This is a genomic window from Rickettsia endosymbiont of Cantharis rufa (genome assembly GCF_964026445.1).
Lineage (GTDB): Bacteria > Pseudomonadota > Alphaproteobacteria > Rickettsiales > Rickettsiaceae > Rickettsia.
Genome location: NZ_OZ032150.1, coordinates 1 through 115,343, shown reverse-complemented (window position 1 = coordinate 115,343; position 115,343 = coordinate 1). Strand labels below are relative to the sequence as shown.

Genomic DNA, 115,343 nt, shown 5'->3' with positions numbered 1-115,343 from the left:
ATTGACATCAATATTACTATCTATAAGCTTATCTAAAAGTAGATTAAATATAGTTACATCGCGACATCGGCCAATATATGGCAAAACTGTCTCGTCCAAACGCAATGGGGTGTGTTCTAGTAATAGATTTATCATTTCTACATTTTTATTTATTATAGCATCTATCATGGGGGTTTCTTTGACCATCAAACTGCGCTCCTAGGTCTAAAAAACGTTTTACCAATTGTGTATTATTACAATTTACTACCTTTTCTAAAAGTGAAATACCATGACCGTTAACTCTAAAGCCCAAATCTATGCCATTCTTAATTAATTTATTAATATATGCAAATTCCCGTTGTGACAAAGATATGTTTCTAATATGAGTCTTGAACAAGCACTGGTATATGGCATGAGATCTATCGTGGTCTGAGTAAAAGAATTTATGTATTTTGGATAAGAGGTTCATATAGTTTTCTTAGTGTTGGGATATTGCAAAAGATTTAAGCTGGTGTGCTAGAAATAAAAATCTATATTCATTACTGCCGACGAATATAACAGAACCATAAAACATGCTTCTTTTTATTCTAAAAAGGAGCATAATATATCTTGTTGGGAATCATACAAGTATAATATGAAATTGCCGTGTCATGCTGTGGAACTCGTCGCGAGTTAGCAATTTAAAAGCAGTTGAAATTTAAATGCTGCAGCAAAATTGATGTGATTCATAATGCTGCAATAATGCGACAGAGCTTTGCTATCTCATAAAGTATACTTTATGAGACGTATTAATTGTCAATGTGATTTATAAATAATATGTTATATAAATTTGACTAGATTAATAATTTAATATATGGCAAACAATGGATAAAATGTTAACTTGGAAATAAGGATGGGTGAACATATATTATGATATATCTTTTGTTTATTTATCTTTAAGTACAGTTTTATCAATAAGTATCAAAGTTAGGAGGCTATTATGAGTTTAGAAAATAATAAAGGCACTGTGGAACATACGAACGATAAATCAAGTAATCAATCTCATCAAACTAATTATGATAAAAATAATATACATAATAAGTCAGATAAGCTACAAACTGATAAAGATCAAAAAGACTGTAATAATAAAAATAAATACTAATATTGATGCAGCTATAGTTTTCCAGAAAGTTAATAATAGACGATATTAACAGTAGGGATAAAAATGCCGGATATAGAGCCAAAGATATATCCAGCTGAATTTAAAGAATCAGCGATTAGATTAGCTATTGAGTCTAAGCAACCTTTTGCTCAAACAGCTAGAGAACTAGGAATTACGAAGTATAGTCTATATAATTGGGTTAATAAACATTCAAAACTCAAGGAAGTAATGAGATATGAAGAACATCTGTATGATGAATTAAGGAGATTGAAGAAGAACTAGATAGAGTAACACAAGAACGTGATCTATTAAAAAGGCTGCCGCGTACTTTGCAAAAGAATCCCAATAAGGTACGCATGGATAAAGGAAAACAGAGGTAATTTTTCCATTTCTGCTATGTGTAAATTTATGAAAGTATCACGTAATGGTTATTATGAATGGTTAAATAATCTTGGATGTAATAGGGTTAAAGAAGGTAATGAATTAACAAACAGAATTGAAATTATCTTTAAAGAAGGTAGAGGTAATTATGGAACTAGACCTATTAAAAAGGAACTATCACGGCAAGATATAACTGCTAGTAGGAGACGCATTGCAAGACTAATAAAAGAAGCTAATTTGCTATGTAAAACTAAACGTAAATTTAAAGCCATTACTGACTCTAATCATAATAAGCAAATTGCTCCTAATTTATTAAATAGAGAGTTTACAGTTTATGCTGCTAATTGTTATTGGGTTGGAGACATAACCTATGTGCCAACTGGTGAAGGCTGGCTATATTTAGCAACTGTTATTGATCTATTTTCTAGAAAAATTATAGGATGGTCTATGAGTAATAACATGAGAGCTGATTTGGTTAATAATGCTTTATTAATGGCAATATGGCAACGTAAACCAGCAAAAGGGCTTATTTGGCATACTGATAGAGGTAGTCAATATTGTTCTGATAGTCATTTAAAAATTATAAAACAACATGGTATCAAACAGAGTATGGGTCGTAAAGGAAATTGCTTGGATAATGCTGTTGCTGAAAGTTTCTTTCATACTATAAAAACAGAATTAATGTATCAATATAAATTTAAAACTAAGGAGGAAGCAAAATATGCCATATTTGAATATATAGAGGTATTTTATAACCGTATCAGAATGTATTCTGCTAACGATTATTTATCACCAGTAAGATATGAAGAGATACAAAATTGCGCTTAAACAACTGTCCGGAAAAGTGTTGACAGATCATTTCCGTAGTGCTAAGATCACTATTGTCGGTATCGAAAATATTCGCATGATTCAAAAAGGATAGATGATAGGAGCTAGTAATCAAGTATCTACTTTTGAGAACTTTACAATGCTCATGGCATCATAACATCTAAAATCTTAGATTTGAGGGCAAATCTTAAACATGTGTAATAGATGCAATAAAGCCCTTTAAAGTCATTAATGAGTAGAGATATAGCTAGCACAATAGAAAATCTGTGATTTATTATGGACGAGCTTTCTGCTCTTGGTAAAATCAGTAGCTTAGGTACAGCACTTGTAGAAAGTAGAAAATATGGTGGGTGCTTTGTTACGGATATTCAGAATACATTTCAGCTCGATAAAATATATGGCTCTGCTGCAGCTAATGATTTACTTGATCTGTTTAATTCTAAATTCATTTTCCGTGTCGGTGATCAGCAAATAGCACATAGATCGGCAATGATGCTAGGTGAGCAAGAAATATGAAAGACCCAAGAAAGCCCGCCTTATGGCTCAAATACTATTAGAGATGGCATGAATATTAACACTATAGAACAAGAGAAAATGTAGGTATTACCTGCTAAAATCATGTCCCTGCCTAACTTATCGTGTTTTGTGAAATTAGCTGGACATTATCCGATTTCTAAACTAAAGATAAAATGAAATTAATTATTAATTAAAATATACGGATGTATAAATAGGTAAATGATGTCTGGAAATTATATTCATTACACAGAATTTAATATCAGTGAAGCAAAAAGTACTGGTGGAGTAACTGGTAGTAAGAAAGTAAATAAAAATGGTCAAGATTATCAGTTAAAACCATCTATTCTTGATGCATCATTTATTAGACGAACTAAAGCTAGTGGGACAGATCGTGAAAACTTTGGCGAGTTAATCGCTGCCACCATAAGTAAAAGTATAGTGGCGCAGGATCAAGATATGGGGCTTGTACCTGAAATATCATTAGTGTATGACCCTGATCACAAGAAAATATTGATTGCATCACAATATCTCTCAAATGTCGTAGGTACACTAGATGTCTTTGCTAAAGAAGATAAAAAGGTGATGATTTCCGATAGACATGTTAAAGTTTCGGCAGAATTGGAGATAAAAGATAATTTAAATTTAGGACCCAAACAAACAATACATCTAGGACCTAATAATAGCAATGCAATTCTTCGACAAGATCTAGCTCGATCTATAGCATTATCCGTTCTTTGTGGTGATCATGATGTGAATCCAGGTAATATGTTGGTTGTGAAAGATCAGAATGGTAACAACAGAATAGCAAGAATTGATTTTGGACATGCTTTTAACGATTTACTAAATACATATAGAGTATTTGGTGGGGTAGTACGTAATAAAAATAATTTAGTATTAGATTTTCTGAATAGGGAAGAACTCGCTGGTTTTCCGGTTGCTGAAACTAAGTTATGGAGAGATTACCAGGGTATTGTGCCATCACAAGAACTGATAGATGCTTTTAAAGAACTTGGTAACTCTGATGGACTTAAACAAGGTTTAACAAATGCTAAAGGTACTTTCCAAAAATTAATAAATGATTTGTTAAAAAATGCTGAAGAAAATCAAAATGTTTTAAATCATATTAAAAATTCACTAATAGCTATTAATAATAATATTAGCCATGATAAGATTTCAGTAGCAGCTAATATAAAAGATGTTTTAAATAGAAGTTTTAAAAATATTGGTGGGTTTTATAAGGAAAATCAAGAACAGGTGCTTGATATCGCGAAATTAATGGATATACAGCTTAAAATTGATGAAGTAATTACAAAAAAGAAAAGCCATCAAGCAGTAGACAAAACTTTAGTAGACTTTATCCAAGATACCTATGCAAAGTTATTAGATGAACCAGGTATTGGTGATGGTGAAAAGCTGCAATGGGTAAAATCAAGCCGCAATATTACAGGTTTTAAAGGAACATTGGGTGAATTTGTAAAAAGAAGAGCTCTGAATTTAGGTGTTATGGTTGAGGGAGAAATTAATGATATCGATAATTTTATAAAAAGGGAGGAGATACTAAATCCTATTATTAGAGATGTAGTGAATGAAAGTTCATTAGTAGCATCTTTTCTAGATAAGTCTATTCACATTTATCTTGAAAACAAGGGACAGGAAGATACAGGACATATTACATCTTCAGAAGTTAGAAATGATACAAAACAACGGTTACAATTAAGCTTAAAATCATTGCAATCAGAAACTTTGATCAAAGTAGATACTATTGAAATGACGACATCCTATCAAGCTATACAAGAAATAGCAGAACAACTTCAAGAGAATATAGGTGATTATGTTGATATAATGGATCGAAGGCTTACCGAAGCAAGAGATGAGGCGTTAAAAAAACAAGGGGTTGATCCCAAAAAAGCTGAGCCAAAAGAATTAATAGAGGCGATGCAACAAGTATTTACTGATAATATCTATACTAAAATGAGTAAAGATATAATAAATAAAGGGTATTTAATCCATGATGGTGATACAATATGGAAATTATTGTCCAATTTCTGTTCTTTTATAGGTTTAACAAAACTCGGGAGGTTTTTTGACAAAAAGAATGGGGAAGCCAGAGTACACATTATGGCGAAAAATATAGGTGTTAAAATTCATCCAATAGCAAAAATAGATAATGTTATTAAAAAAGATAAAAGAGATTTTGTTAAGATAGTAACGGACAAAAATAGGAATAAACGCGCGGATTCATCCAGAGACAAGATTTAAGCTGGGGTAAATTAGCTGCAATAGCTGAGATTCAATCTTACATTTAGTAAAATAAGATAAGTATTAAATAGAGGATTAGAAATGAATCTAAATCAAAAAATAATAAAGCCAAAAATAGGATTACTGGGATTAGCTAGGAGTCTTGGAAGTATATCGTCAGCGTGTAAAGCTATGGGATACAGCAGGGACAGTTATTATATGTTCAAAGAGCTATATGAAACTGGAGGAGAAGAGGCGTTATATGAGATTAGCCGGAAGAAGCCAATTATAGCAAATAGAGTTGATCCTGCGGTAGAGAGAGTAGTATTAGATATGGCGGTAGAATACCCAGCTTATGGTCAGATGCGAGTATCAAATGAGCTTAAAAAGACTGGTATTCTTGTATCACCTGGGGGGTTAGATCAATTTGGCTACGTAATGATTTAAATAATATCAATAAAAGACTTAAAGCATTAGAAGTAAAAATGGCTCAGGATGGTATTGTTCTTACCGAAGCTCAGTTACAAGTATTAGAGAAACGGCGTAGCGAGAAAGAAGCTCATGGAGAAATAGATACACAGCATCCAGATTATCTAGGATGCCAAGACACATATTATGTAGGTAATTTTAAAGGTATAGACAAGGTATATTCTCAGGTATTTATTGATAGCTATACTAGGGTTACAGATGCTAAATTATATACTGATAAAACAGCTCTTACCGCTACTGACATGCTTAATGATAGAGTACTGCCGTGGTATGAGAGTCAGCAAATACCAGTACTTCGTATTCTAACTGATAGAGGTGGTAAATATAAGGGCAATATAGAGTATCATGCTTTTGAATTGTTCTTAAGCATTGAGGGTATTGAGTATACTACTACTAAAGCATATTCTCCTCAAACAAATGGTATGTGTGAACGCTTTAATAAAACTATGAAACAAGAATTCTTTGATACAGCTATGCGTAAAAAGATTTATACTGATCTTGATGATCTACAACTAGATCTTGATATTTGGTTAGAGCATTACAATAACGAAAGATCACATTCCGGTAAATATCGCTATGGTAAAACGCCTATGCAGGCTTTTATGGATAGTAAAAAGTTAGATGTTGAAAAGAATAACGAAATCTTATATCTTGAATACTCATCTGACAGTCATAACTTATCAGACATTCAGATATAGTTTTTATAGTGTCTGTAGGATTAAATCTTGACTTTTACAAATAACTTATTTCCTCAGTCAACAGCTGTTCCAAATAAAGGCCGTGCCCCCGTATTGCAGCTTAGCATGAATAGTCTATAATCCTCAAACAGTAATAAGAGAGAATTATAGTTAAGGAGTTATGACAAGAATAGATGTTAAGTGTAGATATTGTAACGACACAGAAAAAGTAGTAAAGGCGGGATATTCAATTTCAAAACAACAGAGATATCAATGCAAGCAGTGTAATCGATATTTTTAACTGTAATATATTAATAATGCCTCTAAGCCTGGAGTCAAGACTCAGATAGTAGATATGTCAATCAATGGCTCTGGAGTTAGGGATACAGTAAGAGTATTAAAAGTGGGTATCAATACGGTTATCCGTGTTTTAAAAAAAATCTAGCGTTAAAAAAGATAAATCATTCTATCAATACGATAGAAGTAATTATTGCTCCTGAAATAGATGAACAATGGTCTTATGTACAGAATAAATCCAAACAAAGATGGCTTTGATATTCTTTGGATAAGATTTTGTTAAAAGTAGTTGCTTATACTTTTGGTACAAGATGTGATAGCACATCAGAATCATTACTGAAAAAAAACCGGAGGATTTTAAGGTTACTTTTTATTTTACAGATGGATGGGGAAGTTATGCTGGGTTATTAGATCCCAAAAAACACATTGTTAGTAAAAAATATACTCAACGGATAGAACGGGGTAACTTAAATCTTAGAACAAGATGCAAAAGACTGACACGTAAAACAATTTGTTTTTCCAAGTCATTGGATATTCATGATAAAGTCATCGGAACTCTTATTGAACGTATAGCCTTTTAATATCCACATCTGTAAAATGGAGGTGCGACTCAAAATATATTGGAGGCATTATGAACCTGCAGCACCAACGTATAGCAGAGATGTGCCACTCATTAAATCTTGTTCAGGTAGCTGAAAATTATTTTGATATCGCACAGTCCTCTAGTAAAGAAGACTCAAGTTATACGGATTTCCTTGAGTCAATATTAAAAACAGAGTTGTTGGCGCGACAAAATAGGAGTAAATCAATACTCACAAGAATGGCAGACTTTCCTGCTATAAAAACGCTGGATGATTTTGACTATGATTTTGCTACAGGAGTCAAACGCAAGGTTCTGGAAAATCTAAGTTCCCTATCTTTTGTAGAAAGACAAGAAAACATTATTTTGCTTGATCCTTCTGGAGTAGGAAAAACACATATAGCTATTGCCCTTGGTTATGCAGCTACGCAATGTGGAATCAAGACTAAATTTATAACAGCTGCGGATTTAATGCTCGTACTTAATGCAGGACTAAATCAGGGAAATCTAGGCGCTATACTTAAAAAAGTCATCCTTCCATACAAATTACTCATAGTAGACGAATTTGGGTATCTGCCATTAAAACAGGAACAAGCTAATCCATTATTTCAGGTTATAGCAAAGCGTTATGAGAAAGATAGTATAATTCTTACAAGTAATCTTCCATTTGGACAATGGCACAATAATCTTGCTCAGGATAGTGCTCCTACAGCTGCTATCTTAGATCGTCTGCTCCATCATTCCACGATACTCAATATTAAAGGGGATAGTTTCAGACTTAGAAATAAAAAGAAAGCTGGTCTTGTATCAATAGAGGTGATTAATAAACAGGAGGATAATCTTATGACTTAAATATCAAATGATTTCTTATTATACTGTATCAATTTTCAAACAGTATATATTAAAATTATGTATCATTTTTCGACCGCTGTTGACAATATAAATGCAAATAATTTATAGGTCCAATTATTATGTGGAATCAAATAAAGGCGGTTAGCAGTACACTACTTGGGAGTCCCAAACAGGAATGAGTGTCTAAAAATGTAAATGATTTTTTGACAGAATATTTTAATAATCTTTTGATAAAAAAACACACTCCAAACTTAGGTATTTTTGAAGAATGCAATGTTTCAGAAAAATTACATAATGTTAATCTTGATAAGATATTAACTTCAAGCAAGTATTCCATATCTAATCATTATGAAGATATTATAGATTAGCTTTCTAATAATACTCGTTCAATATTCAATAAAAAATTAGTAAAGCCAAGTAGCGAGCTTACAGAGTTTATTTCTATAGCTACTTTAGATTTTAGTAATAATGCTTTTATAACAAAAAATGTACAATATATAGCGAATTATTTAAGAAATAACAAGACTATTAGGCAGGTATATTTAGATAATTGCGGTATAAATGATGAGCAGGTAAAAATTTTAGCTGAGGTACCTAGGCTTAACAAAACAATAACCAAACTCTCTTTGATACATAATAAAGAAATAACTAATGTTGGGATAAAAACCCTATTGCAAATAAAAGGAAATGGTGTCCTAGAGGTAGTAATTTCTTATGCCGGCATAAATATAAATATTTTTGATGATGATTCAATAGAGACATATTCAGAAAAAATACAGAAAGAAAGTGCATTAGATGTGGAGATCACGAATAAAAACTTGCAACCTCTTGCAAATTTTTATCATTTGGAAAGACCAATGATAAAAGATGGTAATAAGCTTTTGAAATTAATCGCAGAAAGTCATAATGAAATTACTAAAACAATAAATATTATAAAGAAACTAATTGTAATGATAGGGATGAACGGAGTAGGAGCGACTACTCTTAGATGTTTTTTAAGCGTACAAAATTAATGGGGGGCGAGGACTGCTCTTTATATACGAAAGAACAGGAATATAATAAAAAAATACACCATAAAGCAGGTAATGAATATAAGGGTGTTAATAACTTTTTTATATCTGATAATGAAGTTGGAATTAATATTATAGAATGTCCTGGGATTCATAATATGTAGAAATCAAGATCTAATCCTACAGACACTATAAAAATTATATCTGAATGTCTGATAAGTTATGACTGTCAGATGAGTATTCAAGATATAAGATTTCGTTATTCTTTTCAACATCTAACTTTTTACTATCCATAAAAGTCTGCATAGGCGTTTTACCATAGCGATATTTACCGGAATGTGATCTTTCGTTATTGTAATGCTCTAACCAAATATCAAGATCTAGTTGTAGATCATCAAGATCAGTATAAATCTTTTTACGCATAGCTGTATCAAAGAATTCTTGTTTCATAGTTTTATTAAAGCGTTCACACATACCATTTGTTTGAGGAGAATATGCTTTAGTAGTAGTATACTCAATACCCTCAATGCTTAAGAACAATTCAAAAGCATGGGTCACGCCCCCGTATTGCAGCTTAGCATGAATAGTCTATAATCCTCAAACAGTAATAAGAGAGAATTATAGTTAAGGAGTTATGGCAAGAATATATGTTAAGTGTAGATCAAGAATAGATGTTAAGTGTAGATATTGTAACGACACAGAAAAAGTAGTAAAGGCGGGATATTCAATTTCAAAACAACAGAGATATCAATGCAAGCAGTGTAATCGATATTTTTAACTGTAATATATTAATAATGCCTCTAAGCCTGGAGTCAAGACTCAGATAGTAGATATGTCAATCAATGGCTCTGGAGTTAGGGATACAGTAAGAGTATTAAAAGTGGGTATCAATACGGTTATCCGTGTTTTAAAAAAATCTAGCGTTAAAAAAGATAAATCATTCTATCAATACGATAGAAGTAATTATTGCTCCTGAAATAGATGAACAATGGCCTTATGTACAGAATAAATCCAAACAAAGATGGCTTTGGTATTCTTTGGATAAGATTTTGTTAAAAGTAGTTGCTTATACTTTTGGTACGAGATGTGATAGCACATCAGAATCATTACTGAAAAAAAAACCGGAGGATTTTAAGGTTACTTTTTACTTTACAGATGGATAGGGAAGTTATGCTAGGTTATTAGATCCCAAAAAACACATTGTTAGTAAAAAATATACTCAACGGATAGAACGGGGTAACTTAAATCTTAGAACAAGATGCAAAAGACTGACACGTAAAACAATTTGTTTTTCCAAGTCATTGGATATTCATGATAAAGTCATCGGAACTCTTATTGAACGTATAGCATTTAATACCCACATCTGCAAAATGGAGGTGCGACTCTGTATTTACTGATACATCTACTTCTCTTGATATACTTCTTAGGCTCGTGTCTTGTTTATTTAATATTTTTATTTCCATTATTTGCTCCAGTATTATCATTATTTTTTACCTTCTTACCCAGAAGATATTACTTTAATACTGTATCAATTTTTATCCGTTGTGCTGTATCATTTTACTTCCGTTGCTAACATATAACAAAACTACCGAATAGAGTCAAAGAGTTTTTAACAGAAACAGCTATCAGAGTTGCAATTAGCAGCGGTTTTATCAAGGGGAGAAGAGGATTAACCGGCTGTTCGTTTGCACAAGCATTAGTATTGGGTAATTTGAGTGATGCTGATTGTAACATAGAAAGAATGTGTCAATTATTACATGAAGAATCAGTAATAATAAGTAAGCAAGGCCTAGATTTCAGATTTAGTAACTCTGCAGTGGATTTTATGAGGAGTATGTATGAGAAAATATCGGTTTATTTGCAAATAGTTTTAAGCTTGATTGCGGGATATTACAGAAATTTAATAACGTTAAGTTACTTGATAGCAGCAATATAAAATTGCCCGACAATATGGAAAGATTATATAAGGGGCATGGGTCAGGATTTAAGGATCATGAGCGTAGAGTAAAAGCTTCGATCAAGCTGCACATTATATAATTATTCAACACAAACAATAAGTAACATAGATATTCTTGCGGGGGCACGATCAGATCAAGGTTATAAAGATTATTTACAGGATATTAATCCTAATGATTTATTGATAGCAGATTTAGGGTATTTTGTTCCTAAGTCTTTTAGTTCCTTAAGTGCTAAAGGCGCTTATTTTATTAGTCGTTACAAGACTGATACTAATATATATGATAGAGCTAGAAATAAATTAGATTTACTTGAGTTATTAGAGAAAGTAACTTTTTGACAAGGTGATATTTTACTTAGCAAGGAATCATTACTACCGGTTAGGATCGTCTGCCATAAGCTTACAAAAGAACAATCTGATATCAGGAAAAGGAAGGCGAATACACTTGCAAAAGCACGTGGCTATAAGTCTTCTCAAAGAAATCAAAATTTACTTGATTGGTCAATATTTATTACTAATATTCCTGAGAGTCAAGTCAGTATCAAGCATATAGCAACGATATATAGAGCAAGATGGCAAATTGAGTTATTATTTAGGTTATATAAAAGTCATTTTAAATAGAATCTCTTAAAGGAAAAAGTGATTCATCTAGGGTATTATGTGAGCTTTATGCTAAGCTATGTGGCATTATAATTTTTCATGCTATATCTAACTGCCTTATATCAAAAATAAATCAGGAAGTTAGCATGACTAAGGCTTTTCTAGAATTTAAAAGGCGAGTACCAGAACTAACTTTGACGTTTAAAAAATCGATAAATAAGTTGAAAAACTTCTTTAAAAATTTACGAATAGCTTGGGTAAATTTTTGTTTAAAAGATAAATATAGGAAAACAAAAAAATCCACTTTATCTTCTCTTAAACTTATAAGCACCCCTTAACTTGACGCGTATGATTACTTGGACAGAGCCCTGACAGTCATAACTTATCAGACTTCAGATATAATTTTTATAGTGTCTGTAAGATTAGATCTTGACTTCTACAAATAATACGCTCTACCCTCACGCTTGTCACCAAATGGGGCTGAATTACTATAAGGATAAGATTCTTAAAACCTTATCCTCTATTTATTTTTATAAATTGACTTTTAGTTTTACAAGTCCTTGATGGCTTTGATATTTTTTGTGTGCGTAATAATTATACTCAAGTAGAACATTTATATTCTTTCTGCTCATAAATATATTACTACCGACATTATATCCAAGCTTAGGTTGTTTTGGTAGAATAATTGTTTGTTGTAATGTTTGTCCTCTAAAAGTCGCTCTTGCATTAACTTTTGTATTTTTAGTATTGAAGTGATGCTCGATATTACCATGTAAGCCTGGAGTTAATACTATATTATTTCCGGTCGCTATAGGTCTAAACGCTATTTTACCGCCAAAGCTACTTTCAAATGATTGATTTGATTTTTTTTGAATCATTAAATTTTCTATATCTACATTATACTCTTTATAGTTGCTAGCTCTTGAATAATCATATTTAAAACCGATGCTAGGAATAAAATGTAAATCATGTTTTGTTCGATATTTATAATTTAGCAATGTTTCAAAACTTACATTATTATTTTGATATTTACCGATAATATTATTAATGTTGGTTGTCTTATTTTTAATATAATTATGACCGTAAGATGTTATAGCTTGTAAAGAGAAGCCTTTAACCAATTCTTTTAGACCGTAAAGACTGAAAAGATGACCGTTAATCGCTGTTTTTCCTAGTTTTTTATTATATTTAACTTGGGATTCCAGACGACTATAAGCTATTCCTATAACATCATGGTTGTTAATGAATTCAACATCGCTCCCGATAGTTACACCGGTTGTACGACCTTGGTATTTCGGAATATTTCTCCAGGCTCCTTGTTTGTTGATCCCGTATAAACCGCTAATCCATACCCCTCTGTTTATATTAACTTCTTCATCACCGGCACCTATTGCAGCAACATTAAGTCTGTTATTAAAAATATTACTATAAATATGTTTATTAGTAACTGAAGTCATTCTATCTACTCCCTCTAATAGTGCTACTGTTTCATTGGTTTTGTTAGATATCCGCTCTTTTAATACAGTGTCATCTTGTTCTACAATTTCTTCAGTTTTGAGTGACATATTGACAGCTTTATCTTCGCTTTCTAAAAGCGTATCTTTTTTAAATTCCTCTTCAACTGTATTATTACTTTCTTCTAATTCCTCCTCGTCAGCTTTATATCCCTCATCTTTTTTTGCTTTTCTATCGGCCCCAGCTTTTGTTTTTGCTGCATCTTCCCTTGCTTTTTGCTCAGCTTCATCTTCTGCATTTTTAAACATTGAAGCCATATCCTCTATACATTCTGCTTCTGCCTTGCCTGCTTTACGTTTCGCCTCCTCTTCTGCCGCTTTGTTTGCCTCCTCTTCTGCCTTGCCTGCTTTACGTTTCGCCTCCTCTTCTACCGCTTTGTTTGCCTCCTCTTCTGCCTTGCCTGCTTTACGTTTCGCCTCCTCTTCTGCCGCTTTGTTTGCCTCCTCTTCTGCCTTGCCTGCTTTACGTTTCGCCTCCTCTTCTGCCGCTTTGTTTGCCTCCTCTTCTGCCTTGCCTGCTTTACGTTTCGCCTCCTCTTCTACCGCTTTGTTTGCCTCCTCTTCTGCCTTGCCTGCTTTACGTTTCGCCTCCTCTTCTGCCGCTTTGTTTGCCTCCTCTTCTGCCTTGCCTGCTTTACGTTTCGCCTCCTCTTCTGCCGCTTTGTTTGCCTCCTCTTCTGCCTTGCCTGCTTTACGTTTCGCCTCCTCTTCTGCCGCTTTGTTTGCCTCCTCTTCTGCCTTGCCTGCTTTACGTTTCGCCTCCTCTTCTGCCGCTTTGTTTGCCTCCTCTTCTGCCTTGCCTGCTTTACGTTTCGCCTCCTCTTCTGCCGCTTTGTTTGCCTCCTCTTCTGCCTTGCCTGCTTTACGTTTCGCCTCCTCTTCTGCCGCTTTGTTTGCCTCCTCTTCTGCCTTGCCTGCTTTACGTTTCGCCTCCTCTTCTGCCGCTTTGTTTGCCTCCTCTTCTGCCTTGCCTGCTTTACGTTTCGCCTTCTCTTCTGCCGCTTTGTTTGCCTCCTCTTCTGCCTTGTCTGCTTTACGTTTCGCCTTCTCTTCTGCCGCTTTGTTTGCCTCCTCTTCTGCCTTGTCTGCTTTACGTTTCGCCTTCTCTTCTGCCGCTTTGTTTGCCTTCTCTTCTGCCTTGTCTGCTTTACGCTTCGCCTTCTCTTCTGCCTTGCCTGCTTTACGCTTCGCCTTCTCTTCTGCCTTGTCTGCTTTACGCTTCGCCTTCTCTTCTGCCTTGTCTGCTTTACGCTTCGCCTTCTCTTCTGCCTTGTCTGCTTTACGCTTTGCTTCATCCTGCTCAAGCTTCAGGTCTTTTTGACGTTGATGTTCTACTTCTTCTTTTTGTTCAACCTTCTCTTCTGCCTTGCCTGCTTTACGCTTTGCTTCATCTTCTGCCTTGTCTGCTTTACGCTTTGCTTCATCCTGCTCAAGCTTCAGGTCTTTTTGACGTTGATGTTCTACTTCTTCTTTTTGTTCAACCTTCTCTTCTGCCTTGTCTGCTTTACGCTTTGCTTCATCTTCTGCCTTGTCTGCTTTACGCTTTGCTTCATCCTGCTCAAGCTTCAGGTCTTTTTGACGTTGATGTTCTACTTCTTCTTTTTGTTCAACCTTCTCTTCTGCCTTGCCTGCTTTACGCTTTGCTTCATCTTCTGCCTTGTCTGCTTTACGCTTTGCTTCATCCTGCTCAAGCTTCAGGTCTTTTTGACGTTGATGTTCTACTTCTTCTTTTTGTTCAACCTTCTCTTCTGCCTTGTCTGCTTTACGCTTTGCTTCATCTTCTGCCTTGTCTGCTTTACGCTTTGCTTCATCCTGCTCAAGCTTCAGGTCTTTTTGACGTTGATGTTCTACTTCTTCTTTTTGTTCAACCTTCTCTTCTGCCTTGCCTGCTTTACGCTTTGCTTCATCTTCTGCCTTGTCTGCTTTACGCTTTGCTTCATCCTGCTCAAGCTTCAGGTCTTTTTGACGTTGATGTTCTACTTCTTCTTTTTGTTCAACCTTCTCTTCTGCCTTGCCTGCTTTACGCTTTGCTTCATCTTCTGCCTTGTCTGCTTTACGCTTTGCTTCATCCTGCTCAAGCTTCAGGTCTTTTTGACGTTGATGTTCTACTTCTTCTTTTTGTTCAACCTTCTCTTCTGCCTTGCCTGCTTTACGCTTTGCTTCATCTTCTGCCTTGTCTGCTTTACGCTTTGCTTCATCCTGCTCAAGCTTCAGGTCTTTTTGACGTTGATGTTCTACTTCTTCTTTTTGTTCAACCTTCTCTTCTGCCTTGCCTGCTTTACGCTTTGCTTCATCTTCTGCCTTGTCTGCTTTACGCTTTGCTTCATCCTGCTCAAGCTTCAGGTCTTTTTGACGTTGATGTTCTACTTCTTCTTTTTGTTCAACCTTCTCTTCTGCCTTGCCTGCTTTACGCTTTGCTTCATCTTCTGCCTTGTCTGCTTTACGCTTTGCTTCATCCTGCTCAAGCTTCAGGTCTTTTTGACGTTGATGTTCTACTTCTTCTTTTTGTTCAACCTTCTCTTCTGCCTTGTCTGCTTTACGCTTTGCTTCATCTTCTGCCTTGTCTGCTTTACGCTTTGCTTCATCCTGCTCAAGCTTCAGGTCTTTTTGACGTTGATGTTCTACTTCTTCTTTTTGTTCAACCTTCTCTTCTGCCTTGCCTGCTTTACGCTTTGCTTCATCTTCTGCCTTGTCTGCTTTACGCTTTGCTTCATCCTGCTCAAGCTTCAGGTCTTTTTGACGTTGATGTTCTACTTCTTCTTTTTGTTCAACCTTCTCTTCTGCCTTGCCTGCTTTACGCTTTGCTTCATCTTCTGCCTTGTCTGCTTTACGCTTTGCTTCATCCTGCTCAAGCTTCAGGTCTTTTTGACGTTGATGTTCTACTTCTTCTTTTTGTTCAACCTTCTCTTCTGCCTTGCCTGCTTTACGCTTTGCTTCATCTTCTGCCTTGTCTGCTTTACGCTTTGCTTCATCCTGCTCAAGCTTCAGGTCTTTTTGACGTTGATGTTCTACTTCTTCTTTTTGTTCAACCTTCTCTTCTGCCTTGTCTGCTTTACGCTTTGCTTCATCTTCCTCTTGACGCTGGCGCTCTGCATCTTTTGCCTCAGCATCTTCTAAGTTTTTTTTAGCTTGCGCCACCTTTTCTTTAGCATCGTTTAACTCTATTTCTCTTGCTTGTATTGATGTTACTTTTTTATCTGACTCATTATCGGAATCATCATCACTATCGCTGTCAGATATGTCACCTCGCCTCTTAGCAAGCTCATAATTGCGTTCAGCAGTACTCAAGACTGTTTCAGCTTTTTTTAACTGCTTTTGAGCCTCTAATATTTCCTTAGAAATTAGTGGACCAGATTCTGCATTATCGCGTTTATTCTCCTCCTTCTTTTTTAAATTTTCTAAAATTGCTTCTATTTTTCCTACTTCATTTTTAGCTCTGCTTATCATTTCGTCTACGAAGTCTTTAACAAGTTTTTCCTGTTGCTTTGCGATTCCGATTTTTTGTAATTCTGCAAATAGTGTGTGATATTCCTGTTCTTTTGCTTTAAATTGTGATGCGTCCGCAGTTGATGTGAATTTCCCAGATTTATTTCTTCTGTTCTTTAGTGTATTGGTTTCTTCATTTAGTGTACCTAGTTTTGTTATTTCCTCTAGTGATAAATGATCTTGCCAACCATTACCTCGTATCTTATTTTGCTCTTTTTCAGGTATCATTTTAAATGCTGCGGATAAATCCCTTACTACCTCTTCTCTGTTTTTTTCTGCTGAACTTAATTGATCTTGAGCCTTCTGTAAATATTCTTGAGCCATTGCAGCAGTTTTTATTATGCCGTTTTTTTCTATTATAGACTGAACTGCTCGCTCTAATTCTTTAAATGCTTCCGTTATTGTGTCAATGTTGTTATTATCATTATTATTATCTTCCCACCCTTCTACTTCTGTATCTTTATTAGTATTTTGATCATCATTTTGGTGATGTGGCACCCAACCCGTTTTCTCCTGCTTCTTATAAGCTGAAGTTTCTTGTCGGTAGCTTGTTATTTGTTCTTCTATCTCGCTTGCTATTTGTTGTTTGGATATCCTAGATTCGCGTCTTTTGAGTGCACCCACTAGGTCATTTAATAAAACCCCCTTTTTCTCTAAGTCCCTTTGAATTTTATCTTGTTTCCGCTCTTTTTCTATTTTCTCTATAAAAACTTTTTGTATCCTTGAATTGTCAGAAGTTAGTACATTTACGAATAATTCTCGTTGTTTTTTGGTAGTGCTCCCTAGACCTTTTTCTAAAGTTTTATTTAAAGTTTCTGTATTACTGCCGCTACTTTTATTACCCTCAATATACACCATACTCTGAGTTAAGTTTTTTATTAAATCTGTTTCTTCATATTTTTGTGATATTTTGGCTAAATCTTGTTCAGTTATCGTACCATCATCTCTGAGAAAAATTTTCTCTAAGATTTCATTATTTAAGCTATCTATTAGCCCCCTTACTTCTTTTTTTGAAAAAGAAGCGTCTTTTAAGTTCGTGTTGATCTTATTTTCATCAAGTATAAAACCTACTAATTGATTGCTTGGAATTTTATCTAACTGCCTAAATAATACTTTTAGTCTATCTTTTAATGTTGCCTTACTGTGTTCACCTAGAATTTTAGAATTTTCATTTATAAATTTTAATTGTTCTAATATATCACCCTGTTGATTTAAAATTTTAGGTAATTCTTTAGGTAGTTTTTTTGATATCTCTGTTGATGCCGTCTTACCGTATGCACCTAGAATTTTAGAATTTTCATTTATAAATTTTAATTGTTCTAATATATCACCTTGTTGATTTAAAATTTTAGGTAATTCTTTAGGTAGTTTTTTTGATATCTCTGTTGATGCCGTCTTACCGTATGCACCTAGAATTTCAGAATTTTCATTTATAAATTTTAATTGTTCTAATATATCACCCTGTTGACTTAAAATTCCTTGTTTCCTTTGTGCATCTAGTTGCTCTAATGATAAAAGACGCAAGGTTGCTTCTTCTTGACTTTCATCGAAGAGTTTATTATCTAAGAAACCTCCTGTTTGTTGGTTTTTATTTGTAAACTGAGCTATATAAGGGTCTTTTATAAACTCCTGATATTTTTTTTTTGCATTATCTAAGGTTGAATCTTCTCTCTCATTAAACAAGGTAATAATTTTGTTTACATCGGTACTAGTGTCAAGGTTCTGAAGTGTTAATTCTTGGCGTATCAAATATGCTATTGCTCTTGGAAATTGTATTATTAGATTTTGTTTTGAATCATTTATATTAATAAATTCAGCGTATCTTTTACCTAAGTTTGTAGTAGGGGGGGGTACTTCCGGTGCTTTTGTTGGCGAGGAAGTTTCTTTACTGCTACTAGTGCTTTTTGATGACTCTGGTTGAGTAGTTTGTCCTCCACTACCAGAATTGTTTGATGACGCTGCTTGAGATGTCCATCCCGGTGGAGGTGGAGGTGGAGGTGGAGGACCGCCGGCTGCTTCTGAATCCGTGGTAAATAAATTTGTTGATATACTAATAACGAAAGAGTATGTTAACAATATGGATTTTAATTTACGTGCTATACTCATTAATGTACCTCGATTAGTTGTTATTTTTTTAATGGACTGGGGCTAACACTAGCACCTATGCTTAAAACACTATTAGACAAAAGACTTACATGCCTCTTCGATTTTAAATTCTGTAGAAACATAACACTATCTTTTTAATTATTAATTGCTTTTTAAAATCGGGCGAATTATATAATTTTTGTTAAGATCTGTCAACTAAAAAGTTATCTTTTATTAACTAATTGGTTAATAAAAGATAATCATTGTATTATTTTGTGTCAGATATGAAATTTAAGAAAAGAGAGAGTTTTACAAAATGACTTTTAGTTTTACAAGTCCTTGATGTGTAATAGTTGAGATTTAATCTTACATTTAGTAAAATAAGATAAGTATTAAATAGAGGATTAGAGATGAATCTAAATCAAAAAATAATAAAGCCAAAAATAGGATTACTAGAATTAGCTAAGAGTCTTGGAAGTATATCGTCAGCGTGTAAAGCTATGGGATACAGCAGGGACAGTTATTATAGGTTCAAAGAGCTATATGAAACTGGGGGAGAAGAGGCGTTATATGAGATTAGCCGGAAGAAGCCAATTATAGCAAATAGAGTTGATCCTGCGGTAGAGAGAGCAGTATTAGATATGGCGGTAGAATACCCAGCTTATGGTCAGATGCGAGTATCAAATGAGCTTAAAAAGACTGGTATTCTTGTATCACCTGGGGGGTTAGATCAATTTGGCTACGTAATGATTTAAATAATATCAATAAAAGACTTAAAGCATTAGAAGTAAAAATGGCTCAGGATGGTATTGTTCTTACCGAAGCTCAGTTACAAGTATTAGAGAAACGGCGTAGCGAGAAAGAAGCTCATGGAGAAATAGATACACAGCATCCAGATTATCTAGGATGCCAAGACACATATTATGTAGGTAATTTTAAAGGTATAGACAAGGTATATTCTCAGGTATTTATTGATAGCTATACTAGGGTTACAGATGCTAAATTATATACTGATAAAACAGCTCTTACCGCTACTGACATGCTTAATGATAGAGTACTGCCGTGGTATGAGAGTCAGCAAATACCAGTGCGGTCGCACCTCCATTTTACAGATGTGGATATTAAAAGGCTATACGTTCAATAAGAGTTCCGATGACTTTATCATGAATATCCAATGACTTGGAAAAACAAATTGTTTTACGTGTCAGTCTTTTGCATCTTGTTCTAAGATTTAAGTTACCCCGTTCTATCCGTTGAGTATATTTTTTACTAACAATGTGTTTTTTGGGATCTAATAACCTAGCATAACTTCCCTATCCATCTGTAAAGTAAAAAGTAACCTTAAAATCCTCCAGTTTTTTTCAGTAATGATTCTGATGTGCTATCACATCTTGTACCAAAAGTATAAGCAACTACTTTTAACAAAATCTTATCCAAAGAATATCAAAGCCATCTTTGTTTGGATTTATTCTGTACATAAGACCATTGTTCATCTATTTCAGGAGCAATAATTACTTCTATCGTATTGATAGAATGATTTATCTTTTTTAACGCTAGATTTTTTTAAAACACGGATAACCGTATTGATACCCACTTTTAATACTCTTACTGTATCCCTAACTCCAGAGCCATTGATTGACATATCTACTATCTGAGCCTTGACTCCAGGCTTAGAGGCATTATTAATATATTACAGTTAAAAATATCGATTACACTGCTTGCATTGATATCTCTGTTGTTTTGAAATTGAATATCCCGCCTTTACTACTTTTTCTGTGTCGTTACAATATCTACACTTAACATCTATTCTTGATCTACACTTAACATATATTCTTGTCATAACTCCTTAACTATAATTCTCTCTTATTACTGTTTGAGGATTATAGACTATTCATGCTAAGCTGCAATACGGGGGCACGGCCCATGCTTTTGAATTGTTCTTAAGCATTGAGGGTATTGAGTATACTACTACTAAAGCATATTCTCCTCAAACAAATGGTATGTGTGAACGCTTTAATAAAACTATGAAACAAGAATTCTTTGATACAGCTATGCGTAAAAAGATTTATACTGATCTTGATGATCTACAACTAGATCTTGATATTTGGTTAGAGCATTACAATAACGAAAGATCACATTCCGGTAAATATCGCTATGGTAAAACGCCTATGCAGACTTTTATGGATAGTAAAAAGTTAGATGTTGAAAAGAATAACGAAATCTTATATCTTGAATACTCATCTGACAGTCATAACTTATCAGACATTCAGATATAATTTTTATAGTGTCTGTAGGATTAGATCTTGATTTCTACAGTTAATTTACTATATTTCTTCTAAACTCCATCTAGCTTTTGGACAGAAGTTTAAAGGTGTAAATAATCCTTTGTTATAACGCTCTAGTCCTGCATATGCAATCATTGCAGCATTATCGGTGCATAAGTGGATAGGTGGATAGATAAGATGATAACCATGCGTCTTAGTACTATTACTTAATACTTCTTGTAAATATTTATTGGCAGCAACGCCGCCAGCAATTACTACAGTGTCATTTAAAAAACTTGATCCAAGCGAATTTTGCGGGTATAGCCTGTGCTCACGTATTTTTGTACGCCCAGCTAACTTATTCTTAAATTCATCTTGTCTAAAGCTTTTTAAATTTAGCTGTGTAGTATAATCTATATTCTCGTAATAATCATTTACAACTCGTTCATATGCTCTAATAGCATCCTGTATCTTACTACATAGAATTTCTCCTATGGTAAATTGAAAACTTGCCGCTATATCATTAATTACATCATCATTTAGAAAGCTTGATTCGAACAAATTTTGTGGCTTTCGCCTGTGCTCACGTACTTTTGCGCGATTCGCATGCTCTTCCTGAAATTCATCTTGTCTGAAGCTTTCTAAATGATGACGGTCTTTGTAATCAATTTCCCTTAAATTCATTATTAAAGTACGTACGGCAGTTTTAAGTCCTGAAAAAGACATATTGCAATTACCGCTGTTAATTATAGGTTTTGGAAATTTGTATTTATGAGAATTACCGAGTTTTGCTCTTTTCTCAATTTCAGGTCCTCCGGGAAAAGCTAAATTTAGCATTTTTGCTACCTTGTCAAAAGCTTCACCTACGGCATCATCTATAGTAGATCCTAGTATTTTATATTTTCCGAGTCCTAAAACTGCTACAAATTGGCAATGCCCACCTGAAGCTAGCAAGAGTAAATAAGGATAAGGGATATTATCGGTTAATCTTGCGGTTAAGGCATGACCTTCTAAATGATTAATTGCAATAAAGGGTTTTTTTAAAGGACTGCTTAGCGACCTTGCAAACATTGAGCCAACTATAACACCGCCGATCAGGCCTGGACCGGAAGTTGCGGCAATTGCACTAATTTCCGTTAAGTTGGTACTACTTTCTTTTAAAACATTTTTTAATGCTTTATCTAGATTCGATAAATGAGAACGTGCAGCAATTTCAGGCACTACTCCCTGAAAAGCTGCGTGTTCTGCATTTTGTGAAATGATTATATTAGATAAGATTTCTCGATTTTCGGTGATTATAGAAACAGCTGTATCATCACAGCTTGATTCTATACCTAAAATTTTTGTCATTAAAATTAAAACTAATTAGAGATGTTGTTAAGTAAAAAATGATAGTTTGCGTAATTGCGAGGAAATTGCATAGCAGTTGACGAAGCAGTCCAGCAAAAAATTCTGATTTACAGAATTTTTTAATTATTTTCTGGATTGCCGCGTCGCCTACGGCTTCTCGCAATGACAATATTTATCTTTATTTAATAATGCCTAATTAGATACCTTTGAGGTATTTAATTGATTATACAGCTTATAAATAGATTGTTCAGCATCAATAATTTTTTTATTAACTATCTTTAGTAATTTTTCCGAAGGTTTTTCTGTTATTTGCGTTGCAGAACTTACTTGATCCGCTAAATTTTTAAGCGATTCTTGTATTTCTACAAAAGATTTTTTAAATTGTTCTTTAATTGTAATAGATGATCCCTCAAGTTCTTTAATTTTTAAGCATAAATTTTCTAGAAGCTGATCTATTTTAGTCTGCATTAAGTTCAATTTTTGCTTTTGTTTTTCACTAAGATAACTTAAAGTTTCTTGCATTTTTGCCTGTATGCGTACTTTTGTAGTACGTTCGAGTTCTGAAGCTAAACCGATTTTACTCATTAAAAATATTATCCATTTGTGAACGTCAAAATGATACCACTTTGCACCGTTACGATAATCTGAAGGAAAAGCATGATGATAATTGTGCCAGTTTTCACCTAGTAAGAATAATGCCATCCACCAAATATCTCCGGCAGTGCCTTTGTAATATTTTTTACTGCCGGCAAAGTGGCATAAAGAATTAACACAGAATGTTGCTTGCTGTTGCAGGAATCTACCGAGTCCCATAAATAAAAATCCTGCATATGCTGATTGTATAGTGCCACCGACTAAATAACCGATAAATAAAGGTACGGCAATATTCATAAAAGTTGCTATTTGCCAATAATATTTTAGCTGCCATTTTAATAAATTGTTTTTCCCATGCTTAGCCCAAGTGATGCGATCAATAGATTTATAGCTACCGCTTCCGACTAACATCCATCCTACATGAGACCACATAAAACCTAAAAATTTATTGTTAAATTTTAATGGGGTATGCGGATCTTGATCTTGATCCGTATATCTATGATGTTTATAATGATTCGACGCCCAAGATAAAGCCGGTCCCTGTAATGTTCCCGCAGATAACATAACTAAAACAAACTCGGCACATTTATTTATTTTATAAGCATTATGTGACCATAACCTGTGTAAACCAATCCCAACGGTAATATTATTAATATAATAACTAGCAATTATAAAAACAATTTCAGTTAACCCTATTCCATAATCAAACGAATATTTAACTATAAGAGATATAATAAAAATAGGATAAAATATTAAAGCAAATAAAGCAGGCTTATTTAGTTTACTTAACATAAAATTTACAGTTTTTAGTTATAAAATATATAAATCGGCAACGAATAAAATCTAATTATATTTATAGTTTATATAAATATAATTAATGGATATTAACATACTTAACGCATAAATACAAAGAAAATTTTGGCAACAAAATTCTAGGTTTTGTGAAGGAGAATTAAATTATTTATATTGTTAGATATTTTTTAGCGAAAATTAATAAGATTTTTGCGGTAATAGTCGTCCCTATTTCAAAAAAATTTGATGATTTACAGCAAAAAATAGCAAAAATAGATTAATTTAATTCTCCCTCATAGAGCCTAATCATTATCCTTATTTAAACAATAATCGATAAAACGAACGGTTTTAATAATTAAATTGTCTTTTCCTAAGGCCTCTCTAATCCTATTTATATGAACATCTATAGGACGCTCACTAAAGGCCTCTCCACTTTCCCATAAATATTTTATTATTTCTTGACGCGAGAATACTTCATCTGGAAACTGAAAAAAGTCACAAAATTTTAAACTCAGTAGGACCTAAACGAATATTCAGTCCGCCTTTGCATACTTTTTCAGGCCGCACCTCCATTTTACAGATGTGGATATTAAAAGGCTATACGTTCAATAAGAGTTCCGATGACTTTATCATGAATATCCAATGACTTGGAAAAACAAATTGTTTTACGTGTCAGTCTTTTGCATCTTGTTCTAAGATTTAAGTTACCCCGTTCTATCCGTTGAGTATATTTTTTACTAACAATGTGTTTTTTGGGATCTAATAACCTAGCATAACTTCCCTATCCATCTGTAAAGTAAAAAGTAACCTTAAAATCCTCCAGTTTTTTTCAGTAATGATTCTGATGTGCTATCACATCTTGTACCAAAAGTATAAGCAACTACTTTTAACAAAATCTTATCCAAAGAATATCAAAGCCATCTTTGTTTGGATTTATTCTGTACATAAGACCATTGTTCATCTATTTCAGGAGCAATAATTACTTCTATCGTATTGATAGAATGATTTATCTTTTTTAACGCTAGATTTTTTTAAAACACGGATAACCGTATTGATACCCACTTTTAATACTCTTACTGTATCCCTAACTCCAGAGCCATTGATTGACATATCTACTATCTGAGCCTTGACTCCAGGCTTAGAGGCATTATTAATATATTACAGTTAAAAATATCGATTACACTGCTTGCATTGATATCTCTGTTGTTTTGAAATTGAATATCCCGCCTTTACTACTTTTTCTGTGTCGTTACAATATCTACACTTAACATCTATTCTTGATCTACACTTAACATATATTCTTGTCATAACTCCTTAACTATAATTCTCTCTTATTACTGTTTGAGGATTATAGACTATTCATGCTAAGCTGCAATACGGGGGCGCGACCTAAACTTTTTATAAAAAGAAACAAAGAAATAATAATTTTTTAAAGATAGTACTTGAGTTTAATAGTTTTAGTTGCTATAAATAGCTTTATTTTAAAGTTTGTTTGTTGGAGAACCTATATATTATGATCTTTTATGAATCAGTTTTTATTATACGCCAAGACATATCATTAAACGATATAGATAAAATCGTTGATGATTTTGCTAAAATTATTAAAGATAATAACGGCACTATCATAAAAAAAGAATATTGGGGGTTAAGAACTTTAGCTTACAAAATCGGTAATAACAAAAAAGGACATTATTATTTTCTAGGTCTAGAAATTGATCGAAATGTAAAAGAAGAGCTAGAAAGAAAAATGAAGCTTAACGAAAATATTATTAGATTTCTTACAATTAAAGCAGATTCAATTAGTAGCGAACCTTCACCGATATTAAAAAATCAAAGTACGGAAAATACTCCGGTAATTGACGTAACGATTAATAATTAAATTTGTAAGAATTAAGGTTAAAGAATGTTAAAAAGTAATAACACTAGTGAAACAGCTACCCGCAAGGTAGGAGATAAAACCACTAAAAAAGTATTTTTTAGAAGACGTAAAGGATGCCCTCTTTCTATCTCTAATGCACCCGTCATTGATTATAAAAATCCTGAACTTTTGATAAAGTTCGTTTCTGAAGGTGGTAGAATGCTTCCAAGCAGGATCACAAATGTTTGTGCAAAGAAACAAAGAAAGCTAAATAATGCTATTAAAATTGCAAGAATTTTAGCATTATTACCTTTTGTATTTCAAGCTAAATAAAGGCATAATACATGGAAATTATATTAATAAAACCCGTAAGAAAATTAGGTAAAATTGGCGACATACTCAGAGTAGCAGACGGATTTGGTCGTAATTATCTTTTACCGCAAAAATTAGCTATTAGAGCTACCGAGCCTAATAAAGAGCTAATAGTTAAGCAAAAAGACGAATTTGAAGCAAAAGATAAGCAAATAAGAGAAGAAGTAGAAAAAATCAATACCCTTATTAAAGATCAAAAATTGTTTTTTATCCGTCAAACATCAGATGACGGTAAACTTTTCGGTTCGGTTACTAATAAAGAAATAGCTGAGAAATTATCTGAAAATGTATCTTATAGTATTTTTCATTCAAATATTATTCTTGATAAACAAATTAAATCTACTGGACTTTATACGGTTGAAATAAGACTCCATGCAGAGCTTAATGCCATAGTTACGGTTATTGTTGCAAGATCAGAATCAGAAGCGCAAGATTATTTACGTGAACAAAAGACTGAAACTTCAGAAAGCTTAGCTGAATCAGCATAAATTTTTCTTTATCATTTAGTTTGTGTGGATCAATTCTACCTCTGTCATCCAGAGAGTTTGTAGGAGTTGTTGCATGGCTCGTTTTGTGTCATTCCCGCGAAGGCGGGAATCAAGTAAAACACATAAAAACAAGTTTTTTTATGTGTTTATTTTGCCAAATATGATGTAACTTCTGTATCAATATTGAAGTTATTTTTCTAGATCTCCGCCTCCGCAGGGATGACATCGAGCAGGTTTTTCAAGCCACGCAACAACGTTCCGCCGTTGCTGGAATGACATACTACTACGTTTGACCACAATATTTAAACACTTTATAATACTAACATTTTTCAACCATGCTATATGAAAAATTTGAGTATAATATCAATAATTTAATAGGTAACCTTGGTTTATCTAAAATAGCGATTGCAGTTTCCGGCGGGAGTGATTCGATAGCACTTCTGTATCTTACTAATATTTGGGTAGAAAAAAATAATATAGAATTATTTGTTATATCGGTTGATCATAACTTAAGGCAGCAATCGAAACAAGAAACCCATTATATCCAAAACATCAGTAACAGCCTAAATCGCAAGCATTATAGTTTATCTTTTGATCATCAAAATAATTTTTCCAATTTACAAGAAAGAGCAAGAGAGGGGCGCTATGATTTAATGGCAAATCTATGCGCGGAACTCGATACATTAGTTCTTCTAACTGCTCACCATGAGGATGATTATGTAGAAAATTTCTGTTTAAGATTAGAACGTAAAAGCGGTATATTCGGGCTTAGTAGCAGTAATATAAATTGGCATAATAATACACAGATAATTAGACCCCTATATAATATTCCAAAGAGTGAATTAGTAGAATATTTAGTCATTCATAATATAGAATGGTTTGAAGATGAATCGAATTTATCAGATAAATATAAGCGGAATCTTATTAGGCAAAAATTAGCTAACGGCGAAGATTATATTAAAGCCGAAATAATCTCACAACAATTTAAAACCAACAAGCTTATAGAAGATGAGTTTAAGCCAGAATTAATATCAGCAATAGCTGAGGCGGTCAAGGTTTTTGAATATGGTTTTGCTTTTCTTGATTTAGTAAAATTTGATAAATTTTCAAATGAGGTAAAAGTACAACTAATTAATTTTTTACTGGTAATAATTAGTGGACAATCTAGGGTGGCACGTTTTTATTCAGTAACACCTATTTTAAAATTAATTACTCAAGATGTAAACTTTAAAAATACTCTTCATGGTTGCACTATTAAACGCACTCAAAACGAGTTACTTATATACAAGGAAGTCGGTAGAAAATTACCTGCGAGTAAAATATTACTAGATAAACCAGTTATTTGGGATAATAGGTTTCGTATCACAAAAAATAGACTTCCTGCAAAATTCGTGTATAGAGAGGAATTTGTAGAAGACACGAAACGCAGCACCGCAGCGTACATAAGCGTACGTGAGGATAAGGAGTTAGGATCGACGCACAAATTACCTCTAGAAGTAGAATTTTACAGGGAGCCTATTCAAGAAACTATAAATTGTTTTGTGACTCATTTATCGTTGGAAGATTATAAAATAATAAAAAAACAATTAGATTTAGAACCTTTGAAAAATCTATCCTACAAAAACCACAATGTAATTTTATTTACCTTGCCTATCATTAAAATACTTGAAAAAGTTATAGCAATACCACATATATCATATTATGATAACGACATGTGGAACTTTGAAGTATCTTTTGCTCCAAATTTTGTATCCCGTTTCACCCATTTTTGCTAACACCGGTAACTTAATGCCGGTAAAAATTTTTATTAGGTTTTATATCGATGAATAATCAGGGTAGAAGTATTTTAGCTTGGGCGGCGCTTTTTGTTTTTATAATATTACTTTTTAATATTTTCCAGTCTGACGGTTTACTTGGCGGAAGAAACAACATAACTTTCTCGGATTTTTTAACACGAGTTGATGAAAAGACCGTTAATTCAGTTAAAATTCAAGGTAGAGTAATTGAAGGTACTTCAAATGACGGCTCTACTTTTAACACTTATGCTCCTGATTACCCTGATTTAGTAAATCGTCTTACTAGCAATGACGTTAATATTGAAGTCGTACCCCTTGAAACAAGAATGAATACATTTTTAGGTTTTTTAATTTCTTGGTTTCCGATGCTTTTATTAATAGGTGTTTGGGTTTTCTTTATGCGTCAAATGCATGGTGGTGGGAAAGCCATGGGGTTTGGAAAATCTAAAGCTAAATTATTATCAGATAAGGGACCTAAAGTTACGTTTAAAGATGTAGCCGGTATTAATGAGGCAAAAGAAGAATTAACAGAAATCGTCGATTTTCTAAGAGACCCTAGTAAATTTCAAAAGCTTGGCGGTAAAATTCCGAAAGGCTGCTTACTAATAGGGCTACCAGGAACGGGAAAAACCCTTTTAGCAAAAGCAATAGCCGGCGAGGCTAATGTGCCATTCTTTAGTATTTCAGGTTCTGATTTTGTTGAGATGTTTGTCGGAGTCGGTGCAAGCCGTGTACGAGATATGTTTGAACAAGGCAAACGCAATGCACCTTGTATTATCTTTATTGATGAGATTGACGCGGTAGGTCGCCATAGAGGTATCGGCATGGGCGGCGGTAATGATGAACGTGAGCAAACGCTTAACCAAATGTTAGTCGAAATGGACGGGTTTGAAACAAATGAAGGGGTTGTTATTATTGCAGCTACTAACCGCCCCGATGTTCTTGATCCGGCATTACTAAGGCCTGGAAGATTTGATCGACAAATTACGGTGTCTAATCCTGATATTGACGGCAGAGAACAAATATTACAAGTACATTTGAAAAAAATAAAATATAACTCTAAAGTTTTACCTAGAATTATTGCTAGAGGTACTCCTGGATTTTCAGGTGCCGAGCTTGCTAATCTAGTCAATGAAGCCGCTTTACTTGCTGCACGTCGCGGCAAAAAAGAAGTTGATATGACGGATTTAGAAGAAGCAAAAGATAAGGTTTTAATGGGCGTAGAGCGTCGTTCCATGGCTATGTCCGATGTAGAAAAAAAATTAACTGCTTATCATGAAGGTGGACATGCTTTGGTGGGGCTCTATTGTTCCGCTTCCGACCCTATTCATAAAGCTACTATTATACCAAGAGGTAGAGCTCTTGGAATGGTTATGAGATTACCGGAAAATGATCGTTTCTCCATGGCGCGTGATAAAATGAAAGCAGATATTGCGGTTGCCATGGCAGGCAGAGTAGCCGAAGAAATTATATTTGGTGAAGATAAAGTGACTTCAGGAGCATCATCCGATATAAAAATGGCAACTAGAATGGCAAAAGCTATGGTTACGGAATGGGGGCTAAGCGATGAAGTTGGACCGATATTTTATGGCTCTAACAATGAAGATTTATATGCTAGAAGAAGTAATGATGAGAGATCGGAAAAAACTTCTGAATTAATAGATTTTGAGGTGAAAAAAATTATTACCGAAGGATATAATTTTGCTAAAAATATTTTAACTAAGCATATCGATCAACTACACGTACTTGCAAATGCTTTAGTAGAATATGAAACATTATCAGGTCACCAAATTAAAAATTTACTCAGTGGTAAGTCTTTAGATTCTGAGGAGGAAAATAGCTTTCCTTTCGGTACTTCACCGGTTATTAAGGTAGATAAAGCAAAAACAACTAGAACTAAAAAAGAAAACACCGCTTCTTAAGCTTTAACAATATAATTTATGTATAAATTTATAGATTTATTTTGTGGTATTGGTGGCTTTAGAAAAGCTTTAGGAACAAAGGGACTTGAATGTGTTTTTTCCTCTGATATAGACAAAGATATATAAGAAGTATACAAAAGAAATTCCGGTGATAGGCCGCACGGTGATATTACGGAAATACCGGAAAACAAAATCCCTAAACATGATATTTTATGCGCCGGTTTTCCCCTATCAGTCTTTTAGTATTTTAGGTAAGAGGCTTGGTATAGGTGATAATAACAGTAGACTCTTTTATGGAATAATCAGAATGGCCACAATATCACAAACCTTATATATTATTACTTGAAAATGTTAAAAATATTCTGAATATTAATAATGGTAGCGTAATTGAAACTATAGACCAGAAATTAAATGAGATTGGCTATAAAGTATATAGAAATGTATTAAATGCTTCATTATTTGGAGTACCTCAAGCAAGAAAAAGAGTTTATTTTGTTTGTTTACGAAAGGATTTTAGCAGTGAATATACACTCAAATACGTAAAACCGAAAGAATCTTATGAAAGGATTTTTCTTGATGATATTTTAGAAAAGGATGTTGATAAAAGTTTATATATTAATAGAGATGATACTGTTTTAGATAAAACGCCGGTTAAAAAGCAATTAAAACCGATTAGAATCGGTTAGGTTAATAAAGGCGGTCAAGGTGAAAGGATTTATAGCCCTTACGGTCATTCAATAACTTTATCTGCTTTTGGTGGCTGCGTCGGTGCTACAACTAGTCTTTATTATATAAATGATAAAATCAGAAGATTATCAATTAATGAATGCAAGCGTCTGATGGGACTTCCTAAAAATCATTATGTTACAGGCGGGTTAAAGAGATATCAACAATTAGGTAATTCAGTAATTCCACAAATAATAGTGAATATATATGACTCAATAAGAGGAGTTTAATGGATAATGGAATATACTCGATGAACTTCAAAAATTGGCTATGTCGTCCTACAAGTACTGCGGTACTCACGTATTAAGTTATACGCTGCGTTCCTCGTCTTGTGAACACCTTGCTCTTTTTAAAGCCCATCTTCGTATATGGATTGCTAACTATAAATATGAGCAGGCATTGTTGTGTAACTAGTAAATGCTCTTTATGTCATTCCCGCGGAAGCGGGAATCCAATAAAACCTACAAAAAACTTGTTTTTTTAGATTTATTTTGTCAATAATAAGACTATTTTTTAGATTCCTGCTTCCGCAGGAATGACATTAGTGTCCACGTTGGCAACACCTTGTTGAGTAACTGTAAGTAGCATGACAACCTAGAAACATTAATGCTATCCACGCAACAGGTATGAAAGATTGTGCATTAGCTAATTATTTTGTATAGTTCTAAAAATAAATTTTAAGAGAGTACTTAAATGGCAGAGTTAAGATTACCGCCAAATTCAGTAGTAAAAAAAGGTAGGGAGCATAAAGCAAACGGGGAAATGCTAAAGCCTCGTAAAATAAAGATTTATAGATATAATCCTGACCTTGATGGGAATCCTACTGTCGATAGTTTTGAGATAGATTTAAGTAAAACCGGACCAATGGTTTTAGACGCTTTAATTAAAATCAAGAATGAGATTGATTCAACCCTAACATTTAGACGTTCTTGTCGTGAAGGAATTTGCGGTAGCTGTTCTATGAATATTGACGGCACAAATACTTTAGCATGTATTAAACCGATAGAAGACATATCGGGTGATATTAAAATCTATCCGCTTCCTCATATGAAAGTGGTAAAAGATTTAGTGCCTGACATGTCGCATTTTTATGCACAATATGAATCTATAGAACCTTGGCTTAGAACTGATAACCCTACCCCTTCAAATTCTGAAAGATTACAATCAATTAAAGACCGTGAAAAACTTGACGGTTTATATGAATGTATATTATGTGCTTGCTGCTCCACTTCCTGTCCTAGCTATTGGTGGAACGGCGATAAATATTTAGGTCCTGCAATTTTACTACAAGCATATAGATGGATTGCCGATTCAAGAGATGATCATACGGGCGAACGTCTTGAAGTTTTAGAAGACCCATTTAAGCTTTATCGTTGCCATACGATTATGAACTGTACTAAGACCTGTCCGAAAGGTCTAAATCCTGCTAAGGCTATCGGCAAGATAAAAACTTTAATTGCAGAACGTCATGGCGTGTGATTCTTAATTAATTATTTCTAAAAATGGTAAAATAATGAAAAAAGCAATTATTTTCTGTTGGCTATTTCTTAGTTCGATATCTTATGCTTTTGCTGTTGATTGCAATAATGCCCTAACACAAGGTGATATGAATTATTGTACCGGTTAAGAATATAAGAAAGTTGATGAGAAACTAAAATCAAATATATCAAGAAATATCAAAGCATATTTCAGACGAACAAGAAAAAGTTAATCTGCTTAAAAAATCCCAAAATTTATGGATTAAGTACCGAGATACCGAATGTGAGTTTCAGAGTTCCGGGGTTTATGGCGGTTCAGTATATCCAATGATACTGCTTATGTGTTTTACAGGAAGAACCGAAGAGCGCGTCAAAGAATTTGAAGCTATGCTGAAATGTGAAGAAGGCGACCTAAGCTGTCCATTTATAATCAAGACGCAGAACTGAGATTAATACATTATCTGTAATACTTTAAATAATGTTCCCATTTGTTTTGGGGATATTAGTCGTTCTACTTGCTTTTCTATTATTTGCGCTTGCTCATCGTTAAGCTTACCTTGCAATGTTTTACTACGTAATAAGATTCCGTTTTCTATTAAAAAATCTCGTTGCAACATTGTATCTATTACATTCATACTGCTATTTTTAGCAACCGTCTTTAATGCGTAAAAATCCACATGCGCCGATAAATCGACTTCTCCAAGGTTCTCAAGTATAGAGCAATATTTATGATTTTTAACTGCTTGCAGAGTTGGATTATATTGATATCTAGTTCTGTTATCTGGAGATATGTCATAGCTATAATCTATTATAAGGCAGCTGCCGCTTAGTTTTTTTAGATGCTTAGCTATAAATTTAATAATTTCTATCGATTTATAAGATTCTTCAAGTATTGCTCCGTCTTTTGCTTCAATATGAGTTCGCTGTAAATATTCTTGTAATTGCTTATTAACGCTCATTTTGTCGTATTTTATTCTTCCATCTACTGGTTGTACCACGAATATTCTTTCATACCACAATTCTTTGACTTTAATATATTGCTTTATCGGCATAGCATCAAAGAATTCATTAGCTATTATTATGGTAGGTTTTTTGGGTATATCTTCTACAAATGATAGATGTTTAATCGGTAAATTAGTATCTTGTAAATTAGACTTTTGATGGGCAATAAAATTTTGATTAATTTCTATTAGTTCAATCGATAAAGCTTTATAAAATTCCGGTACTAATTTTGCGGTACGTAGTAAATCACGCATTAATAAGCCTCGCCCAGGACCAAGCTCTACTAAACTAAGACTTTTCGGGCAACCGATTCTTTGCCACTCTTTGATACACCATAAGCCAATAACTTCACCGAATAGCTGCGAAATTTCAGGAGCCGTAACAAAATCACCTTCGCTAGCTAGCGTCCTTACTTGCTTATAATAGGAAGTAGGATTTAAGTTTAACACCTCCTGTATGAGAACATCGCAAGTAATATAGTCGTTTTGATCAATTAATTGTCTTATTTTGGATTCTATTGACATTTATTTCTATGTCTAAAATTTATAATATTTATAAGATTAAAAAAGGATGCTAATCTTATTTCAAAATGATTTTATTTTTGAGCTTACATATTTACATCAATTTAATAAAAATAATTTCAAAAAATTAATATTTAATATCTTAATTTAAACTTTTGCTTCTATACTAGTTAAGTAATGTTAATATAAAAAGCTAAATATTATGCCTAAAGAAAAAACAGGTGATAATAAACCACATCCAAGAATGGATATGCAGGCAATGCTAGATTGTCAAGAACACGAGTTAAACCAAGCAAAAAAATAGCAAGCAAAACCTGCAAAACCAAGAATGGAGATGCAGACAACGTTAGATCGGCAGTGTCCCCCGTATTGCAGCTTAGCATGAATAGTCTATAATCCTCAAACAGTAATAAGAGAGAATTATAGTTAAGGAGTTATGGCAAGAATAGATGTTAAGTGTAGATATTGTAACGACACAGAAAAAGTAGTAAAGGCGGGATATTCAATTTCAAAACAACAGAGATATCAATGCAAGCAGTGTAATCGATATTTTTAACTGTAATATATTAATAATGCCTCTAAGCCTGGAGTCAAGACTCAGATAGTAGATATGTCAATCAATGGCTCTGGAGTTAGGGATACAGTAAGAGTATTAAAAGTGGGTATCAATACGGTTATCCGTGTTTTAAAAAAATCTAGCGTTAAAAAAGATAAATCATTCTATCAATACGATAGAAGTAATTATTGCTCCTGAAATAGATGAACAATGGTCTTATGTACAGAATAAATCCAAACAAAGATGGCTTTGATATTCTTTGGATAAGATTTTGTTAAAAGTAGTTGCTTATACTTTTGGTACAAGATGTGATAGCACATCAGAATCATTACTGAAAAAAACTGGAGGATTTTAAGGTTACTTTTTACTTTACAGATGGATAGGGAAGTTATGCTAGGTTATTAGATCCCAAAAAACACATTGTTAGTAAAAAATATACTCAACGGATAGAACGGAGGGCCGCACCTCCATTTTGCAGATGTGGGTATTAAATGCTATACGTTCAATAAGAGTTCCGATGACTTTATCATGAATATCCAATGACTTGGAAAAACAAATTGTTTTACGTGTCAGTCTTTTGCATCTTGTTCTAAGATTTAAGTTACCCCGTTCTATCCGTTGAGTATATTTTTTACTAACAATGTGTTTTTTGGGATCTAATAACCTAGCATAACTTCCCTATCCATCTGTAAAGTAAAAAGTAACCTTAAAATCCTCCAGTTTTTTTCAGTAATGATTCTGATGTGCTATCACATCTTGTACCAAAAGTATAAGCAACTACTTTTAACAAAATCTTATCCAAAGAATATCAAAGCCATCTTTGTTTGGATTTATTCTGTACATAAGGCCATTGTTCATCTATTTCAGGAGCAATAATTACTTCTATCGTATTGATAGAATGATTTATCTTTTTTAACGCTAGATTTTTTTAAAACACGGATAACCGTATTGATACCCACTTTTAATACTCTTACTGTATCCCTAACTCCAGAGCCATTGATTGACATATCTACTATCTGAGCCTTGACTCCAGGCTTAGAGGCATTATTAATATATTACAGTTAAAAATATCGATTACACTGCTTGCATTGATATCTCTGTTGTTTTGAAATTGAATATCCCGCCTTTACTACTTTTTCTGTGTCGTTACAATATCTACACTTAACATCTATTCTTGATCTACACTTAACATATATTCTTGCCATAACTCCTTAACTATAATTCTCTCTTATTACTGTTTGAGGATTATAGACTATTCATGCTAAGCTGCAATACGGGGGCACGACCTGCTAGGTTATTAGATCCCAAAAAACACATTGTTAGTAAAAAATATACTCAACGGATAGAACGGGGTAACTTAAATCTTAGAACAAGATGCAAAAGACTGACACGTAAAACAATTTGTTTTTCCAAGTCATTGGATATTCATGATAAAGTCATCGGGACTCTTATTGAACGTATAGCATTTAATACCCACATCTGTAAAATGGAGGCACGATCGTTAGATCGTGTAAAAACAATGATACAGGATCTTAAAAATCATTACCTACAAAATCGAAAGATTCTAAAGGTTATGTAGAACGATTTAAACAAGCGATTACAAAATTTAATAATAAAGGGAATTCAAGATAGTCTCTTAGACCTAATTATTAAATAAACGCCTAGCAAAAGTAGTGGTATAGATAAAATCTGTCCCATAGTTATGCTATCTAAAATAAACCCGATTTGCACGTCAGGCTCTCTAAATATTTCAATAATTATTCGGAAAAGAGCATAAAGTGTTAAAAATAGCCCTGAGTTTAAAGCATATTTTTCAAGTGTTTTGTGCTTAAATGTTGCGTATGCTAAAATACAAAATAATACTAAACCTTCAAAAAAAGCTTCATATAATTGACTAGGGTGACGGGGCTGTAAATAACTATTTGGAAAAATAATACCAAAAGAAGAATCTGTAATGCGTCCATATAATTCACCGTTAATAAAATTAGCGATTCTACCTAAAAATAATCCGATAGGTACTACCGGTGCTATTATGTCCGTGAGACTTAAAAAATTAATTTTATATTTTCGACAAAACAAATAAGCGGCAATAATTACTCCTAAAGCTCCGCCATGGAAAGACATCCCGCCTTCATAAGTTTTTAAGATATCTATTGGGTTCGAAAAATATCTAGAAGGGTTATATAATAAAACAAATCCTAATCTACCCCCGACTATTATTCCTATGACGGCATAAGTAATGAAATCTTCTAGATTTTTTTTGGTAATTTGAGGTTTAAATTTTTCTATAATTTTGTTTGCATAGAACCAACCTAGTAAAATTCCTACTACATATGAAAGGGAATACCAAGATATAGCAAATGGACCTATAGCAAAAATAATTGGATTAATATTAGGAAATGTCATAGATAAATAAGTTATTTAGTTCTTTTGAGTTAAAATTATTGATAAAAATAAAATTTTTAGTAATAATAAAAAAGATTTATATTTTATAATAATGATGATAGGTAAAATATGCAATATTTAATGGATCTATATCATACCTCAAGTACGGAGTTAGTATTATTATTTGTTATGTTAGTATCCCTTATACCGGTGATATTTCTAATTAAAAGATTAATTTTTATTCCTATAAAAAATTATTTAGCTAGACATCATTATGATGATTATGAAAGGATGCTAAAAAAATATCCTATATTTCGTTACTTATTACACACTTTATTAGCAATTTACTTTGTATGTTGGGGAAATATTTTTCATCCTACTTCTTTTAAAGCGCATGTATTACTCGGAATCAAAGATACTGTAGTAATCTTATATACTAGTATACCTGTGACGTTGTTATTATTAACGCTTATAGATGCTTTTGCAGATCTGTATCACAATAGGATCAAAGCCGTTACAAAAAATGCACCGCTTAGCTTATATTTTCAAATACTAAAAATTATTGTTATAATTATCGCTGTAATGGTAACTATTTCATATGTATTAAATATTTCGCTTAGTGCATTTTTAACAAGTTTAGGTGCAGCCGCGGCTATTTTAACATTTGTTTTCAAAGATACTGTTTTAGGATTACTTGCAAGCTTGCAACTAACTACTCAAGAAATTATTAATATTGGAGACTGGGTACGTATAGGGGAAATTGAAGGAACAGTTGAAAAAATTACTATTTCTGTAGTAACAATTAGGAATTTTGATCAATCTATTTCTACAGCTCCTACTTACAGCATTTTAAATTCTAACGTAACTAATTATCGAGGAATTAGTGAATCAGGAGCAAGAAGGGTAAAGAGAGTGTTTAATATTAATATGACAACTATTAACTTCTGTGACGCTACTATTTTAAAAGAACTAAAAAAATCTCCTTATATATCAAATGATGTAATAGATAAAATCACTCTTGATAAAGAAGAGAAGGATTTAACTAATATAAAGCTATTCAAATTATACGTTCAGGAATATCTAAAAAATAATCCGGCAGTTTATACCGAAGGATTTACTTTTTTAGTAAGACAACTTGAACCTACAATTAACGGGTTGCCTGTAGAAATATATATCTTCATTAAAGAAGTGAATTTAGTAGGTTATGAAAATATACAAGACAATATTTCTGAACATTTAATTTCTATACTTCCTGAATTTAAATTAAAAATATTTCAGAATGTAGGAGTGGTATAATATATCCGAAGTAAAATGAAAAGTAGTAAAAATAAAAAAATAAATTAAATCTTTTTAGAAATCTTCGCAGAGCCTAAGATGGGAGGGAAGTAGCCTTTCATCCTGGATATTTACTACTTTTGAAAGAAAAGAAGTATTATATACTACTTGATTATTTTCTCTAAATGCTTTAAAACTTAAAGCTTTAAAAATATGAAAATTTAAGACCTAGGAATGAATAATAATATAATTAATTTAATAGCCGCTATTGTACTATCTTTAAGTATAATTTTCGGTTGGCAATATTTTGTCGTAAAACCTGAACAAAAAAAACAGCAACAGCAACTAGCAGCGCAGAAAGTAGAAAATTTAAAGAAGCAAAAGTTAAAAGCTTTAGTTGAGCCTGCATCTGATATTGTTGTTCAAGAAGAAAAGGGGGGGCGGCGTATTAAAATAGAATCTGAATCGCTCACCGGCTCTATTTCATTAAAAGGGCTTAGATTTGATGATTTAATATTAAAAAAATATAAGCAAGATTTATCTAAAGATAGCCCTGATGTGGTATTATTTTCACCTACTAATACCGAGAATTCTTATTTTGCCGAAATTGGCTTAGTTAGTAATTTATCTAGTGCAAAACTTCCTAATAACGATACTATATGGAATAGTGACGGTGAAATATTAGGTCCTGAAAAGCCCGTTAATTTATTTTGGGTTAATGAAGACAGAGTTAAGTTTTTAGTTACTATCACGGTCGATAAAAACTATTTATTTACTATAGAACAAACCATCGTTAATAATAGCGATGAAGAACTTTCTGTGCAATCTTACGGTTTAATAAACCGTAAATATACTTCTGTTGAAAAAGCGGTGAATATATTACATCAAGGACCTATCGGTTGTATAGATGAAAGCCTTAAAGAATATTCATATGATGATATTAAAGATAAGAAAAGCGAGAAATTTGCAGTAGGTAAGGTTGATTGGATAGGAATTACCGATAAATATTGGTTGTCTGCATTAATTCCCGATAAATCAAGTAATTATAGTTCAAATTTTAATTATGTTCTTAAACAAGGCATTGAAAAATATCAAGTAGATTTTATTTCACCGGTACAAATAATAAAACCCGGCGAAAATTTTTCCATTAAAAGCAGAATTTTTGCCGGAGCAAAAAAAGTAGACTTACTCGATAAATATGAAAAACAATATGATATTAAATTATTCGATAGAGCTATTGATTTCGGTTGGTTCTATGTAATTACTAAACCGGTCTTCTACGCCATGAATTTTTTCTATGGTTATGTCGGTAATTTTGGGATTAGTATATTAATCGTTACGGTTATAATTAAGCTGCTAATGTTCACTTTAGCCAATAAATCTTATCGTTCGATGAAAAAAATGAAAAATTTACAGCCGGAAATCGATAGGATAAAAAATTTATACAGTGGTGATAAAGCACGTTTAAATCAAGAAATTATGGCTTTATATAAGAAAGAAAAAGTAAATCCGGTAGCAGGTTGTTTGCCTATACTTGTTCAAATACCCGTATTTTTCTCTATATATAAAGTATTGTATGTAACTATTGAAATGCGACAAGCTCCGTTTTATGGCTGGATTAAAGACTTGTCCGCGCCTGACCCCACTACTATTTTTAATTTATTCGGCTTATTGCCATTCTCGCCGCCGTCATTTTTAACGATTGGAGCATGGCCTATTTTAATGGCTACCACTATGTTCTTACAGCAAAGAATGAGTCCTGAACCTGCGGACCCCGTGCAAGCTCAAGTAATGAAATTTATGCCGTTAGTTTTTTTAGTGATGTTTAGTAGTTTTCCTGTAGGACTTTTAATATATTGGTCTTGGAATAATATTTTATCTATAATACAACAATACTATATTAATAAATTTAACTAAAGCGAATAGCGAATTATTGCATAATCCGCTATTCGTTATAAAATTGTTTTTTTTAGTAAAAACTAATAATTTCTTTACTGAATATAATAATATATTATTTAGAAATCGGGGTGATTACGTCAAGCGTCAATTTCTACAACTTTTAAATCAATAGAAAATATTTTATTGGCGATAATGAATTAATGAGAATAGACAAAAATTTACCTAATTATCTGACTATTGCTCGAATAATGGTAATTCCGGTTATTATATTGGCATTTTACGTAAATAATCCGCTTGCACGTAAATTAGGGGCGCTATTATTTGTTTTAGCTAGTATTACGGATTTTTTTGACGGTTATATTGCAAGAAGATATAATTTAGTTACGAGCTTTGGTAAGATGTTTGACCCTATAGCAGATAAGCTACTCGTAGGCTGTGCTATCATAATGCTACTAAAAAAAGATAATATAGATGAAATACCGTGTTTATTGATTTTAGCACGAGAGTTTTTAGTTAGCGGTCTTCGAGAGTTTTTAGCTTTAGTAAAAGTTAGTGTGCCTGTATCAAGACTTGCTAAGGTAAAAACTTTTTTACAAATGTTTGCTTTATCGATATTGATATTGGGCTCAAAGGGTTCAGGCATTATTTATTTAGATATAGTAGGAGAAATAATTTTGTGGATTGCTGCTTTTCTAACAATCATCACAGGTTATTCTTATTTTAAAGCATGTAAGAAATATTTTTAAATAGGATAGTTTTATGATATATGTAAAATATGTAATTTTGGGATTAATTATGGTGTCTAGCTTAAATCTTTACGCTGCTAACAAAGATATAATTGCTGATAAAAAAGTTATAAAGGTAGAAGTAAGTAAAGAGCATTTAAAAACATTAAACGAAGCCTCTACTCTTTTAATTAGCTGTGTAGATTTTAGGTTAATAGATGAAACCGATAAATTAATGAAACAGTTGGGGTTAGAAGATAATTTTGATAAAGTATCACTGCCCGGTGCATCGCTTGCACTCGTCAACGAGAAATATACTTACTGGGGAAAAACAATAGAAGATACAATAGGAATTTTACAGCAGTTACATAATATTAAACAAATTGTGTTCCTTGACCATAGAGATTGCGGAGCTTATAAGATACTTGTAGGTCAAGAATATTTAAAAACACGTGAAAAAGAAACGACAGAGCATACAAAAATTTTAAATAAAGCACGTAACATAATCAGAGAAAAATTCCCCCAATTAAAGGTTTATACTTTCTTAATGGGTGTTGACGGTGTAGTAGAGCAGATTTATGAAAAGAGTGAATAAGCTGTTATTTAATGGTATTGCTTGTATAGATACCAAAACCGTCATTGCGAGGAAAATTACGAAGTAATTGACGGAACAACCTCAAGAGTTTGTTATTATTTCATATGTAATAGCTGAGATTCAATCTTACATTTAGTAAAATAAGATAAGTATTAAATAGAGGATTAGAAATGAATCTAAATCAAAAAATAATAAAGCCAAAAATAGGATTACTGGGATTAGCTAGGAGTCTTGGAAGTATATCGTCAGCGTGTAAAGCTATGGGATACAGCAGGGACAGTTATTATAGGTTCAAAGAGCTATATGAAACTGGGGGAGAAGAGGCGTTATATGAGATTAGCCGGAAGAAGCCAATTATAGCAAATAGAGTTGATCCTGCGGTAGAGAGAGCAGTATTAGATATGGCGGTAGAATACCCAGCTTATGGTCAGATGCGAGTATCAAATGAGCTTAAAAAGACTGGTATTCTTGTATCACCTGGGGGGTTAGATCAATTTGGCTACGTAATGATTTAAATAATATCAATAAAAGACTTAAAGCATTAGAAGTAAAAATGGCTCAGGATGGTATTGTTCTTACCGAAGCTCAGTTACAAGTATTAGAGAAACGGCGTAGCGAGAAAGAAGCTCATGGAGAAATAGATACACAGCATCCAGATTATCTAGGATGCCAAGACACATATTATGTAGGTAATTTTAAAGGTATAGACAAGGTATATTCTCAGGTATTTATTGATAGCTATACTAGGGTTACAGATGCTAAATTATATACTGATAAAACAGCTCTTACCGCTACTGACATGCTTAATGATAGAGTACTGCCGTGGTATGAGAGTCAGCAAATACCAGTACTTCGTATTCTAACTGATAGAGGTGGTAAATATAAGGGCAATATAGAGTATCATGCTTTTGAATTGTTCTTAAGCATTGAGGGTATTGAGTATACTACTACTAAAGCATATTCTCCTCAAACAAATGGTATGTGTGAACGCTTTAATAAAACTATAAAACAAGAATTCTTTGATACAGCTATGCGTAAAAAGATTTATACTGATCTTGATGATCTACAACTAGATCTTGATATTTGGTTAGAGCATTACAATAACGAAAGATCACATTCCGGTAAATATCGCTATGGTAAAACGCCTATGCAGGCTTTTATGGATAGTAAAAAGTTAGATGTTGAAAAGAATAACGAAATCTTATATCTTGAATACTCATCTGACAGTCATAACTTATCAGACATTCAGATATAGTTTTTATAGTGTCTGTAGGATTAGATCTTGATTTCTACAGTTTATACTCCTCTCTTGATAATCAACTTACATTTAATAAAATAGCCGCAAAATATAAAGACCTTGAACTAAAATTTAATAATACAGGAGAGGATGAAATCTCATATCTGCTTAGCCTTAAGGATATACCTGGTGATTACAATGAAGATTCTAGCAATATATTAGGTGCTTGTTATAATTCTTCAGACTATACGAAAACTATAGAATAAACAAAAATTTAATATCTCTTAATACAATTTAATAGACAAGCTAAAATGAGGTGTTAGTATAAAACTAAATATATATTTAATTATGCATTAGATATGAAAAATGATCATATTTCTGAAGATACCAAAAAAATCGCCGATCAAATAAAAGATGCATTAATGGGTATTAGTGACGATCTTGTACTTGAGAGTAAAGAAGTAGAAGAAATTTTTGAAGAATTAAGTCAAAATGAAGAGTTTGAGTATGAGATAGAGCGGGTACTTGCTATCTTAAATGAACAGATTATGGATTTGACTCAACTTCAAAGCCAAATTATCTTATTAATCCGTAAATATTTAGGTAAAACTAAAAACTTAAAGCTTAAAATGCTTAAAATGGATGAGAATCTCATTAACAAGAATGTTGCCGAAGTCAGTAATTATTTAATGCATCAACATTCTAAAATCGTTAGAGATGCTAATAAAAACCTCGCAAACCCAAAAGATAAATTACAAGGCATAACGCGGCAAGCTAAAATAGACTTAAAGCGTTTAATAAAAAGCTTTGCCGTTTATCAAGTTTATATGTTTATGAATCCAAAAAGAATAGCAGGCGAAACGAAGGTAATGAATTTTGCTTATAATATGATCAGAGGCGGGATGAAACTCGCTAAAAAATATGAAGGTGGCAAGAAAAAAGATATTAAATCATATTCTCCTAAACTTATTAAAAAACTTGAAAAAGCTCATACCGGCTTTAAAAAAAGCGGCGGTATATCAATTTAACTATTGTATATTTTTATAAAGATTTTATTCTGTGTAGAAATCAAGATCTAATCCTACAGACACTATAAAAACTATATCTGAATGTCTGATAAGTTATGACTGTCAGATGAGTATTCAAGATATAAGATTTCGTTATTCTTTTCAACATCTAACTTTTTACTATCCATAAAAGTCTGCATAGGCGTTTTACCATAGCGATATTTACCGGAATGTGATCTTTCGTTATTGTAATGCTCTAACCAAATATCAAGATCTAGTTGTAGATCATCAAGATCAGTATAAATCTTTTTACGCATAGCTGTATCAAAGAATTCTTGTTTTATAGTTTTATTAAAGCGTTCACACATACCATTTGTTTGAGGAGAATATGCTTTAGTAGTAGTATACTCAATACCCTCAATGCTTAAGAACAATTCAAAAGCATGATACTCTATATTGCCCTTATATTTACCACCTCTATCAGTTAGAATACGAAGTACTGGTATTTGCTGACTCTCATACCACGGCAGTACTCTATCATTAAGCATGTCAGTAGCGGTAAGAGCTGTTTTATCAGTATATAATTTAGCATCTGTAACCCTAGTATAGCTATCAATAAATACCTGAGAATATACCTTGTCTATACCTTTAAAATTACCTACATAATATGTGTCTTGGCATCCTAGATAATCTGGATGCTGTGTATCTATTTCTCCATGAGCTTCTTTCTCGCTACGCCGTTTCTCTAATACTTGTAACTGAGCTTCGGTAAGAACAATACCATCCTGAGCCATTTTTACTTCTAATGCTTTAAGTCTTTTATTGATATTATTTAAATCATTACGTAGCCAAATTGATCTAACCCCCCAGGTGATACAAGAATACCAGTCTTTTTAAGCTCATTTGATACTCGCATCTGACCATAAGCTGGGTATTCTACCGCCATATCTAATACTGCTCTCTCTACCGCAGGATCAACTCTATTTGCTATAATTGGCTTCTTCCGGCTAATCTCATATAACGCCTCTTCTCCTCCAGTTTCATATAGCTCTTTGAACATATAATAACTGTCCCTGCTGTATCCCATAGCTTTACACGCTGACGATATACTTCCAAGACTCCTAGCTAATCCCAGTAATCCTATTTTTGGTCGCGCCCCCGTATTGCAGCTTAGCATGAATAGTCTATAATCCTCAAACAGTAATAAGAGAGAATTATAGTTAAGGAGTTATGGCAAGAATATATGTTAAGTGTAGATCAAGAATAGATGTTAAGTGTAGATATTGTAACGACACAGAAAAAGTAGTAAAGGCGGGATATTCAATTTCAAAACAACAGAGATATCAATGCAAGCAGTGTAATCGATATTTTTAACTGTAATATATTAATAATGCCTCTAAGCCTGGAGTCAAGACTCAGATAGTAGATATGTCAATCAATGGCTCTGGAGTTAGGGATACAGTAAGAGTATTAAAAGTGGGTATCAATACGGTTATCCGTGTTTTAAAAAAATCTAGCGTTAAAAAAGATAAATCATTCTATCAATACGATAGAAGTAATTATTGCTCCTGAAATAGATGAACAATGGTCTTATGTACAGAATAAATCCAAACAAAGATGGCTTTGATATTCTTTGGATAAGATTTTGTTAAAAGTAGTTGCTTATACTTTTGGTACAAGATGTGATAGCACATCAGAATCATTACTGAAAAAAACTGGAGGATTTTAAGGTTACTTTTTACTTTACAGATGGATGGGGAAGTTATGCTAGGTTATTAGATCCCAAAAAACACATTGTTAGTAAAAAATATACTCAACGGATAGAACGGGGTAACTTAAATCTTAGAACAAGATGCAAAAGACTGACACGTAAAACAATTTGTTTTTCCAAGTCATTGGATATTCATGATAAAGTCATCGGAACTCTTATTGAACGTATAGCATTTAATACCCACATCTGCAAAATGGAGGTGCGGCCCTTTTGCCTTCGGATGTCTTAAAGCTTTTTTTATACGTAATATTTAACTTATTTAATGCTTTATGTATCCCTGATTTACTAACTCCTAACCGCTCAGCCCTTTCATATTGGTATGCATCACTATATTACTCTACGCCTACCTTCAATCTATCAAGCGGTATTTTTGTTGAATCTTTATTTCTACTTCTTAAGGGCGATATTCTTTTTGTCCATACAAATACTCTATTCTTTCCTATTCCAAAACGTTTTGATATTGATGCAAAACTCATCTTCTTTTTTTCTTGATTGCTGAAACTTTCTTTCTAAAGTCTACTGAATATGTTATTACAATGATTTATTTTAATTACTCCATCTTATTGTAACTGCTTTATAGAGGTTTGGTTATATACCGCTTTGCCTCATATTCCGCATGATTTGCCTGTTTAAACCTTTCGTCTCGCCGAGTAATATTGCGGCTGCAAAATTCCCTTTATCCTTACCTAGCTCCCCTATTAAATTATTATAAATATAAGAACGCGCTCTATAAATAAAAACTATCAAAATTTGTCTCAAGGCGCTCTATAATTTGCGGCTCGACATCGCATAGCCGTTTGCTCCTATATCAGATAAATAAGTATAAATCCGAAGTCATACCCCGCGGGGAATATACTATTTTGCGGCTTATAGAGCTTAGTGAGCAAAGTAATCCGATCATTTGCCCTAATTTCCTGTATATATTTCTTCGGTATACTAATCTTTATTTTTCTTAAATTATTATCGATTTTCTGTATCCCTAATTCATTTAATACCACTTGCCCTTCTGTAATAGTTGGTCTATCGATTCTATATTACCGCTAATTTTAGTGATTATCGATTTATAAAGCATCTCACTGCGCAAATTTGCCACACGATATTTAGAGATAAATATGCCAAAAATATAGGCAATAATCAGCTTAAAAAAAGAATTGTAAAAATATATCAGAATTTCTTCTATAAGTTAAAATCAAAAAGAGAAAGAAAATAGTGAAAATTACTTTGAATGAAAGCTCAAAATCAAGCGAAAAATAAACAATAATACCACAAATAAAACTAACGAAATACCAAGTATTTAAATTATTATACTCTGCTTCCAAAGTTATTTTAAAATATTGTGGTATTTTTAATCAAAAGTTGAAAACGCACTATATGTTATATTTTCAATAATTAGAGCAAGATTTCTTATAATTAAGAGTTAAGATGGATTAACTTATATATTGCTCTTTATTAACTTACTTATTATAATGCCGAAGTTTATATAAATAAATATTAATTTTAATTGAGGTATTTGTAATGAGTAAGTTAATAGAACAAAACCAACCAAAAAAATCAAGATTTTTAAAATATTCTCTCTTTGCCTCTATTTCAGTAGGAGCAATAATTGCAATGCCTTTTGAAGGAATGGCGAGTAATGGCAGCACAGAAAGCCTAGTAAGTTTAAGCGAAGAAGATCATAGTAACTCTATAAAGAATGACAATGTTATCAACATATTAAAAAATCGTCCTAAATCTTTTGGTGCTAGTAATAATAAGAGAAAAAGACCTCCTGCTAGAAGCAAAACATTTGTAGGCAGTGAAAAAATAGAACAAAGTCAAGATACTTATACTTCTGAACCGACAGCGCAAACGCTTCAAAAACCAGAGATTATAATAACAGCATCTTCGTCTACTGTTAGCCCAGCTTCAAATAGTTTTGCTACTGCATCTACTATCCAAAATACTACCCTATTATCAGCTCCACAATCACCGGAACATATTTATCAAAATACACCGCCAAGTACTACGGTATCATCACCGAGTACTTCATATCAGCCTACTCCAAAATCTAAACCAAATGATGGTGTAAGGGCTAATACATCGCAAAAGCCAAAGGTGGCACGAAAGATATTGTTTAGCGAGCCGCAACAGACAGTACAATTTAGTAAACCAGCAGCTCCTCCGAAGCCGATAGTATCTGTGCAATTTTCTACAAAAAGAATCAGTACTGAAGTTGCAGCGAAAATGGTAAATAATATATCACGAGTTAATGAGACGATAGGAATCAAGTTAGCTGAAGTAGAATCAGCAATTAAAAATACCCAAGGAAGAGAAAATAAAAAATCATTGCAGAAGTTGCATAAGCAGCTAACTTCATCACAAAAAACAATAGAAACACTAAAGTCAAAAGCTGAAGAGATAGAAAAAAAAATAAGAATACTATCTGATAAAAATAATAATTTAGCTGACCTTAGCAAAGGAGCAAGGTTAAAAAACGATCAAGAGCGAATGGTATATAAAATAAAAATATGTAAGAATGAAAACAAAGTAAAGAAACTTGAAGAAGAGTTAACAAGTAAAAACAATGAAGCAGATGAGTTATCTCAAAAAATATATATTTCAGTAAATAAGGTAGTTTTAACAGAACCTCAAGACAAAGCTCCGGTTACAGAGATACCGAAAGCTGGAATATTCCTAAATCAGCAGCAACAACTAGATGTATTTGCTCAACAGCAGAGGGTCGATGCTGCTAGACAAGCTGAAGTTAGTAGAAAGAAAGCAGGAGCAGATAAAGTAAGAAAAAATAGTGCGAGATACAAAGATCTGATAAATGGAAACAAGGGAGCTCAATTAGAACAAAATCAACAACATGTTGCTGTAGAAAAAACAAAAAAGCAGCAACAAGCAGGGAATAAGCAAAGATCAGGAGGAGAAAAGGAAAAAAAAGAAGAAAATCAGCGAAAAGAAAAAGCGCGAGATATAGTGAATATCAGGGAAGATATTGTAGCGAAAATGCAGCAAATATTAAATACTGGTACAACATTACAAATAACATTGCATAAGCTACAAGAATTAAAAGCAGAAGCTATAGAAGATAAAAAGAAAAAACAAGAAGCACGAAAGCTGTTATCAGAAATAAAAAAACAAGAAAAAGCTATAAAAACAGCAGCAGATCAAGCTCAGGGAATATTAAAAAAAGCGGAAGAAGAAACAAGTAGAACAGGGATACAAAAGCTGCAAACAAAAATGAACGGTTATTATGAAACAGTAACAAATGGTAAGATTGCCGTAGATATACAAAATCTAGAGAGATTATTTCTTACTCCGTCAACAACTTCTTCTGCTACGACTATTCCTACTTATCAGAATCAGCAACAGCCAAAAGTAGAACCAGTGATACCCTTAACACCTGAAGTTCAAAAAATTCTAAATAACCAGGAGAATGACGGGTACGAAGTGCCAATACAAGGTAAGCAGCAAACTTATACAACATCATTGTCGACAGACCCTAAAAGTATGGACTCGGGCTTTGCGAGCAGAGCTTCAGATACTGGGTTTAGTTCAAACCATAATAGTAATAAAGCATACAATTTTGAAGAAAAATCAGAAGTGTTACAAACGGCGACTACGGATGAAAGCTTGAGATCTAAGAAAAATTGGAAATATTCTGCACCATATTCCTCAAGTTCAGAGTTTGACAAAAAGCAATTAGAGTATTTAGATTTAGCTGACAACATATCTACTCAAAATCCAAAACAATCTGATATATTAGAAGCTCTTGATTTAATAACACCAAAACAAAAGACAACGGCTGCTAAAAGTGACTCATTTAGGAAAAGTAATGTAAGTGGGGGTATTCCGGAGATACAACAATCGCAGTCAGAAAAAATACATACTGAAACTTTAGATATGCAGAATGATCTAGGGCTAGATTCACATTCACAAGAAGGATGTTTTGATTCAGGCTTTTTTAGGAGTTTAGAAAGTCAAAATTTGTCGTCAGCTTATGATTTCGAGCCACCAGCGAGTTGTAGTGCAGCGTATAACCAAAGAATGAATACGAACGCTAAAGATGCACCTCAAGAAACTTTAACTGAAAACTCAGCTTCTAGTGAGAAAAAACAAGGTAGTGTAGTAAAGGGAGCTGTATCAGAAGTAGGATCAATTTTGCAAACAAATGATGCAGAGAACAGAGAAAGGAAAAGGGACGGGGAAACTTCAAAGCAAAGTACAGTAGATCAAGAGGTTGGATTTGGACAAGATTTGGGAAATGAGTATCATAAGGAGTCTGGTTTAAGTATAGATAGTAGGTTAATAAAAAAAGCAACTCACCTTATAAGCTTGTTAGATGCAAAGAGAACCGAAATACAGCAAACAACCAGTCCTTTACAGCAAAAATCACTTAATTCTGCTTTACGAGAAATAGAAAATGATTACCAAGAAGCAATTAAAATCTCTCAAGAATTACAACAAAGATTAATACATAAACCGGAAAATGCAAAAGCATATAATGCAAAAGCAGAAAAAAAATTGGACGATATTAAAAACAGAGCGGATAAACATTTTAATAATATAGAAACAGATGCGGATGTTGGATTTAATCCAAATTGGGGTAAAGGTACATATTATACACAAATTGGGAAAGAACTTTCGTTTGAATTGTCTGCTTTGAAAGCTTTCGGGTATCAAAATAATATTAATCAGATATTAAGCGATGTTGCTAGAGCAGATAGTATAAAACGCCCTATATTATTTCAGAATCTACTAAAAGATTTAGAAAAAAGAAATCAGGAGGCTGAGGAGGTAGCAAAGCAAGCCATGTTGGATGCAAAAAATAATCCAGATGATAATAAAGCAAGAGAGCAAGTAGCATTATTGGATGAATTATTGTATAACTATAATAAGGATATAAAATTAGTTAAAAAAGCTTCAGAGGATAACAAAGAGAAGAATAGGGAGAATAATAATGTACGAAAACCGTTAGAATATTTGGACCTCGCACTTAAAGCAAAGCTTGCACCTCTAAGAGAATATGATGATTTAGATGAGGACTTCAAAAAAGTGACTGCTTCTAAGAAAGATGCTGAAGCAGAATATCATGCATCACGTAATCAAAATCCAAATACAGACTCAGATAATGATCCAGAACTTACGAAGTCAGCTACAAAACATGCGGATCTAGAGAAAGAACAGTTACAGCTAGAACAAGAGATGAAACCAAGTATGGAAGGACATACATCTTATTTGTTTGATGATGAGGTTTATTCATCCCCAAATAGGTCGGGGTTTTCACGACCACAAGACACAGATGCGATATATGCTGCATTTGATTCGCCAAATAATGGAAACAACTATTCAGCTGAGGATAAACCGGTATTTTCACGTTCATCTTCGGTTAGTATAAGCAGTATACTTAGCGATGCAGGGTCAAATCTACCCCGCTCATCTTCAGTTAGTAGCTTAAATAATTCAAGTAGCCCTAATATTATGGAATTAGGGGAATTAGAATCTAAACATGAAAAAATAGCCAATGATTATAAAGCTAAGGAATTAGAATTAGATACCCTAAAGCAAGATGATCCAAAATTTGAGGAGTTAATGCTCGAAGTCTTCAAAATGTCAAAAGACAAGATTTGGTTAGAAGGGGAGATAAAGCGTCTAGATACGGAATCTAAATCTGAGGAAGCTGAGAGTAAGTCGGTATTTTCACGTTCATCTTCGGTTAGTATAAGCAGTATACTTAGCGATGCAGGGTCAAATCTACCCCGCTCATCTTCAGTTAATAGCCTAAACAGCTTATCTAGTGACAAGGACTTATCATGCGATAACACAGGAGATATAGGAGTAGGTCATAGATATGGAGCCGAGGATAGCTGTTCAACTCCAGACCAGTCATGTTCAAAGACAGCCAATATTAGCAATAAAAATCCAAATGAAGTTAAATTAGCTCTTCTACGGACATATCAAATGGCAGTAACAGTTAAAAGGCAAGAACTGGAACAATTACCAAGTACAAGCTCGGGAGCTAATCAAAACGCTCAGCAGATTAAAAAGCTGAAAGAAGAAGAAGTAACTATGCATGATGCTATAAATGCCTGTATAACAGATCCATCAAAATTAAATGATGTTTCTCTTGAAGAAATAAACGAAGCACTTAAGAAATTGAGTTCGGGAATTCCCGAATCAATTATTAATGTCTTTGGATCCAGAACTCAGAAAGATCCTGAAGATTTAGCGTCGAGTGGCAAATCGGAATCTACCTTACCTACCGAAGGTGAAGAGTCAGAAGACAAAGAAGTGACAGACGTAAGTAGAGAATTACCTTTATTACCTGTATCAAGTAATGATTGCGCATTACCATTAGGTGACGGTAGCAAAGACGAGGAAGGTGATGAAGGTTATAATTCAGGCTTTGAAGAGGAAGAAGGGACAATTGAGCAATTATCCGATTCTGACGGGAGTAACCCTGAAACAACAGCAATTGATAAGGCTATTTCTCTTGAACAGAAAGCAAATAAAGAAATGCAAACGCAAATTTCAGAAAACGCTCCTACTTTGAATCAGGCGAAAGTTGTTAATAGTATTGTAAACAATATGATTCGTAGTAGATTAGATGCATCTATAAATATGTCTAATAATATGGTAGCAGTAGGAGCCGGTGATGAAGAAGAAGTTCGTATTAAAAGGGGCTTATGGGTGCGTGGTATGTATGGTATCAACAACCATGGGCGAGTAGAGAATATCAACGGCTATAGAGGGGCTAATAAAGGTGCTACTATCGGGTTTGATGTTGAAATCGACAATAATATTGTAGGTATAGCTTACAGTAATGTTCATTCGGTATTTAAGTTTAAAAATAATAAAAATAATGACAAAGAAATTATTGATAGCCATGTAGTTTCTATTTACGGACAAAAAGAATTACCGAAAGATTTTGCACTACAAGCTTTAGTATCTGCTTCTAAAAACTTTATTAAGGATAAGACAACTTATTCATACGGCGATAATAAAATTAGAAGTAATATAAAGCATCGTAATCATAGTTATAATGCGGAAGCATTACTGAATTATAATTATCTCGTTAAAAATAATCTCGTTATTACTCCAAATATCGGTTTAAGATACGGTAAGTCACGAGACGGGGTATATAATGAAACCGGTATTAACGTACAAGAAATAGCTCTTACAATGAAAGAGAATAACATATTGTCTGGAATTGTCGGCACTAAAGTTAAAGTACCTTTGAAAGATGCTTTAAAATTTAATAATTCAGGGCTAACATTTCAAGGAGCGGTAGAACATAATTTTAAAGAAAAGACCCAAAAAATAAATAGAGTCGTTAAAATATTTGATACTGAATTTAAGCAAAATTATGCAATACCGAAACAACCGAAAACATCCTATAATTTAGGAACAGGTATTATGGGCAGTATCAAAAATACTATCATTTCTTTGGATTATAATTATTATCTAAATAAACATTATCGAAGTCATCAAGGTAGTGTTAAGCTTAAGGTAAACCTATAATTTTTATACTTGCAATATTCGCAAAGGTGTTGTATAAAATTTCTAACTTACTGTCGTGCCGTGGTCATAACCACGGTATGACACGATTTTAATACATCTACTTGCCTATTTTAAAATTAAGGCCCCTTCGTCTAGCGGTTAGGACACCACCCTTTCACGGTGGGAACACGGGTTCGAGTCCCGTAGGGGTCACCATTCTATATTTTCCTATAAACTCATAATCTCAAATAATCTAATTTTAAATTCAGAATAAAAATAATAATTGAGAGTAGTAACTTATTAATTTATCATATCTCATAAAAATGTGGTTGAAAACACAAAATCATAGTTCGATTGATGTTATACAACCAATAAAATTTTATGAAGTATGCTCGATCAATTTGAAAAATTGGCTGCGTCGTCTTTGTAAGTCCTCCGGTCCTCACGTATTATTATACGCTGCGGTCCTCGGTTTACAGACCGATTACTCTTTTCCAAGTTGGTCTTCGTATACTACTCTTCATTTACTTGTAGTATATACTTATGAAAGCAAATGTGTTTTCTTTAAAAAATTCGGTTAATGCAAGTGACTATCAAACAATTATAGCGTGTCTAGAACAGAATGTCCCTTCATTTGTTCATCTAGATTTTAGCAAGCTATTTTTAACGTTTCCGCAGTTAGAGAAAATAGTCGCTAAAATCCAAAATAATAATTTTATTGGTAATGTGAGTTGGGGTAAAGATGATGCAGCTATAGTTTTCCAGAAAGTTAATAATAGACGATATTAACAGTAGGGATAAAAATGCCGGATATAGAGCCAAAGATATATCCAGCTGAATTTAAAGAATCAGAGATTAGATTAGCTATTGAGTCTAAGCAACCTTTTGCTCAAGCAGCTAGAGAACTAGGAATTACGAAGTATAGTCTATATAATTGGGTTAATAAACATTCAAAACTCAAGGAAGTAATGAGATATGAAGAACATCTGTATGATGAATTAAGGAGATTGAAGAAGAACTAGATAGAGTAACACAAGAACGTGATCTATTTGTAATAGCTGAGATTCAATCTTACATTTAGTAAAATAAGATAAGTATTAAATAGAGGATTAGAAATGAATCTAAATCAAAAAATAATAAAGCCAAAAATAGGATTACTGGGATTAGCTAGGAGTCTTGGAAGTATATCGTCAGCGTGTAAAGCTATGGGATACAGCAGGGACAGTTATTATATGTTCAAAGAGCTATATGAAACTGGAGGAGAAGAGGCGTTATATGAGATTAGCCGGAAGAAGCCAATTATAGCAAATAGAGTTGATCCTGCGGTAGAGAGAGCAGTATTAGATATGGCGGTAGAATACCCAGCTTATGGTCAGATGCGAGTATCAAATGAGCTTAAAAAGACTGGTATTCTTGTATCACCTGGGGGGTTAGATCAATTTGGCTACGTAATGATTTAAATAATATCAATAAAAGACTTAAAGCATTAGAAGTAAAAATGGCTCAGGATGGTATTGTTCTTACCGAAGCTCAGTTACAAGTATTAGAGAAACGGCGTAGCGAGAAAGAAGCTCATGGAGAAATAGATACACAGCATCCAGATTATCTAGGATGCCAAGACACATATTATGTAGGTAATTTTAAAGGTATAGACAAGGTATATTCTCAGGTATTTATTGATAGCTATACTAGGGTTACAGATGCTAAATTATATACTGATAAAACAGCTCTTACCGCTACTGACATGCTTAATGATAGAGTACTGCCGTGGTATGAGAGTCAGCAAATACCAGTACTTCGTATTCTAACTGATAGAGGTGGTAAATATAAGGGCAATATAGAGTATCATGCTTTTGAATTGTTCTTAAGCATTGAGGGTATTGAGTATACTACTACTAAAGCATATTCTCCTCAAACAAATGGTATGTGTGAACGCTTTAATAAAACTATGAAACAAGAATTCTTTGATACAGCTATGCGTAAAAAGATTTATACTGATCTTGATGATCTACAACTAGATCTTGATATTTGGTTAGAGCATTACAATAACGAAAGATCACATTCCGGTAAATATCGCTATGGTAAAACGCCTATGCAGGCTTTTATGGATAGTAAAAAGTTAGATGTTGAAAAGAATAACGAAATCTTATATCTTGAATACTCATCTGACAGTCATAACTTATCAGACATTCAGATATAGTTTTTATAGTGTCTGTAGGATTAGATCTTGATTTCTACAGGTAAACCTATTTCTATCCCTGTGTGCTAGGCTAGTATTTTGGGGATAGGGACAGTCTATTCAAAATCTTATTTATTTAACAAAGCCCTTTTTTCTCGCTACGCCGTTTCTCTAATACTTGTAACTGAGCTTCGGTAAGAACAATACCATCCTGAGCCATTTTTACTTCTAATGCTTTAAGTCTTTTATTGATATTATTTAAATCATTACGTAGCCAAATTGATCTAACCCCCCAGGTGATACAAGAATACCAGTCTTTTTAAGCTCATTTGATACTCGCATCTGACCATAAGCTGGGTATTCTACCGCCATATCTAATACTACTCTCTCTACCGCAGGATCAACTCTATTTGCTATAATTGGCTTCTTCCGGCTAATCTCATATAACGCCTCTTCTCCCCCAGTTTCATATAGCTCTTTGAACCTATAATAACTGTCCCTGCTGTATCCCATAGCTTTACACGCTGACGATATACTTCCAAGACTCCTAGCTAATCCCAGTAATCCTATTTTTGGCTTTATTATTTTTTGATTTAGATTCATCTCTAATCCTCTATTTAATACTTATCTTATTTTACTAAATGTAAGATTGAATCTCAGCTATTACAATTGATCCGCGCAACAATTCTCACTCGCAATATCCATAATCTATACCGAGAAAGAATTACCGCAGCCGCATTTTGCTTTAGCTTGTGGATTACTCACGTTGAAATATGAACTGCCGAGTTCTTCAATAAAATCTAGAGTACAATCCAGCATAAATTTTTGAGAAATAGGGTCGATAATAATTGTAGCATTATATTTAGTAACAACGTGGTCATCTTTTTCTATACTATCTTTTGGGACTAATTCATAATTATACATTAGACCTGAGCAGCCACCGCTATCAACCGAAACTCGCAGTACTAAATTCTTATCCTTTTCTAGCTCTATTAACTCACGTGTTCGCTGAAAAGCTCTATCCGTAATTGTTATCGTCACTTAAAATTACCTTGTAAAAGTCTTGTAAATTATATAGTATAATGAATATTTTTTCAAGTCGGTGTTGTGGTGTAGCTACCAAACCGTCATTGCGAGCAGCCGTAGGCTGCGTGGCAATCTTATGAAATAATAACAAACTCCTGAGATTGCTTCGTCAATTGCTATGCAATTTCCTCGCAATGACGAAAAGTTAGAACCACACCTCAACGCCTTTCAAAATAAAGGATAATGATGCTAGCTTCATATGCTTCCGATCCGCTGAAAAGCAGAGGTAGATTATACAGGGAAATTCCGACCTCCTATAGGAATGAATTTGAACGTGATCGTGATCGCATCATTCATACTAATGCGTTTAGGCGTTTGCAATATAAAACTCAGGTTTTTATTAATCACGAGGGAGATCATTATAGAAATAGATTAACCCACTCCTTAGAGGTTTCAACTGTTGCACGTTCGGTTGCCAATACTTTAAATTTATCTAGTGATTTAGCTGAAACAATAGCACTTGCTCACGATCTTGGGCATACGCCTTTCGGTCATGCAGGCGAGAGAGCTTTAAATGAATGTATGAAAGAATATAACGGCTTTTCCCATAATGCTCAATCTTTAAAGATACTAACATTACTTGAAAAAAGATATGTGGCTTATAACGGAGTCAATTTAACATGGGAAGTTTTAGAAGGAATCGTAAAACATAACGGGCCTATATTAGGCGAGATAAATGAATATATAGCAGAGTATAATAAGCAAAATGATTTAGAACTTGATACTTATGCATCAGCAGAGGCTCAAATAGCAGCACTTGCTGATGATATTAGTTATATTTCGCATGATTTGGAAGATAGTATTGGTGCTAAAATTATCGATTTTAATAGTCTTGCTGAGCTTAAATATATTGATCAACATGTTTTTGAACTCAAGTCAAAGTTTAAGAATATTAGCTCTTCATGTCTGATTTATGAGGTAGTACGTAAGCTTATGCATGAATTGATTACCGATTTATTATGGCAAACAAAAGAAAATTTAAATAAAGAAAAAATTACTGACATAGACGAGATACGTAACTTGAATTATCAGGTAGTGGATTTTACCGAAAAAACTAATGAGCGTATCAGAGAAATTAAAAAATTCTTGAACGAGAGGGTGTATAGAAGTAATAAAATTACAGCAATCAGTCTTAAATGTACTAAAACTGTACAAGGTTTGTTTAAGGTTTATATGGATGATATTAATTTATTGCCGATTAATTGGAAGATGCTAATAGACTCTAATGAAACATATAGTAAAGCTAGAATTATAACAGATTATATAGCAGGTATGACAGACCGTTTTGCCATTCAGGAATATAATCAGCTCTGCTCGACTTCTTACATAACTTGCTTCTAAGGGTAATTTGTGCGTCGAACCGGTACTTACATCCTCACGTACTAGAGTGTACGCCGCGGTACTGCGTTCCGTGTCTCCTACAAATTCCTCCGTATTAGCGAGCGTTTGTAAGAGGTCTATTCTCTGAATTTTAACAATATTTAAAACTTAGTCATGAATATATTTAATCAATTAAAACAAGATATAATTGCAGCAAGTCAGCAATTATATAACAATCAAGAAATAGCAAAGAATGCTACTATTGAAACTCCAAAAGATAATTTTAACGGAGATTTATCAAGTAATATTGCAATGATCATTGCTTCTAAAGAAAATACTTCTCCTAGGGAAGTGGCTTTAAAGTTTAAAGAAATACTTATAACATTACCTTATATTGCAAGTATAGAAATAGCGGGACCTGGTTTTATTAATTTTACTATAAAAGCCGAAAGTTGGCAGATAGCAATTAAGAATATTCTACAGCACGAAGAAAAATTTTTTGAAATTGATATAGATAAGAATAAAAATATTAATATCGAGTATGTTTCGGCAAATCCCACGGGTCCAATGCATATAGGGCATGCTAGGGGTGCGGTATATGGCGATGTGCTAGCAAGAATTTTGCAAAAGGTAGGCTATACTGTTGCAAAAGAATATTATGTTAATGATGCCGGCTCGCAAATAAATGATTTAGTTAGTACGGTATTACTACGTTATAAAGAGGCTTTAGGCGAAAAAATTATTATCCCTGTCGGTTTATATCCGGGAGAATATTTAATTCCGGTTGGACAAATTTTAGCGAAAGAATACGGTAATAAATTATTAACGATGGGTGAAGCAGAAAGGTTTAAAATAGTCAAAAATTTTGCTGTAGAAAAGATGCTTGATTTAAATAGAAAAGATTTGGCAGATTTAGGTATTAAACATGATATATTTTTCTCTGAACAATCATTGCATGATAAAGGCGAAATAAAGAAAACAGTTAGATTACTGGACTGTATGGGGCTAATTTATGAAGGTACGTTACCTGCTCCTAAAGGTAAAGTTCACGAGGAATGGGATAACAGAGTTCAAAAATTGTTTAAATCTACCAACTATGGTGATAGTCAAGATCGTCCTATAGAAAAAGCTGATGGAAGTTGGTCGTATTTTGCTTCCGACCTTGCATATGCTAAGGATAAAATAGATAGAGGGGCTAATCATTTAATCTACGTACTTGGTGCCGATCATAGCGGATATGTTAAAAGAATTGAGGCAATTGTCAGAGCTTTGGGTAAGGAGCAGGTTAAAGTAGACGTTAAAATTTGTCAATTGGTCAATTTTGTTGAAAACGGTGTATCGGTTAAAATGTCAAAGCGTCTTGGGAGTTTTGCTAGTGTACAAGATGTAAATCATGAGGTGGGGAAAGATATCATAAGATTTATCATGTTAACAAGGCAAAATGATAAACCGCTTGATTTTGATTTAGTAAAAGTGAAGGAACAATCAAGAGAAAATCCTATCTTCTATGTACAATATGGACATGTTAGAGCAATATCAATTTTATCAAAAGCCGTGGAATTAATGCCGGAATCTTATAATGACTTTGAAGCCGGCAAGTATGATTTATCTTTATTATCATCAGAAGAAGAAATTGAGATCATAAAACTTTTGGCTAGCTGGACAAAAACATTAGAAGCATCTGCAAAATATTTTGAACCGCATCGCATCGCATTTTATTTAATAAACTTAGCTTCAAAATTTCATGCTATATGGAATTTCGGTAAAGAAAATAGCGATTACAGATTTGTAATTGAAGACAATAAAGAATTAACTACCGCTCGTCTTGCTCTTGCTAAAGCTATACAAAAAGTTATAGCTAGTGGCCTTGAAGTGATAGGTGTAGAACCAATGAATAGAATGTAATTGTATACTGATTATGCCATTCCCGCGAAAGTGGGAATCCACTAATTAGAAGATATAAATACAACAAATTTTTAGATCTAAAATCTCGCTTTATGGTGGATTCCTGCTTTCGCGGGAATGACATAGAATTACCTGAATTTTTATATATGATCAATAATATTTTTGTTAAAATATGTCTAGTATCCTTGGTATGTATATCTGGTATTTATTTTGCTTATCAATATTATCAGAATAGCAAGCCGGTAATTACTATTTATCCTGATGAGCTGCCTACAAAAATAAAACCGTCTATAGTAGAGAATAACCAAATAGCAGCAGTACATAGTACGATATATGAAAATCTTATTGCTAAAGATACAAATATTAAAACCGTAAAATTTCTTCCTGACCCTGAGAAACCTATGAATATAGACTCTCGTAACCAGAGTCAAAGTGATGAATCTTTTGATGAGATATCTAAACTTATTGCATTAATAGAGTCGAGTAATAACGCCAAAAATGAAACGGATTTAAATATAATAAAGCTTGAAAAAGGAAGTAAGGATAGGGTTAGTAATGCTAAAAATTGTAAAAATAATGAAAGTTATAAAGTACAACTAGGTTCGGTAAAATCTGAAGCAGAAGCAATAAAGGAAGGAGAAAGAATAAGAAAGAAGTTCCCAAAAATTCTTAAAAATGTTGTTATCACAACCAAAAAAGTTAAATATGACGACGGCAAATTTTTCTATTTAATCTTAGCCGGTAATTATGGTAGTCTTAGTCAAGCTAAAACAGTTTGTAAAAAGCTGGCATATAATAAGCAAAGTTGTGTGTTGAAGTAACACTTTAGTGTCATACCGTGATTTATTCACGGGATGACAAGAATAGAGAAATGATACTAGGAGTCATAATAAAAAAATTAAATACTTATGAAGGAAGCTAAAATAGAAAATATTGACTTTGCTAATGCGTTATCAGAGCGTTATCTTGCTTATGCGTTGTCAACGATTATGTCACGTTCGCTTCCTGACGTACGTGACGGACTTAAGCCTGTACATCGTAGGTTATTATACGCAATGCTACAGCTAAGGCTTGAGCCGAATTCCGGCTATAAGAAATGCGCAAGAGTAGTCGGTGACGTAATAGGTAAGTATCACCCGCACGGCGATGTGGCAGTGTATGATACCTTGGTACGCCTTGCTCAGTACTTTTCGCTTCGCTATCCTTTAATTGATGGACAGGGCAATTTCGGGTCTATAGACGGTGATAATGCGGCGGCTATGCGTTATACTGAGTCACGTATGACGGAAATATGTATGTTATTGATGGTGGATATCGACAAAGATACAGTAGATTTTCGTCCTACTTATGATGATTCCGATTTAGAACCGGTAATAATGCCGGCAAGTTTTCCAAACTTACTAGCTAATGGCTCGGAAGGAATAGCAGTCGGTATGGCAACCAATATACCGCCGCATAATTTACATGAGTTATGTGATGCTTTGGTGCATTTAATCGACCACCCGAAAGCTAAAATTAACAATGTAATGAATTTTATTAAAGGCCCCGATTTCCCAACCGGCGGTATAATTATTGATAAAGCCGAAGTTATTAGCAGTGCTTATAGTACGGGACGCGGTAGTCTTAGAGTAAGAAGCAGATGGGAAAAAGAGGAACTAAGTTATGGTACATATCAGATAGTCGTAACCGAAATACCTTATCAAGTTCAAAAATCAAAACTCATAGAACAAGTAGCAATATTGCTAAAGGATAAAAAAATCCCGCTTGTTGGCAATATTAGGGATGAATCAACCGATATTATTAGGTTGATTATAGAGCCAAGGGATCGTAGCTGTAATCCGCAGATAGTTATGGAATCTCTATTCAAGCTAACGAATTTAGAAAGTCGCATTCAGCTAAATATGAATGTGATTGGCAGTAATAACGTGCCGAGAGTAATGAATATTTTAGAGGTTTTACAAGAGTTTTTAGCTCATAGACAAAATATTGTTACTCGTAGGTCAACTTATCTTTTAAACAAAATCAAACATCGTTTAGAAATTTTAGAAGGTCTTAGAATAGCTTATCTAAATCTTGATGGGATCATTAAGATTATTCGTGAAGAAGATGAGCCGAAAGCGATAATGATGAAGCGGTTTAAACTAACCGAAATACAGGTAGAAGCAATATTAAATACCCGTCTCCGCTCACTTCGTAAACTTGAAGAGCAGGAAATTATTAATGAATATGGTAATTTACAAAAACAACAAGCCATATTAGAAGAGATTTTAAATAATCCAAAAGGATTATGGGAAGTAATAAAAAAGGAAATAAAAGCAGTACAAACGAGATTCGGATTAAATACGGTAATAGGAGCAAGACGTACGAGCTTTGAAGAAGTAACACTTACGAATCAAGTAGTTGATATAACGGCGTTTATTACTAAGGATCCGATTACAATTATCTGCTCAAAAATGGGGTGGGTACGTTCGTTAAAAGGTCATAACACCGATTTATCGATTATTAAATATAAAGAAGGTGACGCAGAAAAATTTATTTTAGAAGCTTACACGACTGATAAGATATTAATAGTTAGTTCAGAAGGGAGATTTTTTACTCTACTTGCTGATAATATTTCTAAAGGTAAAGGCAGCGGCGAATCTATAAAGCTACTTGTGGATATAGGCAATAACGATATTACAAATATTTTAGTCTATAAGCCCGAACAGCTTTTATTGCTTGCAAGTAGTATAGGTAAGGGATTTTTAGTTAATTCAAGTGAAGTAATAGCTCAAACAAAGACAGGAAAGCAAATTATGAACGTACCGGATGGTCATGTATGTATAGCTTGTTTGCCTGTAAACGGGAATAGTATTGCTTGCATGGGTGAAAGCCGTAAATTACTGGTATTTAATATAGATGAAATACCTGAAATGAAAAAAGGGCAAGGTGTAACGCTGCAAAAATTTAAGAATGCAAAACTTCTAGATATTAAAATATTTAATAAAGAAGACGGTTTAGGCTGGAATAACAATGGAAAAGCAAAGCTCGAAAAAAATATTATTGCATTTTTAGGGAAAAGAGGTAGTACCGGTAAATTACCTCCTATGGGCTTCCCTAAAAATAATAGATTTTCATCATAATAGTTAAAGATTGAGTGTAAAAAAACCCAGCATATTTTATATAATTTGATACAAGCGAATTATTTACAAATTCGCTTGTACCGGTTTAGGTTCTGTGAAGATTTCTAAAAAGATTTAATTTTGGTTATTTTTTGCTACAAATTATAAGATTTTTTTAAAATATGAATAATTATTCTTTTCAAAAATCTTATCAATTTGCAATAGCTGAGATTCAATCTTACATTTAGTAAAATAAGATAAGTATTAAATAGAGGATTAGAAATGAATCTAAATCAAAAAATAATAAAGCCAAAAATAGGATTAGCTAGGAGTCTTGGAAGTATATCGTCAGCGTGTAAAGCTATGGGATACAGCAGGGACAGTTATTATAGGTTCAAAGAGCTATATGAAACTGGGGGAGAAGAGGCGTTATATGAGATTAGCCGGAAGAAGCTAATTATAGCAAATAGAGTTGATCCTGCGGTAGAGAGAGCAGTATTAGATATGGCGGTAGAATACCCAGCTTATGGTCAGATGCGAGTATCAAATGAGCTTAAAAAGACTGGTATTCTTGTATCACCTGGGGGGTTAGATCAATTTGGCTACGTAATGATTTAAATAATATCAATAAAAGACTTAAAGCATTAGAAGTAAAAATGGCTCAGGATGGTATTGTTCTTACCGAATATTTGGTTAGAGCATTACAATAACGAAAGATCACATTCCGGTAAATATCGCTATGGTAAAACGCCTATGCAGACTTTTATGGATAGTAAAAAGTTAGATGTTGAAAAGAATAACGAAATCTTATATCTTGAATACTCATCTGACAGTCATAACTTATCAGACATTCAGATATAGTTTTTATAGTGTCTGTAGGATTAGATCTTGATTTCTACAAATAATTTTCGCTAAAAAACACCTCAAAATAGCAAATTAATTAGAAATCTTCACGGAACCTAGTACTAAAAGTTTTTATAGGCTTTTAAATTCATCTTGCCTAGTTCAAATTAATAGATGAGCCGTGCCCCCGTATTGCAGCTTAGCATGAATAGTCTATAATCCTCAAACAGTAATAAGAGAGAATTATAGTTAAGGAGTTATGGCAAGAATATATGTTAAATGTAGATCAAGAATAGATGTTAAGTGTAGATATTGTAACGACACAGAAAAAGTAGTAAAGGCGGGATATTCAATTTCAAAACAACAGAGATATCAATGCAAGCAGTGTAATCGATATTTTTAACTGTAATATATTAATAATGCCTCTAAGCCTGGAGTCAAGGCTCAGATAGTAGATATGTCAATCAATGGCTCTGGAGTTAGGGATACAGTAAGAGTATTAAAAGTGGGTATCAATACGGTTATCCGTGTTTTAAAAAAATCTAGCGTTAAAAAAGATAAATCATTCTATCAATACGATAGAAGTAATTATTGCTCCTGAAATAGATGAACAATGGTCTTATGTACAGAATAAATCCAAACAAAGATGGCTTTGATATTCTTTGGATAAGATTTTGTTAAAAGTAGTTGCTTATACTTTTGGTACAAGATGTGATAGCACATCAGAATCATTACTGAAAAAAACTGGAGGATTTTAAGGTTACTTTTTACTTTACAGATGGATAGGGAAGTTATGCTAGGTTATTAGATCCCAAAAAACACATTGTTAGTAAAAAATATACTCAACGGATAGAACGGGGTAACTTAAATCTTAGAACAAGATGCAAAAGACTGACACGTAAAACAATTTGTTTTTCCAAGTCATTGGATATTCATGATAAAGTCATCGGAACTCTTATTGAACGTATAGCATTTAATATCCACATCTGTAAAATGGAGGTGCGACCTAATAGATGTTACTATCTTCCACTCCTATAACATCAAATTGATCCTCCTGATAATATTCCTCTAACGGATAATATGCAAAATCTTCATTATTATTACCGAAAAGATTATAAACGCCAATTAAGGACTTATTACTATTCTTAAAAAATTGAATTATAGTAGAGTAATCTTCTTTAATTGTATCTATTAAAGATTTTTCGATAGCGGTAGCAGCAGTCATAAGTGCTGGCACCCTTATTGCATCAAATTTGCTTATAACATGGTCGGGACTTGAAATTTTTTTTAAGGTAAAACTTATACTCATTAAATGAGGGGTTGCTGTAATATATTTATCTATAATATTACTTGTTTCCATCATGTTTTTAAATACATTTAATATGGGAGAAAAAAATTTTCACTGTCCTCTGATGTTGGCCTCTCTATGTTATGAGTTACATCTATTTTTATCTTTAGAGAATTATCTTGTTTCATATGAAAAAACTTCAATGCTGCCTCAAAATCGCCATCTTTTGTATAGACTTTCTGAATATTTAAAGCATGTAATATTGTAGATATTTTTTAGGTTGAAACTAGAAACAAATTATATGTATCTTTAAATAATAATTTAGGAGCGGTTGCATATCTTGTAACCGCTTCTAATCCATTTACAAAGGAATATCCTTAGTTGTAAGTTTAGCATGATTCATAGTGTTACTCCTGCTTTAAAATAATAAAAATTATATATCACATGATTACCATATATTATGGTTGCATCACAATATATGGTAATCAAAGAAAGTCAACATCTAGCAATAAAAAATATAAAATATATAATTTTATTTAATCAAGAGGTATATATCGCGAATTTTTCATGGTTCACTAGTACTTATGTATATTTACGCTGTGTGAGCTCAACTTTAAATTCATCCTGGTTAGCTTTCTGAAATATGCTATTTAAGTAAATAAAGTACGGAGTTAGGTAATAATTTGACGGGAATTAGAAAACTCAGACTATAGAATGGTTCAGAGGTTAAACAAAAGGGTAAACAAGGATTGTATAAAGTTTATTGATAGTTCGATTAAAAAGGTAGAATAATCAAGGCATAAGATTGCTCTAAGCCTTGATTATAATAGTGATTGAATTCTTTTATTCTCATGAAGAGCATTAATTTTATTAACTCTTACAATAGTGCTAATCAGTTATAAAATGATGTCAATTTGTAAACAATTAAAACTTAAGTTTTGTACCTATAAGACCAACAGTACCTCGTGTTGTTTTACTAGGTGCTTCAGGATAATATACAGGTTTGCCTTTAGCTTGGAAATGAGAAATTTCAGCATATGGTAATAAGCCCGGCATGATCTTATATTCAGTAGCAAGACTTACAGCATCAACGGTGTTTTTATATCTTGAAGTTTTCAGATATTCAAGACTTGTTTTTATAGGTCCTTGTCCATAAGCAACTGCTCCATTGTAATAATAGGTATCACGACCAACTTTATAATATTCTTTAGCAGTTAAGCTTTTACCTAAATTACCGTAAGAAGCTCCACAAGAGAAATTACCATAAGTAAATACGGCTCCAAGATTATATGCTTTTAAATTAGAAAGCTTATAAGCATTAAGTACTTGGATTGTAGTCCCGTCAGTTTTAGCATGAATAAGACGACGAGCAGGTTTACCGTATTCTCCGGTAACAGACAATTTTAAGTCTGCATCTTCGCTAATTTCATGTTCATAAGTTAAGCCGGCAGAAAAAGCATCTCGAATATTCTGGTTTATAGTCATAGTTTCGTTATTCTCCAATTTAACCGTCTTTATTCCGGTTCTAGAAACACTAATCCCGTTTCTTCCTGAGCTCTCAAGCGTTAAATTATTTACATCTCTATTACCGCCTGTATTAGCAGTATCGGGAGTATAAGATACACCGGCTTGGAAGCCTTTCATTTTAGGTGTAAAAAAATTCAATCTTCTAGCTCTCTCAGCTTTATCATTGATTTGCTCAAAAGAATTAGAGTATGACTCAAGATAAAAGCTAGCGCTGGTATCAAAATCCGGTTTTAAGCCGTTATATCTCATATACTGACCGTCAAGTAGAGCATATCTATACCATCCTCCAGTACCTGCGGTTACTTGAGTACCGGTAATACGCAATTTAGCGCTTGCGTCGGCAGGAGAGCCGAGTTCTACTTTGCCGTAACTAGTTTCAATAAAGATATGTGATCCATTATAACTTGTAGAGGTTTTTGCTCTTGTAGTAGGCTGAAGCACTATTTTAGCACCTGCTATTACATCATTGATAGTTCTAGTAATAGTTGCCGCAAACGCTGCCTCCGTGTAAAACCCTAGCTTTTTCCTGTTATCGGTTACATTTTTATCAAATAAAATTAAATGATCTTGTTTTATATAACCACTTTCAAATAAATAAAATCCCTCTAATTTTATTTCAGTACCAGAATTAGAAATAACGGGAGTTTGATTTTCTTCGGCAAGACCAACCGATGCAAAGCAAATAATACTTGCAGCTAATAATAAATTTTTCACTTTATAAAACCCTTAATAAACTTAAATAATAAAATTTACTATACAAAATAAATTTTTAGTATAATAAATATAAATCTAACTACGCTAAAATATAATAATACTTTTCAGAATTGACAATAAAAAAACTAATTTAATTGGTAATAATTTAATTTTAAATAGATAACGTTGTATTATTATCACTATCATTATTCGAGTAGTCTTGGACTTATAGTTTTAAAGAAAAATTTTGTATTGTAAATAATTATGAGTTATAATCATTAGTTTATTAAGTAAATTAAGTTTTGATTATGGCTATAATGTCAGATAAGTGGATAAAGGAAGCTGCTATAAATCAAAGTATGATTAAGCCCTTTGCGGAAAAGCAGGTAAGAGTTCATAATGAAGAAAAGATTATTTCTTACGGCTTATCTTCTTACGGCTATGATGCTAGAGTATCTAATGAATTTAAAATATTTACCAATATTAATTCTACTACGGTTGATCCAAAAAATTTCAGCGAATATAATTTAGTTGATAGAGAAGTAGATGTGTGTATTATTCCACCTAATAGTTTTGCCCTCGGCAGAACTATAGAATATTTTAAAATACCGCGTGATGTATTAGTTATTTGTGTTGGCAAATCTACTTATGCAAGATGCGGTATAATAGTAAATGTGACGCCGTTAGAACCGGAGTGGGAAGGACATGTAACTTTAGAATTTTCTAATACTACACCATTACCTGCTAAAATATATGCAAATGAAGGAGCTTGTCAGTTTTTATTTTTAAGAAGTGATCAAGTTTGTGATACTTCGTATGCCGATCGACAAGGAAAATATATGAAACAAGTAGGCGTAACTTTGCCGTTAACATAACTTTTTTATGCAAAAAGTTTATTAATTCTTGCTTACCAAGTAAGTAATTATAAATATTAAATTTTTAGTAAGGATTTTTATGAGTACAATAAACACCGATACTAATGAGGCAATACCTCATATTTCCGTTAATGCACAATATGTAAAAGATTTATCTCTTGAGAACCCTTCTGCCCCATCTTCTCTTGCAGCTTTGGATCAACGTCCTCAAATTGATTTATCTCTAGATATAAATATTACTAATTTATCGGAAGAAAATTTCTATGAAGTAGAGTTAAATATTGAAGCAGTTGCGAGAAATGAAAAATATAAATTATTTCAGATAGAATTAAAATATGCCGGGGTATTTAATTTAATTAATATTGATACTGAACAACATCCGATTTTATTATCCGTTCATTGTCCGGCAATGATATTTCCGTTTGCTAGAAAAATTATAGCTAGTTGTACTCAAGATGCAGGATTCCAACCTTTAATGATTGATCCTATAGATTTTGGCGCCTTATATCATAAGAAAATGTCGGAGCATCAAAACTAAGAAAATCATTTAAATTATTTAATAAATTTCGTTTTAAACGCCATGGTTTTTAAATCACAGATAGAGCTTAATAGTAAAAATTTTATCAATTTGATTAAATATTCTTTACTTATGTGATTAATGAATGTATAAAGCACTAGATAAAAAATTATAATTTAGTTAACAATAATTAACTGTAATTAAATTATATCGCAATATAAAAAATGAATTTTATGGAGAAAAATAATGAGAGTTTTGTTAATTGAAGATGAGCCGGAAATGGCTAACTTAATTGAGTTGACTTTAGCTTCAGAGGGAATAGTTTGCGATAAAGCTTCAGTTGGTGTAGAAGGTTTAAGACTTGGAAAGGTTGGTGGTTATGATTTAGTGATTTTAGATCTTATGTTACCTGATATTAATGGTTTTGAGATATTACTAAGATTGCGTGCTGCCAAAATAAAAACTCCAATCTTAATTTTATCTAACTTAACAGATACGGATCAAAAAATTACTAGGTTCTCTTCCGGAGCAGATGATTATCTAACCAAGCCGTTTGTAAGAGAGGAATTAATTGCTAGAGTTAAAGCTATAGTTAGACGCTCTAAAGGGCATGCAGCATCAGTATTTAAATTTGATAAGGTTAGCGTAAACCTAGATACTAGAACGGTAGAAGTCGACAGCAAAAAAGTACATTTGACAAACAAAGAATATGCTATTTTAGAGTTATTAATACTTCGAAGAGGAACTATCTTAACTAAAGAAATGTTCTTAAATCACTTATATAGCAGTGTCGACGAACCGGAAATGAAAATTATTGACGTATTTATCTGTAAGCTTCGTAAAAAATTAAGCGATGCTGCCGGTGGTAGAGATTATATCGATACGGTATGGGGGCGTGGTTATATGCTAAAAGAATATGATGAATTACAACAAAAAGAAATTTAGCGCAAGGAGCATAAATAATGCCTTTATCTACTTCTTTACTTGGTAAAAAAAGTACTTATAGAGATAGTTATGATGCAACTTTGTTATTTAAAATTCCACGTATAAATAATCGAAACGAACTCGGAATAAACGGTAATAATCTACCATTTTACGGTGTAGATATTTGGAATGCATATGAATTGTCTTGGCTTAATAATAAAGGCAAGCCATGTGTTGGGGTAGGCACTTTTTATATACCTGCAACTTCTCCCAATATTGTAGAATCAAAATCTCTTAAATTATACTTGAATTCTTTCAATAATTTTGTAGTTGATTCTATGGAAGAATTGGGAAGAATAATTTTACAAGATTTAAGTAGTGCCCTACAATCTAAAATATTAGGCAAAATATTACCAATAAATACAAAAATAGAGTTTAGTGTTCCAAGCGGTAAAAATATTGATGATTTAGATATAGAATGCAATAATTACGGTCCACCAGATAATAGTTTAATTGAGTATGAGAATATTTTGGTAGAAGAAGGGATTAATTCTAATTTACTAAAATCTAATTGCTTAGTAACCGGTCAACCGGATTGGGGTACAATCGTTATAAAATATAAAGGAAAGAAGTTAAAACATGATTCTTTCTTGAAATATCTAATATCTTTTAGAAATTTTAATGAATTTGCAGAACAGTGTGCCGAGCGTATTTTTACAGACATTAAAAATGCTATAAATCCCGAATTCCTTTCTATTTATATAGTATATACTAGGCGTGGTGGGATTGATATTTGCCCCTATCGCTCTCTAGATCAAAATTACACTTTACCTAGCGATAAACGACTTATTAGACAATAGACTGCATAATCTATTTCTAAAGGTAATTTTCAATTCGGTACTCAAATCCTCACGTAACTAGTATGTACGCCGTGGGTTGAGGCTACGCGTATCTCTCAAATTCCTCTTTATAACAATAGGTTATGCAGTATATTAATCCATAAAAAAAATTCCGCTTGCGAGGAAGGCATTGTTTCGTGGATCGAAAAATCTACTCGATGTCATTCCTGCGAAAGCAGGAATCCACTATAAAGCGAGATAAATCAAGCTTTTAGTTTTAAAAACTTGTTATATTTATACTTTTTTGTGAATTCCTTCTTTCGCAGGAATGACATAAAACGATCCATGCAACAACGCTCTTCGCTTCTCGCAATGACAATTAAGATATCTACGCAACAATGCCGTGCGTGACCTGACATAGAATGAGTTTTTTGAGCCATGCGACAAGACCTAGAAGTGAGCTAATAGAAGTTAGTATAATTTTATGATTCTTTTGTATGTTTTTGTGGAGGCTTGAGGCTTTCTACTATTTTATTCAAGTCTATTTGACTACAGATTCCAAGTAATACGGGATCACGAGGACGAATAGAATTCATATTCCAATGGCTACGGGTTCTGATAGCATCGATAGTAGTTTTAGTAGTACCTATTAATTTAATTATTTGATGATCCTGGATATTTGGATAATTAGACAATAACCAATATATAGCATCCGGTTTATCTTGACGTCTTGCTATAGGAGTGTATTTAGCACGCTGTTTTTTCTGATTTTTCATCAATTCATCAGCAGGGCTATATGAAATTTGCAAACTAGTATTAGGATCCTTACTGCAACGTTCAATTTCCTCTAAAGTTAATTGACCGTTTGCAATTGGATTTAAACCTTTTATAGATTGCGCTACTTCACCGTCAGCCATACCTTTTATTTCAAATTCATGAATACCACAAAAATCGGCAATTTGCTTAAAAGTTAAAGAGGTATTTTCAATCAACCACATAGCCGTGGCTTTTGGCAGAAGCGGTAATGTTTTTTGCGAATTCATGATAATTGTTTTTTGGCTTAATTTAAGAAGTTATAACAAATAGAGTTATTTAAGTCAATCTTCATTTAGAAACTTAACGATCTCCCCAACTACTTTCTTAGCATCACCGAATAACATAAAAGTATTATAGTGATAAAATAGTTCATTTTCTATACCTGCATATCCTGATGCCATAGAGCGTTTAATAAACAAAATCGTACGTGCTTTTTCGACATCGAGTACCGGCATGCCGTAAATTGGGCTGTTTGGATCATTTTTAGCAGCAGGATTAGTTACGTCATTTGCCCCAATCACAAGTACTACGTCAGTAGTAGCAAAATCTCTATTAATTTCTTCAAGCTCAAGTACTTTCTCATAATCTATATTAGCTTCTGCAAGTAAAACATTCATATGTCCCGGCATTCTACCTGCTACTGGATGTACGGCAAAACGTACATTAATATCTGAACGTTCTAATATATCAACCATCTCTTTTATGATATGCTGAGACTGGGCTACTGCCATACCGTAACCGGGAACAATTATCACCGATGATGCATTAAGTAGTAAATGCGCCGCATCTTCAGGACAGCTTGTTTTTGCTACTTTATCGTCATCTAGATCTTTGTTAATTCCTACAGGAGTAGGTAAAAATGCTCCAAAAATAACCTTGATTAATGAGCGGTTCATAGCCTTGCACATTATATAGCTAAGTATAGCCCCGCTACTGCCGACCAAGGCTCCGGTAATGATAAGTAGGGTATTACTAAGCGTAAAGCCAATACCGGCTGCCGCAAAACCTGAATATGAATTTAACATAGATACTATAACCGGCATATCTGCACCGCCTACTGGTATTATTAGTAATACTCCTATTAACAGCGATAAAAAAACTATTAGATTAAATAAAAATATATTCTCTGAACGAATAAATAATATTATCAGAAGAACTAATATTATTGCCGTTAATAAGCATATATATTGCTGACCGCAGAATTTTAACGGGCTACTTTTAATTAAACCTTGTAGTTTTAGAAAAGCTATAACCGAACCGCTAAAAGTTAAAGCACCTATAGAAACGCCTACTGATATTTCGATTAATGAATTAATCGGTAAGCTGCCTGTTATTCCTATAGAAAAATTTTCAGGAGCAAGTATCGTAGCGTAAGCTACAAATACCGCAGCAAGACCGACAAAAGAGTGAAATCCTGCAACTAATTGAGGCATTGCCGTCATGGAGATTTTAAGGGCGATAATCCCTCCGATTACACCGCCCAATAATATAGTGATTATAATGGGTGATTTATGAGTAAAATCTGGCAGGAAAAAAGTAACACCGACCGCTATCACCATCCCCAAAATACCTATAGTACTACCTAAACGCGCTTGTTTTTGCGATGATAAAAATTTTAACGATAGGATAAAACAAACAGCTGCAACTAAGTATAATAACTGGATAATCTGTAAGGACATGGGTGGATTACTTATTTTTATGTTATTCCCGTTTTCTTGTGTCATTTCCGCGAAAGCAGGGATCTAGCAAAAACAACCTGTAATACAAAATTACATATTTGATAAAATAAACATATAAAAACTTGTTTTTATATGTTTTACTGGATTCCCGCTTTCGCTGGAATGACATAAGGAGAGTCGTATATTCTCTAAAAATTAAATCCTATACCTACGGAAACTATTAAAGGATTAAGTTTAACTTTAGAGGTCACGGTTTTATTACCTACTAAATTTGGTTTATATTCAAGTTTAGGATTTAAGAAAAATTGTCTTACGTCAATATTGACTAAAGTATCATCTTTAGCATAAAAATCTATACCTATTTGTCCTACTGCACCGTGTCCGTTTCTAATTTTAAGACCGGTAGCTTGCGTGAGCATATAAGAACCGTGATAACCTACGCCTATATACGGTCTTATTCCCCCGTAAGGAGCTATATGAAACTGTCCGGTAATTGTTGCAGGAATCATATAAATAGGCTTGTTTTTTCCTAGTTTGACATTATCAATGCCATAATTATGGGCAACACTTGCAAGAGATGTATACTTAGTGCGTAAAGCATTAAAACCAAGCGATAATTCAGTAGCTAAGTAATTATTAAAGAATATAGTAGTAGAGGCATCGCCGCCGTAGCCGTTTTTTGCAATTGATCCCACTGTAACGGGTTGAGGAGCTGTAGGAGTAGGTAGCCCTTTTTGTTTAGCGTCCGAAAAAACACCTCCTAAACGTACCTTGAAAACCAAACTTCCTTCGTTTTCGTAATATGGTGTACTATCATAATCCGGAGCAGGATCTATATCATCATACATTCTTTTAGCAAAACTGCTAATGCTCACACATGATACAAGCAGAGCTATCCCTATTTTTTTAATTATTCTTGTCATAAATTATAACCTTTACTTGCTTAAAATTGATTACTGTATTATTATATAAACTTTTTATTCTAATCTATAGAAGATAAAAGCCTTTCATGCTAAAAGTCAAGATATTTAAGAGGTTTCTGTAAAAATATTTTAAAGCTAATTAAATTCTTTTTTGCTGCAAATTGTAAGATTTTTTTTGAAATAGGAACGACTATTCCGGCAAAAATTTTATTAATTTTTGCTATAAAAATTCTGTAATTATCACTTAAATAACCTATGCCAGATAACTTCTTAGTAAAATTATATAGAGTATATATTAATGAATGATACATTAAAAACATATTTAACCGGTATAGGCTGGTTTTTACTTAGCTTAGTAAGTAGTAGCGCCAATGATGTGATGTCTAAATATCTTGGAACTCGTTTACATAGCTTTGAAGTAGCTTTTTTTCGCTTTTTTTTCAGTAGCATAGTCTTATTACCTTTTGTTGCTTATTACGGTAAAAATACCTTAAAAACAAGTCGTCCTTTTGTCCATATGTTAAGAGGATTATTATTATTTTTCGGCATGACTTCATGGACTTACGGTCTTACTATTGCTCCTGTTACTATTGCAACAGTAGTAAGTTTTTCTATACCTTTATTTACTTTAATACTTGCCGTATTTTTTCTGAATGAAAATATTATTTGGCAAAGATGGGTAGTAACCATAGTAGGATTTATGGGACTTGTTATCACGCTTAAACCGCATACCGAGGATTTTAATCCTGAAATTTTGTATTTTGTATTAGCGGCTATTTCATTTGCTATGCTCGATATTATCAATAAAAAATTCGTAGTAAAAGAATCAATGATTAGCATGTTATTTTATTCAGCAATAGTAACTTCCGTAGTATCGCTACCCGTAGCATCTCAGTATTGGCTAACTCCGAGTAGTTTTGAATTAGCTTTATTATTTATACTCGGTAGTAGTGGAAGCTTAATATTATTCTTCCTGCTTAAAGCTTTTTCCATGGTAGATGCTACGGCTACTGCTCCTTATAGGTATTTAGAGCTGGTAATTTCGACAATAGCTGCATATTTCATATTTAATGAATTTCCTGATAAAAGTACATTACACGGAGCAATAATAATAATTCCCGCAACTTTGTTTATAATATATTCCGAGAAAAAAACCATGAGCAGAAAACATGAATCGAAGTAAACTAGTATTTTCAAGCGGTATCGCCAATACTTTTGAATGGTACGATTATGTATTATTCAGTTATTTTGCACCAATAATAGGAGCTAAATTTTTCCCGAATGATGATGCTAATACCTCTTTACTGCAAGCTTTTTTAGTTTTTGCTATAGGCTATTTAGCAAGACCTTTGGGGGGGATATTTTTTGGTGTTATAGGCGATAGATTTGGACGAAAAGTAGCCTTAACTAGCGCATTATTTTGTATGTCTGCTCCAACCGTATTAATCGGAATATTACCGACCTATCATACTATCGGTATCACTGCTACCATATTAATGATTGGGGTTAGAATTCTGCAAGGATTATCGATGGGAGGGGCTTTGACCGGTTCTATTTCCTTTGTTATTGAGCATACTAGCCCTAAACACCGAGGCTTCACCGGTAGTATCTCAATGTCTAGTATATGCTCCGGTTTGCTTCTTGGTTCTTTTGTTTCTTATATCGTCAAAAATATTTTAACTGCCGAGCAGTTTGATAATTTTGGCTGGAGAATACCTTTTTTACTTGGTTTTTTTATTCTTTTTGCAGCATTTTATATTAAAAAACATGCCCAAGAAACACCGAATTTTAAAAATTTAAGGGATCAGAAAAAGATTTTACAGTCACCGTTAGAAAAAGTTATTACCAATCATTGGTTTGATATATTAATTTCGATTTTTATTAATGCTCCCGGTTCGATAATATTTTACCTAACTACAATTTACTTGATATCGTTTTTAAAAATCAGCCGCAACTTTACTGAAAATGAGGTAAATAGCCTCGCTAGCGTATGTTACGTGATTATGATAGTCGTAACTTTATTAAGCGGTTATATATCCGATATTATAGGTCGCAGGAAAATTTTTGTAATTAATCTTATAATAATTATTGTAACGACACCGTTTTTACTTAATAATTTTGAGGACGGTGACTTTACGTACGTAATTATCTCACAATTTATACTGGCTATACTTGCCGCTAGCTATATCGGTCCTGAACCGGCATTGCAAGCAGAATTTTATCCTACAAATATACGTAATACCGCTCTTTCTATTTCATATAACACTGCTACAAGTATTTTTGGCGGTACTACGCCTCTTGTTTTTGAATATTTAGTACAAAGAACAGGTCATGTAACCTCGGCAGTTTATTACATCATATTAAGCTGTATTTTTGCATTGATTGCCTTAGCTTTTTACAAAAATAGAAGTTTAGATAAAAAGGTACTGTAGTACCTCCGTATGAGGTACATGTAAGTGGAGCGAATGGAAATCAAGAATAGACCTATTGCATAACGGTCGCACCTCCATTTTGCAGATGTGGGTATTAAATGCTATACGTTCAATAAGAGTTCCGATGACTTTATCATGAATATCCAATGACTTGGAAAAACAAATTGTTTTACGTGTCAGTCTTTTGCATCTTGTTCTAAGATTTAAGTTACCCCGTTCTATCCGTTGAGTATATTTTTTACTAACAATGTGTTTTTTGGGATCTAATAACCTAGCATAACTTCCCTATCCATCTGTAAAGTAAAAAGTAACCTTAAAATCCTCCAGTTTTTTTCAGTAATGATTCTGATGTGCTATCACATCTTGTACCAAAAGTATAAGCAACTACTTTTAACAAAATCTTATCCAAAGAATATCAAAGCCATCTTTGTTTGGATTTATTCTGTACATAAGACCATTGTTCATCTATTTCAGGAGCAATAATTACTTCTATCGTATTGATAGAATGATTTATCTTTTTTAACGCTAGATTTTTTTAAAACACGGATAACCGTATTGATACCCACTTTTAATACTCTTACTGTATCCCTAACTCCAGAGCCATTGATTGACATATCTACTATCTGAGCCTTGACTCCAGGCTTAGAGGCATTATTAATATATTACAGTTAAAAATATCGATTACACTGCTTGCATTGATATCTCTGTTGTTTTGAAATTGAATATCCCGCCTTTACTACTTTTTCTGTGTCGTTATAATATCTACACTTAACATCTATTCTTGATCTACACTTAACATCTATTCTTGCCATAACTCCTTAACTATAATTCTCTCTTATTACTGTTTGAGGATTATAGACTATTCATGCTAAGCTGCAATACGGGGGCGCGACCTAAAATAACTTGCTTCTAAGGGTAATTTATACGTTGTCCGGTACTCGCATCTTCACGTACTAGTGTGTACGCTGTGGTGCTGCATTCCGTGTATCCTTATAATTCCTCTTTATTAATTACATTATGCAAGAGGTCTAATAAATACTTTCTTGTAAATCAATATAACGAATTTAAAATTTTTCTTGATTTAATAACAAATATGTGGCAAAAAGAGTTTGAAATAAAGTTTTAGACTGTATGAGGGAAAATAAAATTAATCTATTTTTGCTCTTTTTAACTAAAAATTATAAGATTTTTTTTGAAATAGGAATAACTATTATCGCAAAAATCTTATTAATTTTCGTTTAAAAATATCTAACAATCTTGCTGCTATAGCTCAGGGGTAGAGCACTTCATTGGTAATGAAGAGGTCGGGGGTTCAATTCCCCCTAGTAGCACCAGCTCCTATAAAGCTTTCAAGGCTTTTCAAAAATTTCTTAAAATTCATACGCTCCTTTTATGTTCCAAAATTTCTAATTTTTGTATCAAATCTCTTTTAAATCCTGAATTTTAAATATTATAAAAAAACTAACTTTGTATTCTTCTTAAAACAACCTCAACTCATCTATTAATACTTCTAATTAAATTTCTATTGCATTCTTAAAACTCTTTATTATGATTCTGTCTATAGCTCACTTCTAACAATATATTAAGATTTATAGAATTTAATAAGAAAATAATTATGTTTAAGGGAAATCTACAAGAAGTAACGACAATAAAAACATCGCTCGGGGATTTGATAGAGTTTTTAAGAAAAAAAGATTTAACACGTAAGCTGATTTTTTAAGAAATGGTGTTACATCGCTTGGGCTTGGGGGTAAAAAATAGGGACTGAAGGGACAAAATTAATCGCTGAAATACTTAAAGATAATAACTCTTTAATTATACTTGATCTTGGTGGTAGCCGAATAGGAGTTGAGGGATTAAAGTTAATTACTGAAGCGCTTAAAACTAATAACACTTTAACTAGTCTTATTCTTTCTCATAACAAAATAGGGTATGAAGGAGCAAGGTTAATCGCAGAAGTACTTAAAGTTAATAACTCTTTAAGGGAGCTTAACCTTTGGAGTAACTTGGCAAGAGCAACAACATTAAAAACAATTGATGAATATTTACAAAGAAATAAAACTATAGCCGTAAGGAAGGCAGAAAGCTTAAATGCAGAGGGTAATGATTTATGCCATCAAGAAAAATACAGTGAAGCAACAGAAAAATATAACGCAGCAATAAAAATTAAGAAAGGACTGGATGAGCGGTACTATAATAAAGAAAATTTATATGAAGAAAATAAAGCAAAAGCCGGGAAGAAATATGAAGAACAGAAGCAAAGTCTGAAACTGAAACAAGAAGTTTCAGTAACAAATAATGAGAATAACCAGCTAGATATAAAAGATTTACCTAAAGCAGGAGAAAAGCAAGGTGCAGCACTTGTAAGTCTTATGGCTTCGGAAGAAGATATTTACGATTTACTAACAAAAATGATCGATAAGTTAGAAAATGCCGGTACTATTAATACGAATATAATACAAAATAATGTGTAATAGCTGAGATTCAATCTTACATTTAGTAAAATAAGATAAGTATTAAATAGAGGATTAGAAATGAATCTAAATCAAAAAATAATAAAGCCAAAAATAGGATTACTGGGATTAGCTAGGAGTCTTGGAAGTATATCGTCAGCGTGTAAAGCTATGGGATACAGCAGGGACAGTTATTATATGTTCAAAGAGCTATATGAAACTGGAGGAGAAGAGGCGTTATATGAGATTAGCCGGAAGAAGCCAATTATAGCAAATAGAGTTGATCCTGCGGTAGAGAGAGCAGTATTAGATATGGCGGTAGAATACCCAGCTTATGGTCAGATGCGAGTATCAAATGAGCTTAAAAAGACTGGTATTCTTGTATCACCTGGGGGGTTAGATCAATTTGGCTACGTAATGATTTAAATAATATCAATAAAAGACTTAAAGCATTAGAAGTAAAAATGGCTCAGGATGGTATTGTTCTTACCGAAGCTCAGTTACAAGTATTAGAGAAACGGCGTAGCGAGAAAGAAGCTCATGGAGAAATAGATACACAGCATCCAGATTATCTAGGATGCCAAGACACATATTATGTAGGTAATTTTAAAGGTATAGACAAGGTATATTCTCAGGTATTTATTGATAGCTATACTAGGGTTACAGATGCTAAATTATATACTGATAAAACAGCTCTTACCGCTACTGACATGCTTAATGATAGAGTACTGCCGTGGTATGAGAGTCAGCAAATACCAGTGCGGTCGCACCTCCATTTTACAGATGTGGATATTAAAAGGCTATACGTTCAATAAGAGTTCCGATGACTTTATCATGAATATCCAATGACTTGGAAAAACAAATTGTTTTACGTGTCAGTCTTTTGCATCTTGTTCTAAGATTTAAGTTACCCCGTTCTATCCGTTGAGTATATTTTTTACTAACAATGTGTTTTTTGGGATCTAATAACCTAGCATAACTTCCCTATCCATCTGTAAAGTAAAAAGTAACCTTAAAATCCTCCAGTTTTTTTCAGTAATGATTCTGATGTGCTATCACATCTTGTACCAAAAGTATAAGCAACTACTTTTAACAAAATCTTATCCAAAGAATATCAAAGCCATCTTTGTTTGGATTTATTCTGTACATAAGACCATTGTTCATCTATTTCAGGAGCAATAATTACTTCTATCGTATTGATAGAATGATTTATCTTTTTTAACGCTAGATTTTTTTAAAACACGGATAACCGTATTGATACCCACTTTTAATACTCTTACTGTATCCCTAACTCCAGAGCCATTGATTGACATATCTACTATCTGAGCCTTGACTCCAGGCTTAGAGGCATTATTAATATATTACAGTTAAAAATATCGATTACACTGCTTGCATTGATATCTCTGTTGTTTTGAAATTGAATATCCCGCCTTTACTACTTTTTCTGTGTCGTTACAATATCTACACTTAACATCTATTCTTGATCTACACTTAACATATATTCTTGTCATAACTCCTTAACTATAATTCTCTCTTATTACTGTTTGAGGATTATAGACTATTCATGCTAAGCTGCAATACGGGGGCACGGCCCATGCAACAGGTAGGTTTATTTGCAATTTTTCATCCCATTATATTATGAACATCTAATATTCCACTAGACATTACTCAGAATCATATGTATCATGCATTGCATTAAATTTAAGGTTTTTATTATGAACGAGAGAGAACAAAAGTTATTTGTAGCAGCAAAGAATGCTGGAGTTAATTTAATTACAAAATTTATAAAAGATTATGTAGTAGAGCGACTTAATATTAATATTGTTGACGAAGATGGTAAAACCCCGTTGCATTGGGCAGCAAAGAAGGGCGATGTGAACATCACGCAGATTTTACTTACAGAAGGTGCGGATCCTAACATTGTAGATGCAGAAGGTAAAACCCCTTTGAATTGGGCAGCACCTAGAGCGCATGAAGAAGTTGTGAGGGTTTTACTTAAGGCTGGAGCTAACCCTAACATTGTTGATACAGAGAATGTAGCTCCTTTACATAGAGCATCATTAAAAGGTCATGAGGGCGTCGTAAGAGTGTTACTTGAGCATGGAGCTAATCCCAACATAATTAATAATGAGAATCAGAGCCCTTTACATAGAGCATCATTAAAAGGTCATGAGGGCGTCGTAAGAGTGTTACTTGAGCATGGAGCTAATCCCAACATCATTAATAAAGAAGGTCGGAATCCTTTACATAGAGCATCACTAAATGGTCATGAGGGCGTCGTAAGAGTGTTACTTGAGCATGGAGCTAATCCCAACATTGGTGACAACAAAGGGCAGAGTCCTCTGCATTTAGCGTCAGAAGCAGGTAATGCATCCATCATCAAAGTTTTTCTTGAGCATAAGATGCATCATAATACAAGTGTACAGTCCAATGCTGTTAATTTGACAGCAGTAGAAAGATTAAATATCAGTAGAGCAAAATCCCAATCATCGCATGCTAAATAGAACTATGCTAGTTTCTTAGGTTCTGTCGCATATATTTGCCAAGTATGGTGATATGAGGTATATGTAGCTAAAAAAGCTCTGTCGCATCTATTGCCAAGTGTCGTAATATAGGCAATAGAGAACTAAAAAATTAGTAGTATGCCGTTTCAAATGGGTCTTCCCAATTAAGTGTGTAAACTTTTTTTCAAAGGCCTAGATTATATCTTTAAATTTTATTAAAAAATGAGCCATAGCCGCATTCCAATTTGATATAGGCATGGACCATTTCTTGGTCATGTAATCAATTGCTAAATACAAGCTTTTAAAAACAGCATTATCATTTGAAAAACACGTTTATTTTTAGTGACTTTTCGGAGTTGACTATTAACGGATTCCACAGCATTAGTTGTGTAAATTATTTTTCGTATTTCTTCAGGGTATTCTAAGAAAATCATTAAATTATCCCAATGAACGTACCAAGATTTAGCAATTTGAGGATATTGTTTACTCCATTTAGATTCAAAAGCCTCTAAAGTGGAAGGTGCTTCTTTTTCTGTGCTAGCTGTATAAATAGGTTTTAAATCACCGGCTAGCTCTTTTCGGTCCTTGTATGATACATATCGTAAACTATTTCTAATTTGATGTACAGTACATAATTGATGCTCCGTCTTTGGAAAAACAGCACTTATAGCTTCAGACATACCAGTAGGGTTATCACTACATGCTATCAGTATGTCTTGCATACCTCTATTTCTCATCTCAGTAAAATTACCAAGCCAAAATTTATCTCCTTCATTCTCACTGGCCCACAATCCTAAAATATCTTTTCTTCCTTCTAAATCAATACCTAAGGCAACATATGTCAACAGCGGTCGAAAAATGATACATAATTTTAATATATACTGTTTGAAAATTGATACAGTATAATAAGAAATCATTTGATATTTAAGTCATAAGATTATCCTCCTGTTTATTAATCACCTCTATTGATACAAGACCAGCTTTCTTTTTATTTCTAAGTCTGAAACTATCCCCTTTAATATTGAGTATCGTGGAATGATGGAGCAGACGATCTAAGATAGCAGCTGTAGGAGCACTATCCTGAGCAAGATTATTGTGCCATTGTCCAAATGGAAGATTACTTGTAAGAATTATACTATCTTTCTCATAACGCTTTGCTATAACCTGAAATAATGGATTAGCTTGTTCCTGTTTTAATGGCAGATACCCAAATTCGTCTACTATGAGTAATTTGTATGGAAGGATGACTTTTTTAAGTATAGCGCCTAGATTTCCCTGATTTAGTCCTGCATTAAGTACGAGCATTAAATCCGCAGCTGTTATAAATTTAGTCTTGATTCCACATTGCGTAGCTGCATAACCAAGGGCAATAGCTATATGTGTTTTTCCTACTCCAGAAGGATCAAGCAAAATAATGTTTTCTTGTCTTTCTACAAAAGATAGGGAACTTAGATTTTCCAGAACCTTGCGTTTGACTCCTGTAGCAAAATCATAGTCAAAATCATCCAGCGTTTTTATAGCAGGAAAGTCTGTCATTCTTGTGAGTATTGATTTACTCCTATTTTGTCGCGCCAACAACTCTGTTTTTAATATTGACTCAAGGAAATCCGTATAACTTGAGTCTTCTTTACTAGAGGACTGTGCGATATCAAAATAATTTTCAGCTACCTGAACAAGATTTAATGAGTGGCACATCTCTGCTATACGTTGGTGCTGCAGGTTCATAATGCCTCCAATATATCTAGTATACGCATAGGGAATGCTGCAAAGAAACTGTAGAAAATCGTTCTTCTTTACCTTCCATAATCTCTAATACCGCAGGATGACTACCGCTATAATCCAATGGTAGTGGTTGAGGAGTACTCCTCTCAGACTTTAATCTTTTTACAGGTATTTCACCTGTGGTGCCATGCACACGCATATTCGCTATATCTCGCAGCCATTTTAGCACCTCTGAATTTGCAGTATCCACATCCAACACTAGCTCTGCTGTTTTTAATTTTGTCACTAATGGGTTATAAAAGCTTTCTCTGAGATATCTATTAAATCGCTCAACCTTGCTCTTGGTTTTTGCTTGATAAGGTCTACACACTCTTAAGCGGAAACCATAATGTTTTGCAAAATCTAGCATTCCTTTATTAAAAAGATGTATGTCAAGACCATACGTATCTCTACCCAGTATTACTGTTTTCATATTGTCATAAAGCACTTCTTTTGGTACTCCGCCAAAATATTCAAATGCACGCTTATGGCATTCTATTAACGTTACAAGCTTCTCATTAGTAACAAATTCCACATAACTTGCTCGACTATATCCTAATGTAGCTACAAAAGCTGATAAAGTGTTCTTGCCTTTACGAAATTCAATCCAATCAACTTGCATCTGTTTACCGGATGCAGTCTCGAATCTTACCATATCCTCCTGCTTAGCTGCTGGCTTTATGCTTTTTAAATAATCTCTGAGTTGGGTCATCTTGCCCGTGTAACCCATCTCCTTTATCTCTTGAAACAATACAGTGCCGGGTAGCGATATAGGATAGGCTGATTTTATTCTTTCGCTCAAGTACTCCTTATACGGGGCTAGCTTTGTTATCAACTTCCTCCCATCCTTATATTTAGGGCTACCATCATATTTTAAATATTTACGTACTGTATTTACTGAAACACTTACTTCTCTTGATATACTTCTTAGGCTTGTGTCTTGTTTATTTAATATTTTTATTTCCATTATTTGCTCCAGTATTATCATTATTTTTTACCTCCTTACCCAGAAGATATTACTTTAATACTGTATCAATTTTTATCCATTGTGCTGTATCATTTTACTTCCGTTGCTAACAGTACAAATGAAAACATTTTTGATCTATAAGTTGAATAAATAAATATTAACATTACTTAAAAAAAAATTTTTCTGAATAAGTAAATTTACAACAAGGATTTAAAGGCGAATCGGTAAAATTCTGAGGATAAAAAGTTCTATTTCTAAATTGAATTAATAGGCGGATATTTAATATGTTTTGAAAGGTAAAATTTGAGATTATTTTTCTTTTGTAATTTTATCATATTTTTTTAGCTTGATAAGAATGGACTCTAAATTATCTAGTTTAATCATACATGGGCCGTCACTTGGGGCGTTATCAGGGTCTTGATGTACTTCCATATACATGCCGGCAATACCTACAGCCATTGCTGCCTTTGCAAGTAGCTCTACATACTTTCTTTCTCCACCAGTACTACCTCCTAACCCTCCCGGTTGCTGAACAGAATGTGTCGCATCAAAAACTACAGGTATATTTAACTCCGCCATTATTGCAAGACTACGCATATCAGATACCAAATTATTATAACCAAAACATGTACCACGCTCTGTAAATAATATATCCTTCACTCCAAAAGCTTCTAGTTTTGTTTGTACATTTTTCATATCCCAAGGAGCTAAAAACTGCCCCTTTTTTACTTTTACTATTTTACCGGTTTTCGCTGCAGCTTGCAGTAAGTCGGTTTGTCTACATAGAAACGCCGGGATTTGTAAAATATCTGCTACTTTAGCTACCTCAGTACATTGACTCTCAGAATGAACATCAGTAACAATTGGACAATCAAATTCAACTCTTACTTTTGATAAAACTTTTAAACCTTCCTCTATACCAAGACCTCTAATCCCACTTATAGAAGTTCTATTAGCTTTATCAAAAGAAGATTTATAAATAAACGGGATATCAAGTTTGTTAGTTAATTTAGTAAGTCTTTCTGCCATAAATAAAGCGTGGTCTTGTCCTTCAATCTGACAAGGTCCTGCAATTAGGACAAACGGCAAATCATTTCCTATTTTGATATTATTAAGTTTTACTACTTTTTGCATAATTTTTAAATTTAATTATTAAGCGGGGCGCGGATTAATATTTCTCTGTTATATCAGTTGCTGATTCATTTTCTATTAAGTCGTTATTAATTACTAACGTATAATATTTTTCTTTTATTGTCTTTAAATCATAATCACCATGATAATAACCTTCTATGTTAATAATTTTTTTTAAATAAAGATTTACCTGCTCTGTTTCTAACGGTTCGTCTATATTTTTTATAATAGACGACTTAATATTAATTAAATACCCTTTTATTTTTTTAAATTCTTTAATAATTATAAAAATATCACGCGGTTTTATTACTAACACTCCTACAAACAAAATTAATAATATTTGCGTTAAAGACATATTTATATTAGTTTTTTATGTTTATATTTTGGATTTAAAATATTCTTGCCTTTCTCGTTTAACATATAGTCAAGATAATCTTGATAATTCCCTTCAAACCAAGTAGCATCACCTTCTTTATCATAAGCGATAATGTGTGTAGCTATTCTATCTAAAAACCAACGATCATGACTAATTACTAAAACACAACCAGCAAAATCTAAAATTGCACCCTCTAACGCTCTTAAAGTATCTAAATCAAGATCATTTGAGGGCTCATCAAGAAGTATTACATTAGCACCTTCTTTTAATAACTTTGCTAAATGTACTCTATTACGCTCTCCACCAGAAAGTTGTCCAACTTTCTTTTGTTGATCACCTCCTCTAAAATTAAAAGCAGCGCAATAGGCTCTACTTTTAACTATTCTATTACCAAGCTGCAATTCATCTAAACCTTCTGAAATTTCTTCCCATATAGTTTTATTATTATCTAAATGATCCCGTGATTGATCAACATAACCTAATTTCACAGTTTGACCAATTTTAATAGAACCGCTATCTAGTGTTATTTTACCTGTAATAATATTAAACAAGGTAGACTTACCCGCTCCATTTGGTCCAATAATTCCTACAATAGCTCCACGTGGAACTTTAAAACTAAAATCTGATAATAATATTTTATTGTTAAATTTTTTAGCTATATGTTCTGCTTCAATAACAAGATCACCTAAGCGTGGCCCATTAGGTACAATTATTTGAGTAGGATCGCTTTTTTGTTCTTGTTGTTTATTTAATAATTCTTGATACGCTGTAATACGTGCTTTATTTTTTGACTGTCTAGCTTTTGGAGTTTGACGAATCCATTCAAGTTCACGGTTTAGTTGCTTTATTCTATCATCTTCCTCTTTACCCTCTAAAGCTAATTTTGCTTGTTTTTTCTCAAGCCAAGAGCTGTAATTTGATTCCCACGGGATACAATTCCCTCGATCAATCTCTAATATCCATTCCGTAACATTATCTAAAAAATAACGATCATGGGTAATAACTATTACCGTACCTTTGTAGTTCCTCAGGCAATTCTCAAGCCAAGAAACTGATTCTGCATCCAAATGATTTGTCGGTTCATCAAGTAATAACATATTAGGCTTTTCTAAAAGAAGCTTACATAAGGCTACTCTTCTTTTTTCTCCACCGGAAATTTTTGTAATATCCGCTTCTTTTGGCGGACAACGCAAAGCAAGCATTGCAATTTCTATTTCACGTTCTAGATTCCATCCATCACAATTGTCTATTTTTTCTTGCAATTCTGCCTGCTTATCATAAAGATTCTGCATTTCTTCATCAGTAATTTCAGCAGCAAATTTGTTACTTATATCATTAAATTCATCAATAAGTTTTTTCTTTTCATGAAGACCTTCTATGATAATGTCAAAAACATTTTTACTAGCGTCAAGATATGGTTCTTGAGGTAAATATCCTATTTTTGTACCAATTTTAGCTGTTGCTTTACCTTCAAACTCTTTATCAATACCTGCTATTATTTTTAATAAAGTCGATTTACCTGCTCCATTTGGACCTATTATACCAATTTTAGCTCTTGGTAAAAATGATAAATTTGTTTCTTTTAAAATTCGTTTACCATTTATAATTTTGCTTAAACCGACCATTTCATAAACGTATTGATATGACATAAATTACTTATTTCCTTATATTATTATTTTGCACTGATAGATTTATTTACTACTATATTGTATGAATTTATTGCTCTATAAATAACTCAGAATCAGATATGTAATTTCTACTATTGTTTTTCTCGTTCAGATATTTAATTTGCCAAATCTTAAAAATAAAATGCTGTATGCATGCTTTAATTTTATCAATTTGGATTGTAGCACTTTTATATCTACTAAATTTATTTCATTCAAGCTTATTGATGATTTTTCCATATGCATTTTAATTTAATTTTAATAATATCAAGTCTAATTCTTCCAAACCTTTGTAATGAAATATTAATTTTCCACCTAATAGATAATTTTCTATTGTTATTTTTATACCAAACTTTTCTGATAAAACTTTCACTAGTAATTCTAGATCGTTGTCGGTAGTACTGTCCTTTAAAAAACGCTTTCCTGCTTTGTTATTATTGTTAGGAGATTCTGTATACTCATTTTTATACCATTGTCTTACTAGTTCCTCTGTTTGACGCACATTTAAATCATTATTTATAATATGATCAGCTATTATTTCTGCATGCTCATGATTTATTAAACATCGGGCTTGACCCATACTTAGTATATTTGCATTTACTTTATCTTGAATAGACTGCGGTAAGTTATTAAGTCTTAACAAATTAGCTATATGACTGCGGCTTTTACCAAGCCTCTCAGCTAGTTTTTCTGCTGTATAATTAAAATTTTCAACTAGATATTTAAAACCACGAGCTTCTTCCATAACTGTTAGGTCGGTTCTTTGTATATTCTCAATTAGTGCTATTTCCATACTCTCTCTAGCATCTAAATTTTTTATAATTACTGGTATCTCTAAAACTTTTGCTAATTTACATGCACGCCAACGCCGTTCTCCTGCTATAATTTGGAAATTATTATCAACAATAATAGGCTGTAATAAACCATTATTCAGTATAGAATCTGCTAATTCTTTTATTTTATCATATTCAAAGTTTTTTCTAGGCTGATTCTCATTTGGTTTTATTTTATCAATATTTATTATTTGTATTATTTCTGATTCTATAGAAATAACTTCTTCTCCAAGTAATGAAGATAACCCTCTTCCTAATCCTTTATTTTTCGCCATATCTTTCTAAGATTTCTTTTGTAAGTTCTATATATGCAACTGCTCCCGAACATTTATAATCATATATAATAGCCGGTTTTCCATATGAAGGAGCTTCAGATAGTTTAATATTTCTTGGGATAACGGTTTTAAATACTAATTCTCCTAAGCATTTCCTAACATCATCTTCCACTTGCTCAGTTAAACAATTACGCTTATCATACATTGTAAATAATATACCTGCAATCTTTATCTTAGGGTTTAATTTTTTCTCTACGATTTCAATTGTTTTTAGTAAATGACTTAATCCTTCTAAAGAGTAAAAATCGCATTGCATTGGGATCAAGACTTCATCACTTGCAACTAAAGCGTTTACCGTTAATAAATTTAATGAAGGGGGGCAATCAATAATTATATAATCATATAATATTTTTATTTTTTCCAATAGGCTCATTAAAATATACTCTCGATCCTTTAATTTTGTTAAATCTAATTCAGCGGCAGATAGATTAGTGTTTGAAGTAATTATTTCTAAATTTGGTATATCCGTAGAAATTATTGCATCTTTCAATTCTATTAAATTTGTTAATACCTGGTATATGGTATTTTTGCGTTGTTGCTGACTAATTCCAAAACCGGTGCTACTATTTCCTTGAGGATCAAGATCTATAACTAAAATTTTTTTATTTACAGCAGCAAAGGCTGTAGCTAAATTTACAGTAGTTGTAGTTTTAGCTACTCCTCCTTTTTGATTAACAATAGCAATTACTTTCATATAATTTTTGTTAAATTACTAACTTCTAGAATCTTCCCTTCTTTAAAAGTAATACTTTGGTGTATTAAATAATCAAATAACCACTTCTCTTGCGCTTCTACTATTTCAGTTAAATAATTTTTTCCTTTTAATAACAAAAATTTTTCTTGTACTGAAATATTTTTTATACAATTAAATATTGTATTTAAGTTAGAGAGAGCTCTACAAGTTAATATACTACAATCCATCTCTACTTTTTCTATTCTTTGATTGATTATTTGTATGTTATTATTTGATATCTTTGACGCTTTTTCTAAAAATATACATTTACGCGAATCAGCTTCTATTAAACTTACTTTCGCTACACCTGCAATAGATAATACTATACCAGGGAAACCGCAGCCGCTTCCTATGTCAACCAAGTGCATTTCTTTATTATCAATATATTGTATTAATTGTAATGAGTCTAGTATATGACGTTGCCAAAAATTATGTACACTATTATCTGATACAAGATTGATTGCTTTATTCCATTTTTTAACTAACCTTTGAAAAATTTCTAACTTTTCAATTATTTCATGCGGAACTTCCATCACTATATCTAGTTTTTAAATAAATTATAATAGCAGTAATTGCTGCAGGTGTAATCCCTGGAATTCGACGTGCTACACCAATAGTAGCAGGTTTATGAAAAGAAAGTTTTTCCTGTATCTCTAATGATATACTTGGTATTTTAAAATAGTCAATATTTTTAGGCATTAACTGCGCCTCTTCACTTTGAAATAAATTAATATCTGCGTGTTGTCTGGTTAAATATGAAGCATATTTTGACTCAATATATAGTAATTGTAAAATATTATTATTTTGCACTTCTTTAAGTATAGGGAAAATTTTAATAGCTTCTTCAACATTAAAATTAGGTATTTTAAATAAATCTAATGCTGTTTTATATGTACCATCCTGCGCTACCTGTATACCCATTTTAGCAAGTTTACTAGTAGTTAAAGATAATGTTTTTAATAAATTTCTTGTTTTTTCTATATCTTCACATTTCTTTGTGAATATTTTTTTACGTTCTTCTGATACAACTCCAATGTTTATACCTAATTCCGTTAAACGTAAATCAGCGTTATCTGCTCTTAAAGATAATCTATATTCTGAGCGGGAGGTAAACATACGATAAGGCTCCGTAGTGCCAAATATTGTTAAATCATCTATCATTACTCCAATATAACTATTTGCTCTTGTTAATATAAAAGGTGGTTGATTTTTTACTGACAAAGCAGCATTAATACCTGCAACTATACCTTGTCCTGCTGCTTCTTCATATCCTGTAGTACCGTTAATTTGTCCAGCAAAATATAATCCGGTTATTTTTTTTGTCTCTAACGTAATACTTATTTCACGTGGATCAACATAATCATATTCTATAGCATAACCTGGGCGCAAAATCGTTGCATTTTCTAATCCCGGAATTGTTTTTATCAATTTTTGCTGTACCTCTTCAGGCAAAGAAGTAGAAATACCGTTTGGATAAATGGTGTAATCGTCTAACCCTTCAGGCTCCAAAAATATACGATGTTCTGATTTTGTACTAAATCTAACTATTTTATCTTCTACAGAAGGACAGTATCTTGGCCCTATTCCTTCTATTTGTCCTGAATAAATCGCAGATTTATTGATGTTTTCACGTATAATATTATGAGTTTCAGGAGTGGTTTTAGTGATAAAACAATTTATTTGAGGAACGTTAACAATATTTATTAATTCAGAAAAAGGGCGCGGAGTTTTATCGCCTGGCTGTAAAGCTGTTTTACTATAATCAATAGTACGCCCATCAATTCGTGGCGGCGTACCTGTTTTTAAGCGAGCAAGTTTAAATCCTATTTTTTTTAATGTATTTGATAATCCGTAAGAAGGTTCTTCATCTAGTCTACCGGCAGGAATTTTTGTTGAGCCGATATGAATAAGACCTGATAGAAAAGTACCTGTAGTCAATATAATTTTTTGACAAGGAATTTTACTACCATCATTTAAAATAACTGCTTCAACTTTAGAAGATTTAATTTCTATATCTTCTACTTTTCCGTATAATATATCTAGATCAGGATAATTTGTTAATATTTGATACATTGCTTTTTTATAAAGCTTACGATCAGCTTGAGCACGAGGCCCCCAAACTGCCGGTCCCCTAGTTTCATTCAGCATTTTATAATGTATGCCTGCCTGATCTATTACATAACCCATTAATCCATCAAGTGCATCAATTTCTTTAACTAATGTGCCTTTTGCAATTCCACCAATTGCCGGATTGCAAGACATTTCACCTAAATTTTCCGGTTTTAACGTAATTAAGAGAGTAGAAACTCCAAGGCGCGCAGAAGCAGCTGCAGCTTCTGCTCCTGCGTGCCCACCGCCTATAACTATTACGTCATATTTTAGCATTAATTATTCTATAATTTCAGATTTATTAAAGAAGAATTTGATTTCTCTTTTTGCACTATTTTCACTATCTGAACCGTGAATACTATTAGCTTCAATTGATTCACCGAAATCTTTTCTAATAGTTCCGGCTTCAGCTTCCGCAGGATTAGTTGCTCCCATAATTTTACGATTTAAAGTTATAGCATCTGCACCTTTAAGAACTTGAAGCACTACTGCTCCTGAAGTAATATATTCAACTAAGCTATTAAAAAACGGTCTTGCTCTATGTTCATCATAAAAACATTCTGCTTCATATTTAGTTAAGTGCTTCATTTTCTGGGCCACTATTTTTAAGCCTGCATTTTCTAAATAAGTATTGATTTGCCCTATTTTGTTCCTTTTAATAGCATCAGGCTTAATCATTGAAAAAGTATATTGTATTGTCATTTTGTAACCTTTATATAATTATTAAATTTATTAAACTTCCTGCATAAGTCATCTTATAAAGAGGAATAGGGAACACTTGACTGCAAACCGCAGCGTATATAGACATACGTGAGGATTCGAGTCTAGGCTCGACGTACAAATTACCTTTAGAAATGGCTTATGCAGAAAGTCTATTTTTTAGCTGAACAATTCCATGTTAAAGCGAATAAACCACCCCCTATAAGAGCGGAAATACTAAAAAATACAAACACCCCATTCCAACCGTAATTATCGCTAATCCACCCTACACCGACCCCCGCAATGGCTGCTCCTAAATAACCAAATAATCCTGATAATCCGTTAGCAGTACCAACAGCTTGACGCGAGCTAAAATCCGCGGCAGCAATACCTACAAGGAGTTGTGGTCCTGAAACAAAAAAGCCTATTAAGGAAAGAATTACTATGCTTAATAATTCACTTTGGATAGGTATTTTCCAAAACGAGACTAACAATAAGCTAAGCGATACCATACATATGGCAGCAACAGGCCCCCGACGTCCTTGAAATATTTTGTCTGATAAAACACCTGCTATTAATGCCCCTGGGATGCCTATCATTTCATATAAACCGATTTGTAAACCTGCGTTTGCAAGGCTTATACTACGTAAATCTCTTAAAAATGTCGGTGCCCAATAAATTACCCCGGAGCGTATTATGTAAACAAACATGTTAGCCAGACAGACATACCATATTAGCTTGTTACAAAAAACCATTTTAAGTAATTGCGGAGTTAGTAGCTTTTCATAATCACCTATGGATTCAGGGGGATATTCTTTATATTCTTCCACGGTAGATAAGCCTACTTCTTTTGGAGAATGGCGAAGCCTATTATATAAGAAAAGTGATACTATACAAGCAACTACACCGGGAACGAAAAAAGCAGCTCTCCAATCAAATTTATCGATTAAATAACCGCAACTTATCATAGCAAGAGCCCCACCTATTTGGTTAGAAGTTGCTCCCATAGCCCATTTAGTTCCGAGTTCTTTTGGAGCAAACCAGTGAGTAAGCATTTTTGTTGCAGGAGGCCATCCCATAGATTGAAACCAATTGCTAGCTATCCATAAAATTCCTATAAGCCATAAAGAATCTGAAAAGCCTATTAGAATAGTAATGATTCCGACAAGTAAAAGCCCTAATACCATAAATATACGAGCATTGACTTTATCACTAATAAAGCCGTTACAAACTTTACTAACTCCATACATTATAGAAGAAGCTGTTAATATCCAACCAATTTGTGTTTTAGTAACCCCAAAATATTCTCTTATAGCAGGAGTTGCTATATTAAAATTCTGACGACAAAAATAAAAAGTTGCATAACCTATAATAATAGAATACAAAATTCTTACTCGCCAACTATTATATTTTTTTACATATGGCGATCTTGGAGTTTTAATTTTGGATTTTGTATTTGTCATATTATAAACTCGCAGGCTAAAAAAAAGCAAGTTTCACAGAAGTTCGCTTTTTTTATAATATTAAATTTTAACAAATTCTATTTTTCGGTTTTATTTACCAAAACTTGATACTCTTTATTTAAACCTTTAACGGCATATACCCATAATATTACTATTACAAAGAATATAGAAGCAAAATATGGCGTTGCCTCAACAAAGCCGAATACAGGAAATAAAATAAAGAATGTAGACTGAATAATAGCACCACCTGATTTACCGAATCTTCCTCCGATAACTTCAACGGCAGCTTGCCCTTTTACTCGTAAATCCTTATCAAGCGGGATATAAGCCATATTTTTAGTTGCATCAAATAAAGAGTATTTTACACCTTTACTTAGAACATTCTGGATCATACCAATCATAACCGCAAGTGCTAAAGGACCTGAAGCAAGAATTCCAGTTAAATTCATAGCAATAACACTATCGAAAAAGATAAAAGCAAAAAATGCGGCACCAGTAAGCAACATCATTAAAGGAGTAATCATTGCTGCAGTCATCCATGATACTTTTCTTAAGATATTACTGCCTATAATCATAAAGGCAATAGCAACCCAACCTTGATAGAATTGGAATTTACCCATATATATAGTGTAAGCTTCTTTTGTTGGATATAATTCTTTTACTTTTGATTTCCAGACACCTTCAACTAAATTTACGGAAATACCATAAGCAATAAGTAATAATGCTATATACCCCACATATTTAGAAGTAAAGATCATCTTAAAGCTTTCTACTAAGGACATTTTAGTTTTAGCTTTTTTTCCTTTTACAAGCGCTGGATCATAAAGTTTTGGATCGGTTAGAACGTTTTTGTTCATCCATCTATATGTTAATATCACTGCAAAACTACTCACTATCATTATAATAAATAACGGAACAAATTTGAGATGTTCTGCAACTATTTGAGTTTTTTCGTGTAAGAAATATCCAATAATTACGGATGTTACAGGTAGTGCTAAATTAGCAAGTAAACCAAACATTGAGTAAAAACGTTTAGCTTCGTCAGTTTTAGTAATTTGGTTAGCAAATTGCCAAAATAATAAACTAAGCATCATTGTTCCCCAAAGCTCTGCCATAGTATAAAAGGACGCAAAGCTCCATTTTCCTACTATTCTTATAAACCATTTGAAATTGGGATAAGCTAAGCTTAAAGATTCTATGGTTTCAGGATCAGGGTGAACTAAATCAGGGTAGGGGTAAAGAACAAATGCAAATAGTGCAAAATATCCTAAGAAAAATGAAGTAATGACGTAAAATACGTTTTCTTGCTTTAAAATATCGCAAAGTTTAACATAAATTACCATAGCGATTACTGCAGATGGCAGCACTATATATGTTTTTAAGAAACTTATTGCTTCAGCTCCTATATCTGTTACTACAAACCCATCTTTAATTGAGCGAAGAGTTGAGTAGTTTAATAAAATACAGAACATCATAAACGCCATAGGAAGAAATTTCTTATTTTCATACCTTTCTATAGGCCAAATTACTTTTCTTAGTTCCGAGATATAATCATCACTTTTAGGAGTACTCATAAATTAAATTTTCTATTTATTTTGAAGATAAGTATTATACTAAAATATGTTAGAAAAGTCAAATCCGATGATTTTTACTCAAAGGAAATTAAATAAAATGATAAACTTTGAGATAAGTGCACGAAATATGATAATTAATTTACTTGATTTTAATTTCTATCTATAAATATTTTCAGATAAATATGGAATCTTCTGACTTCCACACCGTAAATCTCGATGATGGCGTATATTTCAGCATGGCTTTGAGAAAGATAGGATAAAGATATGTCCAAATTAAAAAAAACAGTTCTATTATTAACTACTGTAATTTTTATAACAGATTGTAACAGCAACAAAGAAAATATACATATGAAGGATTCAAATATAATAAACCCACAATATGTAACTTTGAACGTTCAAACCTTGAATAGTTCAGAAGATAAAACTATTAGGGTAAAGGTAAAATCTTTAAACTCCCTTTTATCTGCAAAAGACTTGTGTGATATCTCTATTTTAGAACAAAAATATGATCAAGAAACAAATTGTGCAGGCCTTGCTGCATCGCAAATAGGTATATCAAAATGTGTAATAATATTTGCAGTACATGAAAATGAAGAGTTAAAGAAATGGTGTCCTGACCTTAAGGACACGATGCCTAAAACTATTTGGATTAACCCCTCATATAAACCGATAGGTACTGAAAAACATGAAGATTATGAGGGATGCTTTTCTGTTGAAAATACTACAGGACCGGTAGCAAGATTCAAGAAGATTCATTATCACGCATATGATATAAATGGAAATCAAATTCAAGGTATCGCAGAAGGATTTCTAGCAAGAGTTATCCAGCATGAAATTGATTACTTAAACAGCAAAGTATTTTTAGATTATGTAGATCCTAAAAAAAATTATGAGCAGGGAAGAATATATAGAAATGCGTAAAAAAGCTATGGAGAAAAAAAACTACGAATGTAAAATCTTAAAATTTTTAGATTTTGTTTTTAGGCTTATATATCTTAGCAAAATACGGTAGCTTTGATTCTACTATAAAGAACTTTTTCAAGCACTCTACAGATTTAAAATCTGTTATACCATAATTTGCAATAGCTGAGATTCAATCTTACATTTAGTAAAATAAGATAAGTATTAAATAGAGGATTAGAAATGAATCTAAATCAAAAAATAATAAAGCCAAAAATAGGATTACTAGGATTAGCTAGGAGTCTTGGAAGTAATATCGTCAGCGTGTAAAGCTATGGGATACAGCAGGGACAGTTATTATAGGTTCAAAGAGCTATATGAAACTGGAGGAGAAGAGGCGTTATATGAGATTAGCCGGAAGAAGCCAATTATAGCAAATAGAGTTGATCCTGCGGTAGAGAGAGCAGTATTAGATATGGCGGTAGAATACCCAGCTTATGGTCAGATGCGAGTATCAAATGAGCTTAAAAAGACTGGTATTCTTGTATCACCTGGGGGGTTAGATCAATTTGGCTACGTAATGATTTAAATAATATCAATAAAAGACTTAAAGCATTAGAAGTAAAAATGGCTCAGGATGGTATTGTTCTTACCGAAGCTCAGTTACAAGTATTAGAGAAACGGCGTAGCGAGAAAGAAGCTCATGGAGAAATAGATACACAGCATCCAGATTATCTAGGATGCCAAGACACATATTATGTAGGTAATTTTAAAGGTATAGACAAGGTATATTCTCAGGTATTTATTGATAGCTATACTAGGGTTACAGATGCTAAATTATATACTGATAAAACAGCTTTTACCGCTACTGACATGCTTAATGATAGAGTACTGCCGTGGTATGAGAGTCAGCAAATACCAGTACTTCGTATTCTAACTGATAGAGGTGGTAAATATAAGGGCAATATAGAGTATCATGCTTTTGAATTGTTCTTAAGCATTGAGGGTATTGAGTATACTACTACTAAAGCATATTCTCCTCAAACAAATGGTATGTGTGAACGCTTTAATAAAACTATAAAACAAGAATTCTTTGATACAGCTATGCGTAAAAAGATTTATACTGATCTTGATGATCTACAACTAGATCTTGATATTTGGTTAGAGCATTACAATAACGAAAGATCACATTCCGGTAAATATCGCTATGGTAAAACGCCTATGCAGACTTTTATGGATAGTAAAAAGTTAGATGTTGAAAAGAATAACGAAATCTTATATCTTGAATACTCATCTGACAGTCATAACTTATCAGACATTCAGATATAGTTTTTATAGTGTCTGTAGGATTAAATCTTGACTTTTACAAATAACTTATTTCCTCAGTCAACAGCTGTTCCAAATAAAGGCCGTGCCCCCGTATTGCAGCTTAGCATGAATAGTCTATAATCCTCAAACAGTAATAAGAGAGAATTATAGTTAAGGAGTTATGACAAGAATAGATGTTAAGTGTAGATATTGTAACGACACAGAAAAAGTAGTAAAGGCGGGATATTCAATTTCAAAACAACAGAGATATCAATGCAAGCAGTGTAATCGATATTTTCAACTGTAATATATTAATAATGCCTCTAAGCCTGGAGTCAAGACTCAGATAGTAGATATGTCAATCAATGGCTCTGGAGTTAGGGATACAGTAAGAGTATTAAAAGTGGGTATCAATACGGTTATCCGTGTTTTAAAAAAAATCTAGCGTTAAAAAAGATAAATCATTCTATCAATACGATAGAAGTAATTATTGCTCCTGAAATAGATGAACAATGGTCTTATGTACAGAATAAATCCAAACAAAGATGGCTTTGGTATTCTTTGGATAAGATTTTGTTAAAAGTAGTTGCTTATACTTTTGGTACAAGATGTGATAGCACATCAGAATCATTACTGAAAAAAACTGGAGGATTTTAAGGTTACTTTTTACTTTACAGATGGATGGGGAAGTTATGCTAGGTTATTAGATCCCAAAAAACACATTGTTAGTAAAAAATATACTCAACGGATAGAACGGGGTAACTTAAATCTTAGAACAAGATGCAAAAGACTGACACGTAAAACAATTTGTTTTTCCAAGTCATTGGATATTCATGATAAAGTCATCGGAACTCTTATTGAACGTATAGCATTTAATACCCACATCTGCAAAATGGAGGTGCGACTCAAATAAAGACTGGGAAAATGCTAAATTACTTTATCCACATATAATAAAAATATTAAGCGATGATAATATTAAAATCGATGAACTTAGGGAAGCAAATTTATATCAAGAATTAGGGAATTATAACGGATATATTATGTAAATTTGAATATTCATTAAAATATTACAAGGAAGCTTTAAAAATATTTCAAGAACTCCAAAGCAATCACCCTGATGTCGCTAACTCTCTTAATAATGTTGGTGGGGCTTATCAAAATTTAGGTGAGATTTCTGATGGGCTGAAATACCAAGAAGCAGCACTAAAGATGCTAAAAGGATTATATCAAGGTAACCATCCTTCTATTGCTTTCTCTTAATAATGTTGGTGTGGCTTATGGAAAATTAGGTAAAATACTAAAGAAGGGTTGAAGTATAAAAAAATAAGCATTAAGTATGTTACAAGAACAATATCAAAGCAATTACCACGATATTGCTCTCTGTCTTAATAGCGTTGGTGGGGCTTATCAAAATTTAGGTGAGATTTCTGATGGGCTGAAATACCAAGAATTAGCTTTAGAGTTATATCTAACTTTATATTGTCAACAGCGGTCGAAAAATGATACATAATTTTAATATATACTGTTTGAAAATTGATACAGTATAATAAGAAATCATTTGATATTTAAGTCATAAGATTATCCTCCTGTTTATTAATCACCTCTATTGATACAAGACCAGCTTTCTTTTTATTTCTAAGTCTGAAACTATCCCCTTTAATATTGAGTATCGTGGAATGATGGAGCAGACGATCTAAGATAGCAGCTGTAGGAGCACTATCCTGAGCAAGATTATTGTGCCATTGTCCAAATGGAAGATTACTTGTAAGAATTATACTATCTTTCTCATAACGCTTTGCTATAACCTGAAATAATGGATTAGCTTGTTCCTGTTTTAATGGCAGATACCCAAATTCGTCTACTATGAGTAATTTGTATGGAAGGATGACTTTTTTAAGTATAGCGCCTAGATTTCCCTGATTTAGTCCTGCATTAAGTACGAGCATTAAATCCGCAGCTGTTATAAATTTAGTCTTGATTCCACATTGCGTAGCTGCATAACCAAGGGCAATAGCTATATGTGTTTTTCCTACTCCAGAAGGATCAAGCAAAATAATGTTTTCTTGTCTTTCTACAAAAGATAGGGAACTTAGATTTTCCAGAACCTTGCGTTTGACTCCTGTAGCAAAATCATAGTCAAAATCATCCAGCGTTTTTATAGCAGGAAAGTCTGTCATTCTTGTGAGTATTGATTTACTCCTATTTTGTCGCGCCAACAACTCTGTTTTTAATATTGACTCAAGGAAATCCGTATAACTTGAGTCTTCTTTACTAGAGGACTGTGCGATATCAAAATAATTTTCAGCTACCTGAACAAGATTTAATGAGTGGCACATCTCTGCTATACGTTGGTGCTGCAGGTTCATAATGCCTCCAATATATCTAGTATACGCATAGGGAATGCTGCAAAGAAACTGTAGAAAATCGTTCTTCTTTACCTTCCATAATCTCTAATACCGCAGGATGACTACCGCTATAATCCAATGGTAGTGGTTGAGGAGTACTCCTCTCAGACTTTAATCTTTTTACAGGTATTTCACCTGTGGTGCCATGCACACGCATATTCGCTATATCTCGCAGCCATTTTAGCACCTCTGAATTTGCAGTATCCACATCCAACACTAGCTCTGCTGTTTTTAATTTTGTCACTAATGGGTTATAAAAGCTTTCTCTGAGATATCTATTAAATCGCTCAACCTTGCTCTTGGTTTTTGCTTGATAAGGTCTACACACTCTTAAGCGGAAACCATAATGTTTTGCAAAATCTAGCATTCCTTTATTAAAAAGATGTATGTCAAGACCATACGTATCTCTACCCAGTATTACTGTTTTCATATTGTCATAAAGCACTTCTTTTGGTACTCCGCCAAAATATTCAAATGCACGCTTATGGCATTCTATTAACGTTACAAGCTTCTCATTAGTAACAAATTCCACATAACTTGCTCGACTATATCCTAATGTAGCTACAAAAGCTGATAAAGTGTTCTTGCCTTTACGAAATTCAATCCAATCAACTTGCATCTGTTTACCGGATGCAGTCTCGAATCTTACCATATCCTCCTGCTTAGCTGCTGGCTTTATGCTTTTTAAATAATCTCTGAGTTGGGTCATCTTGCCCGTGTAACCCATCTCCTTTATCTCTTGAAACAATACAGTGCCGGGTAGCGATATAGGATAGGCTGATTTTATTCTTTCGCTCAAGTACTCCTTATACGGGGCTAGCTTTGTTATCAACTTCCTCCCATCCTTATATTTAGGGCTACCATCATATTTTAAATATTTACGTACTGTATTTACTGAAACACTTACTTCTCTTGATATACTTCTTAGGCTTGTGTCTTGTTTATTTAATATTTTTATTTCCATTATTTGCTCCAGTATTATCATTATTTTTTACCTCCTTACCCAGAAGATATTACTTTAATACTGTATCAATTTTTATCCATTGTGCTGTATCATTTTACTTCCGTTGCTAACAGATGTAAGGGAAATCACCCTGATATTGCTAGCTCCCTTAATAATGTTGGTGTAGTTTATGAGATTTCAGGCGGATTTTTAAAGCATTAAAATATAAAGGAGAAGCGCTAAAAACGTATCAGGAATTATATCATGGTAGTCACCCTAACACCGCCATTTCTTTTAATAAAATCGGTATAGCTCAAGGTAAATTAGGTAAAGTAAAAGAAGGGTTAAGATATTTTTGGCTGGCGCTAAAGATGAGACAAAATTATATCAAGGCAATCATGTTGCAATCGCTACTTCTCTAAATAATGTAGGAACAACTTATGATAAATTAGGGTATATTTTTGTAAGTTTGAAATATTTTGAGTTAGGACTAAAGATGTTTCAAGAATTACATCAAGGTAATCATCATAATATTGCTGGATTTCTTAATAATGTCGGATTGGCGTATCATAAATTAGAAGATGCTTATAAAGCTCTAGAGCTTTATAAGCAAGCTTACTTAATGCGTGTACAAACTTTAGGTTTAGATCATCCTTATACTAAGGAATTAAAAAGTTATCTTAAGGAAAATGCCTCAGAATTTATAAAAAATAATGAAACTAGGGGGGTTTATATTACAAAGAGGCGATTTTGAGGAAGTTATATTAGAAATTAAGCAAAAATTACAAAAAGAAGTTTTAAATAAAATACCTATTAATGTTGTTAAGGGCAAATGGAGTCCAGGCAAATTTATTAGCAAGCTTCCAATTCTAGAAAATTGGGGGGTGAAACGCTATTTAGGCGATAGATATTTAGCAAAACAACTAAGAGCTTCAGCAAATGTTAAAAATATAGAAATAGCAAAAATATTATATTTTGAAGCAATTTGCTTAATAGCTATTTATAATCCTAATAAAAATTTCACTTGTACAAAAGAATTTGCTGTAAGCTACCCTGAATTAACAAACAGGATAATAAACGAGCATCCTGAATATTTTATTGACGGCTCGATATTACGGGCATGTATTAATGACGAGGCAATCTTAAGTAAATTGCTAGGTAGCGGTTAGTGTGGCTATGTAGCTTTATCGTTATTATGAGAAGAATCGGATTTATCCATTAAATTTTTAGCAATGCTGCTTTCTGAAAATTTAGCTGATTGGAAATATTCGGAAACAAGTTTTATCACTTCATCACAAAACTCATCTTGTAGTTCTTTACTTGCAGTTAATTTTTGGTTTTGAATTAGCTGTATAGCATCAAATTTTTTATGTTCTAAAAATTCTTCAATTTCTTTAGTTTTTTCTTGGATAATTTTTTTTGTGACTTCAGTGCTTTCTTCTATCATTTTAGAGCGTAAAGTTTCTAGTTTTTTTATTTGTGTATTGGTTTGTTCGAAGAGTAAAGCTGCGTCTTCTTTTAACTTTTCAGCTTTTAGAACTCTTTCTTGGACTTCTAAAATCTTAGCATCTAAAGAATTCAAAATGGCTTTTTTTGCCGGTCTATAAATTAAATACAAAAAAAACACAAAACTAACGGCAAGCCAAAAGCTTTCATCTAGGAAATTCATTATTTTACTTTTATATTTTGTAGTAAATTCATATCTACTTTAGTTCCGGCTATTTTTTCAATAATATTAACTGCAAGTTTTATGATTGCTTCGCATTTATTATTTCTAAATTGCTTAGCAGCTAAATTTATATCTTCAATATTTTGATTTATAGAATTTTTTAAATCTTGTTCTAGATTCTTTTTTTTAATTAAAAATTCTGATTCTAGAGAGTCTATTTTTTCTTTTTTTATCCTATCTATTTCGACATTTGTTTTTTCTACTTCTTCATTATAATATTTATTTAGCTTTTCTGTTTCTAAGGTCAGTGTATCGGCTTGTGTAATATTATCTTGAATATTCGTTTGCCTATTATTAAAAATTTCTTCGGCTTTTGGAGTTATAAATTTATAAACAAAGATATACAATAAGCCGAAAGTAATAATAAGCCAAAAAATTTGCGAATAATAGGTAGCAATGTCAAATTGAGGCATCTTATTTAAAAATGAATTTTAAGAAAAAATAAGTAACATAGCAATCACAAAGGAAAAAAGTCCCATTGCTTCAGCAAGACCCGCTCCAATAAGTGCCATTCTTTGTAAGTTTTCTGCAGCTGAAGGGTTTCGTGCTATTGAACTAAGTAGGGAGCTAAATATATTACTAACGCCTAGAGCCGCACCGTACATGCCGATAGCCATAAACCCTACGCCGATAAATTTTAAAGAAACTATGTCCATAAGAAATTCCAACTTAAATTAAAAATTATTTAGTGTAAATTAATAGCATCATTAAGATACATACAAGAAAGAATAGAAAAAATATAAGCTTGAAGTATTGCAACAAAAATTTCAAACCCAATCAGTATAACCATAAGAGGGATTGGCAGAAATTTCAAGTAAATCATTAATGAAACGGTAAAACCGGCTATTACTTTTAATAAAACATGCCCCGCCATCATATTAGCAGCAAGTCGCAGTGATAGACTAACCGGTCTTGCTAAATATGTAAACAGTTCAATTACTATCATTAATGGTGCTAGCCACAAAGGTGTACCGCGCGGTAAAAAAAGAGTTAAAAAACGTAAGCCGTGTTTTACAAAACCGACTATAGTTACCGTTAAAAATACTAAAATTGCCAAGGCAAAAGTAATGATAATATGACTAGTAGCAGTAAAGCTATAAGGTGTCATACCAAGTAAATTACAGAATAAAATAAAAATAAACAAACTGAAAACTAAAGGAATAAATTTACGTCCTTTTTCTCCTATATTCTGATTTAACATATCAGATACAAGATTATAAACTATTTCGGCACTTACTTGTAATCTAGAAGGTACTAATTTCTGATTATAAAAAGCTAAGTAAAAATAAGTTAGAGCTAAGATACTAGCAAATAACATATAGATACTTGAATTAGTAAAACTGACGTCAAAACCGAACATTTTGATTTCTATTAATTTTTTGATATCAAACTGTACTAAAGGGCTATGAGTCATTTCCTTACTTTTTATTATTTACTTTTTGCCTTATAATATTAAAGCCGGCAATCATTCCCATTATTGTAAATATAATAAGAAATAAAGGTTTAGAGTTAAAGAACTTATCCGTAAATATTCCAATCACGACACCTATCATTGTACCTAAAACCAAATCTACAGCGATAGTGAACGGGCTAATTTCCTGCTGAATCTTAGAATTAGAAAACTTGGAAGTTTTTAAGTCTTTAATTCTTGCTTTGATATCTTTTAGTTTTTCCGTATCCATTATATTCTTGTACATTGTCATACCGTGGCTTGAAAAAGCCGCCTATACCATTCCCACGTAGGCGGGAATCCAGAAAAAGATTATAAATACAGCTAATTTTTGAAATGTAAAGCTCGATCTATCTCGCTTTACCCTGGATTCCCGCCTACGCGGGAATGATATCGAGACCATGCAACACTGTCAGTATTAATTACAAACTCATCTCATTTTTTGATTTTTCTTTTTGCTCTTCTAAAGCTTTATCTAATGCTGTGGAAATATTGTCCATACTATAATTTCCGGTTTGTATTCCATTAACAAAGAAAGAAGGAGTGCCTATAAATTTTGGTGTTTTTGCTACAAAATTAGTATTAGAGATTAGTGTTTCAGTAATTTTATCATTATTTAAACATTGCTTATATTCTTCTGGAGGAACACCGCCAAGATGACCTATATCAGTTAGTAATTCTCTGTATTTATTGCTATATGCCCATTTATCTTGTTGTTGTAATATAATATTATGCAATTGTACAAAACTGTTTATATCACCCTTGCATCGGGCTAAAATTGCAGCGTCTAAATCTTGTTTTGTAGCAATAAATTCACGAACTACATATGCAATTTTATTAGTATCGATATATTTTTTCTTAAGTTCCGGAAAAATTGTATTATGATAATAAGCACAATGTGGGCAGGTAGGAGAGAAATACTCGACTAATATAACATTTGATTTTTTGTTACCGAGAACCATATCATTATCATCAACTTTAAAAGTGACTTTAAAGGGTGTTATTTCAGGATTTTTTTGTTCTTGTGAATCCGGCGTTGATACTTCATTAATTTGATTATTATCATTAGCAGGTACTATCGATTCAGCTGCATTTTCAGAATTTACGGCTTCTTGATTTGCTTCTTGAGAAGTTCCAACGTCTTGGTCTTCATTATTTTGTGCGGTTTCTTGCTCTATTATTTGTTTCTCTTCTTGGTTCTTATCTTGTGCTTTTTCTTCTGAACAACTACTCAAAAATAATAAAAATATTGGTACAATAAAAATACTTCGCATAATTTTCCTTTAACTATTAACCTTATCTACAATAAGATTGTATCAATTTTATTTCAATAAAAATATCTACTTTATAATAAAAGCAGAATGTGCTATGCTATAGAAAATAATAGTCTAACATTAAGTTCTTAGGCACTAAAACCACTACGGAGGAATTAATAATGACAAATACAACACAATCCGAACATAAAGTCGAACAAAAATCCGAGTTTAAAATAGGGCAGAGAATTGTCTATCCTGCACATGGAGTTGGTGAAATAACAAATATAGAGTATCATACTATAGCTGGTACAGAAATTAAAGTATACGTCATTTCTTTTTCCCAAGATAAAATGACGCTAAAAGTGCCTGTTAGTAGGGCTTCGGTTGTCGGTCTTAGAGCAGTTGCAAGCAGAAAAGATTTAGATGTAATATATTCAACTCTTCAAGGTAAACCAAAACAAGGAAATAGAATGTGGAGTAGAAGAGCACAAGAATATGAAGGGAAAATTAACTCAGGTAATATTGTAGCTATAGCTGAAGTATTACGAGACTTACATAAAAATGTTGATAATGATCGTTCTTATAGTGAAAGAACCCTATATGAATCAGCTTTAAATAGACTTGCAGGTGAACTTGCTATTCTTGAAAACATACACCCGACTGAAGCAATTAATAAGTTAGTTGAAGTATTACGCGAAAAATTAGTAGCGTAATTTTCGATATTGCCTAAAGTATTGTTGCTTGGCTAAGCTTTCTGTTGTCATTCCGCGACTTGGTCGTGGAATTCAGCTAAAAATACTAAAATTATTAATACTTTGAGTAGTTTTGATGACACCGAGTGCGTTTTTCGACCTATGCAACAATACCTATTTTACAAAGCCATACCAACTTGCCCTACCAAAAGATAGTTCATACGGAATTTCTCAAGGGATGCGGCAACTACATAGTCAATAAATTCTTTTAACAATTTTTGATCAGTTACTTCTTGTTCTTTATCATCACGAGCAGTTAAGAGTTTTGAATTAATTTTTTCAAGAACACCTTTCTTAATATCATCAATATTATGCGTACCGTCTAGCATTTCTAAAATATATTTTTCATGTATTGCCATACCCATCATATCGTTAGGTCTATTTGTTACGCTAACTATATTCGTATTATTAAAATTAGCTTGTTTTGTTTAGTATCTTGCAAATTCGCTAGTTTTAGGTTTTTCGGTGATAGTTGCTATAGCATGCGGCTTAGTCTCAAATATTTTTAGATAACCTTGAAAAATAAATTTTATAAAATGCTGCTCTAGCGCAGCTAGGAAATCTTGCAATTTATATTTACCAAGCTTTTTTAAAGCTTCTTTTGCTACTTGTTCTAAGCTTATCGGATTGCTAATATTTTCAGCATATATATACAAAATAGCTTTCATGATCGGTGAAGTACTTGAAATAAAAGGATAAGGTAAATTTTCGTAATAGAAGCTGATATTTTCCTTCTCGTTATTTAAATCAATGTCTTTTTCGGAGTTACCGGTCTAATATTAGGGCTAGTGTAAAATTCTTTTAAATTGTTGAATTCAATTTTTCTGTTTATAGGTATGTTTTTATGACATAACAATGTCGAGTGGAATTTTCTATTAGTGATAAAATCCATATATTGCTCTGTACGAACAATATCATTAATAACTTGTAGCTTTTAAGCTGCTTTAGACGGTAAATTACCGAGAAACATTGCAGTAAGCGATGTATCACCTAAGTAATTTAAATGATTTTTTTGAGCTTTCTCTATGAATTGGTGAAAATATGTACCTGTATTAATTTCGCCTAAATATTCATGTAATACATATGAGTCTGTATATGCGGATAATAATTTTGTTTCATCTCGTAAGAAATTAGAATAGCGTGTTGTGGGGCTTTCTAATGAGTCATTGATAAACTTCAAAAGTAATCTAGCTTGCTGTAATTTATCGTGGCTAGCATTAAATAGCTCTGAATGGAACATTATCATTTCACGTATTATTCTCTGCACATTCCAACCCGGCAGCGTATTATAGCTTACAAAAACTATACCATTTGGTTTAACATCTTATTACAGACTTCGAGTATTTTATCTTGTACTTCTTAAGGCACTCATGAATATACACCGTAACAAACTATGTAATCAAACTTACCGTATAACTCATCAAGATCTAATATAGATAATGCTTTTAGCTCAGCATTTTTTAGTTTCAAATCGCTGGTAATTTTTTTGCCGAGTTCTATTTGTGTTTTGGATAAATCAATACCGAGGGTGTACGATTTAGGATATATTTCGGCGAAATTAAGAATATTAACACCGATTCCACAACCGATCTCAAATATTCTAGCTGTTTCAAGAGGTACTGGATTCAGCCCAAATAGTTTACCGATAGTTCTTAAATACGGTGGGGAGGTACAACTGAAAGTGAATGGAGAATAAGGTACTTCATCATAAGATATTTTGTTAGTTTGTTTTGTCATAGTAATTATATAAATTAAAAATTAGTTTTAAGCGGTTTCAAAAGATTAAGCAGTATGTTTTATATACAATTTCCCGTTATTGTGAGCAGGCATTGTTGCATAGATACCGATGTCAACTTTTTTTAGGCAATGTCTTATAACTTTATCAATTGTGCTTTACTTGCAAAATTTTCTATACCTTCTAAATCGGTAGCGGTAACCCATAGCTGCATGTTTAAGTTGGTAAAAAATTCGGTTAAATACTCACGTCTTTTATCGTCTAGATGAACAAATACCTCATCCAAAAGTAAAATCGGTGCTATTTTAGTTAGCTTTATAGCATAATTCATTTCAGCAAGAATTATTGCAATTAATATAGCTTTTTGTTCACCTGTAGAACAGAGTTTTGCTAAAATATTTTTCTTTTTATGTTTTACTAAAAAGTCGCTTTTATGAACTCCAAAACTAGTGCGACCAAGTAGTTTATCCTTGCCTCTTGTTTGATAAAGTTCTGTTGTAATAAAACTAGTAATATTTTCTTCGCCGTCTAATATTTTTTGTTCAATAATGCCGTCAATCGATAAATCAGCTTTTGGAAATGCATTTTCTAAATCATCGATTGCCTGCTGCATAAATTCTAAAGTTTTTAAGCGGTTAGTGGCAATATTACTAGAAATATCAGCCATTTTTTTTTCGATGATTTTCAGCCAATTATCATCTCGTATTTCTTCTTCTAGAATTTTATTTCGTTCATACATGTAATATTCATATTTACTAACTAATTCTGCGTGCTTTGGATCAAAATTATAAACTATTCTGTCAAGGAATTTTTTTCTATCACTGCTGCTACTAGTAAAAATTCCTTCCATTTGCGGAGTCAGCCACACCATGCTAGTGAATTTGCTTAACTCATTATTGGCCATTTTACTTTCGTTATATTCGGTTATTCGCCTATTTGAGCTGCGTTTAATACGCGTACTAAACTCTGCAGATCCTAGCTTACTTTGCAATAGAGCTTTAACTATGCAATAGTCTTCTGAAGCTTTGCATATATCGGCAAGCTTTGCCGACCGAAGTCCTCTACCGGGGTAAAAAAGCGATATAGCTTCTAAAATATTAGTTTTACCGCTACCATTTTCACCTATTAAAATTATCGGTATATTATCTGTTTTCAGTTCAAGGTTTTTAAAATTACGATAATTCTCAAGAATTAAGGAATGTAGGAAGATATTTTTCATTTTATGAAAGAATAATAGTTGAATTATTGATGCGTTGTATACTCGGTGAATTTCAAAAATTAGCTACGTCGTTTTACAAAACTGATCTATCAACACTTTTCCGAACAGTTGTTTAAGCGCAATTTTGTATCTCTTCATATCTTACTGGTGATAAATAATCGTTAGCAGAATACATTCTGATACGGTTATAAAATACCTCTATATATTCAAATATGGCATATTTTGCTTCCTCCTTAGTTTTAAATTTATATTGATACATTAATTCTGTTTTTATAGTATGAAAGAAACTTTCAGCAACAGCATTATCCAAGCAATTTCCTTTACGACCCATACTCTGTTTGATACCATGTTGTTTTATAATTTTTAAATGACTATCAGAACAATATTGACTACCTCTATCAGTATGCCAAATAAGCCCTTTTGCTGGTTTACGTTGCCATATTGCCATTAATAAAGCATTATTAACCAAATCAGCTCTCATGTTATTACTCATAGACCATCCTATAATTTTTCTAGAAAATAGATCAATAACAGTTGCTAAATATAGCCAGCCTTCACCAGTTGGCACATAGGTTATGTCTCCAACCCAATAACAATTAGCAGCATAAACTGTAAACTCTCTATTTAATAAATTAGGAGCAATTTGCTTATTATGATTAGAGTCAGTAATGGCTTTAAATTTACGTTTAGTTTTACATAGCAAATTAGCTTCTTTTATTAGTCTTGCAATGCGTCTCCTACTAGCAGTTATATCTTGCCGTGATAGTTCCTTTTTAATAGGTCTAGTTCCATAATTACCTCTACCTTCTTTAAAGATAATTTCAATTCTGTTTGTTAATTCATTACCTTCTTTAACCCTATTACATCCAAGATTATTTAACCATTCATAATAACCATTACGTGATACTTTCATAAATTTACACATAGCAGAAATGGAAAAATTACCTCTGTTTTCCTTTATCCATGCGTACCTTATTGGGATTCTTTTGCAAAGTACGCGGCAGCCTTTTTAATAGATCACGTTCTTGTGTTACTCTATCTAGTTCTTCTTCAATCTCCTTAATTCATCATACAGATGTTCTTCATATCTCATTACTTCCTTGAGTTTTGAATGTTTATTAACCCAATTATATAGACTATACTTCGTAATTCCTAGTTCTCTAGCTGTTTGAGCAAAAGGTTGCTTAGACTCAATAGCTAATCTAATCGCTGATTCTTTAAATTCAGCTGGATATATCTTTGGCTCTATATCCGGCATTTTTATCCCTACTGTTAATATCGTCTATTATTAACTTTCTGGAAAACTATAGCTGCATCAATATGGAAGATAAAAAAAATCATGAATCTCATAAGGATAATAATAAAGAAAAAAAATCTAACTATAAATAAATACTAGTATTTTATTAGAATACATGTAAAATTTAGGATTTGGTAGTATTTCGCTCGGTTAGATATTTGTAATGGTAATATCGTTCAATGTTAATCAGTCAATATTATAGGCTATAGTTCATGGTTTCCTTGGTTGGCTCAAATAAATTTACACACTTATTTGGACCATACGCGTCAAGTTAAGGAAAGGCAGTAAGCAATTTGCAAGAAATTTAGAAAAAAGCGCTACTTAAAAAAAGGAGGTAAAGAGTATAAGTATTAGTACTGTAATGCTAAGGGACTTATACAATGAAAAATATAACAAAACTACCGAATAGAATCAAAGAGTTTTTAACAGAAACAGCTATCAGAGTTGCAATTAGCAGCGGTTTTATCAAAGGGAGAAGAAGATTAACCCGGCTGTTCGTTTGCACAAGCATTAGTGAGTAATGCTGATTAGTCGCGCCCCCGTATTGCAGCTTAGCATGAATAGTCTATAATCCTCAAACAGTAATAAGAGAGAATTATAGTTAAGGAGTTATGGCAAGAATATATGTTAAGTGTAGATCAAGAATAGATGTTAAGTGTAGATATTATAACGACACAGAAAAAGTAGTAAAGGCGGGATATTCAATTTCAAAACAACAGAGATATCAATGCAAGCAGTGTAATCGATATTTTTAACTGTAATATATTAATAATGCCTCTAAGCCTGGAGTCAAGACTCAGATAGTAGATATGTCAATCAATGGCTCTGGAGTTAGGGATACAGTAAGAGTATTAAAAGTGGGTATCAATACGGTTATCCGTGTTTTAAAAAAATCTAGCGTTAAAAAAGATAAATCATTCTATCAATACGATAGAAGTAATTATTGCTCCTGAAATAGATGAACAATGGCCTTATGTACAGAATAAATCCAAACAAAGATGGCTTTGATATTCTTTGGATAAGATTTTGTTAAAAGTAGTTGCTTATACTTTTGGTACAAGATGTGATAGCACATCAGAATCATTACTGAAAAAAACCGGAGGATTTTAAGGTTACTTTTTACTTTACAGATGGATAGGGAAGTTATGCTAGGTTATTAGATCCCAAAAAACACATTGTTAGTAAAAAATATACTCAACGGATAGAACGGGGTAACTTAAATCTTAGAACAAGATGCAAAAGACTGACACGTAAAACAATTTGTTTTTCCAAGTCATTGGATATTCATGATAAAGTCATCGGAACTCTTATTGAACGTATAGCCTTTTAATATCCACATCTGTAAAATGGAGGTGCGACCCATAAGCTGGGTATTCTACCGCCATATCTAATACTGCTCTCTCTACCGCAGGATCAACTCTATTTGCTATAATTGGCTTCTTCCGGCTAATCTCATATAACGCCTCTTCTCCTCCAGTTTCATATAGCTCTTTGAACCTATAATAACTGTCCCTGCTGTATCCCATAGCTTTACACGCTGACGATATACTTCCAAGACTCCTAGCTAATCCCAGTAATCCTATTTTTGGTTTTATTATTTTTTGATTTAGATTCATTTCTAATCCTCTATTTAATACTTATCTTATTTTACTAAATGTAAGATTGAATCTCAGCTATTGCAAATTATGTAGGTAATTTTAAAGGTATAGACAAGGTATATTCTCAGGTATTTATTGATAGCTATACTAGGGTTACAGATGCTAAATTATATACTGATAAAACAGCTCTTACCGCTACTGACATGCTTAATGATAGAGTACTGCCGTGGTATGAGAGTCAGCAAATACCAGTACTTCGTATTCTAACTGATAGAGGTGGTAAATATAAGGGCAATATAGAGTATCATGCTTTTGAATTGTTCTTAAGCATTGAGGGTATTGAGTATACTACTACTAAAGCATATTCTCCTCAAACAAATGGTATGTGTGAACGCTTTAATAAAACTATAAAACAAGAATTCTTTGATACAGCTATGCGTAAAAAGATTTATACTGATCTTGATGATCTACAACTAGATCTTGATATTTGGTTAGAGCATTACAATAACGAAAGATCACATTCCGGTAAATATCGCTATGGTAAAACGCCTATGCAGGCTTTTATGGATAGTAAAAAGTTAGATGTTGAAAAGAATAACGAAATCTTATATCTTGAATACTCATCTGACAGTCATAACTTATCAGACATTCAGATATAGTTTTTATAGTGTCTGTAGGATTAGATCTTGATTTCTACATGTGATCTATCAACACTTTTCCGGACAGTTGTTTAAGCGCAATTTTGTATCTCTTCATATCTTACTGGTGATAAATAATCGTTAGCAGAATACATTCTGATACGGTTATAAAATACCTCTATATATTCAAATATGGCATATTTTGCTTCCTCCTTAGTTTTAAATTTATATTGATACATTAATTCTGTTTTTATAGTATGAAAGAAACTTTCAGCAACAGCATTATCCAAGCAATTTCCTTTACGACCCATACTCTGTTTGATACCATGTTGTTTTATAATTTTTAAATGACTATCAGAACAATATTGACTACCTCTATCAGTATGCCAAATAAGCCCTTTTGCTGGTTTACGTTGCCATATTGCCATTAATAAAGCATTATTAACCAAATCAGCTCTCATGTTATTACTCATAGACCATCCTATAATTTTTCTAGAAAATAGATCAATAACAGTTGCTAAATATAGCCAGCCTTCACCAGTTGGCACATAGGTTATGTCTCCAACCCAATAACAATTAGCAGCATAAACTGTAAACTCTCTATTTAATAAATTAGGAGCAATTTGCTTATTATGATTAGAGTCAGTAATGGCTTTAAATTTACGTTTAGTTTTACATAGCAAATTAGCTTCTTTTATTAGTCTTGCAATGCGTCTCCTACTAGCAGTTATATCTTGCCGTGATAGTTCCTTTTTAATAGGTCTAGTTCCATAATTACCTCTACCTTCTTTAAAGATAATTTCAATTCTGTTTGTTAATTCATTACCTTCTTTAACCCTATTACATCCAAGATTATTTAACCATTCATAATAACCATTACGTGATACTTTCATAAATTTACACATAGCAGAAATGGAAAAATTACCTCTGTTTTCCTTTATCCATGCGTACCTTATTGGGATTCTTTTGCAAAGTACGCGGCAGCCTTTTTAATAGATCACGTTCTTGTGTTACTCTATCTAGTTCTTCTTCAATCTCCTTAATTCATCATACAGATGTTCTTCATATCTCATTACTTCCTTGAGTTTTGAATGTTTATTAACCCAATTATATAGACTATACTTCGTAATTCCTAGTTCTCTAGCTGTTTGAGCAAAAGGTTGCTTAGACTCAATAGCTAATCTAATCGCTGATTCTTTAAATTCAGCTGGATATATCTTTGGCTCTATATCCGGCATTTTTATCCCTACTGTTAATATCGTCTATTATTAACTTTCTGGAAAACTATAGCTGCATCATGTCAAGCCACGGTATGACAGGATAGGATAAGTATTAGTCAAGAGGTTTTACTATAACCATTATTACCGCAATAATCATACAAACAGCCGGAATCTCATTAACTATACGATAAAATTTTTCTGAATGAATATTCTTACCAGTTGCAAAATCTTTTCGCCATCTTGCAAGTAAACCGTGAAATATCACTAAAACTAACACTGCAAACATTTTAACGTGAAACCAAGTATCAAGTGCAACAAACCCGTAAATATGAGCATTTATTAAACCAAATATAAATGTGCTAATCATTGCCGGATTCATAATGAATCTGAGTAATTTTAACTCCATTACTTGTAAAGTACTATCTAGCTCACTACCTATTTTAGCTTTGGTATGATAAACATATATTCTGGGTAAATAAAGAAGCCCTGCCATCCAACATATAGCAGATATCAGATGAATTGACTTAAACCATAGATAGTAACTTGCCATTTTTCCATTATTAATTTTTTAATTTACATAAACATTTAGTAAATTCGTTTGGACATATTTTTGTACTAGAGCTACTCATAACTAAATTAGTATCAACTTTATTAATAAATCGTAGCAATATATTTGTCAAACTATTAATAAAACTTTTATTCGTCCCAAGCGTTGGGATTCGAGTATATTGAATTTCATATTTATCTGCGATTAATTTATACTCAATATCAAGTTCTACTAATGTTTCAACATGTTCAGATACAAATGATATAGGTACGATTATTATATCTTTTTTTAACTTTCCAGCTATCTCTATTTCGTCTTCCGTATTCGGTTTTAACCACTCTATAGGTCCTACCTTACTTTGATAAGTTATCTTATAATCTAAATCTTTTATATTTAATTCTTTGACTATTGCTTTTACTGTTTCTTTTATCTGAAAACTATAAGGATCACCTGCTTTTATTATTTTTTTAGGTAACCCGTGAGCAGAAAATAATATACGAAAATTTTTATCATATAGTTTTTCTTTTATTAAAGAAACATGAGCTTTTATAAAATCTTCTTCTAGAGGATAACAACAAACTGTTTTTATCGGGATATCTATATCAAGGCTTTTTAAAAAATTTTTAACTGATGATCCTGTTGTAGTGCTTGAAAACTGAGGATATAAAGGTAATAATATTATCTCATTTGGATTATATTCTTTTATTTGCTCTATTGTTTCTTTGGCAAACGGTGCTGAATATCGCATATTTATAAAAATGGTAAAATCTTCTTTTATTAGTTGCTTTAGTTTTTCGGTTAACGCTAATTTCTGCTCTTGTGTTTCTTCAGGTAAAGATGATTTACCTCCTATTAAAGAATAGATTTTTTGAGATTTTCTTTCTCTAGTAATGGAAATTATTTTTGCAATAATATAACGTAACGGATTTGAAAGATTAATTATAGCTTTATCATAAAATAAATTAAATAGAAAAGACTTTACTGATTCAAGGCTATCTGGACCTCCTAAATTAAAAAGTACTATTGCTATTTTTTTCTTCATATTATTCACTATTCTTTAAAATTTCTAACATATTCTGTTAGAAATTCTACATTTTCCGGAGGTGTTTCAGGTAAAATACCATGCCCTAAATTAAATATAAAATTCTTTCCTTTCATTGCTGAAAGAATTTTGTAAGTTTTTTCTTTAATAATTTCTTTATTAGTAAGTAATATGATGGGATCTAAATTACCTTGTACTATTACAGTATCGCTCCATTGTCTCATTTTTTCAAGTGGAACTGTTTGATCTAGTGCTAAAATATCTATCGGTACTTCTTTTATAAACTTCTCGTATAATAATCCTGCTCCTTTAGGAAAAACAATTATTGGAACATTAGGAAAAATTTCTTTTACTCTTGATATAATCTTCTTTGTTGGTTCTATTACAAATTCGGTAAATTCTTCTTCTGCAAGTACTCCTGACCATGAATCAAAAAGCTTTAAAATATCTACTCCTGACTTTGCTTGATTTATAAGATGAGAAGTTGTTTTTTCCGTAATAAAATCTAATAATTCTCTAGCAAGTATTTTATTTTCATATATAAATTTTTTGCTTATTTTAAAATCCTGTTTCCCTTTTCCTTCTAACATATAACTTATCACTGTCCAAGGGCTACCTGTAAATCCTATTAAGGAAGTAGATGATGGTAATTCTCCTTTTACTTTTTTTATTATTTCATAAACTTTTTCTAATTTACTACTTGGATTATTCTGTAGATATTTAAAATCTTCTTGCGATTTAAACTGTCTTAATACAGGACCTATATTTTCTTTAAAATCCACTTCCCATCCAAGAGCGTGAGGTAAAACTAATATATCGGAAAAAATAATAGCTGCATCAAGATTATAACGCTTTATCGGTTGTAGTGTTACTCCTGCAGCCTTATCTACGTCATAACAAAAATTTAAGAAATTTTTTATACCTTCTCTCACTTTTCTATATTCCGGTAAATGTCTACCTGCCTGACGCATAAACCAGATAGGTATCTTGTCGTTAGGTCCTTTTATAGGACTTAAAAGTTGTTTCA

At 32.7% G+C, this 115,343-nt stretch carries 100 protein-coding genes, 2 tRNA genes and 32 pseudogenes (1 of these 134 running past the window's edge); 74 read left to right on the top strand and 60 right to left on the bottom strand.

Going from position 1 to position 115,343, the window contains the following annotated elements; genetic code table 11:
• On the bottom strand, positions 1-186 hold the 5' portion of the coding sequence (locus tag AAGD46_RS00625) for a hypothetical protein (protein WP_341787357.1). 1,536 nt of this gene lie to the left of the window's left edge; 186 of the gene's 1,722 nt are visible here — the first part of the coding sequence; the start codon lies at positions 184-186; its stop codon lies off the left edge, out of view.
• Positions 187-958: 772 nt separating this feature from the next.
• Here AAGD46_RS00625 and AAGD46_RS00620 point away from each other — a divergent pair.
• The 11 genes and pseudogenes from AAGD46_RS00620 (at position 959) to AAGD46_RS00570 (ending at position 9,152) form a co-directional block, all read left to right on the top strand.
• Entirely contained in the window at positions 959-1,120 is a 162-nt protein-coding gene (locus AAGD46_RS00620) for a hypothetical protein (protein ID WP_341787356.1), read from the top strand.
• 63 nt (positions 1,121-1,183) lie between these two features.
• Positions 1,184-1,402 (top strand): transposase, encoded by a 219-nt coding sequence (locus AAGD46_RS00615; protein ID WP_341786903.1) that lies wholly within the window; start codon positions 1,184-1,186, stop codon positions 1,400-1,402.
• A 57-nt stretch (positions 1,403-1,459) separates the two neighbouring features.
• Positions 1,460-2,329, top strand: a complete 870-nt coding sequence (locus AAGD46_RS00610; protein ID WP_341787868.1) for an IS3 family transposase — start codon at positions 1,460-1,462, stop codon at positions 2,327-2,329.
• Between the two features lie 276 nt (positions 2,330-2,605).
• Positions 2,606-2,845, top strand: a complete 240-nt coding sequence (locus tag AAGD46_RS00605) for a type IV secretion system DNA-binding domain-containing protein (RefSeq protein WP_341787355.1) — start codon at positions 2,606-2,608, stop codon at positions 2,843-2,845.
• 219 nt (positions 2,846-3,064) lie between these two features.
• On the top strand, positions 3,065-5,104 hold the full coding sequence (locus AAGD46_RS00600) for a hypothetical protein (protein ID WP_341787354.1): 2,040 nt from the start codon (positions 3,065-3,067) through the stop codon (positions 5,102-5,104).
• An 81-nt stretch (positions 5,105-5,185) separates the two neighbouring features.
• A pseudogene (locus tag AAGD46_RS00595) lies at positions 5,186-6,270 on the top strand (IS481 family transposase).
• A gap of 160 nt (positions 6,271-6,430) precedes the next feature.
• Positions 6,431-7,127 (top strand): annotated as a pseudogene (locus AAGD46_RS00590) (IS1 family transposase).
• A 50-nt stretch (positions 7,128-7,177) separates the two neighbouring features.
• Positions 7,178-7,978 (top strand): IS21-like element helper ATPase IstB, encoded by an 801-nt coding sequence (gene istB, locus AAGD46_RS00585; RefSeq protein ID WP_341787353.1) that lies wholly within the window; start codon positions 7,178-7,180, stop codon positions 7,976-7,978.
• 179 nt (positions 7,979-8,157) lie between these two features.
• Positions 8,158-8,346 carry a hypothetical protein gene (locus tag AAGD46_RS00580; RefSeq protein ID WP_341787352.1) on the top strand — a complete coding sequence of 63 codons (189 nt, stop codon included), beginning with the start codon at positions 8,158-8,160 and terminating at the stop codon, positions 8,344-8,346.
• A 258-nt stretch (positions 8,347-8,604) separates the two neighbouring features.
• Positions 8,605-8,991: a hypothetical protein gene (locus AAGD46_RS00575; protein WP_341787351.1), complete on the top strand. Its 387-nt coding sequence runs from the start codon at positions 8,605-8,607 to the stop codon at positions 8,989-8,991.
• Positions 8,967-9,152: a hypothetical protein gene (locus AAGD46_RS00570; protein WP_341787350.1), complete on the top strand. Its 186-nt coding sequence runs from the start codon at positions 8,967-8,969 to the stop codon at positions 9,150-9,152. The genes AAGD46_RS00575 and AAGD46_RS00570 overlap by 25 nt, the downstream gene beginning before the upstream one ends.
• A 34-nt stretch (positions 9,153-9,186) precedes the next feature.
• On the opposite strand, the pseudogene AAGD46_RS00565 reads toward AAGD46_RS00570, so the two are convergent.
• Positions 9,187-9,540, bottom strand: a pseudogene (locus AAGD46_RS00565) (integrase core domain-containing protein); the annotation flags it as partial.
• Positions 9,541-9,622: 82 nt separating this feature from the next.
• Here AAGD46_RS00565 and AAGD46_RS00560 point away from each other — a divergent pair.
• Both AAGD46_RS00560 and AAGD46_RS00555 read left to right on the top strand, forming a co-directional pair.
• Positions 9,623-10,385, top strand: a pseudogene (locus tag AAGD46_RS00560) (IS1 family transposase).
• Positions 10,386-10,564: 179 nt separating this feature from the next.
• A pseudogene (locus AAGD46_RS00555) lies at positions 10,565-11,883 on the top strand (IS4 family transposase).
• Positions 11,884-12,075: 192 nt separating this feature from the next.
• On the opposite strand, the gene AAGD46_RS00550 reads toward AAGD46_RS00555, so the two are convergent.
• Positions 12,076-18,651, bottom strand: coding sequence for an autotransporter domain-containing protein (locus tag AAGD46_RS00550; protein WP_341787349.1), 6,576 nt, complete (start codon positions 18,649-18,651; stop codon positions 12,076-12,078).
• 389 nt (positions 18,652-19,040) lie between these two features.
• Here AAGD46_RS00550 and AAGD46_RS00545 point away from each other — a divergent pair.
• Positions 19,041-19,720 (top strand): annotated as a pseudogene (locus AAGD46_RS00545) (helix-turn-helix domain-containing protein); the annotation flags it as partial.
• Positions 19,721-19,751: 31 nt separating this feature from the next.
• Here AAGD46_RS00545 and AAGD46_RS00540 read toward each other — a convergent pair.
• A pseudogene (locus AAGD46_RS00540) lies at positions 19,752-20,470 on the bottom strand (IS1 family transposase).
• Between the two features lie 82 nt (positions 20,471-20,552).
• On the opposite strand from AAGD46_RS00540, the pseudogene AAGD46_RS00535 reads away from it, so the two are divergent.
• Positions 20,553-20,906: pseudogene (locus AAGD46_RS00535) on the top strand (integrase core domain-containing protein); the annotation flags it as partial.
• A 48-nt stretch (positions 20,907-20,954) separates the two neighbouring features.
• Here AAGD46_RS00535 and tsaD read toward each other — a convergent pair.
• From tsaD to AAGD46_RS00515, 4 genes and pseudogenes are all read right to left on the bottom strand, one after another.
• Positions 20,955-22,244 carry a tRNA (adenosine(37)-N6)-threonylcarbamoyltransferase complex transferase subunit TsaD gene (gene tsaD, locus AAGD46_RS00530; RefSeq protein ID WP_341787348.1) on the bottom strand — a complete coding sequence of 430 codons (1,290 nt, stop codon included), beginning with the start codon at positions 22,242-22,244 and terminating at the stop codon, positions 20,955-20,957.
• Between the two features lie 192 nt (positions 22,245-22,436).
• Positions 22,437-23,630, bottom strand: coding sequence for a fatty acid desaturase (locus AAGD46_RS00525; RefSeq protein WP_341787347.1), 1,194 nt, complete (start codon positions 23,628-23,630; stop codon positions 22,437-22,439).
• 302 nt (positions 23,631-23,932) lie between these two features.
• Positions 23,933-24,082 carry a helix-turn-helix domain-containing protein gene (locus AAGD46_RS00520; protein ID WP_341787962.1) on the bottom strand — a complete coding sequence of 50 codons (150 nt, stop codon included), beginning with the start codon at positions 24,080-24,082 and terminating at the stop codon, positions 23,933-23,935.
• Between the two features lie 137 nt (positions 24,083-24,219).
• Positions 24,220-24,938: pseudogene (locus AAGD46_RS00515) on the bottom strand (IS1 family transposase).
• Positions 24,939-25,143: 205 nt separating this feature from the next.
• Between AAGD46_RS00515 and rpsF the strand changes: the two are divergent.
• The 10 genes and pseudogenes from rpsF (at position 25,144) to AAGD46_RS00465 (ending at position 32,717) form a co-directional block, all read left to right on the top strand.
• Positions 25,144-25,509, top strand: a complete 366-nt coding sequence (gene rpsF / locus AAGD46_RS00510; protein ID WP_341787346.1) for a 30S ribosomal protein S6 — start codon at positions 25,144-25,146, stop codon at positions 25,507-25,509.
• A gap of 24 nt (positions 25,510-25,533) precedes the next feature.
• Positions 25,534-25,821: a 30S ribosomal protein S18 gene (gene rpsR, locus AAGD46_RS00505; protein WP_341787345.1), complete on the top strand. Its 288-nt coding sequence runs from the start codon at positions 25,534-25,536 to the stop codon at positions 25,819-25,821.
• An 11-nt stretch (positions 25,822-25,832) separates the two neighbouring features.
• Positions 25,833-26,348: a 50S ribosomal protein L9 gene (gene rplI, locus AAGD46_RS00500; RefSeq protein ID WP_341787344.1), complete on the top strand. Its 516-nt coding sequence runs from the start codon at positions 25,833-25,835 to the stop codon at positions 26,346-26,348.
• Positions 26,349-26,683: 335 nt separating this feature from the next.
• Positions 26,684-28,123 (top strand): tRNA lysidine(34) synthetase TilS, encoded by a 1,440-nt coding sequence (gene tilS, locus AAGD46_RS00495; protein WP_341787343.1) that lies wholly within the window; start codon positions 26,684-26,686, stop codon positions 28,121-28,123.
• A 47-nt stretch (positions 28,124-28,170) separates the two neighbouring features.
• Complete coding sequence (ftsH, locus tag AAGD46_RS00490; protein ID WP_341787342.1) at positions 28,171-30,066, top strand: ATP-dependent zinc metalloprotease FtsH; 1,896 nt, start codon at positions 28,171-28,173, stop codon at positions 30,064-30,066.
• Between the two features lie 48 nt (positions 30,067-30,114).
• A pseudogene (locus AAGD46_RS00485) lies at positions 30,115-30,412 on the top strand (DNA cytosine methyltransferase).
• Positions 30,399-30,752: a DNA cytosine methyltransferase gene (locus AAGD46_RS00480; RefSeq protein WP_341787961.1), complete on the top strand. Its 354-nt coding sequence runs from the start codon at positions 30,399-30,401 to the stop codon at positions 30,750-30,752. The pseudogene AAGD46_RS00485 and the gene AAGD46_RS00480 overlap by 14 nt, the downstream one beginning before the upstream one ends.
• Before the next feature lie 153 nt (positions 30,753-30,905).
• On the top strand, positions 30,906-31,022 hold the full coding sequence (locus AAGD46_RS00475; protein WP_341787341.1) for a hypothetical protein: 117 nt from the start codon (positions 30,906-30,908) through the stop codon (positions 31,020-31,022).
• A 463-nt stretch (positions 31,023-31,485) separates the two neighbouring features.
• Positions 31,486-32,271: a succinate dehydrogenase iron-sulfur subunit gene (locus tag AAGD46_RS00470; protein WP_341787340.1), complete on the top strand. Its 786-nt coding sequence runs from the start codon at positions 31,486-31,488 to the stop codon at positions 32,269-32,271.
• A gap of 127 nt (positions 32,272-32,398) precedes the next feature.
• Positions 32,399-32,717 (top strand): annotated as a pseudogene (locus AAGD46_RS00465) (lysozyme inhibitor LprI family protein).
• A 2-nt stretch (positions 32,718-32,719) separates the two neighbouring features.
• Here the strand turns inward: AAGD46_RS00465 and AAGD46_RS00460 are convergent.
• A complete protein-coding gene (locus tag AAGD46_RS00460; RefSeq protein ID WP_341787339.1) occupies positions 32,720-33,796 on the bottom strand; it encodes a class I SAM-dependent methyltransferase in 1,077 nt (358 codons plus the stop codon).
• 433 nt (positions 33,797-34,229) lie between these two features.
• On the opposite strand from AAGD46_RS00460, the gene AAGD46_RS08435 reads away from it, so the two are divergent.
• From AAGD46_RS08435 to AAGD46_RS08430, 3 genes are read left to right on the top strand one after another with little or no spacing between them, the layout of a single operon-like run.
• Positions 34,230-34,349 (top strand): IS1 family transposase, encoded by a 120-nt coding sequence (locus tag AAGD46_RS08435; protein WP_410525934.1) that lies wholly within the window; start codon positions 34,230-34,232, stop codon positions 34,347-34,349.
• A gap of 54 nt (positions 34,350-34,403) precedes the next feature.
• Positions 34,404-34,547, top strand: coding sequence for an IS1-like element transposase (locus AAGD46_RS00455; protein ID WP_341786690.1), 144 nt, complete (start codon positions 34,404-34,406; stop codon positions 34,545-34,547).
• The gene (locus AAGD46_RS08430; RefSeq protein WP_410525956.1) at positions 34,504-34,602 is read left to right on the top strand and encodes an IS1 family transposase; all 99 of its coding nucleotides are present in this window, start codon (positions 34,504-34,506) and stop codon (positions 34,600-34,602) included. Before AAGD46_RS00455 ends, AAGD46_RS08430 begins: the two co-directional genes overlap by 44 nt.
• 170 nt (positions 34,603-34,772) lie before the next feature.
• Here the strand turns inward: AAGD46_RS08430 and AAGD46_RS08425 are convergent, their stop codons facing one another.
• The 3 genes from AAGD46_RS08425 to AAGD46_RS08415 form a co-directional block, all read right to left on the bottom strand.
• Positions 34,773-34,991 carry an IS1 family transposase gene (locus AAGD46_RS08425; RefSeq protein WP_410526002.1) on the bottom strand — a complete coding sequence of 73 codons (219 nt, stop codon included), beginning with the start codon at positions 34,989-34,991 and terminating at the stop codon, positions 34,773-34,775.
• Between the two features lie 166 nt (positions 34,992-35,157).
• Positions 35,158-35,211, bottom strand: a complete 54-nt coding sequence (locus AAGD46_RS08420; RefSeq protein WP_410525954.1) for a hypothetical protein — start codon at positions 35,209-35,211, stop codon at positions 35,158-35,160.
• A 1-nt stretch (position 35,212) separates the two neighbouring features.
• Complete coding sequence (locus AAGD46_RS08415; RefSeq protein WP_341786690.1) at positions 35,213-35,356, bottom strand: IS1-like element transposase; 144 nt, start codon at positions 35,354-35,356, stop codon at positions 35,213-35,215.
• 251 nt (positions 35,357-35,607) lie between these two features.
• Here AAGD46_RS08415 and AAGD46_RS08410 point away from each other — a divergent pair, with 251 nt between their 5' ends.
• Positions 35,608-35,928, top strand: coding sequence for an IS1 family transposase (locus AAGD46_RS08410; RefSeq protein WP_410525933.1), 321 nt, complete (start codon positions 35,608-35,610; stop codon positions 35,926-35,928).
• A gap of 44 nt (positions 35,929-35,972) precedes the next feature.
• Here AAGD46_RS08410 and lgt read toward each other — a convergent pair whose 3' ends face one another.
• Positions 35,973-36,755 carry a prolipoprotein diacylglyceryl transferase gene (gene lgt / locus AAGD46_RS00440; RefSeq protein ID WP_341787338.1) on the bottom strand — a complete coding sequence of 261 codons (783 nt, stop codon included), beginning with the start codon at positions 36,753-36,755 and terminating at the stop codon, positions 35,973-35,975.
• A 108-nt stretch (positions 36,756-36,863) separates the two neighbouring features.
• On the opposite strand from lgt, the gene AAGD46_RS00435 reads away from it, so the two are divergent.
• The 7 genes and pseudogenes from AAGD46_RS00435 (at position 36,864) to AAGD46_RS00405 (ending at position 43,493) form a co-directional block, all read left to right on the top strand.
• A complete protein-coding gene (locus tag AAGD46_RS00435) occupies positions 36,864-38,030 on the top strand; it encodes a mechanosensitive ion channel domain-containing protein (RefSeq protein ID WP_341787337.1) in 1,167 nt (388 codons plus the stop codon).
• Positions 38,031-38,243: 213 nt separating this feature from the next.
• Positions 38,244-39,926, top strand: coding sequence for a membrane protein insertase YidC (gene yidC / locus AAGD46_RS00430; protein ID WP_341787336.1), 1,683 nt, complete (start codon positions 38,244-38,246; stop codon positions 39,924-39,926).
• A gap of 182 nt (positions 39,927-40,108) precedes the next feature.
• Positions 40,109-40,654, top strand: coding sequence for a CDP-diacylglycerol--glycerol-3-phosphate 3-phosphatidyltransferase (gene pgsA / locus AAGD46_RS00425; RefSeq protein WP_341787335.1), 546 nt, complete (start codon positions 40,109-40,111; stop codon positions 40,652-40,654).
• Between the two features lie 13 nt (positions 40,655-40,667).
• Entirely contained in the window at positions 40,668-41,228 is a 561-nt protein-coding gene (locus AAGD46_RS00420) for a carbonic anhydrase (protein WP_341787334.1), read from the top strand.
• Positions 41,229-41,398: 170 nt separating this feature from the next.
• Positions 41,399-42,483, top strand: a pseudogene (locus AAGD46_RS00415) (IS481 family transposase).
• 8 nt (positions 42,484-42,491) lie between these two features.
• Positions 42,492-42,731, top strand: coding sequence for a hypothetical protein (locus AAGD46_RS00410; protein ID WP_341787333.1), 240 nt, complete (start codon positions 42,492-42,494; stop codon positions 42,729-42,731).
• A 93-nt stretch (positions 42,732-42,824) separates the two neighbouring features.
• Entirely contained in the window at positions 42,825-43,493 is a 669-nt protein-coding gene (locus AAGD46_RS00405; RefSeq protein ID WP_341787332.1) for a DUF5394 family protein, read from the top strand.
• A gap of 71 nt (positions 43,494-43,564) precedes the next feature.
• On the opposite strand, the pseudogene AAGD46_RS00400 reads toward AAGD46_RS00405, so the two are convergent.
• Positions 43,565-44,649: pseudogene (locus AAGD46_RS00400) on the bottom strand (IS481 family transposase).
• 53 nt (positions 44,650-44,702) lie between these two features.
• Between AAGD46_RS00400 and AAGD46_RS00395 the strand changes: the two are divergent.
• Positions 44,703-45,472 (top strand): annotated as a pseudogene (locus tag AAGD46_RS00395) (IS1 family transposase).
• A 103-nt stretch (positions 45,473-45,575) separates the two neighbouring features.
• Here the strand turns inward: AAGD46_RS00395 and AAGD46_RS00390 are convergent.
• Positions 45,576-45,719, bottom strand: a complete 144-nt coding sequence (locus tag AAGD46_RS00390; protein WP_341787252.1) for a hypothetical protein — start codon at positions 45,717-45,719, stop codon at positions 45,576-45,578.
• A gap of 112 nt (positions 45,720-45,831) precedes the next feature.
• Positions 45,832-45,990, bottom strand: coding sequence for a hypothetical protein (locus tag AAGD46_RS00385; protein WP_341787331.1), 159 nt, complete (start codon positions 45,988-45,990; stop codon positions 45,832-45,834).
• Positions 45,991-46,758: 768 nt separating this feature from the next.
• On the opposite strand from AAGD46_RS00385, the gene AAGD46_RS00380 reads away from it, so the two are divergent.
• From AAGD46_RS00380 to AAGD46_RS00355, 5 genes and pseudogenes are all read left to right on the top strand, one after another.
• The gene (locus AAGD46_RS00380; protein WP_341787330.1) at positions 46,759-52,749 is read left to right on the top strand and encodes an autotransporter outer membrane beta-barrel domain-containing protein; all 5,991 of its coding nucleotides are present in this window, start codon (positions 46,759-46,761) and stop codon (positions 52,747-52,749) included.
• A gap of 120 nt (positions 52,750-52,869) precedes the next feature.
• Positions 52,870-52,944 (top strand) — tRNA-Glu (locus AAGD46_RS00375).
• A 327-nt stretch (positions 52,945-53,271) separates the two neighbouring features.
• Positions 53,272-53,517 carry a hypothetical protein gene (locus tag AAGD46_RS00365; protein WP_341787328.1) on the top strand — a complete coding sequence of 82 codons (246 nt, stop codon included), beginning with the start codon at positions 53,272-53,274 and terminating at the stop codon, positions 53,515-53,517.
• A gap of 14 nt (positions 53,518-53,531) precedes the next feature.
• Complete coding sequence (locus AAGD46_RS00360; RefSeq protein ID WP_341787327.1) at positions 53,532-53,750, top strand: transposase; 219 nt, start codon at positions 53,532-53,534, stop codon at positions 53,748-53,750.
• A 93-nt stretch (positions 53,751-53,843) separates the two neighbouring features.
• Positions 53,844-54,928, top strand: a pseudogene (locus tag AAGD46_RS00355) (IS481 family transposase).
• Between the two features lie 127 nt (positions 54,929-55,055).
• On the opposite strand, the pseudogene AAGD46_RS00350 reads toward AAGD46_RS00355, so the two are convergent.
• Positions 55,056-55,510, bottom strand: a pseudogene (locus AAGD46_RS00350) (helix-turn-helix domain-containing protein); the annotation flags it as partial.
• Positions 55,511-55,615: 105 nt separating this feature from the next.
• A complete protein-coding gene (locus AAGD46_RS00345; protein WP_341787326.1) occupies positions 55,616-55,948 on the bottom strand; it encodes an iron-sulfur cluster assembly accessory protein in 333 nt (110 codons plus the stop codon).
• Between the two features lie 231 nt (positions 55,949-56,179).
• Between AAGD46_RS00345 and AAGD46_RS00340 the strand changes: the two genes are divergently transcribed.
• From AAGD46_RS00340 to AAGD46_RS00310, 7 genes and pseudogenes are all read left to right on the top strand, one after another.
• The gene (locus tag AAGD46_RS00340; protein WP_341787959.1) at positions 56,180-57,334 is read left to right on the top strand and encodes a deoxyguanosinetriphosphate triphosphohydrolase; all 1,155 of its coding nucleotides are present in this window, start codon (positions 56,180-56,182) and stop codon (positions 57,332-57,334) included.
• A gap of 153 nt (positions 57,335-57,487) precedes the next feature.
• Positions 57,488-59,218, top strand: coding sequence for an arginine--tRNA ligase (gene argS / locus AAGD46_RS00330; RefSeq protein ID WP_341787325.1), 1,731 nt, complete (start codon positions 57,488-57,490; stop codon positions 59,216-59,218).
• 146 nt (positions 59,219-59,364) lie between these two features.
• Positions 59,365-60,039, top strand: a complete 675-nt coding sequence (locus tag AAGD46_RS00325) for an SPOR domain-containing protein (RefSeq protein WP_341787958.1) — start codon at positions 59,365-59,367, stop codon at positions 60,037-60,039.
• 87 nt (positions 60,040-60,126) lie between these two features.
• A complete protein-coding gene (gene parC, locus AAGD46_RS00320) occupies positions 60,127-62,340 on the top strand; it encodes a DNA topoisomerase IV subunit A (RefSeq protein ID WP_341787324.1) in 2,214 nt (737 codons plus the stop codon).
• A gap of 261 nt (positions 62,341-62,601) precedes the next feature.
• A pseudogene (locus AAGD46_RS00315) lies at positions 62,602-63,026 on the top strand (helix-turn-helix domain-containing protein); the annotation flags it as partial.
• Positions 62,992-63,180, top strand: a complete 189-nt coding sequence (locus tag AAGD46_RS08405) for a hypothetical protein (RefSeq protein WP_410525932.1) — start codon at positions 62,992-62,994, stop codon at positions 63,178-63,180. The pseudogene AAGD46_RS00315 and the gene AAGD46_RS08405, both read left to right, overlap by 35 nt.
• Positions 63,181-63,421: 241 nt before the next feature.
• Positions 63,422-64,128: pseudogene (locus tag AAGD46_RS00310) on the top strand (IS1 family transposase); the annotation flags it as partial.
• Positions 64,129-64,168: 40 nt separating this feature from the next.
• Here the strand turns inward: AAGD46_RS00310 and AAGD46_RS00305 are convergent.
• Positions 64,169-64,525 (bottom strand): hypothetical protein, encoded by a 357-nt coding sequence (locus AAGD46_RS00305; protein ID WP_341787322.1) that lies wholly within the window; start codon positions 64,523-64,525, stop codon positions 64,169-64,171.
• 849 nt (positions 64,526-65,374) lie between these two features.
• Positions 65,375-66,691, bottom strand: a complete 1,317-nt coding sequence (locus AAGD46_RS00300; protein WP_341787320.1) for a porin — start codon at positions 66,689-66,691, stop codon at positions 65,375-65,377.
• A gap of 287 nt (positions 66,692-66,978) precedes the next feature.
• Between AAGD46_RS00300 and dcd the strand changes: the two genes are divergently transcribed.
• The 4 genes and pseudogenes from dcd (at position 66,979) to queF (ending at position 69,846) form a co-directional block, all read left to right on the top strand.
• Entirely contained in the window at positions 66,979-67,545 is a 567-nt protein-coding gene (gene dcd, locus AAGD46_RS00295) for a dCTP deaminase (RefSeq protein ID WP_341787319.1), read from the top strand.
• 79 nt (positions 67,546-67,624) lie between these two features.
• A complete protein-coding gene (gene secB / locus AAGD46_RS00290; RefSeq protein ID WP_341787318.1) occupies positions 67,625-68,083 on the top strand; it encodes a protein-export chaperone SecB in 459 nt (152 codons plus the stop codon).
• Positions 68,084-68,308: 225 nt separating this feature from the next.
• Positions 68,309-69,021, top strand: a pseudogene (gene ctrA / locus AAGD46_RS00285) (response regulator transcription factor CtrA).
• Positions 69,022-69,024: 3 nt separating this feature from the next.
• Positions 69,025-69,846, top strand: a complete 822-nt coding sequence (queF, locus tag AAGD46_RS00280) for an NADPH-dependent 7-cyano-7-deazaguanine reductase QueF (RefSeq protein ID WP_341787316.1) — start codon at positions 69,025-69,027, stop codon at positions 69,844-69,846.
• Positions 69,847-70,307: 461 nt separating this feature from the next.
• Here queF and AAGD46_RS00275 read toward each other — a convergent pair whose 3' ends face one another.
• From AAGD46_RS00275 to AAGD46_RS00260, 4 genes are all read right to left on the bottom strand, one after another.
• Complete coding sequence (locus tag AAGD46_RS00275) at positions 70,308-70,868, bottom strand: cell cycle transcriptional regulator TrcR (RefSeq protein WP_341787315.1); 561 nt, start codon at positions 70,866-70,868, stop codon at positions 70,308-70,310.
• Between the two features lie 54 nt (positions 70,869-70,922).
• Positions 70,923-72,320, bottom strand: a complete 1,398-nt coding sequence (locus AAGD46_RS00270) for an NAD(P)(+) transhydrogenase (Re/Si-specific) subunit beta (RefSeq protein WP_341787957.1) — start codon at positions 72,318-72,320, stop codon at positions 70,923-70,925.
• Between the two features lie 188 nt (positions 72,321-72,508).
• On the bottom strand, positions 72,509-73,243 hold the full coding sequence (locus tag AAGD46_RS00265) for an OmpW family outer membrane protein (protein ID WP_341787314.1): 735 nt from the start codon (positions 73,241-73,243) through the stop codon (positions 72,509-72,511).
• 89 nt (positions 73,244-73,332) lie between these two features.
• Positions 73,333-73,554 carry a hypothetical protein gene (locus tag AAGD46_RS00260; protein WP_341787313.1) on the bottom strand — a complete coding sequence of 74 codons (222 nt, stop codon included), beginning with the start codon at positions 73,552-73,554 and terminating at the stop codon, positions 73,333-73,335.
• Here AAGD46_RS00260 and AAGD46_RS00255 point away from each other — a divergent pair.
• Both AAGD46_RS00255 and AAGD46_RS00250 read left to right on the top strand, forming a co-directional pair.
• Positions 73,542-74,426, top strand: a complete 885-nt coding sequence (locus tag AAGD46_RS00255; protein ID WP_341787312.1) for a DMT family transporter — start codon at positions 73,542-73,544, stop codon at positions 74,424-74,426. The two genes, AAGD46_RS00260 and AAGD46_RS00255, sit on opposite strands and share 13 nt — an antisense overlap.
• A complete protein-coding gene (locus tag AAGD46_RS00250; protein WP_341787311.1) occupies positions 74,413-75,675 on the top strand; it encodes an MFS transporter in 1,263 nt (420 codons plus the stop codon). Before AAGD46_RS00255 ends, AAGD46_RS00250 begins: the two co-directional genes overlap by 14 nt.
• Here the strand turns inward: AAGD46_RS00250 and AAGD46_RS08400 are convergent.
• From AAGD46_RS08400 to AAGD46_RS00240, 4 genes and pseudogenes are all read right to left on the bottom strand, one after another.
• The gene (locus AAGD46_RS08400) at positions 75,655-75,924 is read right to left on the bottom strand and encodes an IS1 family transposase (protein ID WP_410526001.1); all 270 of its coding nucleotides are present in this window, start codon (positions 75,922-75,924) and stop codon (positions 75,655-75,657) included. The two genes, AAGD46_RS00250 and AAGD46_RS08400, sit on opposite strands and share 21 nt — an antisense overlap.
• Positions 75,925-76,090: 166 nt before the next feature.
• On the bottom strand, positions 76,091-76,144 hold the full coding sequence (locus AAGD46_RS08395) for a hypothetical protein (protein ID WP_410525952.1): 54 nt from the start codon (positions 76,142-76,144) through the stop codon (positions 76,091-76,093).
• Position 76,145: 1 nt separating this feature from the next.
• Complete coding sequence (locus AAGD46_RS08390) at positions 76,146-76,289, bottom strand: IS1-like element transposase (RefSeq protein ID WP_341786690.1); 144 nt, start codon at positions 76,287-76,289, stop codon at positions 76,146-76,148.
• Between the two features lie 284 nt (positions 76,290-76,573).
• Positions 76,574-76,692: pseudogene (locus AAGD46_RS00240) on the bottom strand (palindromic element RPE1 domain-containing protein); the annotation flags it as partial.
• Positions 76,693-76,934: 242 nt separating this feature from the next.
• Between AAGD46_RS00240 and AAGD46_RS00235 the strand changes: the two are divergent.
• The 4 genes and pseudogenes from AAGD46_RS00235 to AAGD46_RS00225 all read left to right on the top strand — a co-directional run.
• A tRNA-Thr gene (locus AAGD46_RS00235) sits at positions 76,935-77,009 on the top strand.
• Between the two features lie 423 nt (positions 77,010-77,432).
• Positions 77,433-77,597: pseudogene (locus AAGD46_RS08385) on the top strand (hypothetical protein); the annotation flags it as partial.
• A gap of 84 nt (positions 77,598-77,681) precedes the next feature.
• Positions 77,682-78,149 (top strand): hypothetical protein, encoded by a 468-nt coding sequence (locus AAGD46_RS00230; RefSeq protein WP_341787310.1) that lies wholly within the window; start codon positions 77,682-77,684, stop codon positions 78,147-78,149.
• Between the two features lie 60 nt (positions 78,150-78,209).
• Positions 78,210-78,889, top strand: a pseudogene (locus AAGD46_RS00225) (helix-turn-helix domain-containing protein); the annotation flags it as partial.
• 31 nt (positions 78,890-78,920) lie between these two features.
• Here the strand turns inward: AAGD46_RS00225 and AAGD46_RS00220 are convergent.
• Positions 78,921-79,639 (bottom strand): annotated as a pseudogene (locus AAGD46_RS00220) (IS1 family transposase).
• Between the two features lie 204 nt (positions 79,640-79,843).
• On the opposite strand from AAGD46_RS00220, the gene AAGD46_RS00215 reads away from it, so the two are divergent.
• Entirely contained in the window at positions 79,844-80,632 is a 789-nt protein-coding gene (locus tag AAGD46_RS00215) for an ankyrin repeat domain-containing protein (protein ID WP_341787309.1), read from the top strand.
• Between the two features lie 287 nt (positions 80,633-80,919).
• On the opposite strand, the gene AAGD46_RS00210 is transcribed toward AAGD46_RS00215, so the two are convergent.
• The 11 genes from AAGD46_RS00210 to ndk all read right to left on the bottom strand — a co-directional run bounded on the left by AAGD46_RS00210 (position 80,920) and on the right by ndk (position 91,243).
• Entirely contained in the window at positions 80,920-81,549 is a 630-nt protein-coding gene (locus tag AAGD46_RS00210; RefSeq protein WP_341787308.1) for an IS256 family transposase, read from the bottom strand.
• A gap of 7 nt (positions 81,550-81,556) precedes the next feature.
• Positions 81,557-82,357, bottom strand: a complete 801-nt coding sequence (istB, locus tag AAGD46_RS00205; RefSeq protein ID WP_341787268.1) for an IS21-like element helper ATPase IstB — start codon at positions 82,355-82,357, stop codon at positions 81,557-81,559.
• Positions 82,358-82,373: 16 nt separating this feature from the next.
• On the bottom strand, positions 82,374-83,360 hold the full coding sequence (gene istA, locus AAGD46_RS00200) for an IS21 family transposase (protein ID WP_341787866.1): 987 nt from the start codon (positions 83,358-83,360) through the stop codon (positions 82,374-82,376).
• A gap of 309 nt (positions 83,361-83,669) precedes the next feature.
• A complete protein-coding gene (gene kdsA / locus AAGD46_RS00195) occupies positions 83,670-84,494 on the bottom strand; it encodes a 3-deoxy-8-phosphooctulonate synthase (RefSeq protein ID WP_341787307.1) in 825 nt (274 codons plus the stop codon).
• Between the two features lie 34 nt (positions 84,495-84,528).
• Positions 84,529-84,846: a DUF2672 domain-containing protein gene (locus tag AAGD46_RS00190; protein ID WP_341787306.1), complete on the bottom strand. Its 318-nt coding sequence runs from the start codon at positions 84,844-84,846 to the stop codon at positions 84,529-84,531.
• Between the two features lie 2 nt (positions 84,847-84,848).
• Entirely contained in the window at positions 84,849-86,516 is a 1,668-nt protein-coding gene (ettA, locus tag AAGD46_RS00185) for an energy-dependent translational throttle protein EttA (RefSeq protein ID WP_341787305.1), read from the bottom strand.
• A 262-nt stretch (positions 86,517-86,778) separates the two neighbouring features.
• The gene (locus AAGD46_RS00180) at positions 86,779-87,639 is read right to left on the bottom strand and encodes a ParB/RepB/Spo0J family partition protein (protein ID WP_341787304.1); all 861 of its coding nucleotides are present in this window, start codon (positions 87,637-87,639) and stop codon (positions 86,779-86,781) included.
• A complete protein-coding gene (locus AAGD46_RS00175) occupies positions 87,626-88,393 on the bottom strand; it encodes an AAA family ATPase (RefSeq protein ID WP_341787303.1) in 768 nt (255 codons plus the stop codon). The genes AAGD46_RS00180 and AAGD46_RS00175 overlap by 14 nt, the downstream gene beginning before the upstream one ends.
• Complete coding sequence (rsmG, locus tag AAGD46_RS00170; RefSeq protein ID WP_341787302.1) at positions 88,390-88,968, bottom strand: 16S rRNA (guanine(527)-N(7))-methyltransferase RsmG; 579 nt, start codon at positions 88,966-88,968, stop codon at positions 88,390-88,392. The genes AAGD46_RS00175 and rsmG overlap by 4 nt, the downstream gene beginning before the upstream one ends.
• Positions 88,949-90,817, bottom strand: a complete 1,869-nt coding sequence (mnmG, locus tag AAGD46_RS00165) for a tRNA uridine-5-carboxymethylaminomethyl(34) synthesis enzyme MnmG (RefSeq protein ID WP_341787301.1) — start codon at positions 90,815-90,817, stop codon at positions 88,949-88,951. The genes rsmG and mnmG overlap by 20 nt, the downstream gene beginning before the upstream one ends.
• A gap of 3 nt (positions 90,818-90,820) precedes the next feature.
• On the bottom strand, positions 90,821-91,243 hold the full coding sequence (gene ndk, locus AAGD46_RS00160; RefSeq protein WP_341787300.1) for a nucleoside-diphosphate kinase: 423 nt from the start codon (positions 91,241-91,243) through the stop codon (positions 90,821-90,823).
• Between the two features lie 86 nt (positions 91,244-91,329).
• Between ndk and AAGD46_RS00155 the strand changes: the two are divergent.
• Positions 91,330-91,416, top strand: a pseudogene (locus tag AAGD46_RS00155) (palindromic element RPE1 domain-containing protein); the annotation flags it as partial.
• On the opposite strand, the gene AAGD46_RS00150 reads toward AAGD46_RS00155, so the two are convergent.
• Positions 91,414-92,703: an MFS transporter gene (locus tag AAGD46_RS00150; RefSeq protein WP_341787299.1), complete on the bottom strand. Its 1,290-nt coding sequence runs from the start codon at positions 92,701-92,703 to the stop codon at positions 91,414-91,416. The pseudogene AAGD46_RS00155 and the gene AAGD46_RS00150 sit on opposite strands and share 3 nt — an antisense overlap.
• Before the next feature lie 77 nt (positions 92,704-92,780).
• A complete protein-coding gene (gene tlc1 / locus AAGD46_RS00145) occupies positions 92,781-94,277 on the bottom strand; it encodes an ATP/ADP exchange transporter Tlc1 (RefSeq protein WP_341787298.1) in 1,497 nt (498 codons plus the stop codon).
• Between the two features lie 264 nt (positions 94,278-94,541).
• Here tlc1 and AAGD46_RS00140 point away from each other — a divergent pair.
• From AAGD46_RS00140 to AAGD46_RS00120, 6 genes and pseudogenes are all read left to right on the top strand, one after another.
• Positions 94,542-95,220: pseudogene (locus AAGD46_RS00140) on the top strand (peptide deformylase); the annotation flags it as partial.
• A 200-nt stretch (positions 95,221-95,420) separates the two neighbouring features.
• Positions 95,421-96,506, top strand: a pseudogene (locus AAGD46_RS00135) (IS481 family transposase).
• 160 nt (positions 96,507-96,666) lie between these two features.
• Positions 96,667-97,398, top strand: a pseudogene (locus tag AAGD46_RS00130) (IS1 family transposase).
• A 67-nt stretch (positions 97,399-97,465) separates the two neighbouring features.
• Positions 97,466-97,646: pseudogene (locus AAGD46_RS00125) on the top strand (tetratricopeptide repeat protein); the annotation flags it as partial.
• A 9-nt stretch (positions 97,647-97,655) separates the two neighbouring features.
• Positions 97,656-97,745 (top strand): hypothetical protein, encoded by a 90-nt coding sequence (locus AAGD46_RS08380; protein ID WP_410526000.1) that lies wholly within the window; start codon positions 97,656-97,658, stop codon positions 97,743-97,745.
• A gap of 76 nt (positions 97,746-97,821) precedes the next feature.
• A complete protein-coding gene (locus AAGD46_RS00120) occupies positions 97,822-97,995 on the top strand; it encodes a hypothetical protein (protein WP_341787297.1) in 174 nt (57 codons plus the stop codon).
• A gap of 55 nt (positions 97,996-98,050) precedes the next feature.
• On the opposite strand, the gene istB (AAGD46_RS00115) is transcribed toward AAGD46_RS00120, so the two are convergent.
• Complete coding sequence (gene istB / locus AAGD46_RS00115) at positions 98,051-98,851, bottom strand: IS21-like element helper ATPase IstB (protein ID WP_341787268.1); 801 nt, start codon at positions 98,849-98,851, stop codon at positions 98,051-98,053.
• A 16-nt stretch (positions 98,852-98,867) separates the two neighbouring features.
• Positions 98,868-99,854, bottom strand: a complete 987-nt coding sequence (gene istA / locus AAGD46_RS00110) for an IS21 family transposase (protein WP_341787866.1) — start codon at positions 99,852-99,854, stop codon at positions 98,868-98,870.
• 334 nt (positions 99,855-100,188) lie between these two features.
• On the opposite strand from istA (AAGD46_RS00110), the gene AAGD46_RS00105 reads away from it, so the two are divergent.
• Both AAGD46_RS00105 and AAGD46_RS00100 read left to right on the top strand, forming a co-directional pair.
• On the top strand, positions 100,189-100,587 hold the full coding sequence (locus tag AAGD46_RS00105) for a tetratricopeptide repeat protein (protein ID WP_341787296.1): 399 nt from the start codon (positions 100,189-100,191) through the stop codon (positions 100,585-100,587).
• Positions 100,547-101,002 (top strand): hypothetical protein, encoded by a 456-nt coding sequence (locus AAGD46_RS00100; RefSeq protein WP_341787295.1) that lies wholly within the window; start codon positions 100,547-100,549, stop codon positions 101,000-101,002. Before AAGD46_RS00105 ends, AAGD46_RS00100 begins: the two co-directional genes overlap by 41 nt.
• Before the next feature lie 5 nt (positions 101,003-101,007).
• On the opposite strand, the gene AAGD46_RS00095 is transcribed toward AAGD46_RS00100, so the two are convergent.
• From AAGD46_RS00095 to AAGD46_RS00070, 6 genes are all read right to left on the bottom strand, one after another.
• Complete coding sequence (locus AAGD46_RS00095; RefSeq protein ID WP_341787294.1) at positions 101,008-101,502, bottom strand: F0F1 ATP synthase subunit B; 495 nt, start codon at positions 101,500-101,502, stop codon at positions 101,008-101,010.
• A complete protein-coding gene (locus tag AAGD46_RS00090) occupies positions 101,502-101,975 on the bottom strand; it encodes an ATP F0F1 synthase subunit B' (RefSeq protein WP_341787293.1) in 474 nt (157 codons plus the stop codon). The genes AAGD46_RS00095 and AAGD46_RS00090 overlap by 1 nt, the downstream gene beginning before the upstream one ends.
• 18 nt (positions 101,976-101,993) lie before the next feature.
• Positions 101,994-102,218 carry a F0F1 ATP synthase subunit C gene (locus tag AAGD46_RS00085; RefSeq protein WP_341787292.1) on the bottom strand — a complete coding sequence of 75 codons (225 nt, stop codon included), beginning with the start codon at positions 102,216-102,218 and terminating at the stop codon, positions 101,994-101,996.
• Between the two features lie 29 nt (positions 102,219-102,247).
• Positions 102,248-102,976 carry a F0F1 ATP synthase subunit A gene (locus AAGD46_RS00080; protein ID WP_341787291.1) on the bottom strand — a complete coding sequence of 243 codons (729 nt, stop codon included), beginning with the start codon at positions 102,974-102,976 and terminating at the stop codon, positions 102,248-102,250.
• Positions 102,977-102,980: 4 nt separating this feature from the next.
• Entirely contained in the window at positions 102,981-103,244 is a 264-nt protein-coding gene (locus AAGD46_RS00075) for an AtpZ/AtpI family protein (protein ID WP_341787956.1), read from the bottom strand.
• A 190-nt stretch (positions 103,245-103,434) separates the two neighbouring features.
• Positions 103,435-104,286: a DsbA family protein gene (locus AAGD46_RS00070; protein WP_341787290.1), complete on the bottom strand. Its 852-nt coding sequence runs from the start codon at positions 104,284-104,286 to the stop codon at positions 103,435-103,437.
• Between the two features lie 161 nt (positions 104,287-104,447).
• Here AAGD46_RS00070 and AAGD46_RS00065 point away from each other — a divergent pair, with 161 nt between their 5' ends.
• A complete protein-coding gene (locus AAGD46_RS00065; protein WP_341787289.1) occupies positions 104,448-104,981 on the top strand; it encodes a CarD family transcriptional regulator in 534 nt (177 codons plus the stop codon).
• 158 nt (positions 104,982-105,139) lie between these two features.
• Here AAGD46_RS00065 and AAGD46_RS00060 read toward each other — a convergent pair.
• The 4 genes and pseudogenes from AAGD46_RS00060 to AAGD46_RS00045 all read right to left on the bottom strand — a co-directional run bounded on the left by AAGD46_RS00060 (position 105,140) and on the right by AAGD46_RS00045 (position 109,232).
• Positions 105,140-106,757, bottom strand: a pseudogene (locus AAGD46_RS00060) (methyltransferase regulatory domain-containing protein).
• Between the two features lie 134 nt (positions 106,758-106,891).
• Complete coding sequence (gene recF, locus AAGD46_RS00055; RefSeq protein WP_341787288.1) at positions 106,892-107,974, bottom strand: DNA replication/repair protein RecF; 1,083 nt, start codon at positions 107,972-107,974, stop codon at positions 106,892-106,894.
• A 112-nt stretch (positions 107,975-108,086) separates the two neighbouring features.
• Positions 108,087-108,908: an IS3 family transposase gene (locus AAGD46_RS00050; protein WP_341787859.1), complete on the bottom strand. Its 822-nt coding sequence runs from the start codon at positions 108,906-108,908 to the stop codon at positions 108,087-108,089.
• Positions 108,909-109,013: 105 nt separating this feature from the next.
• Entirely contained in the window at positions 109,014-109,232 is a 219-nt protein-coding gene (locus AAGD46_RS00045) for a transposase (protein ID WP_341786903.1), read from the bottom strand.
• A gap of 848 nt (positions 109,233-110,080) precedes the next feature.
• On the opposite strand from AAGD46_RS00045, the gene AAGD46_RS08375 reads away from it, so the two are divergent.
• The 3 genes from AAGD46_RS08375 (at position 110,081) to AAGD46_RS08365 (ending at position 110,601) form a co-directional block, all read left to right on the top strand.
• A complete protein-coding gene (locus AAGD46_RS08375; RefSeq protein WP_341786690.1) occupies positions 110,081-110,224 on the top strand; it encodes an IS1-like element transposase in 144 nt (47 codons plus the stop codon).
• A complete protein-coding gene (locus tag AAGD46_RS08370) occupies positions 110,181-110,279 on the top strand; it encodes an IS1 family transposase (RefSeq protein ID WP_410525950.1) in 99 nt (32 codons plus the stop codon). The genes AAGD46_RS08375 and AAGD46_RS08370 overlap by 44 nt, the downstream gene beginning before the upstream one ends.
• A 166-nt stretch (positions 110,280-110,445) precedes the next feature.
• A complete protein-coding gene (locus AAGD46_RS08365) occupies positions 110,446-110,601 on the top strand; it encodes an IS1 family transposase (RefSeq protein ID WP_410525951.1) in 156 nt (51 codons plus the stop codon).
• 28 nt (positions 110,602-110,629) lie between these two features.
• Here AAGD46_RS08365 and AAGD46_RS00035 read toward each other — a convergent pair.
• Positions 110,630-110,887, bottom strand: a pseudogene (locus AAGD46_RS00035) (helix-turn-helix domain-containing protein); the annotation flags it as partial.
• A 68-nt stretch (positions 110,888-110,955) separates the two neighbouring features.
• Here AAGD46_RS00035 and AAGD46_RS00030 point away from each other — a divergent pair.
• Positions 110,956-111,528, top strand: a pseudogene (locus tag AAGD46_RS00030) (integrase core domain-containing protein); the annotation flags it as partial.
• A 71-nt stretch (positions 111,529-111,599) separates the two neighbouring features.
• On the opposite strand, the gene AAGD46_RS00025 reads toward AAGD46_RS00030, so the two are convergent.
• The 5 genes and pseudogenes from AAGD46_RS00025 to hemE form a co-directional block, all read right to left on the bottom strand.
• Entirely contained in the window at positions 111,600-112,421 is an 822-nt protein-coding gene (locus tag AAGD46_RS00025; protein ID WP_341787859.1) for an IS3 family transposase, read from the bottom strand.
• Positions 112,422-112,526: 105 nt separating this feature from the next.
• The gene (locus tag AAGD46_RS00020) at positions 112,527-112,745 is read right to left on the bottom strand and encodes a transposase (protein ID WP_341786903.1); all 219 of its coding nucleotides are present in this window, start codon (positions 112,743-112,745) and stop codon (positions 112,527-112,529) included.
• Between the two features lie 94 nt (positions 112,746-112,839).
• A complete protein-coding gene (gene hemJ / locus AAGD46_RS00015; RefSeq protein WP_341787287.1) occupies positions 112,840-113,277 on the bottom strand; it encodes a protoporphyrinogen oxidase HemJ in 438 nt (145 codons plus the stop codon).
• Between the two features lie 10 nt (positions 113,278-113,287).
• On the bottom strand, positions 113,288-114,316 hold the full coding sequence (hemH, locus tag AAGD46_RS00010) for a ferrochelatase (protein WP_341787286.1): 1,029 nt from the start codon (positions 114,314-114,316) through the stop codon (positions 113,288-113,290).
• A gap of 69 nt (positions 114,317-114,385) precedes the next feature.
• Positions 114,386-115,294 (bottom strand): annotated as a pseudogene (hemE, locus tag AAGD46_RS00005) (uroporphyrinogen decarboxylase); the annotation flags it as partial.
• Positions 115,295-115,343 lie beyond the last annotated feature (49 nt).

What these genes read in the sequence shown, in the direction of transcription:
- AAGD46_RS00620 (WP_341787356.1), top strand. Translation starts at nt 959, where the DNA reads ATGAGTTTAGAAAATAATAAAGGCACTGTGGAACATACGAACGATAAA.
- AAGD46_RS00615 (WP_341786903.1), top strand. Translation starts at nt 1,184, where the DNA reads ATGCCGGATATAGAGCCAAAGATATATCCAGCTGAATTTAAAGAATCA.
- AAGD46_RS00605 (WP_341787355.1), top strand. Translation starts at nt 2,606, where the DNA reads ATGGACGAGCTTTCTGCTCTTGGTAAAATCAGTAGCTTAGGTACAGCA.
- AAGD46_RS00600 (WP_341787354.1), top strand. Translation starts at nt 3,065, where the DNA reads ATGATGTCTGGAAATTATATTCATTACACAGAATTTAATATCAGTGAA.
- istB (WP_341787353.1), top strand. Translation starts at nt 7,178, where the DNA reads ATGAACCTGCAGCACCAACGTATAGCAGAGATGTGCCACTCATTAAAT.
- AAGD46_RS00570 (WP_341787350.1), top strand. Translation starts at nt 8,967, where the DNA reads ATGTTTTTTAAGCGTACAAAATTAATGGGGGGCGAGGACTGCTCTTTA.
- AAGD46_RS00550 (WP_341787349.1), bottom strand. Translation starts at nt 18,651, where the DNA reads ATGAGTATAGCACGTAAATTAAAATCCATATTGTTAACATACTCTTTC.
- tsaD (WP_341787348.1), bottom strand. Translation starts at nt 22,244, where the DNA reads ATGACAAAAATTTTAGGTATAGAATCAAGCTGTGATGATACAGCTGTT.
- AAGD46_RS00525 (WP_341787347.1), bottom strand. Translation starts at nt 23,630, where the DNA reads ATGTTAAGTAAACTAAATAAGCCTGCTTTATTTGCTTTAATATTTTAT.
- rpsF (WP_341787346.1), top strand. Translation starts at nt 25,144, where the DNA reads ATGATCTTTTATGAATCAGTTTTTATTATACGCCAAGACATATCATTA.
- rpsR (WP_341787345.1), top strand. Translation starts at nt 25,534, where the DNA reads ATGTTAAAAAGTAATAACACTAGTGAAACAGCTACCCGCAAGGTAGGA.
- rplI (WP_341787344.1), top strand. Translation starts at nt 25,833, where the DNA reads ATGGAAATTATATTAATAAAACCCGTAAGAAAATTAGGTAAAATTGGC.
- tilS (WP_341787343.1), top strand. Translation starts at nt 26,684, where the DNA reads ATGCTATATGAAAAATTTGAGTATAATATCAATAATTTAATAGGTAAC.
- ftsH (WP_341787342.1), top strand. Translation starts at nt 28,171, where the DNA reads ATGAATAATCAGGGTAGAAGTATTTTAGCTTGGGCGGCGCTTTTTGTT.
- AAGD46_RS00475 (WP_341787341.1), top strand. Translation starts at nt 30,906, where the DNA reads ATGGGACTTCCTAAAAATCATTATGTTACAGGCGGGTTAAAGAGATAT.
- AAGD46_RS00470 (WP_341787340.1), top strand. Translation starts at nt 31,486, where the DNA reads ATGGCAGAGTTAAGATTACCGCCAAATTCAGTAGTAAAAAAAGGTAGG.
- AAGD46_RS00460 (WP_341787339.1), bottom strand. Translation starts at nt 33,796, where the DNA reads ATGTCAATAGAATCCAAAATAAGACAATTAATTGATCAAAACGACTAT.
- AAGD46_RS08435 (WP_410525934.1), top strand. Translation starts at nt 34,230, where the DNA reads ATGGCAAGAATAGATGTTAAGTGTAGATATTGTAACGACACAGAAAAA.
- AAGD46_RS00455 (WP_341786690.1), top strand. Translation starts at nt 34,404, where the DNA reads ATGTCAATCAATGGCTCTGGAGTTAGGGATACAGTAAGAGTATTAAAA.
- AAGD46_RS08415 (WP_341786690.1), bottom strand. Translation starts at nt 35,356, where the DNA reads ATGTCAATCAATGGCTCTGGAGTTAGGGATACAGTAAGAGTATTAAAA.
- AAGD46_RS08410 (WP_410525933.1), top strand. Translation starts at nt 35,608, where the DNA reads ATGCTAAGCTGCAATACGGGGGCACGACCTGCTAGGTTATTAGATCCC.
- lgt (WP_341787338.1), bottom strand. Translation starts at nt 36,755, where the DNA reads ATGACATTTCCTAATATTAATCCAATTATTTTTGCTATAGGTCCATTT.
- AAGD46_RS00435 (WP_341787337.1), top strand. Translation starts at nt 36,864, where the DNA reads ATGCAATATTTAATGGATCTATATCATACCTCAAGTACGGAGTTAGTA.
- yidC (WP_341787336.1), top strand. Translation starts at nt 38,244, where the DNA reads ATGAATAATAATATAATTAATTTAATAGCCGCTATTGTACTATCTTTA.
- pgsA (WP_341787335.1), top strand. Translation starts at nt 40,109, where the DNA reads ATGAGAATAGACAAAAATTTACCTAATTATCTGACTATTGCTCGAATA.
- AAGD46_RS00420 (WP_341787334.1), top strand. Translation starts at nt 40,668, where the DNA reads ATGATATATGTAAAATATGTAATTTTGGGATTAATTATGGTGTCTAGC.
- AAGD46_RS00405 (WP_341787332.1), top strand. Translation starts at nt 42,825, where the DNA reads ATGAAAAATGATCATATTTCTGAAGATACCAAAAAAATCGCCGATCAA.
- AAGD46_RS00390 (WP_341787252.1), bottom strand. Translation starts at nt 45,719, where the DNA reads ATGAGTTTTGCATCAATATCAAAACGTTTTGGAATAGGAAAGAATAGA.
- AAGD46_RS00380 (WP_341787330.1), top strand. Translation starts at nt 46,759, where the DNA reads ATGAGTAAGTTAATAGAACAAAACCAACCAAAAAAATCAAGATTTTTA.
- AAGD46_RS00365 (WP_341787328.1), top strand. Translation starts at nt 53,272, where the DNA reads ATGAAAGCAAATGTGTTTTCTTTAAAAAATTCGGTTAATGCAAGTGAC.
- AAGD46_RS00360 (WP_341787327.1), top strand. Translation starts at nt 53,532, where the DNA reads ATGCCGGATATAGAGCCAAAGATATATCCAGCTGAATTTAAAGAATCA.
- AAGD46_RS00340 (WP_341787959.1), top strand. Translation starts at nt 56,180, where the DNA reads ATGCTAGCTTCATATGCTTCCGATCCGCTGAAAAGCAGAGGTAGATTA.
- argS (WP_341787325.1), top strand. Translation starts at nt 57,488, where the DNA reads ATGAATATATTTAATCAATTAAAACAAGATATAATTGCAGCAAGTCAG.
- AAGD46_RS00325 (WP_341787958.1), top strand. Translation starts at nt 59,365, where the DNA reads ATGATCAATAATATTTTTGTTAAAATATGTCTAGTATCCTTGGTATGT.
- parC (WP_341787324.1), top strand. Translation starts at nt 60,127, where the DNA reads ATGAAGGAAGCTAAAATAGAAAATATTGACTTTGCTAATGCGTTATCA.
- AAGD46_RS00305 (WP_341787322.1), bottom strand. Translation starts at nt 64,525, where the DNA reads ATGATGGAAACAAGTAATATTATAGATAAATATATTACAGCAACCCCT.
- dcd (WP_341787319.1), top strand. Translation starts at nt 66,979, where the DNA reads ATGGCTATAATGTCAGATAAGTGGATAAAGGAAGCTGCTATAAATCAA.
- secB (WP_341787318.1), top strand. Translation starts at nt 67,625, where the DNA reads ATGAGTACAATAAACACCGATACTAATGAGGCAATACCTCATATTTCC.
- queF (WP_341787316.1), top strand. Translation starts at nt 69,025, where the DNA reads ATGCCTTTATCTACTTCTTTACTTGGTAAAAAAAGTACTTATAGAGAT.
- AAGD46_RS00275 (WP_341787315.1), bottom strand. Translation starts at nt 70,868, where the DNA reads ATGAATTCGCAAAAAACATTACCGCTTCTGCCAAAAGCCACGGCTATG.
- AAGD46_RS00270 (WP_341787957.1), bottom strand. Translation starts at nt 72,320, where the DNA reads ATGTCCTTACAGATTATCCAGTTATTATACTTAGTTGCAGCTGTTTGT.
- AAGD46_RS00265 (WP_341787314.1), bottom strand. Translation starts at nt 73,243, where the DNA reads ATGACAAGAATAATTAAAAAAATAGGGATAGCTCTGCTTGTATCATGT.
- AAGD46_RS00255 (WP_341787312.1), top strand. Translation starts at nt 73,542, where the DNA reads ATGAATGATACATTAAAAACATATTTAACCGGTATAGGCTGGTTTTTA.
- AAGD46_RS00260 (WP_341787313.1), bottom strand. Translation starts at nt 73,554, where the DNA reads ATGTATCATTCATTAATATATACTCTATATAATTTTACTAAGAAGTTA.
- AAGD46_RS00250 (WP_341787311.1), top strand. Translation starts at nt 74,413, where the DNA reads ATGAATCGAAGTAAACTAGTATTTTCAAGCGGTATCGCCAATACTTTT.
- AAGD46_RS08390 (WP_341786690.1), bottom strand. Translation starts at nt 76,289, where the DNA reads ATGTCAATCAATGGCTCTGGAGTTAGGGATACAGTAAGAGTATTAAAA.
- AAGD46_RS00215 (WP_341787309.1), top strand. Translation starts at nt 79,844, where the DNA reads ATGAACGAGAGAGAACAAAAGTTATTTGTAGCAGCAAAGAATGCTGGA.
- AAGD46_RS00210 (WP_341787308.1), bottom strand. Translation starts at nt 81,549, where the DNA reads ATGATTTCTTATTATACTGTATCAATTTTCAAACAGTATATATTAAAA.
- istB (WP_341787268.1), bottom strand. Translation starts at nt 82,357, where the DNA reads ATGAACCTGCAGCACCAACGTATAGCAGAGATGTGCCACTCATTAAAT.
- istA (WP_341787866.1), bottom strand. Translation starts at nt 83,360, where the DNA reads ATGGAAATAAAAATATTAAATAAACAAGACACAAGCCTAAGAAGTATA.
- kdsA (WP_341787307.1), bottom strand. Translation starts at nt 84,494, where the DNA reads ATGCAAAAAGTAGTAAAACTTAATAATATCAAAATAGGAAATGATTTG.
- AAGD46_RS00190 (WP_341787306.1), bottom strand. Translation starts at nt 84,846, where the DNA reads ATGTCTTTAACGCAAATATTATTAATTTTGTTTGTAGGAGTGTTAGTA.
- ettA (WP_341787305.1), bottom strand. Translation starts at nt 86,516, where the DNA reads ATGTCATATCAATACGTTTATGAAATGGTCGGTTTAAGCAAAATTATA.
- AAGD46_RS00180 (WP_341787304.1), bottom strand. Translation starts at nt 87,639, where the DNA reads ATGGCGAAAAATAAAGGATTAGGAAGAGGGTTATCTTCATTACTTGGA.
- AAGD46_RS00175 (WP_341787303.1), bottom strand. Translation starts at nt 88,393, where the DNA reads ATGAAAGTAATTGCTATTGTTAATCAAAAAGGAGGAGTAGCTAAAACT.
- mnmG (WP_341787301.1), bottom strand. Translation starts at nt 90,817, where the DNA reads ATGCTAAAATATGACGTAATAGTTATAGGCGGTGGGCACGCAGGAGCA.
- ndk (WP_341787300.1), bottom strand. Translation starts at nt 91,243, where the DNA reads ATGACAATACAATATACTTTTTCAATGATTAAGCCTGATGCTATTAAA.
- AAGD46_RS00150 (WP_341787299.1), bottom strand. Translation starts at nt 92,703, where the DNA reads ATGACAAATACAAAATCCAAAATTAAAACTCCAAGATCGCCATATGTA.
- tlc1 (WP_341787298.1), bottom strand. Translation starts at nt 94,277, where the DNA reads ATGAGTACTCCTAAAAGTGATGATTATATCTCGGAACTAAGAAAAGTA.
- AAGD46_RS00120 (WP_341787297.1), top strand. Translation starts at nt 97,822, where the DNA reads ATGTTACAAGAACAATATCAAAGCAATTACCACGATATTGCTCTCTGT.
- istB (WP_341787268.1), bottom strand. Translation starts at nt 98,851, where the DNA reads ATGAACCTGCAGCACCAACGTATAGCAGAGATGTGCCACTCATTAAAT.
- istA (WP_341787866.1), bottom strand. Translation starts at nt 99,854, where the DNA reads ATGGAAATAAAAATATTAAATAAACAAGACACAAGCCTAAGAAGTATA.
- AAGD46_RS00100 (WP_341787295.1), top strand. Translation starts at nt 100,547, where the DNA reads ATGAAACTAGGGGGGTTTATATTACAAAGAGGCGATTTTGAGGAAGTT.
- AAGD46_RS00095 (WP_341787294.1), bottom strand. Translation starts at nt 101,502, where the DNA reads ATGAATTTCCTAGATGAAAGCTTTTGGCTTGCCGTTAGTTTTGTGTTT.
- AAGD46_RS00090 (WP_341787293.1), bottom strand. Translation starts at nt 101,975, where the DNA reads ATGCCTCAATTTGACATTGCTACCTATTATTCGCAAATTTTTTGGCTT.
- AAGD46_RS00085 (WP_341787292.1), bottom strand. Translation starts at nt 102,218, where the DNA reads ATGGACATAGTTTCTTTAAAATTTATCGGCGTAGGGTTTATGGCTATC.
- AAGD46_RS00080 (WP_341787291.1), bottom strand. Translation starts at nt 102,976, where the DNA reads ATGACTCATAGCCCTTTAGTACAGTTTGATATCAAAAAATTAATAGAA.
- AAGD46_RS00075 (WP_341787956.1), bottom strand. Translation starts at nt 103,244, where the DNA reads ATGGATACGGAAAAACTAAAAGATATCAAAGCAAGAATTAAAGACTTA.
- AAGD46_RS00070 (WP_341787290.1), bottom strand. Translation starts at nt 104,286, where the DNA reads ATGCGAAGTATTTTTATTGTACCAATATTTTTATTATTTTTGAGTAGT.
- AAGD46_RS00065 (WP_341787289.1), top strand. Translation starts at nt 104,448, where the DNA reads ATGACAAATACAACACAATCCGAACATAAAGTCGAACAAAAATCCGAG.
- recF (WP_341787288.1), bottom strand. Translation starts at nt 107,974, where the DNA reads ATGAAAAATATCTTCCTACATTCCTTAATTCTTGAGAATTATCGTAAT.
- AAGD46_RS00045 (WP_341786903.1), bottom strand. Translation starts at nt 109,232, where the DNA reads ATGCCGGATATAGAGCCAAAGATATATCCAGCTGAATTTAAAGAATCA.
- AAGD46_RS08375 (WP_341786690.1), top strand. Translation starts at nt 110,081, where the DNA reads ATGTCAATCAATGGCTCTGGAGTTAGGGATACAGTAAGAGTATTAAAA.
- AAGD46_RS00020 (WP_341786903.1), bottom strand. Translation starts at nt 112,745, where the DNA reads ATGCCGGATATAGAGCCAAAGATATATCCAGCTGAATTTAAAGAATCA.
- hemJ (WP_341787287.1), bottom strand. Translation starts at nt 113,277, where the DNA reads ATGGCAAGTTACTATCTATGGTTTAAGTCAATTCATCTGATATCTGCT.
- hemH (WP_341787286.1), bottom strand. Translation starts at nt 114,316, where the DNA reads ATGAAGAAAAAAATAGCAATAGTACTTTTTAATTTAGGAGGTCCAGAT.